The organism is Leclercia sp. Marseille-Q4284, assembly GCF_916618945.1.
Lineage (GTDB): Bacteria > Pseudomonadota > Gammaproteobacteria > Enterobacterales > Enterobacteriaceae > Enterobacter > Enterobacter tamurae.
The window spans coordinates 2,870,443-2,985,785 of record NZ_CAKAKG010000001.1; the positions used below are offsets into that span (position 1 = coordinate 2,870,443).

General features: G+C 56.3%; 102 protein-coding genes, 1 other RNA gene, 1 pseudogene and 1 other annotated feature (2 of these 105 only partly in view). Of the genes and pseudogenes, 47 read left to right on the top strand and 57 right to left on the bottom strand.

Translation table 11 applies throughout. The features are described 5' to 3' along the window. Positions 1 to 901: the 3' portion of a tRNA 2-selenouridine(34) synthase MnmH gene (mnmH, locus tag LG383_RS13610; RefSeq protein WP_225759374.1), read on the top strand. 170 nt of this gene lie to the left of the window's left edge; the window shows 901 of its 1,071 coding nt (coding positions 171-1,071); its start codon lies beyond the left edge, outside the window; the stop codon is at positions 899 to 901. A gap of 88 nt (positions 902 to 989) precedes the next feature. Here the strand turns inward: mnmH and LG383_RS13615 are convergent, their stop codons facing one another. The 3 genes from LG383_RS13615 to ybbA all read right to left on the bottom strand — a co-directional run bounded on the left by LG383_RS13615 (position 990) and on the right by ybbA (position 5,415). Continuing rightward, a complete protein-coding gene (locus tag LG383_RS13615; RefSeq protein ID WP_225759375.1) occupies positions 990 to 2,135 on the bottom strand; it encodes a porin in 1,146 nt (381 codons plus the stop codon). 182 nt (positions 2,136 to 2,317) lie between these two features. Next, positions 2,318 to 4,732, bottom strand: a complete 2,415-nt coding sequence (gene ybbP, locus LG383_RS13620; protein WP_225759376.1) for a putative ABC transporter permease subunit YbbP — start codon at positions 4,730 to 4,732, stop codon at positions 2,318 to 2,320. Next, positions 4,729 to 5,415 (bottom strand): putative ABC transporter ATP-binding protein YbbA, encoded by a 687-nt coding sequence (ybbA, locus tag LG383_RS13625; protein WP_225759377.1) that lies wholly within the window; start codon positions 5,413 to 5,415, stop codon positions 4,729 to 4,731. The genes ybbP and ybbA overlap by 4 nt, the downstream gene beginning before the upstream one ends. On the opposite strand from ybbA, the gene tesA reads away from it, so the two are divergent. From tesA to LG383_RS13670, 9 genes are all read left to right on the top strand, one after another. Next, entirely contained in the window at positions 5,383 to 6,009 is a 627-nt protein-coding gene (gene tesA, locus LG383_RS13630; RefSeq protein WP_225759378.1) for a multifunctional acyl-CoA thioesterase I/protease I/lysophospholipase L1, read from the top strand. The two genes, ybbA and tesA, sit on opposite strands and share 33 nt — an antisense overlap. Next, on the top strand, positions 5,999 to 6,808 hold the full coding sequence (locus LG383_RS13635; protein WP_225759379.1) for an SDR family oxidoreductase: 810 nt from the start codon (positions 5,999 to 6,001) through the stop codon (positions 6,806 to 6,808). Before tesA ends, LG383_RS13635 begins: the two co-directional genes overlap by 11 nt. A gap of 57 nt (positions 6,809 to 6,865) precedes the next feature. After that, entirely contained in the window at positions 6,866 to 7,720 is an 855-nt protein-coding gene (locus LG383_RS13640) for a co-chaperone YbbN (protein ID WP_106992213.1), read from the top strand. A gap of 1,075 nt (positions 7,721 to 8,795) precedes the next feature. Next, positions 8,796 to 10,244 (top strand): hypothetical protein, encoded by a 1,449-nt coding sequence (locus LG383_RS13645; RefSeq protein WP_225759380.1) that lies wholly within the window; start codon positions 8,796 to 8,798, stop codon positions 10,242 to 10,244. Between the two features lie 310 nt (positions 10,245 to 10,554). Then, entirely contained in the window at positions 10,555 to 11,409 is an 855-nt protein-coding gene (locus LG383_RS13650) for a hypothetical protein (RefSeq protein ID WP_225759381.1), read from the top strand. A 167-nt stretch (positions 11,410 to 11,576) separates the two neighbouring features. Next, positions 11,577 to 12,491, top strand: a complete 915-nt coding sequence (locus tag LG383_RS13655; protein WP_106992212.1) for an SPFH domain-containing protein — start codon at positions 11,577 to 11,579, stop codon at positions 12,489 to 12,491. Continuing rightward, positions 12,488 to 12,946: an NfeD family protein gene (locus LG383_RS13660; RefSeq protein WP_106992211.1), complete on the top strand. Its 459-nt coding sequence runs from the start codon at positions 12,488 to 12,490 to the stop codon at positions 12,944 to 12,946. The genes LG383_RS13655 and LG383_RS13660 overlap by 4 nt, the downstream gene beginning before the upstream one ends. A 16-nt stretch (positions 12,947 to 12,962) precedes the next feature. After that, positions 12,963 to 15,107, top strand: coding sequence for a hypothetical protein (locus LG383_RS13665; protein WP_225759538.1), 2,145 nt, complete (start codon positions 12,963 to 12,965; stop codon positions 15,105 to 15,107). Beyond that, on the top strand, positions 15,077 to 15,793 hold the full coding sequence (locus LG383_RS13670) for a DUF3142 domain-containing protein (protein WP_225759382.1): 717 nt from the start codon (positions 15,077 to 15,079) through the stop codon (positions 15,791 to 15,793). The genes LG383_RS13665 and LG383_RS13670 overlap by 31 nt, the downstream gene beginning before the upstream one ends. On the opposite strand, the gene cueR is transcribed toward LG383_RS13670, so the two are convergent. Next, on the bottom strand, positions 15,790 to 16,200 hold the full coding sequence (gene cueR / locus LG383_RS13675) for a Cu(I)-responsive transcriptional regulator (RefSeq protein ID WP_106992209.1): 411 nt from the start codon (positions 16,198 to 16,200) through the stop codon (positions 15,790 to 15,792). The genes LG383_RS13670 and cueR overlap by 4 nt on opposite strands. 107 nt (positions 16,201 to 16,307) lie before the next feature. On the opposite strand from cueR, the gene copA reads away from it, so the two are divergent. From copA to ybaK, 3 genes are all read left to right on the top strand, one after another. Then, positions 16,308 to 18,806, top strand: a complete 2,499-nt coding sequence (gene copA / locus LG383_RS13680; RefSeq protein ID WP_225759383.1) for a copper-exporting P-type ATPase CopA — start codon at positions 16,308 to 16,310, stop codon at positions 18,804 to 18,806. 78 nt (positions 18,807 to 18,884) lie between these two features. Beyond that, positions 18,885 to 19,679 carry a TraB/GumN family protein gene (locus LG383_RS13685; RefSeq protein WP_106992207.1) on the top strand — a complete coding sequence of 265 codons (795 nt, stop codon included), beginning with the start codon at positions 18,885 to 18,887 and terminating at the stop codon, positions 19,677 to 19,679. A gap of 200 nt (positions 19,680 to 19,879) precedes the next feature. After that, positions 19,880 to 20,359: a Cys-tRNA(Pro)/Cys-tRNA(Cys) deacylase YbaK gene (gene ybaK / locus LG383_RS13690; RefSeq protein WP_106992206.1), complete on the top strand. Its 480-nt coding sequence runs from the start codon at positions 19,880 to 19,882 to the stop codon at positions 20,357 to 20,359. A 139-nt stretch (positions 20,360 to 20,498) separates the two neighbouring features. Here ybaK and ushA read toward each other — a convergent pair whose 3' ends face one another. Further along, a complete protein-coding gene (gene ushA, locus LG383_RS13695) occupies positions 20,499 to 22,151 on the bottom strand; it encodes a bifunctional UDP-sugar hydrolase/5'-nucleotidase UshA (protein WP_225759384.1) in 1,653 nt (550 codons plus the stop codon). Between the two features lie 163 nt (positions 22,152 to 22,314). Between ushA and LG383_RS13700 the strand changes: the two genes are divergently transcribed. Both LG383_RS13700 and ybaL read left to right on the top strand, forming a co-directional pair. Beyond that, the gene (locus LG383_RS13700; protein WP_106992197.1) at positions 22,315 to 23,520 is read left to right on the top strand and encodes an MFS transporter; all 1,206 of its coding nucleotides are present in this window, start codon (positions 22,315 to 22,317) and stop codon (positions 23,518 to 23,520) included. 233 nt (positions 23,521 to 23,753) lie between these two features. Then, positions 23,754 to 25,430, top strand: a complete 1,677-nt coding sequence (gene ybaL / locus LG383_RS13705) for a YbaL family putative K(+) efflux transporter (protein ID WP_225759385.1) — start codon at positions 23,754 to 23,756, stop codon at positions 25,428 to 25,430. 104 nt (positions 25,431 to 25,534) lie between these two features. Here the strand turns inward: ybaL and LG383_RS13710 are convergent, their stop codons facing one another. The 9 genes from LG383_RS13710 to LG383_RS13750 form a co-directional block, all read right to left on the bottom strand. Further along, positions 25,535 to 26,839 carry an inosine/guanosine kinase gene (locus LG383_RS13710; protein ID WP_166181754.1) on the bottom strand — a complete coding sequence of 435 codons (1,305 nt, stop codon included), beginning with the start codon at positions 26,837 to 26,839 and terminating at the stop codon, positions 25,535 to 25,537. Positions 26,840 to 26,901: 62 nt separating this feature from the next. Further along, complete coding sequence (gene hemH / locus LG383_RS13715) at positions 26,902 to 27,864, bottom strand: ferrochelatase (protein WP_106992194.1); 963 nt, start codon at positions 27,862 to 27,864, stop codon at positions 26,902 to 26,904. Between the two features lie 124 nt (positions 27,865 to 27,988). After that, entirely contained in the window at positions 27,989 to 28,633 is a 645-nt protein-coding gene (adk, locus tag LG383_RS13720; RefSeq protein ID WP_106992193.1) for an adenylate kinase, read from the bottom strand. A 156-nt stretch (positions 28,634 to 28,789) separates the two neighbouring features. Beyond that, entirely contained in the window at positions 28,790 to 30,664 is a 1,875-nt protein-coding gene (gene htpG, locus LG383_RS13725) for a molecular chaperone HtpG (RefSeq protein ID WP_225759386.1), read from the bottom strand. A gap of 111 nt (positions 30,665 to 30,775) precedes the next feature. After that, positions 30,776 to 31,381: a recombination mediator RecR gene (recR, locus tag LG383_RS13730; protein WP_106992191.1), complete on the bottom strand. Its 606-nt coding sequence runs from the start codon at positions 31,379 to 31,381 to the stop codon at positions 30,776 to 30,778. Next, a complete protein-coding gene (locus LG383_RS13735) occupies positions 31,381 to 31,713 on the bottom strand; it encodes a YbaB/EbfC family nucleoid-associated protein (RefSeq protein WP_032616874.1) in 333 nt (110 codons plus the stop codon). The genes recR and LG383_RS13735 overlap by 1 nt, the downstream gene beginning before the upstream one ends. 53 nt (positions 31,714 to 31,766) lie before the next feature. Further along, complete coding sequence (gene dnaX, locus LG383_RS13740) at positions 31,767 to 33,701, bottom strand: DNA polymerase III subunit gamma/tau (protein ID WP_225759387.1); 1,935 nt, start codon at positions 33,699 to 33,701, stop codon at positions 31,767 to 31,769. Next, positions 32,373 to 32,437: a sequence feature (DnaX frameshifting element), on the bottom strand. (Overlaps the previous gene by 65 nt.) Before the next feature lie 89 nt (positions 33,702 to 33,790). After that, positions 33,791 to 34,342, bottom strand: coding sequence for an adenine phosphoribosyltransferase (apt, locus tag LG383_RS13745; protein WP_106992189.1), 552 nt, complete (start codon positions 34,340 to 34,342; stop codon positions 33,791 to 33,793). Positions 34,343 to 34,494: 152 nt separating this feature from the next. Further along, positions 34,495 to 34,872 carry a DUF454 family protein gene (locus LG383_RS13750; protein ID WP_106992188.1) on the bottom strand — a complete coding sequence of 126 codons (378 nt, stop codon included), beginning with the start codon at positions 34,870 to 34,872 and terminating at the stop codon, positions 34,495 to 34,497. Positions 34,873 to 34,922: 50 nt separating this feature from the next. On the opposite strand from LG383_RS13750, the gene priC reads away from it, so the two are divergent. Together priC and rsmS are read left to right on the top strand one after the other, a co-directional pair. Beyond that, positions 34,923 to 35,450 carry a primosomal replication protein N'' gene (priC, locus tag LG383_RS13755; protein ID WP_225759388.1) on the top strand — a complete coding sequence of 176 codons (528 nt, stop codon included), beginning with the start codon at positions 34,923 to 34,925 and terminating at the stop codon, positions 35,448 to 35,450. A gap of 12 nt (positions 35,451 to 35,462) precedes the next feature. Continuing rightward, the gene (rsmS, locus tag LG383_RS13760; protein WP_225759389.1) at positions 35,463 to 35,621 is read left to right on the top strand and encodes a pleiotropic regulatory protein RsmS; all 159 of its coding nucleotides are present in this window, start codon (positions 35,463 to 35,465) and stop codon (positions 35,619 to 35,621) included. A 63-nt stretch (positions 35,622 to 35,684) separates the two neighbouring features. On the opposite strand, the gene mscK is transcribed toward rsmS, so the two are convergent. Together mscK and acrR are read right to left on the bottom strand one after the other, a co-directional pair. Then, positions 35,685 to 39,032: a mechanosensitive channel MscK gene (gene mscK, locus LG383_RS13765; protein WP_225759390.1), complete on the bottom strand. Its 3,348-nt coding sequence runs from the start codon at positions 39,030 to 39,032 to the stop codon at positions 35,685 to 35,687. A gap of 109 nt (positions 39,033 to 39,141) precedes the next feature. Beyond that, positions 39,142 to 39,795, bottom strand: coding sequence for a multidrug efflux transporter transcriptional repressor AcrR (acrR, locus tag LG383_RS13770; protein WP_106992184.1), 654 nt, complete (start codon positions 39,793 to 39,795; stop codon positions 39,142 to 39,144). 142 nt (positions 39,796 to 39,937) lie between these two features. Here acrR and acrA point away from each other — a divergent pair, with 142 nt between their 5' ends. The 5 genes from acrA to LG383_RS13795 all read left to right on the top strand — a co-directional run bounded on the left by acrA (position 39,938) and on the right by LG383_RS13795 (position 46,049). Next, positions 39,938 to 41,131 (top strand): multidrug efflux RND transporter periplasmic adaptor subunit AcrA, encoded by a 1,194-nt coding sequence (gene acrA / locus LG383_RS13775; RefSeq protein WP_106992183.1) that lies wholly within the window; start codon positions 39,938 to 39,940, stop codon positions 41,129 to 41,131. A gap of 22 nt (positions 41,132 to 41,153) precedes the next feature. Then, positions 41,154 to 44,294 carry a multidrug efflux RND transporter permease subunit AcrB gene (gene acrB / locus LG383_RS13780; protein WP_106992182.1) on the top strand — a complete coding sequence of 1,047 codons (3,141 nt, stop codon included), beginning with the start codon at positions 41,154 to 41,156 and terminating at the stop codon, positions 44,292 to 44,294. 490 nt (positions 44,295 to 44,784) lie between these two features. Next, on the top strand, positions 44,785 to 45,177 hold the full coding sequence (gene tomB, locus LG383_RS13785; RefSeq protein ID WP_106992181.1) for an Hha toxicity modulator TomB: 393 nt from the start codon (positions 44,785 to 44,787) through the stop codon (positions 45,175 to 45,177). A gap of 8 nt (positions 45,178 to 45,185) precedes the next feature. Beyond that, entirely contained in the window at positions 45,186 to 45,404 is a 219-nt protein-coding gene (locus tag LG383_RS13790) for an HHA domain-containing protein (protein WP_032616864.1), read from the top strand. Between the two features lie 180 nt (positions 45,405 to 45,584). Further along, entirely contained in the window at positions 45,585 to 46,049 is a 465-nt protein-coding gene (locus LG383_RS13795) for a YlaC family protein (RefSeq protein WP_225759391.1), read from the top strand. 59 nt (positions 46,050 to 46,108) lie between these two features. On the opposite strand, the gene ykgO is transcribed toward LG383_RS13795, so the two are convergent. Beyond that, complete coding sequence (ykgO, locus tag LG383_RS13800; RefSeq protein WP_106992179.1) at positions 46,109 to 46,249, bottom strand: type B 50S ribosomal protein L36; 141 nt, start codon at positions 46,247 to 46,249, stop codon at positions 46,109 to 46,111. Positions 46,250 to 46,441: 192 nt separating this feature from the next. On the opposite strand from ykgO, the gene LG383_RS13805 reads away from it, so the two are divergent. Further along, a complete protein-coding gene (locus tag LG383_RS13805) occupies positions 46,442 to 48,010 on the top strand; it encodes an EAL domain-containing protein (protein ID WP_225759392.1) in 1,569 nt (522 codons plus the stop codon). A 32-nt stretch (positions 48,011 to 48,042) separates the two neighbouring features. Here the strand turns inward: LG383_RS13805 and LG383_RS13810 are convergent, their stop codons facing one another. The 6 genes from LG383_RS13810 to LG383_RS13835 form a co-directional block, all read right to left on the bottom strand. Continuing rightward, positions 48,043 to 48,396 (bottom strand): DUF1428 domain-containing protein, encoded by a 354-nt coding sequence (locus LG383_RS13810; protein WP_106992177.1) that lies wholly within the window; start codon positions 48,394 to 48,396, stop codon positions 48,043 to 48,045. Between the two features lie 59 nt (positions 48,397 to 48,455). Beyond that, positions 48,456 to 51,542, bottom strand: coding sequence for a beta-galactosidase (locus tag LG383_RS13815; RefSeq protein WP_225759393.1), 3,087 nt, complete (start codon positions 51,540 to 51,542; stop codon positions 48,456 to 48,458). A gap of 104 nt (positions 51,543 to 51,646) precedes the next feature. After that, the gene (locus LG383_RS13820; protein ID WP_225759394.1) at positions 51,647 to 52,720 is read right to left on the bottom strand and encodes a LacI family DNA-binding transcriptional regulator; all 1,074 of its coding nucleotides are present in this window, start codon (positions 52,718 to 52,720) and stop codon (positions 51,647 to 51,649) included. Between the two features lie 116 nt (positions 52,721 to 52,836). Beyond that, positions 52,837 to 54,096 carry an amino acid permease gene (locus LG383_RS13825; protein WP_370635151.1) on the bottom strand — a complete coding sequence of 420 codons (1,260 nt, stop codon included), beginning with the start codon at positions 54,094 to 54,096 and terminating at the stop codon, positions 52,837 to 52,839. A gap of 384 nt (positions 54,097 to 54,480) precedes the next feature. Beyond that, entirely contained in the window at positions 54,481 to 57,447 is a 2,967-nt protein-coding gene (locus LG383_RS13830; protein WP_225759395.1) for an autotransporter outer membrane beta-barrel domain-containing protein, read from the bottom strand. A 481-nt stretch (positions 57,448 to 57,928) separates the two neighbouring features. Beyond that, complete coding sequence (locus LG383_RS13835) at positions 57,929 to 58,537, bottom strand: YitT family protein (protein ID WP_106992174.1); 609 nt, start codon at positions 58,535 to 58,537, stop codon at positions 57,929 to 57,931. A gap of 84 nt (positions 58,538 to 58,621) precedes the next feature. Here LG383_RS13835 and LG383_RS13840 point away from each other — a divergent pair, with 84 nt between their 5' ends. Beyond that, a complete protein-coding gene (locus LG383_RS13840) occupies positions 58,622 to 60,043 on the top strand; it encodes a PLP-dependent aminotransferase family protein (protein WP_225759396.1) in 1,422 nt (473 codons plus the stop codon). A gap of 125 nt (positions 60,044 to 60,168) precedes the next feature. On the opposite strand, the gene LG383_RS13845 is transcribed toward LG383_RS13840, so the two are convergent. The 3 genes from LG383_RS13845 to ffs all read right to left on the bottom strand — a co-directional run bounded on the left by LG383_RS13845 (position 60,169) and on the right by ffs (position 61,036). After that, positions 60,169 to 60,387 carry a hypothetical protein gene (locus LG383_RS13845; RefSeq protein ID WP_106992172.1) on the bottom strand — a complete coding sequence of 73 codons (219 nt, stop codon included), beginning with the start codon at positions 60,385 to 60,387 and terminating at the stop codon, positions 60,169 to 60,171. Continuing rightward, complete coding sequence (locus LG383_RS13850; RefSeq protein WP_039032396.1) at positions 60,384 to 60,635, bottom strand: hypothetical protein; 252 nt, start codon at positions 60,633 to 60,635, stop codon at positions 60,384 to 60,386. The genes LG383_RS13845 and LG383_RS13850 overlap by 4 nt, the downstream gene beginning before the upstream one ends. Positions 60,636 to 60,939: 304 nt before the next feature. After that, an RNA gene (ffs, locus tag LG383_RS13855) (signal recognition particle sRNA small type) lies at positions 60,940 to 61,036 on the bottom strand. Between the two features lie 176 nt (positions 61,037 to 61,212). Here ffs and LG383_RS13860 point away from each other — a divergent pair. Beyond that, positions 61,213 to 61,527 (top strand): annotated as a pseudogene (locus LG383_RS13860) (MGMT family protein); the annotation flags it as partial. A 33-nt stretch (positions 61,528 to 61,560) separates the two neighbouring features. Here the strand turns inward: LG383_RS13860 and LG383_RS13865 are convergent. Then, positions 61,561 to 62,130 (bottom strand): YbaY family lipoprotein, encoded by a 570-nt coding sequence (locus tag LG383_RS13865; RefSeq protein ID WP_106992170.1) that lies wholly within the window; start codon positions 62,128 to 62,130, stop codon positions 61,561 to 61,563. A 208-nt stretch (positions 62,131 to 62,338) separates the two neighbouring features. Between LG383_RS13865 and tesB the strand changes: the two genes are divergently transcribed. After that, entirely contained in the window at positions 62,339 to 63,199 is an 861-nt protein-coding gene (gene tesB, locus LG383_RS13870) for an acyl-CoA thioesterase II (protein WP_106992157.1), read from the top strand. Positions 63,200 to 63,296: 97 nt separating this feature from the next. On the opposite strand, the gene amtB is transcribed toward tesB, so the two are convergent. The 5 genes from amtB to LG383_RS13895 form a co-directional block, all read right to left on the bottom strand. Further along, positions 63,297 to 64,583: an ammonium transporter AmtB gene (gene amtB / locus LG383_RS13875; RefSeq protein ID WP_225759398.1), complete on the bottom strand. Its 1,287-nt coding sequence runs from the start codon at positions 64,581 to 64,583 to the stop codon at positions 63,297 to 63,299. 33 nt (positions 64,584 to 64,616) lie between these two features. Continuing rightward, positions 64,617 to 64,955 (bottom strand): P-II family nitrogen regulator, encoded by a 339-nt coding sequence (glnK, locus tag LG383_RS13880; protein WP_032616849.1) that lies wholly within the window; start codon positions 64,953 to 64,955, stop codon positions 64,617 to 64,619. Between the two features lie 196 nt (positions 64,956 to 65,151). Next, on the bottom strand, positions 65,152 to 66,930 hold the full coding sequence (locus LG383_RS13885; protein ID WP_225759399.1) for a SmdB family multidrug efflux ABC transporter permease/ATP-binding protein: 1,779 nt from the start codon (positions 66,928 to 66,930) through the stop codon (positions 65,152 to 65,154). After that, on the bottom strand, positions 66,923 to 68,695 hold the full coding sequence (locus LG383_RS13890; protein WP_225759400.1) for a SmdA family multidrug ABC transporter permease/ATP-binding protein: 1,773 nt from the start codon (positions 68,693 to 68,695) through the stop codon (positions 66,923 to 66,925). The genes LG383_RS13885 and LG383_RS13890 overlap by 8 nt, the downstream gene beginning before the upstream one ends. 42 nt (positions 68,696 to 68,737) lie before the next feature. Continuing rightward, a complete protein-coding gene (locus LG383_RS13895; protein ID WP_106992153.1) occupies positions 68,738 to 69,196 on the bottom strand; it encodes an Lrp/AsnC family transcriptional regulator in 459 nt (152 codons plus the stop codon). Between the two features lie 116 nt (positions 69,197 to 69,312). Here LG383_RS13895 and LG383_RS13900 point away from each other — a divergent pair, with 116 nt between their 5' ends. Next, a complete protein-coding gene (locus LG383_RS13900; protein WP_225759401.1) occupies positions 69,313 to 70,359 on the top strand; it encodes a PLP-dependent cysteine synthase family protein in 1,047 nt (348 codons plus the stop codon). A gap of 40 nt (positions 70,360 to 70,399) precedes the next feature. On the opposite strand, the gene cof is transcribed toward LG383_RS13900, so the two are convergent. Further along, positions 70,400 to 71,218 (bottom strand): HMP-PP phosphatase, encoded by an 819-nt coding sequence (gene cof / locus LG383_RS13905; RefSeq protein WP_106992151.1) that lies wholly within the window; start codon positions 71,216 to 71,218, stop codon positions 70,400 to 70,402. A 101-nt stretch (positions 71,219 to 71,319) separates the two neighbouring features. Between cof and LG383_RS13910 the strand changes: the two genes are divergently transcribed. Beyond that, entirely contained in the window at positions 71,320 to 73,020 is a 1,701-nt protein-coding gene (locus tag LG383_RS13910; RefSeq protein WP_225759402.1) for an SgrR family transcriptional regulator, read from the top strand. Between the two features lie 66 nt (positions 73,021 to 73,086). Continuing rightward, positions 73,087 to 73,782: a 7-cyano-7-deazaguanine synthase QueC gene (queC, locus tag LG383_RS13915; protein WP_225759403.1), complete on the top strand. Its 696-nt coding sequence runs from the start codon at positions 73,087 to 73,089 to the stop codon at positions 73,780 to 73,782. 54 nt (positions 73,783 to 73,836) lie between these two features. Here the strand turns inward: queC and LG383_RS13920 are convergent, their stop codons facing one another. The 9 genes from LG383_RS13920 to bolA all read right to left on the bottom strand — a co-directional run bounded on the left by LG383_RS13920 (position 73,837) and on the right by bolA (position 84,177). After that, the gene (locus tag LG383_RS13920; protein ID WP_106992148.1) at positions 73,837 to 74,235 is read right to left on the bottom strand and encodes a YbgC/FadM family acyl-CoA thioesterase; all 399 of its coding nucleotides are present in this window, start codon (positions 74,233 to 74,235) and stop codon (positions 73,837 to 73,839) included. Between the two features lie 96 nt (positions 74,236 to 74,331). Next, positions 74,332 to 74,691 carry a helix-hairpin-helix domain-containing protein gene (locus tag LG383_RS13925; RefSeq protein ID WP_106992147.1) on the bottom strand — a complete coding sequence of 120 codons (360 nt, stop codon included), beginning with the start codon at positions 74,689 to 74,691 and terminating at the stop codon, positions 74,332 to 74,334. 148 nt (positions 74,692 to 74,839) lie between these two features. After that, positions 74,840 to 76,711, bottom strand: a complete 1,872-nt coding sequence (gene ppiD / locus LG383_RS13930; RefSeq protein WP_166181730.1) for a peptidylprolyl isomerase — start codon at positions 76,709 to 76,711, stop codon at positions 74,840 to 74,842. A 211-nt stretch (positions 76,712 to 76,922) separates the two neighbouring features. Next, positions 76,923 to 77,195, bottom strand: a complete 273-nt coding sequence (gene hupB, locus LG383_RS13935; protein WP_002444653.1) for a nucleoid-associated protein HU-beta — start codon at positions 77,193 to 77,195, stop codon at positions 76,923 to 76,925. 210 nt (positions 77,196 to 77,405) lie between these two features. Further along, positions 77,406 to 79,760, bottom strand: a complete 2,355-nt coding sequence (gene lon / locus LG383_RS13940) for an endopeptidase La (protein ID WP_106992145.1) — start codon at positions 79,758 to 79,760, stop codon at positions 77,406 to 77,408. A gap of 184 nt (positions 79,761 to 79,944) precedes the next feature. Further along, entirely contained in the window at positions 79,945 to 81,219 is a 1,275-nt protein-coding gene (gene clpX / locus LG383_RS13945) for an ATP-dependent protease ATP-binding subunit ClpX (protein WP_032616836.1), read from the bottom strand. A gap of 127 nt (positions 81,220 to 81,346) precedes the next feature. Continuing rightward, positions 81,347 to 81,970 (bottom strand): ATP-dependent Clp endopeptidase proteolytic subunit ClpP, encoded by a 624-nt coding sequence (clpP, locus tag LG383_RS13950; protein ID WP_032616835.1) that lies wholly within the window; start codon positions 81,968 to 81,970, stop codon positions 81,347 to 81,349. Between the two features lie 259 nt (positions 81,971 to 82,229). Then, on the bottom strand, positions 82,230 to 83,528 hold the full coding sequence (tig, locus tag LG383_RS13955) for a trigger factor (RefSeq protein WP_106992144.1): 1,299 nt from the start codon (positions 83,526 to 83,528) through the stop codon (positions 82,230 to 82,232). A gap of 331 nt (positions 83,529 to 83,859) precedes the next feature. Next, positions 83,860 to 84,177 (bottom strand): transcriptional regulator BolA, encoded by a 318-nt coding sequence (bolA, locus tag LG383_RS13960; RefSeq protein WP_039032378.1) that lies wholly within the window; start codon positions 84,175 to 84,177, stop codon positions 83,860 to 83,862. 304 nt (positions 84,178 to 84,481) lie between these two features. Between bolA and LG383_RS13965 the strand changes: the two genes are divergently transcribed. From LG383_RS13965 to LG383_RS14000, 8 genes are all read left to right on the top strand, one after another. Next, positions 84,482 to 85,060: a lipoprotein gene (locus tag LG383_RS13965; RefSeq protein WP_106992143.1), complete on the top strand. Its 579-nt coding sequence runs from the start codon at positions 84,482 to 84,484 to the stop codon at positions 85,058 to 85,060. 45 nt (positions 85,061 to 85,105) lie between these two features. Continuing rightward, complete coding sequence (gene ampG / locus LG383_RS13970; protein WP_225759404.1) at positions 85,106 to 86,581, top strand: muropeptide MFS transporter AmpG; 1,476 nt, start codon at positions 85,106 to 85,108, stop codon at positions 86,579 to 86,581. 476 nt (positions 86,582 to 87,057) lie between these two features. Beyond that, positions 87,058 to 88,005, top strand: coding sequence for a cytochrome o ubiquinol oxidase subunit II (gene cyoA / locus LG383_RS13975; protein ID WP_106992141.1), 948 nt, complete (start codon positions 87,058 to 87,060; stop codon positions 88,003 to 88,005). Positions 88,006 to 88,021: 16 nt separating this feature from the next. Next, entirely contained in the window at positions 88,022 to 90,013 is a 1,992-nt protein-coding gene (gene cyoB / locus LG383_RS13980; RefSeq protein ID WP_225759405.1) for a cytochrome o ubiquinol oxidase subunit I, read from the top strand. Continuing rightward, complete coding sequence (locus LG383_RS13985) at positions 90,003 to 90,617, top strand: cytochrome o ubiquinol oxidase subunit III (protein ID WP_032616828.1); 615 nt, start codon at positions 90,003 to 90,005, stop codon at positions 90,615 to 90,617. Before cyoB ends, LG383_RS13985 begins: the two co-directional genes overlap by 11 nt. Beyond that, positions 90,617 to 90,943 (top strand): cytochrome o ubiquinol oxidase subunit IV, encoded by a 327-nt coding sequence (locus tag LG383_RS13990; protein WP_106992139.1) that lies wholly within the window; start codon positions 90,617 to 90,619, stop codon positions 90,941 to 90,943. The genes LG383_RS13985 and LG383_RS13990 overlap by 1 nt, the downstream gene beginning before the upstream one ends. Positions 90,944 to 90,954: 11 nt before the next feature. Beyond that, positions 90,955 to 91,842, top strand: coding sequence for a heme o synthase (gene cyoE, locus LG383_RS13995; protein ID WP_106992138.1), 888 nt, complete (start codon positions 90,955 to 90,957; stop codon positions 91,840 to 91,842). Positions 91,843 to 91,989: 147 nt separating this feature from the next. After that, the gene (locus tag LG383_RS14000; protein WP_225759406.1) at positions 91,990 to 93,351 is read left to right on the top strand and encodes an MFS transporter; all 1,362 of its coding nucleotides are present in this window, start codon (positions 91,990 to 91,992) and stop codon (positions 93,349 to 93,351) included. Between the two features lie 29 nt (positions 93,352 to 93,380). Here the strand turns inward: LG383_RS14000 and LG383_RS14005 are convergent, their stop codons facing one another. Then, positions 93,381 to 93,872, bottom strand: a complete 492-nt coding sequence (locus tag LG383_RS14005; RefSeq protein ID WP_225759407.1) for a YajQ family cyclic di-GMP-binding protein — start codon at positions 93,870 to 93,872, stop codon at positions 93,381 to 93,383. A gap of 129 nt (positions 93,873 to 94,001) precedes the next feature. Here LG383_RS14005 and panE point away from each other — a divergent pair, with 129 nt between their 5' ends. Together panE and yajL are read left to right on the top strand one after the other, a co-directional pair. Next, the gene (gene panE / locus LG383_RS14010) at positions 94,002 to 94,913 is read left to right on the top strand and encodes a 2-dehydropantoate 2-reductase (protein ID WP_106992135.1); all 912 of its coding nucleotides are present in this window, start codon (positions 94,002 to 94,004) and stop codon (positions 94,911 to 94,913) included. Continuing rightward, positions 94,876 to 95,469: a protein deglycase YajL gene (yajL, locus tag LG383_RS14015; RefSeq protein ID WP_225759408.1), complete on the top strand. Its 594-nt coding sequence runs from the start codon at positions 94,876 to 94,878 to the stop codon at positions 95,467 to 95,469. The genes panE and yajL overlap by 38 nt, the downstream gene beginning before the upstream one ends. Positions 95,470 to 95,552: 83 nt before the next feature. Here the strand turns inward: yajL and thiI are convergent, their stop codons facing one another. Continuing rightward, the gene (gene thiI, locus LG383_RS14020) at positions 95,553 to 97,001 is read right to left on the bottom strand and encodes a tRNA uracil 4-sulfurtransferase ThiI (RefSeq protein WP_106992794.1); all 1,449 of its coding nucleotides are present in this window, start codon (positions 96,999 to 97,001) and stop codon (positions 95,553 to 95,555) included. A 192-nt stretch (positions 97,002 to 97,193) separates the two neighbouring features. Between thiI and xseB the strand changes: the two genes are divergently transcribed. The 4 genes from xseB to LG383_RS14040 all read left to right on the top strand — a co-directional run bounded on the left by xseB (position 97,194) and on the right by LG383_RS14040 (position 101,263). Continuing rightward, a complete protein-coding gene (gene xseB / locus LG383_RS14025) occupies positions 97,194 to 97,436 on the top strand; it encodes an exodeoxyribonuclease VII small subunit (protein ID WP_032616819.1) in 243 nt (80 codons plus the stop codon). Beyond that, positions 97,437 to 98,336: a (2E,6E)-farnesyl diphosphate synthase gene (gene ispA, locus LG383_RS14030; RefSeq protein ID WP_142488423.1), complete on the top strand. Its 900-nt coding sequence runs from the start codon at positions 97,437 to 97,439 to the stop codon at positions 98,334 to 98,336. It abuts the gene before it with no gap. Positions 98,337 to 98,360: 24 nt separating this feature from the next. Further along, positions 98,361 to 100,223 carry a 1-deoxy-D-xylulose-5-phosphate synthase gene (gene dxs, locus LG383_RS14035; RefSeq protein WP_106992132.1) on the top strand — a complete coding sequence of 621 codons (1,863 nt, stop codon included), beginning with the start codon at positions 98,361 to 98,363 and terminating at the stop codon, positions 100,221 to 100,223. A 65-nt stretch (positions 100,224 to 100,288) separates the two neighbouring features. Further along, the gene (locus LG383_RS14040) at positions 100,289 to 101,263 is read left to right on the top strand and encodes an aldo/keto reductase (RefSeq protein WP_106992131.1); all 975 of its coding nucleotides are present in this window, start codon (positions 100,289 to 100,291) and stop codon (positions 101,261 to 101,263) included. A gap of 82 nt (positions 101,264 to 101,345) precedes the next feature. Here LG383_RS14040 and thiL read toward each other — a convergent pair whose 3' ends face one another. The 5 genes from thiL to nrdR all read right to left on the bottom strand — a co-directional run bounded on the left by thiL (position 101,346) and on the right by nrdR (position 104,955). Further along, entirely contained in the window at positions 101,346 to 102,317 is a 972-nt protein-coding gene (thiL, locus tag LG383_RS14045; protein WP_225759409.1) for a thiamine-phosphate kinase, read from the bottom strand. A gap of 78 nt (positions 102,318 to 102,395) precedes the next feature. Next, positions 102,396 to 102,815: a transcription antitermination factor NusB gene (gene nusB / locus LG383_RS14050; RefSeq protein ID WP_106992129.1), complete on the bottom strand. Its 420-nt coding sequence runs from the start codon at positions 102,813 to 102,815 to the stop codon at positions 102,396 to 102,398. Between the two features lie 21 nt (positions 102,816 to 102,836). Then, entirely contained in the window at positions 102,837 to 103,307 is a 471-nt protein-coding gene (gene ribE / locus LG383_RS14055) for a 6,7-dimethyl-8-ribityllumazine synthase (RefSeq protein WP_012016288.1), read from the bottom strand. A 90-nt stretch (positions 103,308 to 103,397) separates the two neighbouring features. After that, the gene (gene ribD, locus LG383_RS14060) at positions 103,398 to 104,501 is read right to left on the bottom strand and encodes a bifunctional diaminohydroxyphosphoribosylaminopyrimidine deaminase/5-amino-6-(5-phosphoribosylamino)uracil reductase RibD (RefSeq protein ID WP_225759410.1); all 1,104 of its coding nucleotides are present in this window, start codon (positions 104,499 to 104,501) and stop codon (positions 103,398 to 103,400) included. Between the two features lie 4 nt (positions 104,502 to 104,505). Continuing rightward, positions 104,506 to 104,955 (bottom strand): transcriptional regulator NrdR, encoded by a 450-nt coding sequence (gene nrdR, locus LG383_RS14065; RefSeq protein WP_032616812.1) that lies wholly within the window; start codon positions 104,953 to 104,955, stop codon positions 104,506 to 104,508. 153 nt (positions 104,956 to 105,108) lie between these two features. On the opposite strand from nrdR, the gene LG383_RS14070 reads away from it, so the two are divergent. Both LG383_RS14070 and LG383_RS14075 read left to right on the top strand, forming a co-directional pair. Continuing rightward, positions 105,109 to 105,648: a DUF3251 domain-containing protein gene (locus LG383_RS14070; RefSeq protein ID WP_106992127.1), complete on the top strand. Its 540-nt coding sequence runs from the start codon at positions 105,109 to 105,111 to the stop codon at positions 105,646 to 105,648. 262 nt (positions 105,649 to 105,910) lie between these two features. Then, positions 105,911 to 106,795, top strand: coding sequence for a nucleoside-specific channel-forming protein Tsx (locus LG383_RS14075; protein WP_106992126.1), 885 nt, complete (start codon positions 105,911 to 105,913; stop codon positions 106,793 to 106,795). Positions 106,796 to 106,952: 157 nt separating this feature from the next. Here LG383_RS14075 and LG383_RS14080 read toward each other — a convergent pair whose 3' ends face one another. The 7 genes from LG383_RS14080 to queA all read right to left on the bottom strand — a co-directional run bounded on the left by LG383_RS14080 (position 106,953) and on the right by queA (position 113,627). Further along, on the bottom strand, positions 106,953 to 107,633 hold the full coding sequence (locus tag LG383_RS14080) for a YafY family protein (protein ID WP_106992125.1): 681 nt from the start codon (positions 107,631 to 107,633) through the stop codon (positions 106,953 to 106,955). Between the two features lie 25 nt (positions 107,634 to 107,658). After that, complete coding sequence (locus LG383_RS14085; protein ID WP_106992124.1) at positions 107,659 to 108,024, bottom strand: VOC family protein; 366 nt, start codon at positions 108,022 to 108,024, stop codon at positions 107,659 to 107,661. A 141-nt stretch (positions 108,025 to 108,165) separates the two neighbouring features. Continuing rightward, positions 108,166 to 109,137: a protein translocase subunit SecF gene (gene secF, locus LG383_RS14090; RefSeq protein ID WP_106992123.1), complete on the bottom strand. Its 972-nt coding sequence runs from the start codon at positions 109,135 to 109,137 to the stop codon at positions 108,166 to 108,168. Between the two features lie 10 nt (positions 109,138 to 109,147). Further along, positions 109,148 to 110,995: a protein translocase subunit SecD gene (gene secD, locus LG383_RS14095; protein ID WP_106992122.1), complete on the bottom strand. Its 1,848-nt coding sequence runs from the start codon at positions 110,993 to 110,995 to the stop codon at positions 109,148 to 109,150. Positions 110,996 to 111,020: 25 nt separating this feature from the next. Further along, positions 111,021 to 111,353: a preprotein translocase subunit YajC gene (gene yajC, locus LG383_RS14100; RefSeq protein ID WP_106992121.1), complete on the bottom strand. Its 333-nt coding sequence runs from the start codon at positions 111,351 to 111,353 to the stop codon at positions 111,021 to 111,023. A 22-nt stretch (positions 111,354 to 111,375) separates the two neighbouring features. Next, positions 111,376 to 112,503, bottom strand: coding sequence for a tRNA guanosine(34) transglycosylase Tgt (tgt, locus tag LG383_RS14105; RefSeq protein ID WP_106992120.1), 1,128 nt, complete (start codon positions 112,501 to 112,503; stop codon positions 111,376 to 111,378). A 53-nt stretch (positions 112,504 to 112,556) separates the two neighbouring features. Next, the gene (gene queA / locus LG383_RS14110; RefSeq protein WP_106992119.1) at positions 112,557 to 113,627 is read right to left on the bottom strand and encodes a tRNA preQ1(34) S-adenosylmethionine ribosyltransferase-isomerase QueA; all 1,071 of its coding nucleotides are present in this window, start codon (positions 113,625 to 113,627) and stop codon (positions 112,557 to 112,559) included. Between the two features lie 91 nt (positions 113,628 to 113,718). Between queA and acpH the strand changes: the two genes are divergently transcribed. Next, entirely contained in the window at positions 113,719 to 114,300 is a 582-nt protein-coding gene (gene acpH, locus LG383_RS14115; protein WP_106992118.1) for an ACP phosphodiesterase, read from the top strand. 127 nt (positions 114,301 to 114,427) lie between these two features. Beyond that, a complete protein-coding gene (locus LG383_RS14120; RefSeq protein ID WP_106992117.1) occupies positions 114,428 to 115,030 on the top strand; it encodes a peroxiredoxin C in 603 nt (200 codons plus the stop codon). 43 nt (positions 115,031 to 115,073) lie between these two features. Here the strand turns inward: LG383_RS14120 and LG383_RS14125 are convergent, their stop codons facing one another. Continuing rightward, positions 115,074 to 115,343, bottom strand: the 3' end of a protein-coding gene (locus LG383_RS14125; protein WP_225759411.1) for a DUF3999 family protein. Its footprint extends 1,116 nt past the window's final position; 270 of the gene's 1,386 nt are visible here — the last part of the coding sequence; its start codon lies off the right edge, out of view — the gene reads right to left on this strand; the stop codon is at positions 115,074 to 115,076.

Genomic DNA, 115,343 nt, shown 5'->3' on the forward strand with positions numbered 1-115,343 from the left:
GGAGGCGGCCCTTGCCCTCGGCCACCGACTGGTGAGCGGCGAAACGCGCAATGAGCGCCTCGAGGCCTGGCGCACCGCCTGTCTCGCGCAACCCCAGGGCTATCTCTGCTGCGCCCGGGGCGGGCAGCGCTCGCATATCGTGCAGGCATGGCTAAAAGAGGCTGGCGTCGATTACCCGCTGATCCGCGGGGGCTACAAAGCCCTGCGCCAGGCGGCAATACAGGCTACCGTCGAGCAGGTGCAAAAACCGACCGTGCTGATTGGCGGCTGTACCGGCAGCGGCAAAACGCTGCTGGTGAAGGCCCGGCCTGACGGGATTGACCTCGAAGGGCTGGCGCACCATCGCGGTTCGTCGTTTGGTCGCACGCTGACGCCGCAGCTTTCGCAGGCCAGCTTTGAAAACCATCTCGCGGTGGAGCTGTTAAAGAAAGACGCCGCGCGCTGGGTGCTGGAAGACGAGGGACGGATGATTGGCTCCAACCATCTGCCGGAGTGCCTGCGTGACCGCATGGTGCAAGCGCCGATTGCGGTGGTGGAAGATCCGTTCGAGGTGCGCCTGGAGCGTCTGCGGGAAGAGTATTTCGAGCAGATGTGGCAGGCTTTTCGCACCGCGCGGGGCGAAAAGGCGGGCTGGCTGGAGTACGGCGAGTACCTGCACCACGGCCTGTTTGCCATCCGCCGTCGGCTGGGATTACAGCGTTTTGCTGAATTAACCGCCCTGCTGGATAGCGCGCTCGTCGAGCAACAGCGCACCGGGGATACCCAAGTGCACTTTAGCTGGCTGGCACCGCTGCTGAACGATTATTACGACCCGATGTATCGCTTTCAGCTGGAGAAGAAAGCAGACAAGATTGTTTATCGCGGGACGTTTGAGGACGTAGCTGGCTGGCTCAGTCGTTGAAAAAAGCCGGATGCGCTAACGCTTATCCGGCCTACATATTCTACCCGACTATCCCCTCTCCCTTTTAGGGAGAGGGTTAGGGTGAGGGTTAGAAGTCGTAACGCAGACGCACCAGGTTCATATCGCCCAGATCGTCGGTGCTGGAGGTGAACACGTGCTCGTAATCCACACGGAAACCGTAATCCAGCTGGAAGCTGATACCCACGCCGTTATCGATGCGCTGGTAGTTGCGGCCATTCATGGTTTCAATGCGATCGCCCATGAAGTAAGGCTGGATGGATTTCACCGCATACTGGCCAATCGGGAATTTATAGCCCGCAAAGTACTCAATCCCCCACGCATCGCCCGCGAAGTAGTCATTTACTGACACTTTTTTGCTGGTCATAAAGTTCTGATACCAGCCGCCGCCGGCGGAGAAGGTCCAGTTGTCTGGCGTCCAGCTCAGCGCGGTACCGAGGATGTTCTGATCCCAGGACTTGCTATCGCCGTTATCCGGGTTACTCATGTCGGCGCGGGTGTAGTTCCAGGCCGCGCCCCAGGTCAGGTCGGTGGTCAGACGATAATCTACACCCAGCGAGCCGCCGCCTTTGCGCTTGTAACGCAGGCCGTTGCCCGGCAGATATTCGCTGTCTTCGAACAGGTAGGAGGCGTAGATGTCGGCATCACCTAGGGTTTTCTTGTACTTCAGCATCTGGCGTGAACGGTAAGAGCCGTCGTAGTCACCGTTAATGCCGTTACCCGGTGCCTGGCCGATCATGTCGTAGTCCCAGATATCGGTTTTCGCGCCCACCACATCATAGTAAACGCTGTTCTGCTGGCCGAAGGTCAGAGTACCCCAGGTGTCGCTTTTCAGGCCGGTGTAGAGCATACGGCGGGAGGTGTCGTGCGCACCGTCGGCATGGTGATTGTCCCAGTTGAACTGGGCCGGAATGTTCACGCCCAGCTCGTAGTAGCTGATCCAGCTGATGTCATCAAAGAGGTAGTAATCGGCTGCGAAACGGAAGCGGGTGCCGCCGTCAAAGCCGTTACGCTTGTAGCTGTTCTTGCCGTCGTCGCCGGTCATGTTCTGGAACTGAGGACGGATACTGCCGCCCACGGTGAAATTCAGACGGCTCAGCGGGTCGCCCGCCTGCGGATCTTGTTTCAGTACGGTGATTTCAGCCTGGGATGCAAAAGACGCCAACGCCACTGCTGCGCCGATCGCTACCGCCAGCGCTTTTTTAGTTATGGTCATTATTTTTCCTTGATAGACACACTGCCATTTATTTAGCAGGTGAATATTAACCAGGATTAATCCGTCCGTGTTGCCCGGTTTTTAATGATTTGTGCCACTAAACATCAAGGAATTGTCTTTTTATGCTACTTAAGTGGAATGCGCCGGTATATTAACCGGCGCGTAATGATTGCGGAGGGGAATTACCCGGAGAACTGACGGAACAGGGCTTTGCCTTTCAGTAAACGCGCGCCCAGCCAGCCACCGCACAGCGAGAGCATCACCGCCCCGCAGAGCGGCAGGATCACCCACAGCCGCCAGTCCGGCTCCCACGGGAAGTCGAACACCCGGGTCTGCAGCACCGCCAGCGCGGTTTCAGCCCCAATGGCCGCCACCAGGCCTGCCACCAGCCCCAGCAGGGCAAACTCGCTCCACAGGGTGGTACGCAGCAGCTTTTTGCCCGCCCCCAGGGTGCGATAGACCACCAGCTCCTGATGACGCTGACGCATCCCGACCTGCACCTGAGCCAGCAGTAACAGTACGCCGCAGATGGTCACCAGGACCACCATGACCTCCAGCGCCCGGCTCACCTGCTCCAGCACCTGCCCGACCTGTTTAAGGATCGCGCCGATATCCAGCAGGCTGATGGTCGGGAACTCGCGGTTAAGCTGGGTGAGCATGCCGTTGCCGTTCTCCCAGCGGAAGCTGGTCAGCCAGCTCTGGGGCTGCCCGTCCAGCGCTCCGACCGGGAAGATAAAGAAGAAGTTCGGTCGCAGGCTCTCCCAGTCGACCTTGCGCAGGCTGGTGACCTTAGCGCTGAAGTCCTGGGTATCGCCGGTAAAGGTCACCGTATCCCCCAGCCCGACGTTGAGGCGTTTCGCCAGCCCCTCCTCCATCGACACCTCCCCCGCTTTCGGCGGCCAACTGCCGGCGGTGATCGGGTTATGGTCCGGGCGTTTATCCTGCCAGGTCAGATTGAGTTCGCGGTTAAGCGATTCATCCTTGTTGCCCTCGGTCGTCTGGCCGTTAATCTGGGTCAGACGCGCCCGCACGATGGGGTAGTACGACTCCGGGATAATCTGGTGCTCCGCGAGGAATTCTTTCAGCGGCGCGATCTGCTCCGGGGCGATGTTGATCAGGAAATAGTTCGGGCTCTCCGGCGGGAGCTGCTGTTGCCAGCGATCCAGCAGGTCGCCGCGCAGTACCAGCAGCAGCGCCAGCAGCATGAACGACAGCGAAAACGCCGACAGCTGGCTGAGGGTCGACCACGGCTGGCGCAGCAGGCGGTTCACCGCCAGACGCACCGGCAGGGATTTCACCGTCAGCCCTTTCAGAACGCTGAGCAGCATCCAGCCCAGCACGCCGCACAGCAGCGCCAGCACCACCGCCCCGGCCAGTACCGCCCACAGCAGCATGCTGCCGCCCATCAGCCAGGCGAGCAGCGCCACCACCACCGCGACGATAACCGGAATGTAAAACTTCAGCGGCCAGACGCTGGCGACCACATCCCGACGCAGGACGCGCAGGGGCTGGGTTGCCAGCAGCAGGCGATACGGGCGCAGCCCCACCAGCAGGGAGATAACGATCATCGCCCCGATGGCCCACAGCCACGGCCACAGACTGGCAGGTGGCAGCGCGGCAGGCAGCACCGGCTTGAGCAGCACCATCAGTACTTTTTCAAACAGCAGCCCCATCGCCCCACCGGTGATGGCAGAGAGGGCAAGCACCATCAGCCACTGGCCGACGATCAGCTTGCGCAGCTGCGCCCGGCCCGCTCCCAGGGTTTTGAGGATCGCCACCAGATCGTAGCGGCTGCGGCAGTAGTGGCCCATCGCCACCGCCACCGCCGCTACCGCCAGCAGCAGGGTCAGCAGCGCCGAGAGCAGCAGGAACTGCTGGGATCGCTCCAGCGACTTGCCGAGCGCGCCCTCCTCCTGCTCCATCCCGGACCAGCGATGCTCCGGCTTCAGCTGCGGCAGGAGCCACTTCTCGTAACTCGCTAATTGTGCGGGCGTGCCGCCAAACTTAATGCGCCAGGTGACGCGGCTTCCGGGCTGTACCGCCCCGGTGTTGGCCACATCCGCGGTGTTCATCAGCAGGCGCGGCGCCATCTGGAAGGGGTTAAATCCGGAATCGGGTTCCTGAACCACCTCCCCGGCAATTTTCAGGGTGGCATCGCCGACGTCGATGTTGTCGCCGGTTTTTAAATTCAGCAGGGCCATCAGACGCGAGGCCAGCAGCACCGTGCCCGGGGCCGGTTTCAGGCCCGGGGGGGTAGTCTGCAAATCGCCGTACAGCGGATAGAGATTATCGACGGCCTTTACGCTCGCCAGCTGCGGGGTGTCGGCGGCAAAGGTCATGGTCTGGAAGCTCAGCTGCTCGCTGACCTTCAGTCCCGCTTTTCTCGCCTCATCAAGCCACGCCTGCGGCACCTCGCGGGAGCTGCGCAGCGTCCGGTCCCCGGCCATAAACTCACGGCTTTGCTGGCTGAGCCCCTTTTCCATCCGATCGCTGACGCTGCCGAGGGCCAGCACGCAGGCCACCGCCAGGCTTAACGCCAGCCAGACGATCAGCAGCGAGGGGGAGCGCCATTCGCGCCAGAACCAGCGGGCAATCATGCTTCCTCCCTCAGTTCGCCGTTCACCAGGCGCAGGCGGCGGTCGCAGCGGGCCGCCAGCTGGGGGTCATGGGTGACGAGGATCAGCGTGGTGCCGTGCTCGCGGTTCAGGGAAAAGAGCAGATCGGCAATTTTATCCCCGGTCTGGCGATCGAGGTTGCCGGTGGGTTCATCGGCAAAGAGCACGTCCGGGCGGCCATTGAAGGCGCGGGCCAGCGCCACGCGCTGCTGCTCCCCGCCGGAGAGTTGCGCCGGAAGGTGATCGAGGCGTTTGCCCAGCCCCAGCTGCTCCAGCAGCGCTTTGGCACCTGCCCGGCTCTGGCCGGTACTTTCACCGCGCAGCAGCCCCGGCAGTTCGACGTTCTCCAGCGCATTGAGGGTCGGGATCAACATAAATGACTGGAAAACAAAGCCTATGTGCTTCGCGCGCAGGGCGGCGCGCGCCTCTTCATCGCGGCTGTGCAGCGGTTGCCCGACCAGGTGGACCTCACCGCTGCTGCCGTCATCCAGACCGGCAAGGATCGCCAGCAGGGTGGATTTGCCGGAACCCGACTCACCAATCAGGGCGATGCTCTGCCCGCGTTTGACAATGAGTTCAACTCCGGTAAGGATGGAAAGCTCGTGCTCACCCTGACCCACGGACTTCTTAAGATGATGAACTTCAACAATGTTTTCCGCTGGCATTTGCCCTTCCTGTTTCTGATTCTGATGACATTTCGCGCCGCGGCGGCGGACACGTTATTAATTCTGGGCGACAGCCTCAGCGCGGGCTACCGGATGGCGGCCAGTGCCGCCTGGCCTGCGCTGCTGAACGATAAATGGCAGACTAAAACGACCGTTATCAACGGCAGCATCAGCGGCGATACCTCGCAACAGGGGCTTTCGCGCCTGCCTGCCCTGCTGAAACAGCATCAGCCGCGCTGGGTGCTGGTGGAACTCGGCGGCAATGACGGTCTGCGCGGCTTCCAGCCTCAACAGACCGAACAGACCCTGCGCAAAATTTTGCAGGATATTCGCGCCGCCAATGCCCAGCCGCTGTTGATGCAAATTCGTCTGCCCGCCAACTACGGTCGTCGGTATAATGAAGCCTTCAGTGCGATATATCCGAAGCTTGCCAAAGAGTTCGATGTTCCGCTGCTGCCCTTTTTTATGGAAGAGGTCTACCTGAAACCGCAGTGGATGCAGGATGACGGTATTCACCCCAATCGGGACGCACAGCCGTTTATTGCCGACTGGATGGCAACCCGGCTGGCTCCCTTAGTTAAACATGACTCGTAATTCAGCGGAGATCCTGACAGGTAAAGTTATGCAAAAATCGGTCTTAATAACAGGATGTTCCAGCGGAATTGGCCTTGAAAGCGCCCTTGAACTGAAGCGTCAGGGATTCTGGGTACTGGCCGCCTGCCGCAAACCCGAAGACGTTGAACGGATGAACGGGATGGGTTTTACCGGCGTATTGCTGGATCTGGATTGTACCGACAGCATTGAGCGCGCCGCCGAAGAGGTGATTGCCCTCACTAATAATCGTCTGTACGGGCTGTTTAATAATGCCGGTTTCGGCGTTTACGGTCCGCTGCAGACCGTCACCCGCCAGCAGCTTGAACAGCAATTTTCCGCCAACTTTTTTGGCGTCCACCAGCTCACCATGCGTCTGCTGCCCGCCATGCTGCCGCACGGCGAAGGGCGGATCGTGATGACCTCCTCGGTGATGGGGCTGATCTCCACGCCGGGACGCGGGGCTTACGCCGCCAGCAAATACGCCCTGGAAGCCTGGTCGGATGCGCTGCGCATGGAGTTGCGCCACAGCGGCATTAAGGTGAGCCTGATTGAGCCCGGCCCTATCCGCACCCGTTTTACCGACAACGTCAATCAGACCCAGGCCGACAAGCCGGTGGAAAACCCGGGTATTGCCGCACGTTTTACGCTCGGCCCGGAGGCGGTAGTCGCCAAAGTGCGCCATGCTTTTGAGAGCAAAAAACCTAAAATGCGTTATCCGGTCACCCTGGTGACCCATGCCGTCGGCCTGCTGAAGCGCCTGCTGCCCGGCCGGATGATGGACAAAATTTTACAGGGCTGAGTTGAAGCCACGCGCCGCGCCCCCATGTAAATTAAAACTCATAACCGAGAATGCCGCATGTCCGTACAGAATATTGTCAACATTACCGAAGCCAACCTGCACCAGACCCTTGAACAGTCGATGACCAAACCGGTGCTGTTCTACTTCTGGTCTGAACGTAGCCAGCACTGTCTGGAGCTGACGCCGGTGCTCGAGAAGCTTGCGGCCCAGTACAACGGCCAGTTTATTCTGGCAAAACTGGATTGCGACGCCGAGCAGATGATCGCCTCACAGTTTGGCCTGCGCGCCATCCCAACGGTGTATCTGTTCCAGAATGGTCAGCCGGTAGATGGCTTCCAGGGTCCACAGCCGGAAGAGGCGGTTCGCGCCCTGCTGGATAAAGTGCTGCCGCGCGAAGATGAGCTGAAAGCGCAGCAGGCAGCGGCCCTGATGGCCGAAGGCAAGCATGACGACGCCCTGCCGCTGCTGAAAGAGGCCTGGGAGCTCTCCGGTCACAACAGCGAAACCGGCCTGCTGCTGGCGGAAACGCTGATTATCTTAAAACGCTCCGAAGATGCCGAAGGCGTGCTGAAGACTATCCCGCTGCAGGATCAGGACACCCGTTATCAGGGCCTGGTAGCGCAGATTGAACTGCTGAAGCAGGCCGCGGACACCCCGGAAATTCAGCAGCTGCAGCAGCACGTCGCCGCCAACCCAGCCGACGCCGCGCTGGCCAGCCAACTGGCCCTGCAGCTGCATCAGGTGGGTCGTAATGAAGAGGCGCTGGAACTGCTGTTCGGCCATCTGAAAACCGATCTGGCTGCCGCTGACGGTCAGGCGCGTAAAATGTTCCAGGAAATTCTGGCCGCGCTTGGCACAGGTGACTCCCTGGCCTCAACCTATCGCCGTAAGCTTTACGCTCTGCTGTACTGATCGCTCCTTCCTCTGCCCGGTAATGCTTCGCTTACCGGGCCTGCTCATCTGATTTAACCTCTCCGTATCATTTCTGCCTGATAGCTGACGACTAAATATTTTCAGTCTATGGACAGATTGACTGTTTTTATTACCTTCTCAGCCAATCCTCACTTCAAAACAACAAAAGACTTAAATAAGTCTAATCAAAGACTATTCCCGAGCACACAATAAAACAACAACACCCTCACGAAACGATAAAAAAAACGTCTGACGAGGGCCAAAAAGCGTTACCAAACGTAAATTTGATCACAATATTCCTCCAAAAAGACTAATTGCACACTTTATGTAACATTTATCTCTAAGCGAAGCATACCATTCTTTCGTTTGAAATAAGACTAATTACAGACAATATAAATTGATCTTTAATTGACTTGCCAATAACTATTTAATTGTTAGAATCCAAAAAAAAAGACCATTAAAAATGGCTCTAGTTATACAAAAGACAATAAAAAGACAATAAAGACACCTGCAAATACTTCAGAGCCAGAGCCCTCATAGTCTCTGCCACTCTGCAATTTACATTTTGATCAAACGATTGACCTCAGGATATGTAGAGATGAAAACCACGTTGAAACTGATCGCATCGGTAGTGTCGCTTTGCGTTAGTGCTCCGGCTGCGTATGCGATAAGTTCGGATCAGGCAGCAGCGAACCTGAAAGGCGCGCTGGAATTTGACCATTTTGCACAAAAAAATTACGCCGCCGCGCTTAGGGCTGAGCACGTCTCCAACGTAGCGCTGCGTAATACGATCACCCAGTACGGTATAGGATCATCAGAGGTCGCAGCAGCAGCCAGGGCGCATCAGGATGCTTACGCGCAGATTAGCCAACGTCGTAATGAGGCTAAGCTCGGCCAAACCCAGCTGCTGGCCGCCCGGAACGCTTTTAAAGATGGATCGATTGCGCCAGTCGCTATTCCCGTGGCACCGACACTTCAACCAGCAAAGGCACCGCCGAAACAGGCTTACACTGTGCCACCGAAGCCGCTCGTTGCTCCTCCAGCACCGGTGTATAACGTACCGCCGAAACCGATCGTGTCTAGTGTGCCGCAGCCGATGAACGTGCCACCTGCACCGGTCTACAACGTGCCGACGAAGCCAGTCGTGTCAAACGTGCCGCAGCCGATAAACGTGCCACCTACACCGGTCTACAACGTGCCGACAAAGCCGGTCTTGTCTAACGTGCCGCAGCCGATGAACGTGCCACCTGCACCGGTCTACAACGTGCCGACGAAGCCAGTCGTGTCAAACGTGCCGCAGCCGATGAACGTGCCACCTGCACCGGTCTACAACGTGCCGACGAAGCCAGTCGTGTCAAACGTGCCGCAGCCGATGAACGTGCCACCTGCACCGGCCTACAACGTGCCGACAAAGCCGGTCGCAAATACCGTGCCGCAGCCGATTAACGTGCCACCCGCATCGGTCTACAACGTGCCGACGAAGCCGGTCGTGAATACCGTTCCGCAGCCGATGAACGTGCCACCTGCACCGGTCTACAACGTGCCGACAAAGCCGGTCGCAAATACCGTGCCGCAGCCGATGAACGTGCCACCCGCACCGGTCTACAACGTGCCGACAAAGCCGGTCTTGTCTAACGTGCCGCAGCCGATCGTTGCACCACCAACACCTGCTACGCCGCTCGCTCCGGCGTATGAAATCAAAACTATCCAGCCTGTCGTGAGCCTTCAGCCAGCGGGGGAAGATATCCCTTCACCTCAACCGCTGCCGAGCTCGGCGGTACTGGTCGTTACCCAGCCAAATGCATCCCGCACGCTGGTACAAGGGACGCCGGACAATACCGTGATTAATGCGCAACAAGTGGATACCCGCAGTGTGGCCGTAGTGGATACAACGACGACTCCGCTGAGCGTTACTAACGGCGTTGCCGATCCGCAGCCATTAGCATCAACGAAGAAGACGACCAGTACCCGTCAAGCCACGGGCAATACCTACGTCGTCAACTCTGTTAGCGAAGTGAACAGCTACTATGTTGATCAAACCAATCAGGGCCAGGCGAATACCAATGGCCAGCGCATCGCGGATAACAGTCAGCATATTGAGAACAATGGTCAGCGCATTGAGAGCAATAGCCAGCATATTGAGAACAATGGCCAACGCATCGCTGGCAACATTCAGCGTATCGACAACAACAGTCAGCGTATCTCGAGTAATAGCCAGCGTATCGACAGCAACAGTCAACGCATCACCCGCAACAGCCAGTCGATTGAGCGTAACGCAAAGGACATTGATGACACGCGTGAAGATCTGAAGCGCGGACTTAATAACGCCGCAGCAATGTCCAGCCTGCATTATCACTCCGATAATTCATGGGCGCTGTCGACGGGTACGGCGAATGGCGATGGTGCAGCCCTGGCTGCCGGTTTGCAGAAAGGCGTGACCCCGCATGTTGCCGTCAACATGCAGGCATCCAGCTCCTTCGATAACGGCTGGATGGCCGGAGCGGGCATCTCTGGCGATTTTTAATTCCCTCGTTCCGTTCTAAAATCCACTTCTGGCCGCCGTTATGGCGGCCTTTTTCATTTCAAAAAACGGCTTCACTTAAGTCTTATTAATGTTTAATTCTGGCAAACAGACAACGAGACTTATCTCTGCGCATTGCAGTCTTTAAAATGTCCTCATTTTTTTACACTATCCCTATCAGGAGTAACCTTTATCTTCCATTTGTGATCGACACAAAACTCCCGCATCTGTAGCTAATGGCCTCATCTTGCAAGAGATGATAAACTTTTTCGCGTTTGAAATGGCAGGCTAATAACTAGAGGTAGTATGCGGCATGACACACATCTTTTATGAGTTTACCTCCCTGAAGCCGGGCGTTCCTGATGTAGAAACATTAATGCAAGTCATCAATTCCTCAGCAGTGACCAGCTTTGTTATTGGCCCTGAAGTCGTTGATTTTGTAAAAAAAGCCTTAATCGTCAACACTACCATTGTCAGCTTTAAAAACTGCAAATTTGCGTTTGATAACGGCACACATTTCATTGAATTTGATGGGAAAGGGAAATCGAAGCGCTACGACGAGGTCCCGGAGTGGTTTGTCTCCCCGGCTGACTTCTCCCGCACCCAGTGGCTCATCAACCATAAGCTGTCGGATGTGATGGCGACAAAGTTTATTGAAGTGTTGATGTCTTACCCGTTGAAAGAGCGACGCGCCCATTGCAATCTGCTGTTCGGATTAGACTTGCATAAGACAGGGGTCGTGCCTTCCACTACGCCTGCCGCAAGTAAGATCGGCAATAAAAACGGTAAAACCACCAAACCCAAAATCATCGAGCTGGGATCGTTCGAGCTGTTCAGCCAGTTCTTTGCGCGCCTGAAAAGCGCCGTTGCGGAAGATCGGTTCCCGACCCTGCAGGTCCTCACGGGTATCGATAATCTGGCAAAAGCGCCGAGCAATCTTAAACAGGGGATCCGCACCTGGTTTAAGGCGATCACCGGCGATCTGCCACCAAACAACAAGCGCGTCGAAGCCGGGAATGCCGGGTTGTTCTGCGCCCCGGTACGCGAACAGTTGCAGCAGATTGAATCGATTGGTCTGGAAAAATACTATGCCGGACTGTCACGGGCGATCAACGAGGCTGGCGAACAGTATATCGCCAACTTCTCATATACCCATCCCGACGCCTGAGAACAGCTGTACCGCCATCGCCCCGCCATTTTTAGCGGGGCTTTTTATGTCTGGATCCTGCCCGCCTGGTTGATTCGGCGCGAAGTTGGCCCTGTTTGTCGGTATACTTGTGGGTAACAAACGAACAGTTGTTATCGCCACATGGAATACAAAACAGGAGGTTTTATATGTTCATCGTCATCCCCATTCTGATCTTCGTCGCGCTGGTCATTGTTGCCGCCGGGGTGAAAATCGTCCCGCAGGGCTATCAGTGGACGGTTGAGCGTTTTGGTCGTTACACCAACACCCTGCAGCCGGGCTTAAGCCTGGTGGTGCCCTTCATGGACCGCATTGGTCGCAAGATCAATATGATGGAGCAGGTGCTGGATATTCCTTCCCAGGAGGTGATCTCCAGGGATAACGCCAACGTCACTATCGACGCGGTCTGTTTTATTCAGGTGATTGACGCGCCAAAAGCGGCCTACGAGGTGAGCAACCTTGAACTGGCGATTATTAATTTGACCATGACCAACATCCGTACCGTGCTGGGTTCCATGGAGCTGGACGAGATGCTCTCCCAGCGCGACAGCATTAATACCCGCCTGCTGCATATCGTCGATGAAGCCACCAACCCGTGGGGCATCAAAGTCACCCGCATCGAAATTCGCGACGTGCGTCCGCCCGCCGAGCTGATCACCTCCATGAACGCCCAGATGAAGGCCGAGCGAACCAAACGCGCCTACATCCTCGAGGCGGAAGGGGTGCGCCAGGCGGAGATCCTGAAGGCCGAAGGGGAGAAACAGTCGCAGATCCTCAAAGCCGAGGGTGAACGCCAGTCCGCGTTTTTACAGGCTGAGGCCCGGGAACGTTCGGCGGAAGCGGAAGCCCGCGCCACCCAGATGGTCTCGGAGGCCATCGCCGCCGGGGATATCCAGGCGATTAACTACTTCGTGGCGCAGAAATACACCGAAGCATTGCAGCAGATCGGCTCCGCGGATAACAGCAAAGTGGTGATGATGCCGCTGGATGCCAGCAGCCTGATGGGCGCGATCGGCGGCATTGCGGAACTGATCAAAACCAGCGGCAACGAGCGCAAATTATGATCGAGACGATCGCGCTTCATCCGCATGTCTTCTGGCTGAGCCTTGGCGGCCTGCTGCTGGCGGCTGAAATGCTCGGCGGCAACGGCTATCTGCTGTGGAGCGGCGTGGCGGCGGTGATCGTCGGGCTGCTGGTCTGGGTATTGCCGTTCGACTGGGCGTGGCAGGGGGCGCTGTTTGCCGTGCTGACCCTGTCGGCCGCCTGGCTCTGGTGGCGCTGGCTCTCAAGACAGGTGCGCAGGCAAAAACCCGCCGATGCCCGCCTCAACCAGCGCGGACAGCAGCTGGTGGGGATGCAGTTCACCCTGGATACCGCCCTGGTGAACGGGCGCGGTCATATGCGCGTCGGCGACAGCTCGTGGCCGGTCATTGCCGAGGACGATCTCAGCCCCGGCACCAAAGTTGAAGTTATGGCTGTGGAAGGGATCACCCTTCGCATCCGGGCCCTTTCCCGATAAGAACAGGAATAGCATGATGGTCAGGAAGACAACGCTGGCAATCAGCGTTAGCGCATTACTGGCGAGCGCCGCCCCGGCATTCGCCTCCTTTGATATGGAAGACTGCAACTGGAGCGATGAGCACTGCCTGCTGAAAGGCGATCCGGTGCTGATCCCTGGTAACGACTCCCGCGACAACCTGCTGCGTCTGCTGAGCGAAGCCAAATCCTTCGCCCTGCCGGTGCAGTCGATGCCGGCAGATATCACCCGCTCCCGGGATGTCTACTTTGCTTACCACCCGGAGTGGGATGACGTCGATGCCCCGGCTACCGCAGCGGCGGATAAACCGGCCGAAGAGAGCCTTCTCACGAAGCAGCTGGCCGCGTTGCAGCTTGAGCCCGTCGAAACCCATCAGGACGGCGAGCAGGAAAACCGCTTCGTCTCAAACAGTGCCGACAGCCTCAGCCAGTTTTTTGCCGCGCTGCTGGCCGACGATTCCCTGACGGCGGAGCAGCGCCATGCCCTGGGCCAGGCGCGTTTGGGGCTCTATTCGGGTGCCACCGATGAGCAGATTTCCGCCTCCCTGGCGACGCTCCCGGCGGGATCCTCTGCCCTGCTGTATAAAACCTATCTGACCGGAGCGGCCCATTTTTATGCCGGGGATTACGCGGGTGCGGATCGGGCCTTTACCTCGCTTGTCGACAGCGATCGTCTGTGGCTGGCAGAGACCGCCAGCTATATGCTGATGCGCACGGCGTTGAACAAAAGCAGCCAGAACAGCATGGGCGAGTACGGCGATTTTGATATCGATCGCATCGACCGCCCGGCCGCTGAACAGGCGCAGAAAGCCGCCCAGGCCTATCTCCAGCGCTGGCCGGAGGGGCGTTATGCTGAGTCGGCGCGCGGCATGCTGCGTCGCATCAACTGGTATCTGCAGGCCTGGCCGCAGCTGGCAAGCCTGTACGAGCAGCGGTTCCAGCAGGCTGGCGATGCAAAGGCGCTGCGTGGGCTGGTAATTGAATACGATAATGTCTACGGCATGCAGTTCAACGGTCGCGCCGTGCGGGAGGCCTTCCCCGACGCGCCGCTGATCAGCTATATCGAACTGCTGCGCGCCCTTCGCCTGAACAGCGACGAGAAACCGACTCTGACGCAGGAGGATCTCAACGCCAGCAAACCGGCGTTTGAACAGAGCGGCAAGCTGGCGCTGTGGCGCAATCTACAGCTGAACCTGTGGCAGGCGACGGGTAACCAGGCCGCTATTCTTCAGGCCGTTAAACCGGCGGAAAAACTCCCGGCGCACGACATTCTCGCCTTCAGCGAGCAGGTGCTGTACGGCGACGCGCTGATGGCGCAGAAGCAGTGGCCTACGGCGCGTGATTTCTGGCTGAAACTGCTGAAACTCAGCCAGGATCCTGAACAGCAGCAGTATGTGCAGGCCAGACTGGCGGCGACCCTGGTCTTTAGCGGCAATACCGAGGCGATTTTTGCTCCGGATAGCGCCGTCACCAGTCTGCGTTATCGCTCCCGGGTGCTGAAAGCCGTGGCCTCGCCTGAGCGGTTACGCCAGCAGGCCAGCGAGGGGCCCAACAACGAAGAGCGCACCATTGCGCTGCATACCCTGCTGGTGCGCGATTTGACGGAGAACCGCTTTAGCGACTGGTTAAATGACAGAAAGCTCGCCAGCGCCATAACGTCACCCGTGGTGGGCAAGGCCTTTGACGATGTTAACCTGAGCACCTTCGACTGGAACGGTGAGGCCGCCGAAGCCGGTTACGTCTGCCGTAGTCTGGATAAAACCGTGCAGGTCCTCAGCCAGAACGCCAAAGATGCCCATGCCCTGAACTGTCTGGGCGAGTTCTTCCGCACCTCGAATACCCATGTCGATCTGTGGAAAGACAGCGCGGGCAACGGCGTGCTGGAAGCGGCGATCCACCGCAAAGCACCCTACGGGCAGTTCAACAGACAGGCTTACTACCAGCAGGTCATCGCTTCACCGAAGGCGGAGCATGAAGATAAGAGCTACGCGCTCTATCGGGCCATCATGTGTTACGCCCCGTCCGGCTATAACGAGTGTGGCGGACCAGAGGTGGAAAAAGCCCAGCGCAAAGGCTGGTTCTCGCAGTTGAAAACGCAGTATCCGGGCAGTCCGTGGGCGCAAAAACTCAAATACTACTGGTAGCTGCGCTGCTGGCCGGACAAGCGCAGGCGGCGGATATCGTCACCGCCCGGGAGCACCCTGCTTTCTGGCTCTGGTCGGGGGTGAAGGCCAGCGACGCGTTACAAGCGGCGCAAACGGTCTATCTCCATCAGGGTGAAGTGCTGGCCCGGCCGAATGAGGTAGTGTTTCAGCGCCTCGGCCTGCCGGTCAGCCGCCTGACCTTTCCCTCCATCTGGCTGACCGTGCGCTTTACCACCCTTGAGGTGCCGCCAGCCATCGTGCCGAGAATTGTCCGCCTGATGCAGCGCTGGCAGGCTGCCGGGAATCAGGTGGTGGGTTTGCAGGTCGATTTTGATGCCGCAACCCACCAGCTGGCGGACTACGCGCGCTTTTTACAGCAATTACGCCAGCAGCTGCCGCCCGAGTTTTCCCTGGGGGTGACCGGGCTGCTGGACTGGGCGAAAACCGGGGATGTCGCCACGCTGAACGCGCTGGCGGTGGATGAGCTGGTGATCCAGAGCTATCAGGGCCGCCATACGGTAGAGAATTATCAGGCCTATCTGCCCGCGCTGGCCCGGCTGCGCATTCCGTTTAAGCTCGGGCTGGTCCAGGACGGCAAACGGGATCGCCAGGCCGAAGCGCAGCTCCAGCGCTCCCCCTGGTATCGCGGGACGGTGGTGTTTATGCTCAACCCGGCGCGCGGTTAGGCCTTCGCCTTGCGGTGGCAGCAGCCGGAGAGGTTGTCGATGATCGGGCAGTCGGCGCTCTCATCCCCCGGGCAGCTTTCGGCCAGCGCCAGCAGCTGGTCGCGCATCGCCTGTAACTCCAGGATATGACGTTCGATTTCGGCCACCTTCTCCAGGGTCCGGCTTTTCACATCGGCGCTGTGCCGGGCGGGATCGTTAAACAGGTTCACCAGGTCGCCGCACTCATCCAGATTGAACCCCACCTGACGGGCCTGGCGCAGCAGCGTCAGTTCATCGAGGTGCTTTTGCGTATAGCTCCGGTAGCCGTTCTCACTGCGCAGCGGCGGCGTCACCAGCCCCTTCTCTTCGTAAAAGCGGATCGCTTTGCTGGTTAAGCCGGTTTTTTTGGCAACATCACTGATATTCACGTTTCCCCCTTGACCTTCCCCTTGATGGAAGGTTTAACCTTCATAACAGTTAGATGAAAGTGTCCCTCCGGTCAATATCTGGCTGGAGATTTATAAGGAGTATTCGTATGTCTCACACCATCGATCTGACACTGGACGGCCTCTCCTGCGGCCACTGTGTCAAACGCGTCAAAGAGAGTCTGGAGCAACGTCCGGACGTTGATACCGCAGAGGTCACCATCGACCACGCCGCCGTGACCGGCAGCGCCAGCGCCGATGCCCTGATCGACACCATTAAACAGGCCGGTTACGGCGCGGTGTTAAGCCACCCAAAGACTGATCCGCTGACAGCGTCAACAACGCCGTCGGAAGCACTGACAGCGGCCCCCTCTGAGCTTCCGGCAGCTCACGACAGTGATGACAGCCAACAGCTGTTGATCAACGGCATGAGCTGCGCCAGCTGCGTGACCCGGGTCCAGAACGCCCTCCAGGCGGTACCGGGTGTGGCACAGGCACGGGTCAACCTGGCGGAACGCACTGCGCTGATTATGGGCAGTGCCTCCGCCGCTGATTTAGTCCAGGCCGTTGAAAAAGCGGGCTACGGTGCCGAGGCGATTGAAGACGACCTCAAGCGCCGGGAGCGCCAGCAGGAGACCGCCATCGCCACCATGAAACGTTTTCGCTGGCAGGCGATTGTTGCCCTGCTGGTGGGGATCCCGGTGATGGGCTGGGGAATGCTCGGCGACAACATGATGGTCACCGACGACAACCGCACCCTGTGGCTGGCGATCGGCATTCTCACCCTCGGGGTGATGATCGTCGCCGGCGGCCATTTTTATACCAGCGCCTGGAAGAGCCTGAAAAACCGCACCGCCACCATGGACACGCTGGTGGCGCTGGGTACTGGCGCGGCGTGGCTCTACTCGATGAGCGTTAACCTCTGGCCGCAGTGGTTCCCGATGGAAGCCCGCCACCTCTATTATGAAGCCAGCGCGATGATTATCGGCCTGATTAACCTCGGCCATATGCTGGAGGCGCGGGCCCGTCAGCGCTCCTCGAAAGCGCTGGAAAGATTGCTCGATTTAACCCCGCCGACCGCCCGGGTGGTGACGGAAAATGGTGAACAGAACCTGCCCCTGGCGGACGTTCAGGAAGGCATGATCCTGCGCCTGACCACCGGCGATCGCGTCCCGGTAGACGGGGAGATCACCCAGGGCGAAGCCTGGTTTGACGAAGCGATGCTTACCGGCGAACCGGTGCCGCAGCAGAAAAGCGACGGAGAGAGCATCCACGCCGGTACGGTGGTGCAGGATGGCAGCGTGCTGTTCCGCGCCAGTGCCGTCGGCAGCCACACCACCCTGTCGCGCATCATCCGTATGGTGCGCCAGGCCCAGAGCAGCAAGCCGGAGATCGGCAAGCTGGCGGATAAAATTTCCGCCATCTTCGTGCCGGTGGTGGTCGGGATTGCCCTGTTCAGCGCCGCTATCTGGTACGTCTTTGGCCCCGCGCCACAGATCGTCTATACCCTGGTGATCGCCACTACGGTGCTGATCATCGCCTGTCCGTGTGCCCTGGGGCTGGCGACGCCGATGTCGATTATCTCCGGCGTGGGTCGTGCCGCGGAGTCCGGTGTGCTGGTGCGCGACGCCGACGCCCTGCAGCGGGCCAGCACCCTGGATACGCTGGTGTTTGATAAAACCGGGACCCTCACCGAGGGTAAACCGCAGGTGGTTGCCGTCGAGACGACGGGTGGGATTGATGCCGCCGAGGCCCTGCGCCTGGCCGCCGCGCTCGAACAGGGTTCCAGTCACCCGTTGGCGCGGGCGATTCTGGAGAAAGCAGACAGCGCCCTGCCACAGGTGAACAACTTCCGTACCCTGCGCGGGCTGGGGGTCAGCGGAGAGGTCGATGGCCATGCGCTGCTGTTGGGCAACCAGGCCCTGCTGGCAGAAAACGGCATCGACACCGGGGCGCTGGATGCGCAGCTGCAGGCCCATGCCGCTCAGGGCGCCACCCCGGTACTGCTGGCGGTGGAGGGTCACATCGCGGCGCTGTTTGCCGTTCGCGATCCGCTGCGCGCTGACAGCGTTAGCGCACTGCAACGCCTGCACCGCGCGGGCTATCGTCTGGTGATGCTCACCGGTGACAACGCCGTCACCGCTCAGGCTATCGCCCGCGAGGCCGGTATTGATGAGGTGATCGCCGGAGTGTTGCCGGATGGCAAAGCGGACGCAATCATCAAATTGCAGGGCCAGGGTCGCCAGGTGGCGATGATTGGCGACGGCATTAACGACGCCCCGGCGCTGGCCCAGGCGGACGTCGGGATTGCGATGGGCGGCGGCAGCGATGTGGCCATCGAAACGGCGGCCATTACCCTGATGCGCCACAGCCTGATGGGGGTTGCCGACGCGCTCGCCATCTCGAAAGCGACCCTGCGCAACATGAAGCAGAACCTGCTGGGGGCCTTTGTCTATAACGCCATCGGCATTCCCGTTGCCGCCGGGATCCTCTGGCCGCTGACCGGGACGCTGCTCAACCCGGTGGTGGCGGGTGCCGCAATGGCCCTCTCCTCGATTACCGTGGTGAGCAATGCCAACCGCCTGCTGCGCTTTAAACCCAAAGAGTAACAAGGTGCATAAGACAAGGACGTCTTGCACCGCCCTTCCCCACGCGCTAGCATGAATTTTTCCCTTCATGGAGCGCGTATGAGTCTGTTTCAACGTATAAAAGCATCGTTTCGCGCCCTGTTCCCCCGCCGCTATCGCTGGCCGGGCCTCGATATTTCCCTGCCCGGCGGGCAGCATCTGCATCTGGTCGGCAGCATCCATATGGGCACCCGGGATATGTCTCCTCTACCCGAGGGGCTGATCGCCAGGCTGCGTCACGCCGATGCGCTGATCGTGGAAGCGGATATCTCAGGTAATGAGTCGCCCTTTGAGGGGCTGGCGATCCCGCCTCCGCTGAATGAGCGTCTCAGCGCCAGTCAGCTGGCGGAGCTGGAGCGGCTTGCCGACGAGCTGGGGTTATCGCTGTCCATGCTGGAGAGCCAGCCGCTGTGGCAGATCGCGATGGTGTTGCAGGCCACCCAGGCACAGCGTCTGGGGCTGCGGGGGGATTACGGCATTGATTATCAGCTGTTGAATGCCGCACGCGCGCAGCAGCTGCCCATTATCGAGCTGGAAGGGGCCGACAGTCAGATTGCCCTGCTGCGCCAGATGCCGAACGACGGGTTACTGCTGCTGGAAGATACCCTGACTCACTGGCATACCAACGCGCGCCTGCTGCAGACTATGGTGAGCTGGTGGCTGGATTCGCCCCCTGTCGTCGACAGGCTGGCGCTCCCGGCGACCTTCAGCGAATCGCTGTATGACGTGCTGATGCACGAGCGTAACCAGGCGTGGTGCGAGAAGCTGCACGCGCTGCCTGCGGGACGCTATGTGGTGGCGGTGGGGGCATTACATTTGTACGGCGAGGGAAATTTGCCGTCGTTGCTAAGATAAAAAAGTGGCCAATATTTCTATTGGCCCGTCAAAGAGGAATTTCATCGTTGTTATTATGCCGGAGGAGACCCCCGGTTGAGCCGATTGTCGCTCAAAGTGACCATCACTGCCAACACTATATGCGCAAGATGGTGCTATTTTTTAACCTCTTCTGAGGCGTATGCTTAGGGCGTTTATTGTCCGGGCTAAGAAGGATTGCTATGACTCCCGCCGTTAAATTACTCGAAAAAAACAAAATCACTTTCCGGATCCATACCTACGACCACGATCCGAACGAAACCAATTTTGGCGATGAAGTGGTGCGTAAGCTGGGGCTGAATGCCGACCAGGTTTATAAAACCCTGCTGGTGGCGGTCAATGGCGATATGAAGCATCTCGCCGTCGCGGTGACGCCGGTTGCCGGACAGCTGGATCTCAAGAAGGTCGCAAAGGCGCTGGGCGCCAAAAAAGTGGATATGGCCGACCCGATGGTGGCCCAGCGCACAACAGGGTATCTGGTGGGGGGAATTAGCCCGCTGGGGCAGAAAAAGCGCCTGCCGACGCTGATTGATGCGCCCTCTCAGACTTTTGAGACGATCTACATTTCGGGCGGCAAGCGCGGGCTGGATATTGAGCTGGCGGCCAGCGATCTGGCCAAAATGCTCGATGCGCAGTTTGCGGATATTGCGCGTCGGGAGTAAAAAGCGCCGGGTGGCGGCTTCGAGGTAAAAGCAAAACGGTAACAGGCGTTACCGTTTTTAGTGTTTGCGCCCTCTCCCGGTGGGAGAGGGACGGGGTGAGGGCAGCAGGCCGCACAGCCCTACCCATTACACTGCCCCGTTACTGCCAGCTCACCTCACCTTTCGGTTCATACGCGTTCACATCCAGCGGAGAGTTCTGCTGGATGTACTGCTTCAGCACCTCGGCGTCGATAAAGCCGGTATTCACATAGCCTGGTTTATCATCAATGTGCGGATAGCCATCGCCGCCGGTGGCGTTAAAGCTTAACGTCGCCATCCGGTAGGTTTTCGCCGGGTCAACCGGTTCGCCTTTGATTTTCAGGTCGTTGAGTACTCCACCCTTCGCCACAAAGCTGACGTTGGCGAACTGCGGATAGGCCCCGGAGTCAGGCTTCATCTGCGCCACCGCGGTCAGATAGTCCGTCACCTCTTTACCGGTCATATCGACATACACCAGCACGTTGCCGAACGGCTGCACCTTGAGCACATCTTTATAGGTGATATCCCCGCCCTCAATGGAGTCGCGGATCCCACCGCCGCTCATCACCGCGAAATCGGCATTGGTACGTGCCATCTGCGCGGCCAGGATCAGGTGGCCCATATTGGTTTGCACGAAGCGCACCTTGCTGCGATCGCCTTCCAGTCGGCCGGAGAGCGTGCCGATCTTCACATCCAGCTGCGCCTTGCCTTTATTCTGGAACGGTGACAGCAGGGAGAGCATCTGCGGGTTTTCCGCAATTTCCGGCGTATAGAGAACACGCTCGCTCTGGCCGTTATCGTAAGTCACCTTCTTCTTCAGGTTGACCGGGATCAGCTGGTAGTGCACCAGCTTCATCTCGCCATTACGGAATTCGAAATCCGCGCGGCCTACGTATTTGCCCCACTCATGGGCCTGCACAATCCAGATCCCGTTCTGCTTGTCCGGCGCGCAGGGGGTGCCTGGCACATAATCGACCTGCTTTTTATTCTCTGAGGCCATGCAGACCGGATCCTGAGAGTGACCGCCGACAATCATCGCCAGCGAACCCGCCGGCAGGCTGCGCGCCATCTCAACATCGCCCGGAGCGTTCGAGCCGTGATCGCCATTATCGTAATGACCCATGTGGGTCGTGGCGATAATCACGTCCGGCTTTTCGTTCTGCTGTAATTCCTGGATCACCAGCTTCGCTTCGTCGGCCGGTTTACGGAATTCGATATCGGTAAAATATTCCGGGTTGCCAATTTTGGCCGTGTCATCGGTGGTCAGCCCCACCACGGCAATTTTAATATCCTGGCGTTTGAAAATGGCCCAGGGTTTAAATAAACGCTCCCCGGTGCTTTTCTGGTAAATATTGGCGGAGAGGAACGGGAATTTGGCCCATTTCTCCTGCTGGCGTAATACGTCGATAGGATTATCAAACTCGTGGTTACCGACGGCCATCGCATCGTAGCCAATCAAATTCATGCCGCGGAAATCGGGCTCCGCATCCTGTAAATCCGATTCCGGCACGCCGGTATTAATGTCGCCGCCAGAGAGTAACAGCACGCTGCCGCCCTTCGCTGCAACCTCTTTACGGATCCCGTCCACCAGCGTCTTCTGCGCCGAGAGGCCATACTCGCCGTATTCGCTGCGCCAGAAGTGGCCGTGATGATCGTTGGTGTGCAGGATAGTGATGTTATAGGTTTTATCCTGCTCCCAGGCCTGAGCAGGCAGGCTTAACAGACCGCACGCCGCGATGATTGCCAGCGCGACGCCTCGCTTCATTAACTTCATTTCTTCACTCCCTGATCCATAGACAAAGGCAAAAATTACAGCGAGTAAGCAGAATAGACAAATAAGTTTTCAGAATTGCGACTTTCCTCAAATGTCGGGGGAAGGTATGTTAGCTGAATAATAATTACATCCTGCACTTCCTATAACAATCGACGTGGTATTTATGGCAATCAGTGAATCTACTCCACCGGTGTCGGCTGCTAAGGCTCGCACCTCATTTGGTATTCTCGGCGCAATCAGTCTTTCGCATCTGCTTAACGATATGATCCAGTCGCTTATTCTGGCGATCTATCCGTTATTACAGTCCGAGTTCTCTCTTACCTTTGTCCAGATCGGCATGATCACCCTCACCTTCCAGCTGGCGTCGTCGCTACTACAACCTGTGGTGGGTTACTGGACGGACAAATATCCGATGCCGTGGTCGCTGCCGATTGGCATGTGCTTTACCCTGAGCGGCCTGATCCTGCTGGCGATGGCGGGCAGCTTTGAGGGCGTATTAGTGGCCGCCGCGCTGGTGGGTACCGGCTCGTCGGTATTCCACCCCGAGTCGTCCCGCGTGGCACGCATGGCCTCCGGTGGCCGTCACGGGCTGGCGCAGTCGCTGTTTCAGGTGGGCGGTAACTTCGGCAGCTCCCTCGGCCCGCTGCTGGCGGCGGTGATTATCGCCCCGTACGGTAAAGGTAACGTGGCCTGGTTCGTGCTGGCCGCTTTGCTGGCCATCGTGGTGCTGGCGCAGATTAGCCGCTGGTATGCTGCCCAGCACCGGGTTAATAAAGGCAAACCACAAGCCCCGGTAATTAATCCCCTTCCGCGCAACAAGGTGATTCTGGCCGTTAGCATCCTGCTGATGCTGATTTTCTCCAAATACTTCTACATGGCGAGCATCAGCAGCTATTACACCTTTTATTTGATGGAAAAATTCGGATTATCGGTGCAAAACGCCCAGTTTCACCTCTTCGCCTTCCTGTTTGCGGTGGCCGCGGGGACGTTTATTGGCGGGCCGCTGGGGGACAAAATTGGGCGTAAATATGTGATTTGGGGCTCTATCCTCGGCGTAGCGCCTTTCACCCTTATTTTGCCCTATGCAACCCTGTGGTGGACGGGGGTTTTAACCGTGATCATTGGTTTTATCCTCGCGTCTGCCTTTTCTGCCATTCTGGTGTATGCCCAGGAGCTGTTACCGGGGCGTATCGGCATGGTTTCCGGGCTGTTTTTTGGATTTGCCTTTGGGATGGGTGGCCTTGGCGCAGCGGTATTAGGGCTGATTGCAGACCATACCAGCATCTTTTTGGTCTACAAAATCTGTGCTTTCCTGCCACTTCTCGGGATGTTGACCATATTCCTGCCTGATAACCGGCATAAAGCCTGATTTATCCGCGGTCAAACTCCAGGTTTGGCCGCAACCTCCCCTACTGCCATAAGCCTTTCTTAGCACAGCCTCGTAAAAATCGTCCTGTTCTGCTTCCGTTTAACCCTTATTGCTGTTTTACTCGAATTTCAATAATTATTCATAAACATAATCATTAAATTTGTCATAAACTATTACTCGGCTTTTTGGTTTTGAACCAAAAATGGATTAACTCAGCAACGAAAGGAGACGGAATGCATCACGCCACACCGCTTATCACCACCATTGTCGGTGGACTTGTACTCGCATTTATACTCGGCATGCTTGCCAACAAACTTCGCATTTCGCCTCTGGTGGGCTATTTATTAGCTGGCGTGTTAGCCGGTCCTTTTACCCCAGGTTTTGTTGCTGATACTAAACTTGCCCCGGAGCTGGCGGAGCTTGGCGTGATCCTGCTGATGTTCGGTGTTGGTTTGCATTTCTCCCTGAAGGATTTGATGGCGGTAAAGTCGATCGCCATTCCCGGTGCGATCGCCCAGATAGCCGTGGCGACGTTGCTGGGTATGGCGCTTTCAGCGATGCTGGGCTGGCCGCTGATGACCGGCATTGTGTTTGGTCTCTGTCTCTCCACCGCCAGTACCGTGGTGCTGCTGCGCGCGCTTGAAGAGAGACAGTTGATTGACAGCCAGCGAGGGCAGATCGCCATTGGCTGGCTGATTGTTGAAGATCTGGTGATGGTCTTAACCCTGGTGCTGCTGCCTGCGGTCGCCGGAATGCTTGAAAAAGACAACGTCGGCTTTGCCACCCTGGCGCTGGATATGAGTATCACCATCGGTAAGGTGGTGGCGTTTATCGCCATTATGATGCTGGTGGGCCGCCGCCTGGTGCCGTGGATCCTCTCCCGCAGCGCCGCTACCGGCTCCCGCGAACTGTTTACCCTTGCGGTACTGGCTCTGGCGCTGGGTATCGCCTTTGGCGCCGTTGAGCTATTTGATGTCTCCTTCGCCCTGGGTGCCTTCTTCGCCGGGATGGTGCTGAACGAATCGGAACTGAGCCACCGTGCCGCCCACGACACCCTGCCCCTGCGCGACGCCTTTGCGGTGCTGTTCTTCGTCTCCGTCGGGATGTTGTTCGACCCGCTGGTGCTGATTGACCAGCCGCTGGCGGTGCTGGGCACCCTGGCGATCATCATCTTTGGTAAGTCGGTTGCCGCGTTCTTCCTGGTGCGTCTGTTCGGCCACTCGCCGCGTACCGCGCTGACCATCGCCGCCAGCCTGGCGCAGATTGGTGAGTTTGCCTTTATCCTCGCCGGACTGGGCATGGCGCTGGATCTGCTGCCGCAGGCCGGACAAAACCTGGTGCTGGCGGGGGCGATCCTCTCGATTATGCTCAACCCGGTGCTGTTCGCGCTGCTGGAAAAATACCTCGAGAAAACCGAAACCCTCGAAGAGCAGACGCTGGAAGAGGCGACGGAAGAAGAGAAACAGATCCCGGTGGATATCTGCAACCATGCCCTGCTGGTCGGCTTTGGCCGCGTCGGTAGCCTGTTAGGTGAGAAACTGATGGCGCAGGGTATTCCACTGGTGGTGATTGAAACCTCCCGCACCCGGGTGGACGAGCTGCGCGAGCGCGGGATCCGTGCGGTACTGGGCAATGCGGCGAACGAAGAGATCATGAATCTGGCGCATCTGGACTGCGCGCGCTGGCTGCTGCTGACTATCCCTAACGGTTACGAAGCCGGTGAGATTGTGGTCTCCGCCCGCGAAAAATACCCGCACCTGGAGATTATCGCCCGGGCGCATTATGACGACGAAGTGGAATACATTATGGAGCGCGGCGCGAATCAGGTGGTGATGGGCGAGCGTGAGATTGCCAATACCATGCTGTCGCTGCTGGAGAAACAGCCGGTGGAAGCGGTGGTGACGGGGTAGTTCGTGCGGCCTGAGCCCCTCACCCCGGCCCTCTCCCCATAGGGGAGAGGGTGTTCGCGTTCCCTCTCCCCTATGGGGAGAGGGTTAGGGTGAGGGGTCTTCTTTTACCTGTCCCAGTACGACTCTTCCAGACTATCTTCTCTTTCCGGCAGGCCGCGCGTCAGACGCGGTGAGTGCTGGTTCAGCACCTGATAACTCACGCGGTTCGCGTACTTACACACCTGGGCCAGCGACGAGTAGGTCAGCCAGGAGAACTTGTGTTTGCTGGAGTTCGGCACGTTGGTGCGGTGGAAGGCGTTCGCAGTGATGTCGTGCAGCAGCGCCGCCAGCGCACCGTCGCCTGCCCCGTTGGTGTTCATGATCTTCTCTGGCCCGCCCATGTACGGGGCGATGTGGGAGAAGATGCGCAGCGGGTTGACGCAATCTTTGTGGCGCATGGCGCGGCTGAACTCAAACTGGTTGAACTCGGCAATGGCTCCCGGCAGCAGCGGGTGCTGGGTTTTGCGCTTCGCCTCTTCTTCAGTGAAGCCGGCCATATACAAGCCAACCGGCCCGGCGGTGCAGAGCACCAGATCGACCCAGTCCAGCGCCTTGTCAGACGCCAGCAGCGGATCGCTCTCGCCGGTCAGGGCTTCGGCCTCTTCTTCATTCATCGCCAAAATAGAGACATGCTCTTTCAGGAACGCCTGCCACCACTCAGGGTTATCGGCGATCACGAATTTGGTGCCCAGCGTCAGGACCACCGGCACGTTGTACTTCTTCGCGTACTCCACCGCCTTCATGGTCGCTTCCGGCATTGGCTCACCCGGCTTGCAGCGCACCAGATAGGAGGTCAGCACCAGCGCTGATGCCCCGGCAATCACCTCTTCCGGGATGCTCTCGGCGCGCAGCTTATTCATGTGCCCCGGGCTGATGGCAAAGGTCCGCTCTCCGGATTCCCCGATCAGCGTAAAGCAGCGGCCAATCGCCCCGTCCACGCCCTGGAGATAGTTCAGATCGGTACGGCTGGAGGTGTTGCACAGATAGCGGTAGGCGTAGCTGCCAATTTCGATGTTGCTGCACATCACGCCCAGCAGCACGGAGCGGTCATCGGCCAGCACCGAGTAGTTGTGCATGGTGTTGCCGATAGTGCCCCCGGCAAACTGATGGGTGATCAGGTTATTCCGCACCAGCTCCTGATAGAGCGCTTCCGCCACATCGTCTTCGATCACCAGAGAGTGCCCGGCGCTCAGGCCGTAACGCGCGACAAACGCATCGTCCACTTTGGCTTCGATGTCCACCAGCGTCTGATCGATACCTACCACCCAGGCGGCGTTGGTCTCATTTTCCGGCTGAATTTGCTGCAGGAGCGGATCGCGGGCGTTAACGGGAAAGTAGTGTTTGGATTTGCGTTTACCGGGAAATTTCATGTTCAGTGCTACGAGTGACGGTTGGGCCGGAAATGGTAGCATAAACCCGGCCCGGAGTGCGATTAGCGGCTGTTGGTCACCAGGGAGACCATCATCTCGATGTGTTCAGGGTCGTCGTTCAGCGCCGGAATGTACTCATACTTTTCCCCGCCCGCTTCGAGGAAGAACTCCCGGTTTTGCACCGCGATCTCCTCCAGCGTCTCCAGACAGTCTGCCGCAAAGCCCGGCGACATCACCTGAATATGCTTCACCCCCTTCTCACCCAGCATTTTGAGGGTCTCGTCGGTATAAGGAGTCAACCACGGCTCGCGACCAAAGCGCGACTGGAAGGTCATCATCACCTTCTCCGGCGGCAGGCCAAGGGCGGAGACCAGCTCACGGGTGGTATCGCGGCAGCGCTGCGGGTAATCATCCCCTTCGTCGGCAAATCGCTGCGGAATACCGTGATAGGAGAGCAACAGCAGATCCGGCTCGCCGTGTTTTGCAAAGGAGGCGCGGGCGCTGCTGGCAAGGGCGTTGATATACATGTCGTTATCCGCGTAGTCGCGAATAAAGGTCACGGAAGGAATGCGGCGGCGGGTCGCCAGAATACGCGCCAGCTCGTCCCAGACGGCGGCCACGGTGGAGCAGGAGTATTGCGGATAGAGCGCCAGCACCACGATATGGTCCACGCCCTGCGCCAGCAGTTTATCAACGGCGCTTTCCAGGGACGGTTTACCGTAGCTCATACCGAGCACAACGGGCGTATCCGGCAGACGGGCGGCGAGGGCTTTCTCCTGACGACGGCTGTAGACCATCAGCGGCGAGCCCTCTTCCATCCAGACGGACTGATAGAGTTTTGCCACGCGCGGGGAACGGATCGGCAGGATCACGCCGCGCAGCAATGGCCACCACAGCAGGCGTGGGGTATCCACAACGCGCGTATCGCTCAGAAACTGGCGCAGATAACGGCTGACCGCTGCGGGGGTTGGGGCTTCGGGGGTACCTAGATTGGCAAGCAGGATGCCGGTTTTCGCCTGACTCATTCACGCCTCATAACCTTTTAACAGGCTGATAAGTGTATCTGAAAAGTGCGTAAACGAAACCCATTGCTGCGATAGACGGAATGAGAATTTTTCTCACCCGGGGGCCCGGGTGAGAGAGGTGCGATTAGCCGAGGATTTTTTCCAGCTCTGCACGGACTTCTGCGACAGGCTTAGTGCCGTCGACTTTGGCGTATTTGGTGTTACCCGCCTGCGCTTCTTTCGAGTAGTAGCCGATCAGCGGGGCAGTCATCTGATGGTATTCCACCAGGCGCTTACGCACGGTCTCTTCCTGATCGTCTTTACGGGTGGTCAGCTCTTCGCCGGTCACGTCGTCTTTGCCTTCAACCTTAGGCGGGTTGAATTTGATGTGGTAAACGCGGCCAGAAGCAGCGTGTACGCGACGACCGATGATACGGTCAACAATCAGTTCGTCCGGTACGTCGAACTCCAGCACGTAATCCACGTTGATGCCCGCTTCTTTCATGGCATCAGCCTGAGGAATGGTACGTGGGAAGCCGTCCAGCAGGAAACCGTTGCGGCAATCTTCCTGAGTAATGCGTTCTTTAACCAGAGCGATAACCAGCTCATCGGTCACCAGCTTGCCGGCGTCCATAATGTCTTTCGCCTGTTTGCCCAGCTCGGAGCCAGATTTAACAGCGGCACGGAGCATGTCACCCGTAGAGATTTGCGGAATACCGTATTTCTCCATGATGAACTGAGCCTGAGTTCCTTTACCCGCGCCCGGAGCGCCAAGCAGAATAATACGCATTGCGAAAATCCCCTCAAAAGTTGGTTCAATTTTTCAAAAGCGCTAAACAATACCATCAGAACGGATGTGGCTCAAGGAAGGTGGGCAGGCTGAAACGGTTAATGAGGGGAATATATTAGAAAGCCCTCTCCCGGGGGAGAGGGCTGTATGAAATGATTACGCTAACAGCAACGCATTCACGCGCTTGATAAACTGGTTTGGATCTTCCAGCGTGCCGCGCTCGGCCAGCAGGGATTGATCCAGCAGAAGTTCAACCCACTCGGCAAAGCGTGTCTCGTCCTGCGTCTCGGCCGCGCGTTTCACCAGGGCGTGATCCGGGTTCAGTTCAAAGATGTACTTCACTTCCGGTACGCTCTGGCCCGCAGCAGCGAACAGCTTCGCCATCTGGGTACTCATCTCGTCGGCTTCAGTGGTGACGATGGCCGGGGTATCGGTCAGACGGTGAGTGAAACGCACCTCTTTCACGCGATCGCCCAGGTGGGTCTTCACGCGCTCAACAAACGGCTCCAGCGCTTTTTCCGCCTCTTTGGCGGTTTCGTCCACTTCATCCGCCAGCTTGTCGATGGACTCATCGGCTTTAGCAACGGACTGGAACGCTTTACCGCTGAACTCGGTCAGGTAGTTCATCATCCACTCATCGATGCGATCGGAAAGCAGCAGCACTTCGATGCCTTTCTTACGCAGCAGCTCCAGGTGCGGGCTGCTCTTCGCCGCGGCATAGCTGTCGGCGGTGATGTAGTAGATCTTCTCCTGCCCTTCCTTCATGCGGGAGATGTACTCTTCCAGCGACACAGTCTGCTCGGAGGAGTCGGTGTGCGTGGAGGCAAAGCGCAGCAGTTTGGCAATGGCTTCCACGTTGGACGAATCTTCCGCCGGACCCTCTTTCAGCACCAGGCCGAACTGTTTCCAGAAGGTCTGGTATTTTTCCGCGTCGTCTTTCGCCAGCTTGTCCAGCATCTGCAGAGCACGTTTGCTCAGGGCGGTGCGCAGGTTGCGGGTGACGGTGCTGTCCTGCAGGATCTCACGGGAGACGTTCAGCGGCAGGTCGTTGGAGTCTATCAGGCCACGCACAAAGCGCAGGTAGTTCGGCATGAACTGCTCGGCTTCGTCCATGATGAACACGCGCTGCACGTACAGCTTCAGGCCGTGCTTGTGATCGCGGTTCCACATATCCCACGGGGCCTGCGCCGGGATGTACAGCAGGCTGGTGTACTCCTGCTTACCTTCCACACGGTTGTGGCTCCAGGTCAGCGGATCGGTAAAGTCGTGGGCGATATGCTTGTAGAACTCGGTGTACTCTTCGTCTTTGATCTCAGACTTGTTGCGCGTCCACAGCGCCTGCGCCTTGTTGATCTTCTCCCAGGAAATGACGGTTTCGCCGTCCTGCTCTTCCTGTTTTTCGATCTCGACCGGCAGAGCGATATGGTCAGAATATTTGCTGATGATGGAGCGCACGCGCCAGTCGTTAAGGAAGTCGTCTTCCCCTTCGCGCAGGTGCAGGGTGATCTCGGTCCCGCGATCGGCTTTGGTGATGTCGGCCACGGTATATTCGCCTTCGCCGTGGGATTCCCAGAACACGCCGCTTTCGGCGCTTTCGCCTGCCGCACGGGTGCGCACGGTGACTTTATCCGCCACGATGAACGCCGAGTAGAAGCCCACACCGAACTGGCCGATCAGCTGGCTGTCTTTCGCCTGATCGGAACCCATCGACTGCAGGAAGGCTTTGGTGCCGGATTTGGCGATGGTGCCCAGATGATCAATGGCTTCATCGCGGGTCATACCGATGCCGTTATCGGCGATGGTCAGGGTGCGGTTCTCTTTATCAAAGGAGACGCGCACGCGCAGCTCGCCGTCACCTTCGTACAGCTCTGGCTTCGACAGCGCACGGAAACGCAGCTTGTCTGCCGCATCAGAGGCGTTAGAGATAAGCTCACGCAGGAAGATTTCTTTATTGGAGTAAAGAGAATGGATCATCAGGTGCAGAAGCTGTTTTACTTCTGACTGGAAACCACGGGTTTCTTGTCCTTTCATACTAAGTCGACCTCAACAATGCCATTTAATGGGGTTTAAAAGCGTTGAGGGAGAGATGGGGATACGCGGGAAGGTTTTCAAGCGGAGGCCACGCATGCAGCCTCCGTTTGGTCAGAAAATAATCTTGTGACGCCCGGCCAGAGAGTGTGACAGCGTGGTGCCGTCCACCATCTCCAGCTCGCCGCCGACCGGAACGCCATGGGCGATGCGGCTGGCTTCAACGCCGGATTCGGCGCACAGCTCGGCGATATAGTTGGCCGTCGCCTCCCCTTCCACCGTTGGGTTGGTGGCGAGGATCACCTCGCTGATCGTTTCCGATTTCAGACGCTGTTCCAGACGGTCCAGACCAATATCATCCGGGCCAATACCGTCCAGCGGTGACAGGTGGCCCATCAGCACAAAGTAGCGGCCAGAAAATTGCCCGGTCTGTTCGATGGCGTAGATGTCCGCAGGACTCTCCACCACGCAGATCTGGCCATTTTCCTGACGACGCGGATTGGTGCAGATGTTACATACATCCTGTTCGGTAAAGGTGCGGCAGTCCGCACAGTGACCGATTTCTGACATGGCGCGGGTCAGAGCCTGCGCCAGACGCATCCCGCCGCTGCGATCGCGCTGCAGCAGGGTAAACGCCATGCGCTGCGCTGACTTCGGGCCTACGCCCGGCAGGCAGCGTAGCGCTTCCATTAACTGCGTGAGCAGCGGACTGGTTTGCATCAGAACGGCATCTTAAAGCCCGGTGGCAGCTGCATTCCGGAGGATACAGAGGCCATTTTTTCTTTCTGGGTTTCGTCGATACGGCGCGCAGCATCGTTAAATGCCGCGGCGACCAGATCTTCCAGCATGTCTTTGTCGTCTTCGAGCAGGCTTGGGTCGATCTCCACGCGACGGCAGTTATGCGCACCGTTGATTGTCACTTTGACCAGACCTGCGCCAGATTCGCCAGTGACTTCCATCTGCGCGATCTCTTCCTGCATCTTCTGCATTTTTTCCTGCATCTGCTGGGCCTGCTTCATCAGACCACCCAGACCGCCTTTACCACCAAACATAGGCTTCTCTCTTCTTTCACGTTAAAGATAACAACCGTAAGTCAGACTCACGATCAAATGGGTCGAATACTCTCTTCATCCAGTTCTGCATCAAAGTAACGCTGCAGGGTCTGAATGTTATTATCCGCGATAATCGACTCACGCGCCTGCGCGAGTTTCTCTTCATAGATGGCCTGACGCCACTCCAGCGGCGTTCGCACCGCCGGATTATCATCTTCAATGATAGTCAATTCAACCGGTGCGCCCTGTAATGTGGAGAGCGCCTCCGTCAGCACCTGTTGTGCGCTCGCCGAGTTCAGGTGACGCTGGCCCGGACGCAGATGCAGGCAGATCCGGTTGCCGTCCTGTTCACGCCAGGCGTTCAGGGCAACCTGCTCCACCAGCTTGGGCAGTTTCAGCTGACTGACCTCTGCCGCCCAGGCATCACGCTCCAGCGACTCTCCAGCAAGCTTAGCGGCCAGCTCCGGCGTCTTCTCGTGCTCCAGCGCCTTTTTCAGCGCCTTCGGCGTGGCGACTTCTACCTTCACCTCTTCGGTGACGGTGGTAGCTTTCCAGCGATACGCTTCTTTCTTTGCCGGAGCCTGTGGCTCAGGCGTGGCCGAGGCAGAACGCGTCTGCACCCGATCCGTGACCGAGGCCAGACGTTCAAGCGCGGCGTTATTTACCGGCCGCGCTCTTGCAGGCGCTGCCGGTTCACTCTTTTTTGGTTTGGTTGCTCCCTGCGCGCGTTGCAACTGACTGCGGGCGGCGAGCACCGAACTGGTGGCATCCGACAGCGGCGCATCGTGGCGCGGCGGCGGAGGCGCACTCTGCTGCACGGGCACCTGCGGCGGCGTCAGCACTGCAGTGGGGGCGACCGGGGCAAACGACGGCTGCGGCACCTCAGGCTCCGGCAGCGGCATGCGCGGATGGAACGCCAGCGCGCGCAGCAGGGTCATTTCGACCCCCATACGGCGGTCAGGGGCAAACGGCAGCTCTTTACGGCCAATTAACAGGGTTTGATAGTAGAGCTGCACGTCGGTTGGCGGAATAGTTCGCGCCAGCTCACGCATGCGCTGCTCAATCGCGGCCATGTCCGGACCCAGCGCCGCCGGGGAGAGCTGTACCATCGCGATGCGGTGCAGCAGGCTGAGCATCTCAACCAGCAGGGCTTCCCACTCGATGCCGCGCGCCGCCGAGGCGTTGACCAACTCCATCACCCGCTCGCCGTTGGCCTCGACCACCGCCTCAATCAGCGACAGGGCCTGATCGTCATCCAGGGTGCCGAGCATGGTGCTGACCGCCAGCGTCGTCAGCTGGCCGTCGCCGCTGGCAATCGCCTGATCGGTAAGGCTGAGCGCATCGCGCAGACTGCCGTCGGCGGCACGCGCCAACAGCTGCAGGGCACGCGGTTCATGCGTGACCTGCTCTTCATTCAGAATATGTTCAAGCTGATCGCGGATCTGCCCGACATCCAGCGCCTTCAGATGGAACTGCAGGCAGCGGGACAGGATGGTCACCGGCAGCTTCTGCGGATCGGTGGTCGCCAGCAGGAACTTGACGTGTGCAGGCGGCTCTTCCAGCGTTTTCAGCAGGGCGTTAAAGCTGTGGCGCGACAGCATGTGCACTTCATCGATCAGGTAGACCTTGAAGCGGCCACGCGCCGGCGCGTACTGGACGTTGTCCAGCAGATCGCGGGTATCTTCGACTTTAGTGCGTGAGGCGGCATCGATCTCAATCAGATCGACAAAGCGCCCCTGCTCGATTTCACGGCAGTTATCGCAGACGCCGCACGGCGTGGCGGTGATCCCGCTTTCGCAGTTGAGGCCTTTCGCCAGTAAACGGGCGATAGAGGTTTTACCGACGCCACGGGTGCCGGAAAAAAGATAGGCGTGATGGATACGTCCTAGCGATAAGCCGTTCGCCAGGGCGGTCAGCACATGTTCCTGGCCGACAACGTCAGCAAAGGTTTGGGGTCGCCATTTACGGGCTAACACCTGATAACTCATGGGCAGGCTCTGCAACGCTGGAAGGTGGATATTCAGGGGGGTAATGCTAACACAACCTCACCCGTTGGGCGAGGTTGCGGGCGGGAGGATTAATGTCCCGGGAATGGCACGAGGCAGTAGCTGGTGATGCCCTGTTTTTCCAGGCGCTGTTCGCCACCCAGATCGAACAGGTTGATGATGAAGGCCGCATCGGTCACTTCGCCACCCAGACGACGGATCAGCTTCACGGTCGCCTCAATGGTGCCACCGGTTGCCAGCAGATCGTCAACCACCAGCACTTTATCGCCTGGCTTGATCGCATCGATGTGGATCTCAAGCTGATCGGTGCCGTACTCCAGCTCGTAGCTCTCGGCGATGGTTTCGCGTGGCAGTTTGCGTGGCTTACGCACCGGCACAAAGCCGACGCCCATCGCCAGCGCAACCGGGGCGCCAAACAGGAAGCCGCGGGCTTCGGTGCCGACAACTTTGGTGATCCCGGCGTTTTTGTAACGCTCTACCAGCAGTTCAATGCTGAGGGCGTACGCTTTCGGGTCTTCCAGCAAGCTGGTGACATCACGGAAAAGGATGCCAGGTTTTGGGTAGTCCTGGATGCTTTTGATGCTGTTTTTAAGGTATTCAAGCTGCTGCGCAGTTGCGGTCATAAATGGATGCCTGATGAAAACGGTGTTACTCACGGAGCGGATAGTGGGTCGGTCAAGGTAACAATTGTTTAACCTTTAACCAGGCCTGCCCGTGCTCGAAAACGGTCGAATTTACTGGCTGCGCACAAGAATTGCAACAGCCAACCCGAGGATTATTGCTTTTGTTGCTTTTCATCAACCACAGGGATCCGCCACATGAAAATCAACAGGCATGACAGGATCGCCAGCAGCAGGATCCGCACCCACATGATCTTTACCAGCCATAATGAGATGGCGAAGGTAATAAGGATAACGGCAATGGCCCGCGGCTTCGCGCCGGGCGGCATGGCGCGGTGCTGTTGCCAGTGGCGCAGATAGCCGCCAAACCACGAGCGATACAGGAGCCAGTGGTGAAAACGCGGCGAGGAGCGGGCGAAGCACCAGGCCGCCAGCAATATAAAGGGCGTGGTTGGCAGAAGGGGCAAAACGACGCCCAGCGTGCCGAGCACTACCGCAAGCCAGCCAATGATGAGTAAAATAGTACGCTGCATAATGCGAATCGTTATCAAACTGAACGGCTACTGTACCACTGGAGAGCGGATTGAAAACAGCCTTGCTTTTACAGACGCTGCAAAATCAGCTGACGGCCCTGCGAAACCAGGCCGCGCCTCTGATGCAGCACGCTACCCTGAAGCCGCGTTTTGACCGGCAGCTGTTCCGCACCCGCAGCACGCTGATTAAAGATTACCTGGATGAAGCCCAGCACAATCTGGATGAGCTGGGTCGTGCGGTGGAGAAGGCACAAACGGAGCAGGTGACCTGGCTGGCCACCCATCTGGCGGAGCAGATCGCCGCCCTGCACCGGGAGATCGCCGCCTGGCCTTTACGGGTCTGGGACAGCCCTTCTGCCGGGGCAACTAAATGGCAGCACAAGCGCCTGGCGCATCAGGAGTTTGAGCGGCGGCTGTGTGAAATGAAGTCTGAACGTGAGACCCGGCTGAACCAGGTCGAAACGCTGGAAGAGCAGCAGATGCTGATGCGCGAAATTACCGCGCTGGAGGGGCGGCTTGAACGCTGTCGTAAGGCACTGGATGATATTGAGCGCGTGATTGCGCGTCTGACCCGTTAACAGGAGTAGTGTGTGTCACTGGAAAACGCCCCTGATGAAGTGAAGCTGGCCGTGGATCTGATTATGCTGCTGGAGAATCATGATATTCCCGCCGAGACGGTGCTGAAGGCGCTGGAGATTGTGAAGCGGGATTTTGAGGGGAAAATACCCTCACCCCTGCCCTCTCCCTGAAAGGGAGAGGGAGCAAACCATTCCCTCGCCCCTTTGGGGAGAGGGTCAGGGTGAGGGGTAAGGTTACGCTGGTGTCGGGTCATCCCCTTTCACTTCACGTTTCACTTCCGTATGCTCGTCGCCCTTCTCATTGCGCAGATGCACTTCAAGCTGGTTGAACGCGATGTTGATGTTGTTCTCGCGGCACAGACGCTCAATGGTGCGGTTCAGTTCATCCACGGTGTAGCTGCGGTCGCGCAGTTCACGCACGTAGAGACGCAGCTCGTGATCCAGCGTGCTCGGGCCAAAGGTGGTGAAGAACACCGCCGGTTCCGGATCGTGCATCACTTTCGGATGTTCCATCGCTGCCTGCAGCAGGATTTTTTTCACTTTATCCAGATCCGAACCGTAGGCCACGCCGAGACGGATCACCACGCGGGTGATGGTGTCGGAGAGCGACCAGTTGATCAACCGCTCGGTCACGAAGGCTTTGTTCGGGATGATCACCTCTTTCCGATCGAAGTCGGTGATGGTGGTCGCACGGATACGGATCTTGCTGACCGTTCCCGAGAAGGTGCCGATAGTCACGGTATCGCCAATGCGCACCGGACGTTCGAACAGGATAATCAGACCCGAGACGAAGTTACCGAAGATCTCCTGCAAACCAAAACCAAGACCCACCGACAGCGCCGCCGCCAGCCACTGCAGTTTGTCCCACGAGACCCCGAGTGAACCGAAGACGGTCATCGCCCCCGCCACCAGAATCACATAGTTCAGAATAGTGGTGATGGCGTAGGAGGCCCCCTGGCGCATATTCAGGCGTGAAAGCACCAGCACCTCCAGCAGACCCGGCAGGTTGCGGATCAGAGCCCAGGCTACCATCGACGACACCAGCGCAAACAGCAGGCTGCCCATGGTGACGTTTTTCACCACTGCGGCCCCCGCTTCGGTGCCGTTGTAGTGCCACAGGGTGATGCTGTCGAGATAGGCGAAGACGGTGATTAAATCTGACCAGATGGCCCAGAACATCACGCCGAACAGGGCGATCATCACCAGCATGGTGATACGCAGCGTCTGCTGGTTCACCTGCTCCAGAGCAATGGTCGGCTCCTCCTGCGGCTCCGCGCCTTCGGCCCCCTCTTTCACCATATTCTGCCGACGCGCCAGGGCGCGGCGATAGGCGATACGCCGGGCGGCAACGCTCAGCCCGCGCAGGACGGTCTGGTAGAGCAGGTTCCAGAGGATCACCAGATAGACGGTTTCAATCCAGCGGCCTGACAGACGCAGAGTGGTATAGAAATAGCCGGTAGCCGTCAGCACCATCAGCGCCAGCGGGATAATGGACAGCACGGTGACCGTCGCCAGACGAATGGCGTGGGACTCTTTATCCCGCCAGCTGTCGCGGCACATCGGCCACATCAGGACGGCGATCAGCAGCAGGTTAAGCAGAATGACGAACTGCCCCAGCACATCGTCCATCAGGTGCAGCGGGGAGAGTTCGGCCACCACCGACCAGAAATGCAGCGGCAACAGCGCCAGGCTCACCCGCACGATCTGGCGTCGCCAGTGGCTGGTGAGCTGGGCAGGCATATTGAAATGACTCACCGCCACGCCGTCTTTTTCCAGCACTTTCCAGCACAGGCCAAACACCAGCCAGAACAGCGCCAGTTTTTTGCTGAAGGCCCACAGCAGATCGCTGATATTGAGTTGCATGGTGAGCAGGATCAGTCCCGCCGCCAGAATTAACAGACAGACCGGCAGGGCGCGGATCAGATCGATAAGAATCGCTTTCGGGGTGTGAAGCTGGCTGTCATTACGCAGCTGCCCCACTTCACTCGCCAGCTTCGTCTGGTATTTTTTCAGCCAGCCGAGACGCCAGCGGATTAACCCGGCAATCAGCAACAGCGGCAGACCCGCCAGGAAGGCAAAGGCCACCGCCGGACCGGCTTTTTCCCAGTTAACGGTGATGTTCATCCCTTTAATCTGATCTTTCAGCATGCCCGGGAAGGATTTGATCCAGTCCCAGTCCATCGGTTTGTTGCTGTTTACCCAGAAGATCTGCTGGGTAAGGATCTCCTGCAGGCTTTTGGAGACGCTCACCAGCTGCTGCTGGTTGATCTGCAGGTTAATGGCCATCATCAGCTGATTGCCCAGCTGCTTGTTCAGCTGATCGAGCAGCTCGCGGCGCATATCCACCACCTGCAACAGCGCGTCGTGGACTTCATCATTGACGTCGCTGCTGTGCCCCTCTTCCACTTTGGCAACGAAGGCATCGCTCTGGAACAGGGCGTCGCGCTGCTGGTTGACCTCAAACTGTTCAAGACGCAGATCCGCAATGCGGTTGGTCATGTCCTCCAGCTCATCGGCGGAGGGCAAGGTTTGCTGCTGCTGATACAGGATACGCGACAGCAGCAGGCTGCCTTTCAGGACGGCGATCTGCTCTTTGATGTTGCGTTCAGACTGCAGGGCGCGATCCAGCCAGTTTTTAACTTTGATGTTCTGCTGAACCAGCGAGTTGCCGTTTTCGGTCGCGGTGATCAAACGCTGGCTGAGCTGGTGGTTGGCATCCAGCTCCTGCTTCACCAGCGGGTTTTCCTGGATGCGCGCGGTTTCGTCCGGGTTGACGGCCTCCTGGGCGGTTTTCTCCGTCAGGGTCAGGCGCTTGCTGTTGACCGCCTCCTGCAACAGCTGAAGTTGATGCTCCAGACGGTTGATGTTAGCGGTGACATAGTCGCGCTGCTTTTGCAGGGTATCCTGCAGGACGGTGTTACCTTCCAGACTCTTACGCTGCTGTTCGATCTGCGCATTGAGCAGCTGCTGCTGGGCCAGGAGTAGCGTTTGTTGGGTCGGGCGTAATGCCGCTTCGCCCGCGGAGGTTCCGTTCAGGCGATTGCGGATCTGCTGCAGCTGTTGCGACGCGGTGTACATCGCATTCTGCACGCGCTCCGGCTGGGTTTGCAGGGACACCAGTTGGCTGTTGTAGGTGGCCAGATCGCTTTGCGCGGTTTGTAAATCGTCGAGCAGCTGCGCCACGCGCAGCTCCAGCTGACGCAGGGATAAGGTCGCCAGCGTTTTGCGGGTCTCCGCATCGTTATCGACATCGCCCAGCGCATTGAGGCTCTCGGTCGCCTTGCGCATCGCTTCCGGCGCCTGAGCCACTTTCTGGCGAAGCTGCGTGGTTTCGGCTTTGATCCGCTCGAGCTTGTCGACCGTCTCAAGGGTTTCCGTCAGATCCTGCTGGACCAGTTTGTCCTGCGGCGTAAGCTCTTTCTGTTTGCTCAGGGCGTCGAGCTGGCTCTGAACATCTGCCCGCGTGGGGATGTCGCTGGTATTATCGGCTCGCGCAAACGCAGCCGGTGAAGCCATCAACGAGAGAAAGAAAACCAGAATAAAGGCAAAAATGGGATGCTGTTTGCGTGTGTAGTGCAACATAGTTATGTGTGATTCGTATGATGAATGACCAGGAAGACCGGCGTGAAGAATATCACGGCAATCGGGCGCAATATAGCGTCAACAGGTGGCTCCCGGACAATTCCTGGGGTCAGGCCGGGAGCGGCTCTGGCTGCCCACGCAGGGTCGGGCAGAACTGATACATCTCCAGCAGGATCGCCACGTAATCACGGGCTTCACGTTGCAGATCAAAAGACTGGGGAGCAAAAAGCCAGTTTTCCATAATACCGGAAATATAACTGCGCATCAGAATAGCGGCGCGACGGGTTAATAGATTGGCCGGTAACATGCTGGCTTTAATACAGTGCATCAGGGTCTGTTCGATACGATCGTAACTCTCCAGACACAGACTGCGCTGCGCCTGTTGCACCACCGCCATCTCCCCGACAAACTCGCATTTGTGGAAGATGATCTCCATCATCAGGCGACGACGCTCTTCAATAACAGTCGCCTCAAGGATATAGACCAGAATCTCTCTTAAAACTGAGAGTGGATCGTCAGGGAATTTTGCCCGATACTCAGTCTCGAGATCCCCAATATTGGATTCTGAAAGCTCCCAAATTTCACCAAATAAATCTGACTTATTTTTGAAATGCCAGTAAATCGCTCCACGGGTTACCCCAGCCGCCTGAGCAATTTGTGCCAGCGACGTGGAAGAGACCCCTTGTTGCGAAAACAAGCGCAAAGCAACATCAAGGATGTGCTGGCGTGTCGCAAGTGCTTGTTGTTTGGTTTTTCGTGCCATACCCAGGTGAATTTACAGGAGTCAGATTTACATACATTTATGAATGTATGTACCATAGCACGACGATAATATAAACGCAGCAATGGGTTTGTGGACGCGTGATCCATTGATCAATTTGAAATCGGAAACTCGAGGTTTACATATGAACAAAAACAGAGGGTTAACGCCTCTGGCGATCGTTCTGATGCTCTCAGGCAGCTTAGCGCTTACAGGATGTGACGAAAAACAGGCTCAACAAGGGGCTCAGCAGGTGCCAGAAGTTGGCGTCGTGACGCTCAAATCCGAACCTCTCCAGATAAAAACAGAACTACCCGGCAGAACCAGCGCTTACCGCATTGCTGAAGTGCGTCCACAGGTGAGTGGCATCATCCTGAAACGTAATTTTACGGAAGGCGGCGATGTTAAGGCCGGTGAATCTCTGTATCAGATTGATCCCGCTACCTATCAGGCTAACTACGAAAGTGCAAAAGGCGATCTGGCAAAAGCCCAGGCTGCGGCAAAAATTGCTCAGCTGACCGTCAGCCGTTATCAGAAACTGATTGGCACCCAGTACATCAGCCAACAGGAATTCGATAGCGCCCAGGCCGATGCCCAGCAGGCTAACGCTGCGGTTACTGCTGCGAAAGCCGCGGTTGAAACTGCACGTATTAACCTGGCCTATACCAAAGTGACCTCACCTATCAGCGGTCGCATTGGTAAATCATCAGTGACCGAAGGTGCTCTGGTGCAGAGTGGCCAGACCAACGCGCTGGCTACCGTGCAGCAGCTTGACCCGATCTATGTCGATGTCACCCAGTCGAGCAATGATTTCCTGCGTCTGAAACAGGAGCTCGAAAACGGCACCCTGAAGCAGGAAAACGGCAAAGCGAAAGTGGAGCTGGTCACCAGCGACGGTATCAAGTTCCCACAGGCTGGCAGCCTCGAGTTTTCTGACGTAACGGTCGATCAGACCACCGGTTCTATCACCCTGCGCGCCATCTTCCCGAACCCGAACCATACGCTGTTACCGGGTATGTTCGTTCGTGCAAGCCTGGAAGAAGGGACTAACCCAACCGCACTGCTGGTTCCACAGCAGGGTGTGACCCGTACGCCGCGCGGCGATGCCAGTGCAATGGTCATTGGCGCTGAAGACAAAGTCGAAGTCCGTCAGATCACGGCAACCCAGGCGATTGGCGACAAATGGCTGGTCACCGACGGTCTGAAAGATGGCGATCGTGTCATCATTACCGGTTTACAAAAAGTTCGCCCGGGCGCCCAGGTTAAAGCGCAAGAGGTCACGTCTGACAATCAACAACAAGCCTCCGCAGGCGGCCAGTCAGAACAACCTAAGTCTTAACTTAAACAGGAGCCGTTAAGACATGCCTAATTTCTTTATCGATCGCCCCATTTTCGCGTGGGTGATCGCCATCATCATCATGCTAGCCGGGGGACTTGCGATCCTGAAGCTGCCAGTCGCGCAATATCCAACTATTGCGCCGCCAGCAATTTCAATCGCCGCAACCTACCCAGGGGCTGATGCCAAAACGGTGCAGGACACCGTAACCCAGGTTATCGAACAGAACATGAACGGTATCGATAACCTGATGTACATGTCCTCCAACAGTGACTCCACCGGTACGGTGCAGATCACGCTGACCTTCGAATCCGGTACGGATGCGGACATCGCGCAGGTTCAGGTGCAGAACAAACTGCAGCTGGCGATGCCGTTACTGCCGCAGGAAGTTCAACAGCAGGGTGTGAGCGTGGAGAAATCCTCCAGTAGCTTCCTGATGGTTGTCGGCGTTATCAACACCAACGGCACCATGACGCAGGAGGATATTTCCGACTACGTGGGCGCCAACATGAAGGACGCTATCAGCCGTACTTCTGGCGTGGGTGACGTGCAGCTGTTCGGTTCCCAGTACGCGATGCGTATCTGGATGGACCCGAACAAACTGAACAACTTCCAGCTGACGCCAGTGGACGTGATCACCGCGATTAAAGCGCAGAACGCCCAGGTGGCAGCCGGTCAGTTAGGCGGTACGCCACCGGTTAAAGGCCAGCAGCTCAACGCCTCGATCATCGCGCAGACCCGTCTGACCTCGGCTGATGAATTCAGTAAAATTCTGCTGAAGGTGAATCCGGACGGTTCCCAGGTTCGCCTGCGTGACGTGGCGAAAGTGGAGCTGGGCGGTGAAAACTACGACGTTATCGCTAAGTTTAACGGCCAGCCGGCATCCGGTCTGGGGATCAAACTGGCGACCGGCGCGAACGCCCTGGATACCGCTACCGCGATCCGTGCTGAACTGAAGAAAATGGAACCTTTCTTCCCGTCAGGCCTGAAAATCGTTTATCCGTATGACACCACGCCGTTCGTTAAGATCTCGATTCACGAAGTAGTGAAAACCCTGGTCGAAGCGATCATCCTGGTCTTCATCGTTATGTACCTGTTCCTGCAAAACTTCCGTGCGACGCTGATCCCTACCATCGCCGTTCCGGTCGTCCTGTTGGGTACTTTTGCGATACTGTCGATCTTTGGCTATTCGATAAACACCCTGACGATGTTCGGGATGGTGCTGGCGATAGGCCTGCTGGTGGATGACGCCATCGTGGTGGTGGAAAACGTCGAGCGTGTGATGTCCGAAGAGGGACTACCGCCGAAGGAAGCCACCCGTAAATCGATGGGTCAGATCCAGGGCGCGCTGGTCGGTATCGCGATGGTACTGTCGGCGGTATTTATTCCGATGGCCTTCTTCGGTGGCTCAACCGGTGCGATTTATCGTCAGTTCTCCATCACCATCGTGTCGGCGATGGCTCTGTCGGTACTGGTCGCTCTGATCCTGACCCCGGCCCTGTGCGCCACCATGCTGAAACCAGTCGCCAAAGGCGACCACGGCGAAGGCAAAAAAGGCTTCTTCGGCTGGTTTAACCGGGTGTTTGATAAGAGTACGCATCACTACACCGACAGCGTAGGTAATATTCTGCGCAGCACCGGTCGTTATCTGCTGCTCTATATCATCATTGTGGTCGGTATGGCGTACCTGTTCATTCGTCTGCCAAGCTCCTTCCTGCCGGACGAAGACCAGGGCGTATTCCTGACCATGGCCCAGCTGCCAGCAGGTGCATCCCAGGAACGAACCCAGAAAGTGCTGGATGAGGTGACCGATTACTACCTCACCAAAGAGAAAGCCAACGTTGAATCGGTGTTTGCGGTTAACGGCTTCGGCTTTGCGGGTCGTGGCCAGAACACCGGTATCGCCTTCGTTTCTCTGAAAGACTGGGCTGATCGTCCGGGCGAAGAGAACAAGGTTGAAGCCATTACTGGCCGTGCGATGGGTACCTTCTCGCAGATTAAAGATGCGATGGTCTTTGCCTTTAACCTGCCAGCGATCGTTGAGCTGGGTACGGCAACCGGCTTTGACTTCCAGCTTATCGATCAGGGCGGTCTGGGCCACGAAAAACTGACTCAGGCGCGTAACCAGCTGTTTGGTGAAGTCGCCAAGCATCCTGACCTGCTGGTGGGCGTGCGTCCTAACGGCCTGGAAGATACGCCGCAGTTCAAAGTGGATATCGATCAGGAGAAAGCACAGGCGCTGGGCGTTTCTATCAGTGACATCAATACCACGCTGGGCGCGGCCTGGGGCGGTAGCTACGTTAACGACTTCATCGACCGCGGTCGTGTGAAGAAGGTGTACGTGATGTCTGAAGCGCAGTACCGTATGTTGCCGAGCGATATCAACAACTGGTACGTTCGCGGCAGTAACGGTCAAATGGTGCCATTCGCCGCCTTCTCTACCTCACGCTGGGAGTATGGCTCGCCGCGTCTGGAACGTTACAACGGTCTGCCATCCATGGAGATCCTTGGTCAGGCTGGACCGGGTAGAAGTACCGGTGAGGCCATGAACCTGATGGAAGAGCTGGCGCAAAAACTGCCAGCAGGCATCGGTTATGACTGGACGGGGATGTCCTATCAGGAACGTCTGTCCGGCAACCAGGCCCCTGCCCTGTATGCCATCTCTCTGATCGTGGTATTCCTGTGTCTGGCGGCGCTGTATGAGAGCTGGTCGATTCCGTTCTCGGTTATGCTGGTTGTGCCACTGGGGGTCATTGGTGCCCTGCTGGCGGCCACGTTCCGCGGTCTGGGTAATGACGTTTACTTCCAGGTGGGCCTGCTCACAACCATTGGCTTGTCGGCGAAGAACGCGATACTTATCGTGGAATTCGCCAAAGATCTGATGGATAAAGAGGGCAAAGGGCTTATTGAAGCCACGCTGGACGCGGTCCGTATGCGTCTGCGTCCGATTCTGATGACCTCCCTGGCCTTTATCCTTGGTGTTATGCCACTGGTCATCAGCACGGGTGCTGGCTCCGGTTCTCAGAATGCCGTAGGTACTGGCGTAATGGGCGGGATGGTCACCGCAACCGTACTGGCTATCTTCTTTGTTCCGGTATTCTTTGTGGTGGTACGTCGTCGTTTCAGCCGTAAAAACGACGATATCGAACACAAACATTCGGTGTAAGACCACCGGAACCTGTTGTTAACCGTTAAAAAGGCCGCTAATGCGGCCTTTTTTTTGGCAATTGAAAATCATAAAATAAGCTTATGGGCGGTTTATATATTTTATGTCGGCTTTAAACGACTTCTCATATTTAACCCATTCCTCTTACATAAATTCTTAAATTCATGCGTTGCTTCTGAGTTATTAAGAGTATTCCTGGTGTTTTTTGTTTGTGATGACGCCTGATTGTTTTTTTGAAATGGGCGCAAAATCGAGGCGGGTGATAAGAAAGGATCGTCCTGCGGATAAAACAATATATAACATAGTGACCGCCAGACCCTTTAACCTGTGGCGTAATTGTAATTTTTCGTAATAGCGCGGTGAAATCCTGATCAGAGTAGATTATAGTTAACGGTAAGACGCATACAGTAGTCGTTGACGCTAAGTCAGTTGTACCCTTCCCGACAACGATGTTCGGTGAGTAAAAAATCACTCAAAAAGGGGATGCGCTATGGACGAATACTCGCCCAAAAGGCAAGATATTGCACAGTTGAAATTCCTTTGTGAATCCCTGTACCATGACTGCCTGACCAATCTCGATGAGAGCAACCATGGCTGGGTAAATGACCCTACTTCTGCCATTAATTTGCAGTTAAACGAGTTGATTGAGCATATAGCAGCCTTCGCCCTTAATTATAAAATTAAGTATAACGAAGATAATAAGTTGATTGAGCAAATTGACGAATACCTGGATGACACTTTTATGTTATTCAGCAGCTACGGCATTAACGCGCAGGATTTGCAAAAATGGCGTAAATCAGGCAATCGGCTTTTTCGTTGTTTTGTCACTGCAAGCAGGGCTAACCCGTTAGCTTCTCCGGTTAAAATTATTACAAACAATTAGGTGAATTTATGTCTGATAAACCATTAACCAAAACAGATTATTTGATGCGTTTGCGACGCTGTCAGTCAATTGACACCCTTGAACGTGTGATTGAGAAAAATAAATACGAGCTTTCTGATAATGAGTTAGCGGTATTCTATTCTGCAGCCGATCATCGCCTGGCTGAACTTACCATGAATAAGCTGTACGATAAAATCCCGACCGCTGTGTGGAAATTTGTACGCTGATTGGGTGACACCCAGCGGAAACGCTGCGTGGTACTGAACAGTTTGACCGCCTCATCTGCCCCGCCCTTTTCTGGCAACTGTTATGTTTTTTCTCAGCGTAACTGTTACTTTCCACAAACATTGTGGTCACTTAAAATACACGGATCCCCCCGTTTTGAGTTGATTTAGAAAGGGCAGAAGATGACTGAGATACAACGCCTGCTTACCGAAACCATTGATGACCTCAATGTTCGCGAAAAGCGTGACAACAGACCGCGCTTTAGCATCAGCTTTATTCGCAAACATCCGGGCCTGTTTGTCGCCATGTACGCCGCCTGGCTGGCTACGCTGGTGGTGATGCTGCAGTCGGACACGCTGATCGGTTCCGTCTGGCTTCTGGTGGTATTGTTCGTCGTCTTTAACGCCTTCTTCTTCTTTGACGTTAATCCGCGTTACCGCTACGAAGATATTGATGTGCTCGATTTTCGCGTCTGCTACAACGGTGAGTGGTACAACACGCGCTATGTGCCCAACCAGCTGATCGACAGCATCCTGCACTCACCCCAGGTTGACTCCCAACAAAAAGAGAAGCTGCAAAAAATGATCGCCACCAAAGGCGAGCTCTCTTTTTACGACGTCTTCACCCTGGCCCGCACGGCTGCCTGAAGCCCGCTCTGACCTGCCGCCGACAGCCTCGCTGTTAGCGGCAAGCCTCTTATTCTGGCCTAACGTTTCTTCTTACGACCCTGCACCGCCTTGAACCGCGGATTGGATTTGCATATCACATACAGCCGTCCCTTACGTTTGACGATCTGGCAATCCGCATGTCGTTTTTTGGCGCTGCGCAATGAATTGAGAACCTGCATATTTACCCTTCCTGAAATGAATTGTTATAACATAACAATTAGCATATCCGAGTGGCGGTGGAAAAACAACCCACGGCGGATAAGCGGCCCGTAAACTCATCTAAAATAGTTCTACACTTCAGCGTGGCTTTCCGTTTTAATGTCATCGACTTGTGCGCCCCACGCCCGGCGTAATAAAAAGGAAACAGGAGCATGACAACCCGACACCTGGTAAGTGTGGTGACTTGCGTACTGGTTATTGCAGTGCTTGTTCCTGTCTGCCTGAGCGTCTGGCTGGCGCACCGTAATGCGGAAGATAAGTTTGTTGAGGATCTGAACGACTACTCAGCGCGGGTCCAGATCCGTACCGACAGAGTGATTACCCAGGCCAAATCCGCTCTCACCGAAATGCAGTCCTTCAAAGGCATCCCCTGTAGTCGCGAACATGCGCTGGTAATGCGCCGCGCCTCTTTCTCCTGGCGCTATATCCAGGAGGTGATCTACGTTGACGATCTCAAGCCGCGCTGCTCTTCGCTGGAACAGGAGAGTCACACTCCCCCCTTTCCTCCGGCATTGCGGATCACGCCCGATGGCTATCGGGCCTGGGTGACCTCGCATAACGATCTGAATATTAACCGTTATATGGCCGCCCTGGGCACCGGCCATTATATCGTGATGATCGACCCGGCCTCGCTGATCGACGTGATCCCCTTTGGCTCCTGGCCGATCGACGTCGCCCTGGTGGGGATCCGCCGCAATCTCGTTTTCGCCAGCAGTAACAGCCTGGACATGCAGGTCTTCAACCAGATGCAGCGGGATAGCAGCACCCATTTTCAACATAACGGCGCCATGTATAACGTGCACAACGTGCCCGACCTGGGGTTTGCAATCGTGGCGTGGGCTTCCCTGAAGCCGCTAAAAGAGAGCTGGCACCACCAGCTCTATTTCTGGCTGCCTTTTGGCGTGTTGATCAGTTTGCTGACGGCCTGGTTTGTACTGCGAGTGTTACGCCGCCTGCAATCTCCCCGGCATCGCCTGCTGGACGCCATCAGTGCCAGAGAGTTTCAGGTTCATTTCCAGCCGATTGTCGCACTCAACAGCGGCAAGCTGACCGGGGCGGAAGCGCTCGCCCGCTGGCCGCAGCCGGACGGCAGCTATCTCTCTCCCGATATTTTCGTCTCTCTGGCAGAGCAGACTGGCCTGATGAATCAGTTGACCACGCTGATCATCGAAAAAGTGTTTGAGGAGATGGGCGAGTGGCTGCGCCAGCATCCGGACCAGCATATTTCGATTAACCTTGCCCCGGCGGATTTGATCTCGGGGACGGTGCCTCCGCTGCTGAGCCGTCTTCTGAATCAGTGGCAGATCCCGCCCTCGCAGATTGCGCTGGAGCTTACCGAGCGGGGATTTGCCGATCCCACCGTCAGTGCCCCCGCCATTGCCGGCTTCCGGCGCGCAGGACACTCTGTCTATATTGACGATTTCGGCACCGGCTACTCCAGCCTCAGCTATCTGCAGGATCTCGACGTTGACACCCTGAAAATCGATAAGTCATTCGTGGACGCGCTGGAGTACAAAAACGTGACGCCGCATATCATTGAGATGGCCCGATCGCTCAATCTGGCGATGGTGGCGGAAGGGATTGAAACCGAAGTCCAGCTGACATGGTTGCGCCGCCATGGGGTGCAGTACGGTCAGGGCTGGTTTTACAGTAAAGCGCTGCCGAAAGAGGCCTTTATTCAGTGGGCGGAAAATAATCTCGACCCGGAATCACACGCATAGTACCCGGCGGTGAGTGCCGCCGGGCACCAGGCTTACTCGTCCAGAAGCGGCGAGAAACCGCCATAAATCATCCGTTTACCGTCGAACGGCATCGATTCGCCGAATTCTTTCATTCTGGGATCGTTCATCATCTTCTGATTCGCCTCGTCGCGAACCGCTTTGGAAGGGTATTCGATCCAGCTGAAGACCACTTCTTCGTTCTCTTCCGCCTTCACCGCCAGGCGGAAGTCCGTTAATTTGCCGTCGGGTACGTCATCGGCCCAACACTCTACGATGCGAAGCGCGCCAAACTCTTTGAACAGCGGCGCGGCTTTCGCTGCCAGCTCGCGATAAGCCTCCTTATTATTCGCGGGAACGGCAACCACAAAACCATCGACATACTTCATCAGATAAACCTCCGAAGTGAATGTGCGGCCACATGGTGTGACCGCATCAGCGATTAAGTTTAGTTCTGTTGCCAGCTAAAGGTGTAACGCACCTTTTTCCCCTGCAGGATAAACTCCGGCGACACGCTGGGGCTCCAGGAGTCATCGCCCCCGACGCCCATATGAAACGCATCCAGGCTCAGCCAGCAGCCGGGCTCTTCCCGTAACAGATGGTGATGGGAGGTCTCGCGCAGCTGCGTCTGGCTGTAACGACTCACCCCAAAGTGGAAGTCGCCGTCCAGCTGATGCCGCCCCAGCGTCAGCTGTCGGGTGTTGCAGCGCAGGCCGTTTTCGGTCGGGAAAATATAAGGGGTATGCAGCGCCGCCAGCGGCAGCTCCCAGCGCCCCTGTCGGGCGGCAAGCTTGCGGTCCGGGTAGTTCTCATATGGCCCAAGCCCGTGCCAGATCACGCTCTGCGGCGCCTGCGCCAGCTGACAGCTCAGCCCGATACGCGCGGGCTCCGGCATGTCGCTTGCCACCTGCACCTCAACATCGCCATGCAGCACGCCATGGCTGTCGATGCGCCAGCATTTGCGGCTCAGGAACAGGACCTGATTGTCATGCTCCCAGGCATGTAGAGTAGCGATCGTCACCGCCTGTGCCAGCTGCTCGCCTGTGCACTCCAGCAGACGTGGTTTAAGGCTGTACATCCCCGCCGCCTTCCAGCGCTCCACCCAGGCATTGGGATCGATGCGGGTCGCTTCGCTGACGCCGATATCGTTATCCAGCGGGGCGCGGGTAAAGTTGTCTGTCAGCGGGGCGAGCAGCGTCGCCTCCCCTTCCCGCCACCACTGAGTCAGATCGCCGCTGGCGCAATCAAACTGCCAGCGCTGCTGCTGATGGGTCACCACCAGCGCGTCATCTTCACGGGTGAACTGAGGTGCGACCCCTTCAGCCTTCGGCGGTACGATCGTTAACGGGGCGGGAAGCGACCACTGATCCCAGGCGCAAAGATGATTTTCTTCCGACCACGGTGTGGCCGCGGGCTGGAATACCTCAACATTCAGCCACAGCTCGCCCGGTGCCGCCGCCCACTGCGGGAGCGCGATCTCCAGTCGTTGCGTACCTTGCGCCGGGATAGTGAGTGCCACCACCTCAGAGGCCAGCACCTCACCCTCCCGCACCACCGACCAGCGCAGCTGCTCGTTGTCGGTCTCGCGGAAGAGATAATCACTCTGCACCTCCACCACCAGCGGCGAGCGGCTGACCAGGGTAAAATTGAAGAATTGCTGGGCGCGCTGGGCCTCATACAGGGCCGGATGCGGGGTGCGGTCCGGGAAGACCAGCCCGTTCAGACAGAACTGGCGGTCATTAGGTTTATCGCCAAAATCGCCGCCGTAGGCCCAGAAAGGGTTGCCCTGTTCGTCATGCTTCGTCAGGGCCTGGTCCACCCAGTCCCAGACGAAACCGCCCTGCAGGCGAGGATGCTTGCGGAAGGCCTCCCAGTATTTGGCGAATCCGCCAAAACTGTTGCCCATCGCGTGGGCGTATTCGCAGAGGATCAGCGGACGCGTCTCATCCGGCATGCCGATCCACTTTTTAAGGGACCATTTCGGTACCGCCGGGAAGGGCTGATCCTGATCGACGCGGGCATACATCGGACAGACGATGTCGGTGGCCGCGGTGTTGGCTCCGCCACCCTCATACTGCACCGGGCGGGTGGGATCCGTCGCCTTTACCCAATGGTATAGAGCATCATGGTTAGCACCGTGGCCGGACTCATTGCCCAGGGACCAGATAATGATCGACGGGTGATTGCGATCGCGTTGCACCATGCGGGTAACGCGCTCGCTCATGGCCGGCAGCCAGCGGGGATCGTCCGCCAGCCGGCTCATCGGCACCATGCCGTGGGTTTCGATGTTGGCCTCATCCACCACGTACAGCCCGTAGCGATCGCACAGGCGATACCAGAGCGGGTGGTTAGGATAGTGCGAGCAGCGCACGGCGTTGAAGTTGTGCTGCTTCATCAGCTCGATGTCGCGGCGCATGGTGGCTTCGTCCATCACCTGCCCGTGCTCAGGGTGATGTTCATGGCGGTTAACCCCGCGGATCAGCAGCGGTTTGCCGTTGAGCTTCAGCAGCCCGTTGCTGATTTCCACCCGGCGGAAACCGACGTCGCAAGCTTCAACGTCCAGCACCTGGCCCTGCCCATTGCGCAGCACGAGGGTTAACCGGTAGAGGGCGGGGATTTCCGCGCTCCACAGGGCGGGTTGATCCACCTTGAGGGAGACATTGACCCGCTCCTGCCAGTGGCCGCGCTCGTCGACAATGGCCGAGCCCGGCGTGCCGGTGGCGCTGGCGATACACACCCCTGCCCGCCACAGATTGACGTTGACCTCGCAGTCCGCGTAGTCGGCTCCGCTGAGGGTCAGCCCCAGCTGGAGCTGGGCCCGGTCATAGTCGGCGTTCAGCTCAGTGACAACATGATAATCGGCAATATGGGTCTCAGCTTTGTGCAGCAGGGTGACGTCGCGGAAGATGCCGCTCATCCGCCACATATCCTGATCTTCCAGATAGCTACCGTCGCACCAGCGAAGCACCATCACCGCCAGGCGGTTGCTGCCCGGGCGCAGGAACGAGGAAACATCAAACTCCGCAGGCAGGCGGCTGTCCTGGGAGTAGCCGACCCACTGCCCGTTGCACCACAGATAAAACGCTGAGTTGACGCCCTCAAACACCAGCCGCGTCTGCCCGCTCTCCAGCCAGCTTTCATCCATATCGAATGTGAGCGAGTAACAACCGGTGGGATTTTCGGCCGGAACAAATGGCGGATTGACCGGGATCGGATAGGTGACGTTGGTGTAGATCGGGGTATCAAAGCCCTGCATCTGCCAGTTGGAAGGAACGGGCATTACCACCGCATCCGCGCAGTCCTCCTGCGTCCAGCTATCGGGAACCTGCTCGGGCGCAGCAAAGTAGCTGAACTGCCAGTCGCCGTTTAACGAGCGGACGGAAGAGGAATCCCCCTCCTCCCGCGCGGACTGCTCGTCACGCCAGCCGCTGAGCGGGGCATGGGCAGAGAGGCGATTCCATTGGGTGACACCGGGATTTTCCCAGTCACGACGCGTAACCAGAGTGCTGAGAGTCAGCGGAGCAGGATGGGACATAATTACCTCTTTGCGAAGCGCTCACAATTTTTAGTTACAATGCCCTGTCAGGGTAACAGGGTAAAGCGGGAGAGCGTGATGAAGCGATGGCGATCACAAAAGCGTTAACGTCGCGCCAGCTGTTCGGCCAGTATAGCCAGAGATTTTAGCTGCTGGGCCAGATCGTCACTGCCCTGCGGGAGCCCTTCCCGGGCGGTGGAATGTCGCTCGACCAGGGTAACAGGGAGACGGGTTTGCGCGGGAGCCTGCCCGGCATTGCCCTGCTGCGCCAGCAGCCACTCCACGCTGCGCAGCCCTGCCTCACGAAACGCCTGGCGAACGGTGGTCAGCGGCGGGGTAAACCAGGCGCTGTCGGTGGTATCGTCAAACCCCACCACCGAGAGCTGGCCCGGCACGGCAATGCCCTTTTCGGCGCAGGCGCGCATCACGCCGAGCGCCATCTGATCGTTCGCCACAAGGATCGCCTGCGGAAGCGTAGCCCCGGCCAGTAGCTGATGGCCTTTCTCGTAACCCGAGGCCGCACTCCAGTCGCCCTGAGCGAGGGCAAAGGGTTCAACGCCCGCCGCCTCCAGAGTCGACAGCCATCCCGCAAGACGGGCCCGCGCCGAAACGGAACTTTGCGGCCCGCCGAGCAGAGCGATCCGCTGATGCCCCAGCGCCAGCAGATGCTGCGCACCGAGGGTTGCCCCCTGTTCGGCATCAAACACCAGGCTGTGCACCCGGGCGCCAGGCGAGACATCAAGAAACAGCACTGGTACCGGAACGGCCTGCGCCTGCAGGCTTTCGGCCTGCTCGTCCTCCAGCGGCACGTTAACCAGCAACCCCTCCACGCGCTGGGCCAGCAACTCCTGTACCGCCGCCAGACACTGCTGTGGATGTTCGACCATTGAGATCAACACGCTTGCTCCGCACTCGCCTGCGCGGGTCTTGACCGCAGAGGCAATCTGCGAGGGGGCATGCAGGGCCAGATCGGTAGTGATCAGCCCCAGGGTGCGGGTACGTTTGCCGGCCAGCTGCTGGGCTCCGCGGTTGGGAACATAGTGCAACTCGGCCATCGCCTGCAGCACTTTTTCCCGGGTCCGGGCGGACACGTGCGCCGCGTCATTGATGACCCGCGAGACGGTTTGATAGGAAACGCCCGCCAGGCGGGCAACATCGTAAAGGGTTATGGCTTTCATGCGCGTCGCGTTGCAGTGACTGATGCGCGTATTCTGTCATAACCCACTGTGTAAAACAGCATCCGCAGCGCGACCCTCCTCTCTGGGATAGCGTCCACCGCTGCACGGTCCCGTAATCAGAACATGGAATAGATAAGTGCGGAAACGGTGAGCAGCCCGCCCAGAATGACCGTTATCGTCGCCGTGCCGCGCAAATTATGCAGTTCATCACGCGTGTAAATCAGATACGCAGGGATCAGGAAAAGGAAGATCGCGATAAGCGGACCGCATACGGTTTCAATCAAATTTATAACATCGGGGTTAACATAAACGACAGCAAAGGATACGGCAAACATGGGAACAAACGCGATAAGCTGACTTTTTGTCTTGCCCGCTCCGGTTAAGCTGGCAGTCAAATCAGTGAACGTTTCAGCTACCGGGAGGCTAATACCCAGGAAGGATTTGGTCATACCCAGAACGGCAATTAAAGGCGCGACAAAGAAAACGATCCCTGATCCACTGTTCCCATCCATTACCGATAAGACGTTGAGATTCTGCGCTTTCGCCGAGACGAAAGTTTCCTGCGGCGTGCTTAAGACGCAGCTCAATACAAAGAAAATAATACTGAAGAATATCAGCCCATAAGCCAGGCGTACTACCCTGACCGATTTTTCTTCGCCGCCATTACCTTTCTCGCGGTAGTGGGCTGCCAGAGGAGAAATCATCGGCGTCGAGCAAAACGCAAAGGTGATCAGGGGCAGAGTGAGCCAAAGATTTTTTATCGTTTCACCCGCCGGAGCATTATTTGTGGCTTTGAGCGCATCCGTGATGTTTGTGAGATGCCAGCCGGGTATCTGAATGGCCGCAATAGCCACGATGGTCAGGGCGAATGGCAGTGCGAGCGCGCTCAGTATATTGACCACTTTTTCCCGGCCTTTGCTCAGCACCAGGAACAGGCACGTCAGCACGATAAACGTCAGCAAGGCACGATTCACCTGTGCGAAGTGAAAATGGACGGTGAACAGATTGTCGAGAGCATTAACAAGTGAGATTGCATACACCAGGGTGACGGGAAAATGCGCCAGGCAGAAATAGGCCCGAATCGCCTGCTGTCCTCTGGCACCAAAAAAAGTACCAAACATCGGCAAAGATTTATCCGCCGTAGTATGGTCACGCATAAAGACACGACAGATAAGAACGTGCGGCACCATAGAAAGCGGAAACGCCAGCACCAGAAGCATAAATAACACCAGAGGTCCGCGCGTACCGATTTCCACCGGCAGGAATAACGTCCCCGCGCCCACCGTGGCACCGTATATTCCCAGCATCCAGACTGTATCTTTCAGGGTCCATCGCGTTCGGGATAATGCTGAATCCTGTACTAAATGAATAGTCATACTTACACCTTAAATGAAAAATGAGTCAGAAACGGGACAGGCAACAGTGAAACTCCTGGGCTCCACAAATAAAAAATCCATTAAAATCATTGCGGTGTATGCATAAAATGACAGATATTCTTCTGGTTAGCTAAAAATGCTATCAATCGTTCAGAACAGGATCAAGTTATAATTAAGGAAGGGTTATTGTTAGCGGCATTTATTTAACAAGAGGTTAATACCCTTTGTGAAACTGTAAAATCAAAAGTATTGGATGTTATAAATTTAAATATAAAAGCGAAGGCGCACCTACACTTTTTATTACATTAACCTTACGAAACGCCTTGATGAAATTAAACGGCACCATGGAAACCATGATGCCGTTGGGATAATTTTTCTTCCAAATTAAAAATGGTATTTGATTCCCAGTGAACCCCGACTTTCACTGTACTTGTTATGTCCGACCTGATGGCCGGCATCAACCCACAGGGACAGCCGATCGTTCATCTGACCTTCAACACCCAGGCGCGCTTCAAGAAGATTTTCGCTCCCCATCATGGCATTCTGTTCGCCGTTCATCCTGACGCCAAACGCGCGGGTATTATGTATCCAGTTGGTTTCAACGTACGGCTTAACCTTGTTCGACATCCCTTTTTCAGGATTGGCCTCCATCCAGGCGCGAATCCCCAGTTGAGTCATCACATTCCCGTCCCCAGTACTGCTGACACGAGTACCCTGTTCTTCCTTAACATCGTCGGCTTTGACGTTCATCAACACGGCCTGCCCTCGAGGCTCCAGCCAGTAGCTAAAGTTTTCTGATCGACCAACCGGCAGTGAATAACCCGCTTCCAGCGAGGCGGTAACGCCGCGGGAATGGTATTTTTCAGTACGCATTTCGTGGCCGGAGACTTCATTGTCGAACCAGTTATAAAGCATCCAACCATCTAACCAGGCCCCGGTGCGCGTGGCCTCATCGGCAAACCAGGTCGCGTAGAGCCCAGCGCTATAGCCATTGACTTTACCCCGTGAGGTGTAGCCGGTAACCTGTGACCGCGACTTGCTGTTGCTGCTGCTGTAGCCTGTCATCAGGCCCAGTCGCATACTGTCCTGCCCCGTAGTGCTCCAGCGCGCGACGTCTCCTCCAAGCAGCAGAGTATAGTTATTGCTGCGGCTGATAAGCTGTCCGCCCCCCTCCTCGAAACGCGTGTGCGAGGCGTTATTACGCATCCACATTGTGGTGTCGTGGCGATCGCCAGTGACGGGATCAACCCAGGTTTGCTCGCCCTGACGGTCGTGAAGACGCGTCATAAAGAGCGTGTTAGCCGCAGCGATGTTGGCGATATAGCTACCGCTCTCAGGGCGATAGACTTTTGTGTAATCGTAGCTTCCGGCACTCCCGATACTGTTTCCGGCCTCCTCTTCGGCAGGCACATCAGCGGGTTGATCGGGCGTATCATTATTGCCCGTGTTAATGGATTCATCGCCAGGTACGGCTGCCCCCTCTTCACCTCCGTCTACGGCTTCTGCCGGCGGCGTCACCGGTGTTGCCGGGGTATCACCAGAACCAGATTCGTTTACCTCTGTCTCCGTCCCGGAGGCAGGCGGCTCGGCTTCTTCGGCTGCGATATCATTTACGCTGTTACTCAGATACCAGTTATTGCCCTTCTGAACCAGGGCGTAGTCGTAAAGGCCAATCCCAACGCGACGATCCAGAGCGAACTGTCCGCTTGACGTACCACCCACCGAAATCAATTCGATGCCCTTATCTGTGTGGTCACCGTGGCCATAAATGTTATTGAACTTCACGCTGGTTTTACCGCTGGTATCGCCGTTAACAATCATCCGGTCTCCCGGTGAGTCATTATCGCTGTTAAGGGTGACGTTCATCACCAGCGTGCCGCCATTACCACTGTAGTTACCGTCTATCGTCAGGGTTTTAAACTGTGATGAGGAGGTGTTCAAAAAGTTAATTTGACCATCGTTAAGTGCCAGGCTGGAGAGGGTCGAACTGCCGGTCATATCCCAAAGGCTGTTCGCCCCGTTCAGTGCAAGATTGACGCTGCCGTCATTAAGGGTAGATACCGTACTGTACAGATATGAGTTATCTTCGGTGCGTAAATCTATAGCGCCGTTATCGGCGATGATATTTCCCCAGGCGGTTAAGGTTTGATCCTGCATCGTTATGCGACCGCCGTCCCTGGCAAGGAACGTGGTCGCGATATCTGCATTACGCAAATCTCCCAGCTTCACGCTGCCGTTCAAATCAATGGTGCTGTTGCCCTGGGCGCCGATATAGATTGCAGAAGAGGGTGTTTCAGACGTGTTGTCGATGGCCGCCGTAAAGGCACCGTCAACCACAATGCGGGAAGTGACATCCGCCACGTTATTTTGCGACATCAGAAAACGGTCCGTATCGTTAACAGAGGCATCGCTGTACATCGTTATCCAGCTGTCGCTCAACTGCACGAGGGCTCCGTCGCTGGCAACAACACCCGTCACACCCTTTTCGCCCCCCTCATAGCGGTATAACGTTACGGCGGTTCCGCCCTGTAAAGCGATATTTGCCCGCTCACCGCTGGCAGAAACTGCGGTTAATGTGCCATTACCCGATACGGTAAGATCGGTATAATCGCTCGCGCTTATGATGCCATTATCTGCGACCATCCCGTTAATGGCGGCATTAGTGCTTTCGCTATTGATGACAATGGATGACTTATTAAAAGCAATATTCTGTCCTACCGCCTGAATGCCGGTCGCATCTCCACTTGTCACAACATTAAGTCCGAGATCACCCAGTCGCACGTTGACATCCTGTTCAGTATTACAGGATGTGCCCGTACTGCATGCGGCTAATACTCCTACCGCATTACCGGAAAAGTTATTAAGCGTGAGCCGGGTGAGCCCGGAAAAGTCAATAAAGGAGCCTGTAACATTATCGGCTGGGGCAATAGTATTAATGCCATACATTTTTGCCATAGCGCTGCCGTAGTTTTCGTCACTCCCGATAATATCTATATCACGTGCAGTTATTGCGCCGCCGCCTTCTACAGTAAGGATATTCGCACTATTAAAGGAATTAACGGTAGAGCCCTCACCGAGATCGATAGTAGCCCCCTGGGTATAAACAATATATCTGGCTAAGGTGGAGGAGATATCACGGCTGTCAACCGTTACACTACCATTCACTTTGATGTCGCCATCATTGATTTTAATTGTTGACGCCGGGGCAGTAACCGACTGATTGAAAGACCAAATTGCCGAGAATCTTTCCTCATCGGAAATTTCCATCTCAGTTGCAAAAACCGAAAAGGGTAAGAGTGAGCAAGATATCATCGCCGCGAGAGGTTTTTTACGAAAATCAACGTAACGCATCTACTTTATCCATATAGTATTGTGAAACCTTCCCCTGCAATTAAATAAATCCACAGGCTTTTATCACAAAATTTAAATTTACCGTCATCAATAGTTTATTAAGCACTCATGGCGCTTCATTGCTTTTATTTTTCAGGAACTCGCCGTCTTAAACCTGACTGCTTTAATGCTCTCCTTAAGCAATGAATTATAACCATAGATGCTGTGTGGTCTTTCGCAAGCTCGACTATCGTAAATTCGTGTACACTGTTTTCAATTGAAGTGATGAACTAAAAACTTTTTACAACTAATAATGAGTTGTCGTATAAATTATGTGAATTTATGAATGATGAAATCGCTGCCAATCTGTTTTTAGTTTCAACCTAAAAAAACAGAAAAAGCCCGGACATTTTTAATGTTCCGGGCTGGCTGAGTTTTCAATATTATTATTACAGCGGCGCTCTATTATTCTGCTGAGATCCGAAAAGACGCGGTCGCAATATCAGACAACGCGCTCAGGCTGTGGAACTAACGTACGCGGCTTCTGACGAAACCACGGCAGACAGATCTGGATCAGCGGGCCGATGCTTAAGGCATACAATACGGTCCCCACGCCAAATGTGCCTCCCAGCACCCAGCCCAACAGCAGGACTGAAACCTCAATCGCCGTACGCACGCTGCGAACTGACCAGCCGGTACGAGCATTGATCCCGGTCATCAGGCCATCGCGCGGCCCGGCGCCAAACCCGGCCCCGATGTACATCCCGGTCGCCAGCGCATTGACGATCACCGCGCTGATCAGCAACAGGCTGCGTGCCACCAGGGAGTCGATAGCCGGGATAAACGTCAGCGCGACATCGGCAGCCAGGCCAATGACAATTACGTTACTGATGGTGCCAAGACCCGGGCGCAGTCGCAGCGGGATCCACAGCAGCAGCACCAGCACGCCGGTGAGGATGATGACGGTGCCAATATCCATTTCCAGCAGTTTTGCCACTCCAATATGGAAGACATTCCACGGATCGGCGCCCAAATCCGATCGTATAAACATCGCCGTTGACAGCCCATACAGGCTTAATCCGACGTAAAGCTGAAGTAATCGACGTAACATGATCTTTCTCCGGTTAGCTATGCTTTCATCATTACCTGAAATGGCACTATGATTAATGTCCAGTTTTGAAAAAGTGGACTGCTTATGTCATCGCGTCGATTTGGAAGTCAGTCATTAGTTCGCCTGTTGGGCCACTGGCAGCAGGAGGCCTCCCGTACCCCGCTGTGGCGTCAGCTTGCCGATGCGCTGCGCCTGCTGATCCTCGACGGCAGGCTGGCGCTGGATACGCGCCTGCCGGGCGAGCGCGAACTGGCCTTAACCCTGGAGGTGAGCCGTACCACCGTCAGCAGCGCCCTTGCGCATCTGCGTGATGAAGGCTACCTCGAAAGCCGCCATGGCAGCGGGTCGCGCGTGATCCTGCCCGACAGCCGCACGCCCCCCACCCGCGCCAACGCCAGTGCGGCGTTGGATCTCTCTACCGCCGCCCTGGGTGCCGGGCCAGAGATCCATCAGGCCTATACCCACGCCCTGACCGCCATGACGCCGCATCTGACGCAAACCGGCTACGATCAGCTGGGGTTGCTGGCGCTACGCGAGGCCATCGCCGCGCGCTATACGGCCCGGGGTCTACCTACCCGGGCGGAAGAGGTGATGGTGGTTAACGGTGCGGTCAGCGGGCTGGCGCTGGTGCTGCGGATGTTCACCGGACCCGGCGATCGAGTGGTGGTGGATCACCCCACCTACCCGCTGGCTATCGCCGCCATTCAGGGGGCTTCCTGCCGGCCGGTTGGCGTATCGCTGCCGGAGACCGGGTGGGATATTGACGGCTTTGCCGCCACCCTCGCCCAGACCGCGCCGCGCCTGGCGTACCTGATGCCCGACTTTCACAATCCCACCGGCCGCTGCATGGACGCGGGCAGCCGGGAGGCTATCGCCGCCATTGCCGCCCGGGCCCGTACCACGCTGGTGGTGGATGAAACCATGGTTGATCTCTGGTTCGATGCCCCCCCGCCGCCGCCGCTGGCCTCTTTCTGCCCGAACGGGAATGTCATTACTCTCGGCTCGGCGGGAAAAAGTTTCTGGGGAGGCCTGCGTCTGGGCTGGGTTCGTGCTCCGGCGCGCACCATCGCGACGCTGGCACAAACCCGCGATACGCTCGATCTCGGCTCGCCGCTGCTGGAGCAGCTGGCCACCCTGTGGTTGATTGAAAATGGCGACGCATTTTTACCCGCCCGGCGGCAGATGCTGCGCGAGCGACGGGATCGCTGTGGGGTGTTACTGCGGGAACACTTCCCGGAGTGGCGTTTCCAGATGCCGGAGGGTGGGCTCTCCTACTGGGTGGAGCTGCCGGATATGCTGGCAACCCAGCTGGCCACCCGCGCCGAAGCGGCTGGTATTCATCTGGGAACCGGGACGCGCTTTGGCCTTTCTGGTGCCTTTGACCGTTATCTACGGATGCCCTTTTCGCTGGAGCCAGCGGAGCTGGAAAGTGCGCTGATGCGGATCAAGCCGCTGTGGCTGGCGCTGAATAAAAGCGGGCAATCATTCAAACGCCCCCTTGTATAACGTCTGCAACAGCAATAGTTATTACCGGAAAAAGTGAGCGAGCGCACAAATAACCACGCAGACGAGATGATTTAAAAATGTCTGACTGTAATCGTTACAGTCAGACATTTTCAGCAGGGAGGAAGTCAGTGCTGAGCAGGGATAGGAAAACCTTTCAGGGAAATAACAAAACTATCGCCTTCTTTCTTTATTTTCGCGCCGGTATCACACCAGTCAGACGCAATTCGAAAGAACTCATCACTGCCAACATCCCAGCCCAGACGGACATGTTTGACATAGCCAGAGCGCAGAAGCGTGCAGGCTTCCAAGTAGCTGCTGGCGGTTGATTGCTGATGTTGTTTCATTTTTTCTTCTTCAGAATTTTTCTTAATGCTTTGATTTCTTTAGGAGTAAAAGGTGCTACGCTCTCTTCTTCCGTATGTTGATTGTCGATATCCTCTTCCGTTACTCCCGCCTCGTCTGCTACAGCAAAGGCCATTTGCAGCAGTTTCTCTGTGGTAACGCTAAGATTCTCATTATTCACTTCTGCGTAATGACGAAGCTTCTCTTTCAGCGCTTCGTCAATTTTTACATTCAGCACGGCAGTGGTCATGGTGGCTACATCCTTGACATCAATTTATTAAATTAATACACGAAGTTATCATTATTATCCAGATATATATTGCCTGCTTATATATCATAAAAATGTCACACTTACCCTGCACGCCATTTATGACAAAATAATGACAACCACATTTCAGTATGATGACAATTAAGAAAATAAACAGGCTGGCTGAGAAATATATAATGTACTTACTGTTGTTAAGGGTAAAGCGTCGACATCGGGCTGATGGCCTGAGAAGGCTGAATGCGGAGTGGATACGAGAAGTTTTGCCGAAGGCAGAAATGGGTGGGGGCCCTGCCAGCTACATCCCGGCACACACGTCGTCTGCCCTGGCTGCTTCCTTCCGGACCTGACCTGGTGAACAGAGTAGCGTTGCGGGAGAACCAACAGAGCCCCCATTGAGAGCGTTGTTAACCAACGCGCTGGCGCATTATCACTGTACCAGATAGCAATTGCAAGTTAACCGCGTCCGGGTGATGTTTTATTGCGCAAAGCGTTTACAGAATGCACGTTTTCTTCCTGTCTTACCGGGTAATCTCTATCATGCTCTCAACACAGGAGCACAAAAATGGACGAACACGACTCTTTTCCCCAGCGGGTCTGGCAGATAGTAGCCTCGATTCCAGAAGGTACCGTCACCACCTATGGCGAAGTGGCACGACTGGCGGGTTCTCCGCGCGCAGCACGGCAGGTAGGTGGTGTGCTTAAGCGGTTACCGGAAGGAAGCACCCTGCCCTGGCATCGGGTGGTGAACCGCCACGGCGCGATCTCCTTAACCGGCCCCGATTTACAGCGTCAGCGTCAGGCGCTGCTCAGCGAAGGGATACAGGTATCAGGCAGTGGGCAGATTGATTTGCAGGCGTACCGCTGGCGGTATTAAAAAGCCCCTCTCAGGCGAGAGGGGCTGGAGAGATTAAAGCTGGGTAGGCGCCGGGGTGGCCGTAGACGGGCTCACCTGAGTTGGCGAGGTGGAAGGTACGGTAGTTGGCGCACCGCCACCAGGCTGCAACGGCAGCGAGGTCTGCTGCACAGGTACCAGGACCAGATCGGCTTTAGTACCACCCTGATTGATTACCGGTTTCACGATGTCAGTCATCAGCACAACTTTATCGTTAATGGTGATCGCGGCACTCAGCAGGATCCGCGCGTTAGGCTGCACATCCGCCGGGTTAAACGGCAGTTCAAACTTGAACGGGGCCTGTTTACCTTCAGTACGGGTCGCCCGCTGTGCTAACACTTTAGATGGCGAATCCGCCAGCGAAGCATCAGACAGGGTGACGGTTAATACCGCATCTGGCGGCAGAGCCACTTTCTGACGGATCCAAATGGTCCCGGAAACATTAGGCTGCTGAATAGTTGGCTGCGTCGCCACGCCAGCAGTATTTGGGTTTGGCGCTGGCGTCTGGATGTCTGCACTTTTATCCGCGCAGGCAGAAAGAGCAACCGCTACCGCTAAACCACTTAACACGTGCACGAGTTTCATTGAGTTCTCCTTATCATCAATGCACCAGCGGGATCGATACCGCCAGATGAGTGGTTAATACCAGGTTAACGGAAGTAAGTGTGGCACACATCAATTATTTATGCCTGGAATCTCCCTGTTATTCAGATTATTGCACCCATCGGACCACTTCCAATTCTGCGTTATACTCTGCCTATCTTTCGCCACGGCGTTTTAATTGAGGACGACTATGAGTCAGGCACTAGGCAATCTGCTGACATTATTAAACCTGGAAAAAATTGAAGAAGGACTCTTTCGGGGACAAAGCGAAGATCTGGGCTTGCGCCAGGTATTCGGCGGTCAGGTTGTAGGGCAGGCCCTCTACGCAGCTAAAGAGACAGTACCTGCAGAACGCTTTGTGCACTCCTTTCACAGCTACTTTTTGCGCCCTGGCGACAGCCAGAAACCGATCGTTTATGACGTAGAAGTCCTGCGCGACGGCAACAGCTTCAGCGCCCGCCGCGTGGCGGCAGTGCAGAACGGCAAGCCGATCTTCTATATGACCGCGTCGTTCCAGGCCCCGGAGCCGGGCTATGAGCATCAGAAAACAATGCCCCCAGCCCCGGCGCCGGACGAATTAAAGTCTGAAACGGACATTGCCCGTGCGCTGGCGCATCTGCTGCCCCCGCAGGTTAAAGAGAAGTTTCTCTGCGACAAGCCGCTGGAGATCCGCCCGGTTGAGTTCCATAACCCGATGAAGGGCCATACCGCCGAACCGGCGCGTCAGGTCTGGATCCGCGCCAATGGCACAGTGCCGGAAGATTTCCGCGTCCATCAGTATCTGCTGGGTTACGCGTCCGATTTCAACTTCCTGCCGGTTGCCCTGCAGCCGCACGGCGTGGGCTTCCTTGAGAAAGGGATGCAGGTTGCCACTATCGATCATTCGATGTGGTTCCACCGTCCGTTCGATATGAACGACTGGCTGCTGTACAGCGTGGAGAGCACCTCGGCGTCAAGCGCGCGCGGGTTTGTTCGCGGTGAGTTCTATACCCAGGATGGGGTGCTGGTGGCGTCTACGGTGCAGGAAGGGGTGATGCGCAACCGGGGATAATGGTATGTGCGGCCTGATGCCCTCACCCTGACCCTCTCCCACGGGGAGAGGGAACAAACACTAAAAACGGCAACCGAGGTTGCCGTTTTGCTGTTTATCAGGCGTTATACGCATTCTCGCCGTGGCTGTTGACGTCCAGACCTTCGCGCTCCTGCTCTTCCGGTACGCGCAGACCCACCGTCATATCTGCCAGTTTGTAGCCGATAAAGGCCACTACACCCGACCAGACTACCGTGAGGCCGATACTTTCCAGCTGCACCAGTACCTGATGACCCATGGTCACGCCTTCTGCGTAGCCGACACCGCCCAGTGAGGTAGAGGCGAAGAAGCCAGTCATAAGGCAGCCAACGATGCCGCACACGCCGTGCACGCCAAACACATCACAAGGATCGTCCACACGCAGAACACGTTTCAGCGCAGTGACGCCCCACAGACCCGCCAGACCCGCCACGATACCGATGATCAGCGCGCCGCCAACACCGACAAAACCACAGGCCGGGGTGATACCAACCAGACCGGCAATGGCTCCGGAACAGGCACCCAACAGGGAAGGTTTACCGCGTACTGCCCACTCGCCAAAGATCCACGAGAGGATTGCGCCCGCCGTGGCCACAACGGTGTTCACGAAGGCCAGCGCCGCGATTTCGTTTGCTGCACTGGCAGAACCGGCGTTAAAGCCAAACCAGCCGAAGTAGAGGATCGCGGTGCCGGTAAAGACCATCGGCAGGTTGTGCGGCTTGAAGGCTTCTTTGCCAAAACCGACGCGTTTGCCGATCAGGTATGCACCCACCAGGCCCGCCACTGCGGCGTTGATGTGCACCACGGTGCCGCCGGCAAAGTCCAGCGCGCCATGGGAGGCCAGCAGACCGCCACCCCAGACCATATGCGCCACCGGCACATAGGAGAGCGTCAGCCATACCACCACGAAGATCAGCACCGCGGAGAAGCGAATACGTTCCGCCAGCGCCCCGACAATCAGCCCAACGGTGATACAGGCGAACGAGCCCTGGAACGCGACGTGGATGTATTGATAGAAACTGCCCATAACCGCGGTCAGCTCGATATTCTTCAGCATCGCCCAGTTAAAGCTGCCGAAGAAGGCGTTGCTCTCCCCGAAGGCCAGCGAGTAGCCGTAGACCACCCACAAAACACACACCAGCGCGAAGGTGACCGTCACCTGGGTGAGCATGGAGAGAACGTTTTTACCGCGGATCAGGCCGCCGTAAAACAGCGCAATCCCCGGAATGGTCATAAACAGCACCAGCGCGGTGCAAATCATCATAAAGGCGTTATCGGCTTTGTCTGCCACCGCCGGTGCAGCCATTGCCAGCCCCGGCAGCAGTGCCAGAGACCCCAGACCTGCTTTGAGTGTTGTTGTGTTCATTTTCTCGATCCCTATCACTGTGTGCCTGATGTTTTACAGTGCCGCTTCGTCAGCTTCGCCGGTACGAATGCGAATAACGCGCTGCAGCTCAGCAACGAAAATTTTGCCGTCGCCAATTTTGCCGGTGTAGGCTGCTTTACTAATCACGTCGATAACCTCATCCAGCTGATCGTCGGCGATTGCCACGTCAATCTTCACTTTTGGCAGGAAGTTGACGCTGTATTCGGCGCCCCGGTACAGCTCCGCATGACCCTTCTGTCGCCCAAAGCCTTTCACCTCGGTGACGGTCAGTCCCTGAATACCCATTGAAGAGAGTGCTTCACGCACGTCTTCGAGCTTGAATGGTTTGATGACCACGGTAACCAGCTTCATATATCCCTCCAGTCAGAATTCGGTAATGGCTCGCGAACTGATTAGGTATTGCAAGGGATGTGCCAGAATTGAAAAAGGAGGAAGGATGAGGCGTGGCGACGTGATGGCGAAAAAAAACGCACCATGACAGTGCATGATGCGTTTCATTTTTGCACCAACCGATTCAGCGGCTGGCAGGTTGCTTAATTTTAGTGCATCAGGCGCTGAGCGACTCTTCCCGCGAGCTGGCGGCCAGCTCTTCACCGGCCAGCTGCAGTTGATACATCTGCCAGTAACGCCCTTTCGCCTCAAGCAGTTGCTTGTGGGTGCCGCGCTCTACCGCCTGGCCACGATGAAGCACCAGAATGGTATCTGCCTCGACAATGGTCGACAGTCGGTGGGCAATCACCACCAGGGTGGTCTGTTCACGCACCGCGGCCAGCGCCTGCTGGATCGCCTGCTCGGTGCCGGAGTCGATGCTGGCCGTGGCCTCATCGAGGATCAGCACCTGCGGGGTATCAATCAACACCCGGGCGAGGGCCAGAAGCTGTTTTTGCCCGACGGAGAGGTTATTCCCCTGTTCGCCCAACCGGGTGTGAATGTTGTCGTGCAGGCCGCGCGCCAGCTCTGCCAGCTGCACTTTCTCCAGCACCTCCCACACCTGCTCCTCGCTGAACGGTCGCCCAAGCGTGACGTTAGCGAAGAAGGTGTCGGCCAGCACCACCGGATCCTGTTGCACCATCGCCACCCCTTTACGCAGCACGGCGTGGCTCAGGGTCGCGAGAGGACGACCGTCGAGGCGAATTTGCCCTTCGGTAAGCGGGTAGTAGCCCATCAGCAGGCTGGCGAGGGTACTTTTACCGCTGCCGGTATGGCCCACCAGGGCGACAAAACTCCGGGACGGCACCTTCAGATCGATATCCTGCAACACCAGCCGATCGTCGCGATAGGCAAAGGAGACATGATCAAATTCAATGGTGCCGCTTTGCAGGTCGCGATCGTCATCGCCGTAGGCCTGACGCGGGCGATCCATCAGCTCAAAGACGCGTTCACCGGCGACCACCGCCTGCTGTAGCATCGACTGCTGAGTGGTGAGCTCAATCAGGGGTTCGTTTAGACGGCCCAGATAGCTGATAAAGGCGTACAGCACCCCGACCTCAATAGTACCGCCTGCGGCGAAACCAAACTGCATCAGCAATCCGCACAGCACCAGCGCCGAGAACAGGCTGAGCAGCGGACGCAGAAGAAAACCGTCCAGCCGCAGGGTCTGCATGCGGGCCATATAGTGGGAGCGGCTGGCTTCGCCCATCCGCTCGCCAAAGCGCTCCTGCTGGCGGAACTGCTGGATAACGCTCATGCCGTTGATGACTTCGTTAAAGCCGTCGTTGATATCCGCCAGATAGGCGCGCACGCGACGGACAATCGGCGTGCTGTAACGCTGGTAGATCAGCATCACAATCATTACCGCCGGGAAGATGGCCATCGCCACCAGCGCCATGCGCCACTCGAGGCTGAACATCGCCACCAGCATGGCGCCGACCAGCGCGGCGCTGCGCAGCACCGTGGCCACCACCGTGACATAGAGATCGCGGATCACTTCCGTATCGTTGGTGACACGGGAGATGATCTGCCCGACGGGCTGGGTATCGAACGCGCTCAGCGGCTGGCGCAGGGCGGCATCCATCACGTCGGTACGCAGCTGCTGTACCACCCCGACGGCGGCCTGGTTAAACAGCAGCGACTGGGCGTAGTGCAGCCCGGCCGCCAGCAGCTGCAGGCCGATATAGGCCACCGCCAGCCCGGCCACCAGACCGAGCGGGAGATAGTTTTTCGCCACCATGTTATCGATGAAATAGCTGATCAGCAGCGGTCCGGTCACTTCGGCAATGGCCGCAATCCACAGCAACACCACCGCCAGCGAGAGCGGTTTGCGCCACGGCGAGCCATACGCCAGCAGGCGTTTAAGGGTCGGCCACAGCTGGGAAAAACTACGCATCGGCGGCCTCCTCATTCATATCTGGCACGTCATCCAGCGCCGCTTCCAGTTGTTGATAGCGATACATATCGCGATACCATCCCGGCTGGTCCGCCAGTTGGTCATGCTGCCCGCGCTGGGCAATATGCCCGTGCTGCATCACCAGAATTTCGTTCGCCTCGGTCAGGGCCGACAGACGATGGGCGCTGATGATCACCGTACGCCCTTCTCCCCACTGTCGCAGGTTATGCAGGATCTGGTGTTCAGTGCGACCATCGACGGCGGACAGGGCATCGTCGAGGAGCAGGATTTCGGCATTGAGCAGCAGCGCGCGGGCAATAGAAATACGCTGCTTCTGCCCGCCCGAGAGCATCACCCCGCGCTCCCCCACTTCGGTTTCATAGCCCTGGGGCAGGCGCAGGATATCTTCATGCACGCTGGCGAGACGGGCAACGTGCTCGATCGCTTCCCGGGTGGCTTGCGGGCAACCCAGCGCAATATTGTTGGCGACGGTGTCGGAGAAGAGGAACGGCGTCTGACTCACCACCGCCAGCCGGCTGCGCCAGCTATCCAGCTGCAGCTGCGTCAGGGGGATGTCATGGAAGCGGATCTCGCCCTGGTCAATATCAAAGTGGCGCTGGATCAGCGACAGAATGGTGCTCTTTCCGGCGCCCGTTGGGCCGCAAATGCCCAGCATCTGCCCGGGTTGCAGCCTGAAGCTGACGTTTTCGAGGATCACCTGCTCAGTGTGCGGATAGGTAAAGGCGCGAACGGCGACATTCAGCTCACCGCGGCCCGGCGGCACCGGCTCGCTGCCGTCATTCACCACCGGCGCTTCGGCAAGCATGGCGCGGATCCGGGTGTAGGCCGCACTGCCGCGCTCGACGATGTTAAACATCCAGGCCAGAGCCAGCATCGGCCAGATCATCAGCCCCAGATACATGGCAAAGCTGGTCAGCTGGCCGAGGGTCAGCGAGCCGTTAATCACCATCCAGCTGCCGCCGCCGATAGCCAGCAGGTTAGCGGTGCCAATGGCGATATAAATGGTGGGATCGAAGCGGGCGTCGATGCGGGCGACGCGCAGGTTTTTGGCTCCGGTATCGGCGGCATCGGCGGCAAACAGCGCCGACTGGCGATCTTCCAGGCCGAAGGCTTTGATCATCCGGATACTGGTCAGGCTCTCCTGGGTGCGGTCGTTGAGGGAGGAGAAAGCCGCCTGGGCCAGCTTGAAGCGTTCATGCAGCTGGTCGCCGTAGCGTTTGATCGCCAGCGCCATAATCGGCATCGGCAACAGGGCCAGCAGCGTCAGCTGCCAGCTGATTTGGGTGGACATCACAATCAGCACCGCGCAGCCCATCACCAGCGAATCCACCAGGGTCAGCACCCCTTCCCCGGCGGCAAAGACCACGCGATCCACATCGTTGGTGGCACGGGCGATCAGGTCCCCGGTGCGATGGCGGAGATAAAATTCCGGATGCTGGCGGCTAAGCTGGCGGTAAAAATCTTCCCGCAGCTCCACTGCCAGCTGGTAGGAGGCCCCGAACAGCAGCACACGCCAGACATAGCGCAGCAGATAGACCACCACCGCCGTCAGCACCAGCGTGCCGATCCACATCATCACCCGTGCGGTGGTGTAATGCTGTTCCGTAACGCCGTCCACGACATAGCCCACCACTTTCGGCGGGATGAGCTGCAGAACGGCAATGATAATAAGCAGAGCCACTGCACCGAGATAGCGTTGCCACTCCCGGCGAAAGTACCAGCTTAACTGAGCAAATAATCGCACGCGGTCTTTTCCTGAGGATCGTATTCCGGCCGGGCCGGGAAGTTATTCAATGGGTAAGGCGGTGGTGTATTTAATCTGTTCCATCGCAAAGCTGGAGGTGACATTCGACAGACCTGGCACGCTGTTGACCAGCCGTTTGTAGAAATCATCATAGCGTTTCATATCCGCCACCTGAACGCGCATCAGGTAGTCGTATTCGCCCGCCATGCGCCAGAAGCCCAGCACTTCCGGCATTTCCGATACCACGCTGACGAACCCACAGTACCAGTCGCTGCTGTGGTGCTGCGTTTTTATCAGAACAAAGGCGGTCAATCCAAGCCCCAGTTTTTCGGGATCGAGCAGCGCCACGCGTCCCAGCAGGATGCCTTCATCTTCGAGTCGCTTAAGGCGTTTCCAGCAGGGCGTGGTGGTCAGATTAACGGCATCCGCCAGCGCCTGCAAAGAGAGGGTGCAGTCGCTTTGCAGTAAGGACAGCAGCTTACGGTCAATTTTATCTAGCATACCCACCCCCGCAGAGAAAATTTTTCTCCTTACATTCTATTTTAAAGGTCAGATAGCAACAATTTTTTCTGTGCTTTTCGCTATGCTGGGCACAAAATGACAAACGGATTACCGCGATGAATAGCACCTGGGTTAAAAACGCCATCAGTGAAATTAACGCCGATTATCAGCGCTCGGCGGACACACACCTTATTCGCCTGACCCTCCCGGGTTTTGCCGGAATTCAGCTCTATCTGAAAGACGAAAGCACCCACCCGACCGGCAGTCTGAAGCACCGTCTGGCGCGCTCGCTGTTCCTGTATGGGCTGTGTAACGGCTGGATCAATGAAGGCACCACCATCATCGAATCGTCCTCCGGCTCAACCGCCGTCTCTGAGGCCTATTTTGCCCGCTTGCTCGGTCTGCCGTTTATCGCCGTGATGCCCTCCTGCACGGCGAAACGCAAAATCGAACAGATCGAATTTTACGGCGGACGCTGCCATTTCGTCGAAAGCGCCTGCGAAATTTATGCCGCCTCAGAGATGCTGGCCCGGGAGCTGAACGGTCACTATATGGACCAGTTTACCTTCGCGGAGCGGGCAACGGACTGGCGCGGCAATAACAACATTGCCGACAGTATTTTCCGTCAGATGCAAAATGAGCCCCATCCGGTGCCGGCCCATATCGTAATGAGCGCCGGGACCGGCGGCACCTCGGCTACCATTGGCCGCTATATTCGCTGCCAGGGGTACGATACCCGCCTGATGGTGGTGGATCCGCAGAACTCGGTGTTTCTCGATTACTGGCAGCAGCGCGACCCCGCCCTGCGCAGCCCGGTAGGCAGTAAAATCGAAGGGATTGGCCGTCCGCGCGTCGAGCCGTCGTTTATTCCTGACGTGGTGGACGAGATGCTCCGGGTGCCGGATGCCGCCAGCGTCGCCACCGCCCACTGGCTGGAAACGCAGCTGGGCCGCAAGGTCGGGGCCTCTACCGGGACCAATATGTGGGGCACATTGCAGCTGGCCGCGCGGATGCGTGACGCCGGGGAAACCGGCTCGATCGTTACCTTGCTGTGCGACAGCGGCGAGCGCTATCTGGACACCTACTACAACGCGGAGTGGGTGAAAGCCAACATTGGTGACGTGACGCCGTGGCTGGCGGAGATTGCCCGGCTGGTAAAATAAAAAAAGCCAGACTGTCGTCTGGCTTGCTGGAAGGGTCTCACTATTCGGGGGAATAAGGAAGATCGGGTGTATCCAGCCAATGGGTTAAAAAGTGGGACACGGCCTCGTTGCGGCAGTGTCCGATAACCGGTAAATGCGAGAGCTCAGCGATCAGCTGCGGCATCGCATTGCCCATGATCAGACCGCGGCCTACGCTGCCCAGCATCTCGCGATCGTTCATCGCATCGCCAAACGCCATACACTCCTGCATCGTTAAGCCCAGATGATCGCTCAGCACCGCCAGGGCAGACCCTTTGTTGCACCCGACCGGCAGCACTTCGAGGCAATCTATTGCCGAGAAGGTCAGGTGCGCGCGGTTACCCAGCGCCTCGTTAAGCTGAATGCGCAGGCGGCAGAGATCGTCGTGATCGCTGCAGAAACAGATTTTGGTCACCGCGTGCGCCGGAATACGGCGCAGATCGGTCAGCTGATACTGGAAGCCGCTGTAGACGTGCGCGTCCAGCAGCGCCGGAATCGGTTTACCGGTCAGCCAGCCAGTATCATTAAACACGTGAATGCTGGCCTGGGTATCCCAGGTGGTATGCAGCACCTGCTCCGCCACGTCCGGCGCCAAATCCTGACGATAGAGCACCTCGCCTTCCAGGGAGTGAATGCGCGTCCCGTTGCCGGTAATCAAAAACGCATCGAGGGCAAGCGCGCCCATCAGGTGGCGCATCTCCAGCACATGCCGTCCGGTGGCGAAGGTGAGCGTAATGTCGCGCTCATGCAGTCGCTTAAGCGTGCTCAGCGTCTTGTCGCCTAAACGGTGGTCCGGCATTAACAAGGTGCCGTCCATATCAAATGCAGCCAGCCGCGCCATGGGAACTCCGAAAATGTGAGGAGGTTAACTTGTGCATCAGTATTGCGTGATATATACGGAAGTAATACTGAATAGATGGAAATTATTGTTCCGGGTTTACTATGCGCCAGCTTAATCGACTTAATCAGTACCAGAGACTGTGGCAGCCCTCAGCCGGTGCGCCGCAACAGGTGAGCGTGGCCGAACTGGCCAGCCGCTGTTTTTGCAGCGAACGACATGTGCGCACGCTTTTGCGTCAGGCCCAGGAGGCGGGCTGGCTAAGCTGGCAGGCACAGTCCGGGCGCGGTAAGCGCGGCGAGCTGCGCTTTCACGTCACGCCAGAATCGCTACGCAATACGATGATGGAGCAGGCGCTCAAAAACGGTCAGCAGCACAACGCGCTGGAACTGGCCCAGCTGGCACCCCAGGCGCTGCGTGCCCTGCTGCATCCTTTTCTCGGCGGGCAGTGGCAGAACAATACCCCGACGCTGCGCATTCCCTATTACCGGCCCCTCGATCCGCTCCATCCGGGCTTTTTGCCCGGCCGCGCCGAGCAGCATCTGGTCGGGCAGATCTTTTCCGGCCTGACGCGGTTCAGCGACACCAGCAGCGAACCGGGCGGCGATCTGGCGCATCACTGGGAGATCTCAGCCGACGGGCTGCGCTGGCACTTCTATATTCGCTCCACGCTGCACTGGCATAACGGGGACAAAGTCGAGGCGGCTCAGCTCCAGAGCCAGCTGGCACGGCTGCTCACCCTGCCCGCACTGCGCAAACTGTTTAACAGCGTGAAGCAAATTGCGGTGACCCACCCGCAGTGCCTGACCTTCGTGTTACATCAGCCGGATTACTGGCTGGCGCACCGTCTGGCGAGCTATTGCAGTCGTCTTGCTCACCCTGAACAGCCCCTGACGGGGAGCGGACCGTTTCGGCTGGCGATATACGACGCGGATCTGGTCCGGCTCGAGAGCCACGAGCAGTATCATCTGGGCCATCCGCTGCTGAAAGCCATCGAATACTGGATCACCCCCCAGCTTTTTGACCAGGATTTAGGCACCAGCTGCCGCCATCCGGTGCAGATCGCTATTGGCGAGCCGGAAGAACTCGCCAGCCTGCGGCTGGTCAGTAACAGCATCAGCCTCGGCTTTTGCTATCTCACGCTGAAGCAGAGCGGCAGGTTAAGCGAGGCCCAGGCCCGCAGGCTGATCGACATCATTCATCACACCTCGCTGCTGCATACCCTGCCGCTGGACGAGAATCTCATCACCCCGACTCAGGAGTTGCTCCCGGGATGGTCTATCCCCCGGTGGCCGCAGGCGCAAACTATCGCTCTGCCGGAGACGCTGACCCTGATCTATCACCTGCCGGTAGAGTTACACACCATGGCGGAACAGCTTAAACGCTACCTGGCCCACGAAGGCTGTCAGCTGACGGTGATTTTTCATGACGCGAAAACCTGGGATGGCTGCACCGCCCTGGCGGAGGCCGATATCATGATGGGCGACAGGTTGATTGGTGAGGCACCGGAATACACCCTGGAGCAGTGGTTACGCTGCGATGCGCTCTGGCCATATCTGCTCAGCGCCCCGCAGTTTGCGCACCTGATGGCGACCCTGGATGCGGTTCAGATTCAACCCGACGCCGCGGCGCGCCATCTGGCATTAAAAGAGGTGTTCGCACAATTAATGGAGCGTGCTGTCCTGACGCCGCTGTTCAACTATCAGTATCAAATCAGCGCCCCGCCGGGGGTGAACGGCATCCGCCTGAATCCGCGCGGCTGGTTTGATTTTACCGAGGCCTGGCTGCCCGCCCCGAAAACGTGAAGAAGCTGGTCGCCGCCACGGGCAGACGTTACCATACGTTTTTAACCGTCAAAGTTGGGAAGATTAATGAAACGTGCCGTTGTCGTGTTCAGTGGAGGCCAGGACTCCACCACCTGTCTGGTTCAGGCTCTGCAGCAATATGATGAAGTCCATTGCGTGACTTTTGACTATGGTCAGCGCCATAGCGAAGAGATTGAGGTCGCGCAGAAACTGGCGGTGAAACTCGGCGCACGGGCGCATAAGGTTCTGGATGTCACCCTGCTGAATGAACTGGCGGTGAGCAGCCTCACCCGCGACAGTATTCCGGTGCCGGACTACGAACCGGACGCCGAGGGGATCCCGAATACCTTCGTGCCGGGACGTAATATCCTCTTCCTGACCCTGGCCGCCATCTATGCTTACCAGGTCAAAGCCGAAGCGATCATTACCGGCGTGTGCGAAACCGACTTCTCCGGCTACCCGGACTGTCGCGACGAGTTTGTGAAAGCCCTCAACCATGCAGTGAGTCTGGGGATGGCCAAAGATATCCGCTTCGAAACGCCGCTGATGTGGCTCGATAAAGCCGAAACCTGGGCGCTGGCTGACTACTGGGGCAAGCTGGATCTGGTGCGTAACGAAACGCTGACCTGCTACAACGGCATTCAGGGCGATGGCTGCGGTCAGTGCGCCGCCTGTAATCTGCGTGCCAACGGCCTGAATCATTATCTGGCGGATAAAGTCGGGGTGATGGCGGCTCTGAAAAAGAAAACCGGTCTTAATTAATCCGGGCCAGCCTGCCGGGTGAAGGATCTGCTTCGCCCGGCATCAAAAGCGGGCTTATGTGATTAACAGCTCCAGCTTCTCACGCAGTTCCCCTTCCAGCGGCAGCGCTTTCTGCGTTTTCAAATCGATGCAGACAAAGGTAATTAACGCATCTGCCACCACCTGCCCTTCCGGTTCCAGCGTCACCACCTGACTTAATATCCCACTTTTGCCGTTTAGCTGCTGAAGCTGGCTGGTGACGGTGAGAAGATCGCTGAGCACCGCAGGACGGCGATAGTTAATGTTGATATTCGCCACCACAAAGGCGATACGCCGCTCGGTCATCCACTGAAAGCTGTCGCTGTTTTCCAGCCCTTCCCAGCGCGCCTCTTCGAGAAACTCGAGATAACGTGCGTTATTAACGTGTTGATAAACATCAAGGTGATAACCGCGTACTTTGATTTGGGTCTGCATAGCGCAATAGCCTTCAGGGTTGTTATTTGTAAGAGTCAGAGGTCATAACTGGTATGACCTCTTTATCCTGGCAAATTTTTGCCACTGTGCAAGTTATTACAGCGTCAGATACGCAAGATTCCGCTCCACCAGCGCACCGCCCATACCGGGGACCTGCTTGAGATCGTCGAGGGTTTTAAACGGGCCGTACTCTTCCCGGTAGCTGACAATTGCCTGGGCTTTCTTCAGCCCCACGCCGTTCATCACCCGCGCCAGCTCCTCCGCCGGGGCGGAATTAATGCTGATCCGCCCCTTCTCCGCTTCCGCCGCTTTCGACTGCTGGGGTGGGGGCAGTGCATCGGACTTCCCTTGTGCGACCTGCGTTTTGGCGGCTGGTGTCGCCGCCAGCGCGCAGTGGCTCATCCCGGCAGACATAAGGGCAAGCGTAATAAAGAGGGCTTTGATTCCATGTTTCATGCTGTTTTCTCCTTGTTTGTTGACAGCCCACTCACCATAAACGGGCCGCTTTTCCGGAACAAACAGCAGATTGCAGAAATGGAAAAGGCCGCGAAAGCGGCCTTTTGGTGTTGCAGTACGTTGCTCAGATTTGCGAGCAGCGCCGTAATTACTGCTGGGTCATGATATCGCCCAGCTTAATTTTGGCTTCTTTACGCAGATTGCTCATCAGAGCTTCGAAGGCAATTTGCGCATTGTTCTGGGTGATTCCCTGAACCATCGCTTGCTTCTGCGCTTCCGGCATGGTGCCCGCTTTCACTTCGTCCAGCGCCAGAACCACCACGTTGCCCTGCATATCGTTGGCGATACCGAAGCTCGGCTTGTCTTTTGCCGGCAGGCTCAGACCAAATGCCGCCTGGCTGATCGGATCCTGACCAGTACGGCTCAGGGTCCTGGCCTCACCAAAGCTCAGGCCAGCCGCTTTCAGCGCCTCGTCACCTTTACCCGCTTTCAGCTCAGCCAGCAGCTTCTCAGCATCCAGCTTCGCCTGTTGCACGGCTTTATTATGTTTCACCAGCGCAGCGATCTGATCTTTCACCTCGTCCAGCGGCTTAATCGACTCTGGCTTATGCTCAGCCACGCGCAGAACAAAGGCGCGGTCGCCGTCGACGGTGATAATGTCAGAGTTGCTGCCCGGGGTGCCGTTTTCGCCTACCAGACCACCGTTGAAGATAGCATCCGCAACCGGTTTGAAGTTCAGCTCTTCCGGCAGATTGTCACGACCAAACCAGCCGGTAGTGACCGCTTTCGCACCTGCTGCCTGCTCTGCGCCTGCCAGTGATTCGTTATCATTGCTGGCCGCGTCGCTTACCTTCTGCTGCAACGCATAGAAGCCATCCAGCGCTTTCTCCTGCTTCACTTTCGCCGCGATGTCATCACGGACGTCAGCCAGCGGTTTGGTGGTCGCAGGGGTGATATCATCCAGACGCACAACCAGGAAACCAACAGAGGATTTGATCACTCCAGAAAGTTGACCTTTCTCTTTCAGGCCGGCATTTTTCAGCTCGTCCGGCGTGGTGCCCTCTTCCAGCCAGCCCATGTCACCGCCATTTTTGGCAGAGATGATGTCGGTGGATTTCGCTTTCGCGACCGTGGCGAAGTCAGTGCCCTTGTTCAACTCATCCAGCGCCGCTTTGGCGTCGGCTTCAGTTTTGGTCTGAATGACGCTGAAACGGTTACGCTGTGGCTGAGTGAACTGATCCTGATGCTGATCGTAGTAAGTCTGGATCTCGGCATCGGAGGCGTTTTCCTGCATCGCCGCTGCATCCAGCTTGATGTAGCTTACGCGGAACTGCTCCGGGGCGGTGAAGTTGTTTTTGTTCTGCTCGTAGTAGCTTTTCACCTCTTCGTCGCTCGCCTGCTGTTTAGCAGCCAGGGCGTTAACGTCGAAGGTGGCTTCGCGCACGACGCGCTGCTGAGAAACCAGCGTTGCCAGTTCATCCGCTTCGCCTTTGAGCATGAAGTCGGTGCCCACTACGGCGTTGATCAGCTGCTGAGTGGTCAGCTGGTTACGCAGCGCCTGAGCGTATTGATCCGGCGTCATCCCCATCTGATTCACGATCGCGTTATAGCGAGTGTTATCGAATTTGCCGTCATTCTGGAAAGCCGGAGTGGAGAAAATGGCTTTCTTGACCTGATCGTCGCTGATGCTCAGACCGATCTCACGGGCGTACTGATCCAGCAGCGCTTCGTCGATAAGACGGTTCAGCGTCTGCTGACGAAGGTTTTTCATGTACCCTTCATTCGCCGCCAGTTCAGAGAACTGTTCGCCCAGCTGTTGCTGCATGCGGTTACGTTCACCGGCAAATGCATTTTCAAACTGCCCACGGCTGATTTCCTGGTCGTTCACTTTTGCGGCGTAGTTTGCACTACCGCCAATCAGGTATCCGCTCACGCCGGTCAAAATGAACGACACGATAATGATACCGAAAATAATCTTGAGCACGAGACTGTTAGCAGCCGTGCGTAAGCTGTCCATCATGGTGTAACCACACTCCGCTGTAGGTGACTGGTGACCTGACGCTGGCGGAAATCCTGACCGCAGCGCATAAAGACGTATTGTGACAAGAAACCGGGGCGATTGTCAGCCCACAACTCGCATAAACTCACATAAATCAGGCCTGGACAAACAAAAAAGGCACATCAAATGATGCGCCCTTGTACTTTTCAACTTCCCTGAAGTAAGAAAGCGATCAGTTTACTGCGTCTTTCAGCGCTTTGCCGGCGCGGAAGCCCGGAACTTTAGCAGCAGCGATGGTGATCTCTTTACCGGTCTGAGGGTTGCGGCCAGTACGGGCAGCACGCTCTTTAACAGCAAAAGTACCAAAACCTACCAGCGCCACGTCGTCCCCAGCCTGCAGAGATTCGGTAACAGAAGCAATCAAAGCATCTAACGCACGTCCAGCCGCAGCTTTGGAGATGTCAGCACCCGCAGCAATTTTGTCAATCAGTTGAGATTTATTCACTCTTCTCTTCCTCTCTTTATAATTTATATCGCGTCTGAATCCTTCACAACGCGACCGCGCAGCAGTTATATCAGGCCTGCCATGACCTTACAACACCCGTTGTTGATGGCTGGCCCAATCAGCAATCTAAATTAGCTATACAAAAAAAGGCTGGCAAGCCCGAAATCGCTCACCAGCCTTGTTTTTATTGACGCTCTTTGCGCGAGGTCACTATTTTGCGGTCACAACCTGCATTCCGTAAGGCTCATTCTGCAGTGCAAGGGTCAGAACTTCCTCAATTCGTTTCACCGGATGAATATCCAGATCGGCGATAACGTTATCCGGAATCTCTTCCAGATCGCGCTTGTTCTCATACGGGATGAGGACCGTTTTAATGCCGCCACGGTGTGCAGCCAGCAGTTTTTCTTTCAAACCGCCAATCGGCAGAACCTGGCCACGCAGGGTGATTTCACCGGTCATCGCCACATCAGCACGCACCGGGTTGCCGGTCAGGCAGGAGACCAGGGCGCTACACATCGCGATACCCGCGCTTGGACCATCTTTCGGCGTTGCCCCTTCCGGCACGTGAACGTGAATGTCGCGTTTTTCGTAAAAGTCCGGATTGATACCCAGTTTTTCCGCACGCGCGCGCACCACGGTCAGCGCAGCCTGAATGGACTCCTGCATCACTTCACCCAGCGAGCCGGTGTAGGTCAGCTTACCTTTACCCGGTACGCAGGCGGTTTCAATGGTCAGCAGATCGCCACCCACTTCCGTCCACGCCAGACCAGTTACCTGACCGACGCGGTTTTCGCTGTCCGCACGGCCATAGTCGTAACGCTGAACCCCGAGGTATTCGTGCAGGTTGTCGCCATTAATTTCAATGTGCTTCAGCGTCTTGTCGAGCAGCAACTGTTTCACCGCCTTACGACACAGCTTGGAGATTTCGCGCTCCAGGCTACGCACGCCCGCTTCACGGGTGTAGTAACGGATAATGCCGATGATCGCACTGTCATCAACGGTCAATTCGCTCTCTTTCAGTGCGTTACGTTCAATCTGCTTCGACAGCAGGTGACGACGGGCAATGTTCAGTTTTTCGTCTTCGGTGTAGCCAGAAAGACGGATCACTTCCATACGATCCAGCAGCGGGGCCGGAATGTTCATGGAGTTGGAGGTAGCCACAAACATCACATCGCTGAGGTCGTAGTCCACTTCCAGGTAGTGATCGCTGAACGCCACGTTCTGCTCTGGATCCAGCACTTCAAGCAGGGCTGAAGCCGGATCGCCACGCATGTCGGACGACATTTTGTCGATCTCATCCAGCAGGAACAGTGGGTTTTTAACCCCTACTTTTGCCATTTTCTGGATCAATTTGCCCGGCATGGAACCGATATAGGTTCGACGGTGACCGCGGATTTCCGCTTCGTCACGCACGCCGCCCAGCGCCATACGGATGTACTTACGTCCGGTCGCTTTGGCAATGGACTGGCCCAGAGAGGTCTTACCCACCCCCGGCGGCCCGACCAGGCACAGAATTGGGCCCTTGAGCTTATTAACACGGCTCTGAACCGCGAGATACTCAAGGATGCGGTCTTTGACGCGTTCCAGGCCGTAGTGGTCGGTATCCAGGATCTCCTGGGCCTGACGCAGGTCTTTTTTGACCTTGCTGCGGGCATTCCACGGAACCTGAACCATCCACTCGATATAGCCGCGAACCACCGTTGCTTCTGCCGACATTGGAGACATCATTTTCAGCTTCTGCAGTTCTGCTTCGGCCTTCTCTTTTGCCTCTTTCGGCATTTTCGCCGCGTCGATCTTACGCTTCAGCGCTTCGTTTTCGTCCGGTGCATCGTCCATCTCACCGAGCTCTTTCTGGATGGCTTTCATTTGCTCATTCAGATAGTACTCACGCTGAGATTTCTCCATCTGCTTTTTCACGCGGTTGCGAATGCGTTTCTCAACCTGCAGCAGATCGATTTCAGACTCCATCATCGCCATCAGATATTCCAGACGTTCGTTAACGTCGGACATCTCCAGCACGGACTGTTTGTCAGCCAGCTTCAGCGGCATGTGCGCAGCGATGGTGTCAGCCAGACGTGCAGGATCGTCGATGCTGTTCAGCGACGTCAGCACTTCTGGTGGGATTTTTTTGTTCAGCTTGATATAGCCTTCAAACTGACTGATCGCGGTGCGAACCAGCACCTCCTGCTCACGCTCATCAAGCTGAGGCGAGTCCAGGTATTCGGCTTTTGCTGCGAAGTGTTCGCCATCATCAGATAGCGTGGTAATACGCGCACGCTGCAGCCCCTCGACCAGCACCTTCACGGTGCCATCAGGCAGCTTCAGCATTTGTAAAATAGAGGCCACGGTCCCGACGGTGAAAAGATCGTTTACACCCGGCTCATCCGTTGATGCTTCTTTTTGCGCAACCAGCATGATTTTTTTATCATGATCCATGGCGGCTTCAAGGCAACGGATAGATTTTTCCCGCCCTACAAATAAGGGTATGACCATGTGCGGATAAACCACCACATCGCGCAACGGCAATACGGGGATTTCAATGCGTTCAGAACGCTCAGGATTCATAGAGCTCTCTCTTAGTTTAGTGTCCGCCAGGTAATCAGGTTGCAGGACTGTGCTTCATGCAACCATTAACATGTAATCCAGTATATGGGGATGATTCCCACACATTCAACGCCATGTTTACGGAAAAATAAAAGGGGGGATTAAATCCCCCCTTTTTGATTAACTGCTTGTATGCTCTGGCGAATTATTCGCCAGAGGCCTGCTGGGCTTCCGGCGTGCCGTAAATCAGCAGCGGCTTGCTTTGGCCAGCAATGACGGACTCGTCGATAACCACTTTTTCGACCTCTTCCATTGAAGGAAGATCGTACATGGTATCGAGCAGGGCAGCTTCAACGATTGAACGCAGACCACGTGCACCGGTTTTACGTGCCATTGCTTTTTTAGCAATCGCATCCAGCGCTTCGTCGCGGAACTCCAGCTCAACGCCTTCCAGATTGAACAACGCCTGGTACTGCTTGGTCAGGGCATTTTTCGGCTCTTTCAGGATCTGAATCAGCGCGTCTTCACTCAGTTCTGTCAGGGTGGCGACAACTGGCAGACGACCAATGAACTCAGGGATCAGACCAAACTTGATCAGATCTTCTGGCTCAACCTGGGTCAGCAGTTCGCCCTCTTTCGCTTTTTCAGACTTCGCCTTCACCGTCGCGCCAAAGCCAATACCCGAGCCGGTTTCAACGCGGTTAGCAATGACTTTATCCAGGCCAGCAAACGCACCGCCACAGATAAACAGGATCTTGGACGTATCAACCTGCAGGAACTCCTGCTGAGGATGCTTACGACCACCCTGCGGTGGAACAGCGGCAACCGTCCCTTCGATAAGTTTCAGCAATGCCTGCTGTACGCCTTCACCGGACACGTCACGGGTGATCGACGGGTTATCGGATTTACGTGAGATTTTGTCGATCTCATCGATATACACGATACCGCGCTGGGCTTTCTGAACGTCGTAATCGCACTTCTGCAGCAGTTTCTGGATGATGTTTTCCACATCCTCACCCACATAACCGGCTTCGGTCAGGGTGGTGGCATCCGCCATGGTAAACGGAACATCCAGCAGACGCGCCAGGGTTTCTGCCAGCAGGGTTTTACCGGAACCGGTTGGGCCGATCAGCAAAATGTTACTTTTGCCCAGCTCAACGCCGTTGCTGTTATCCCCGTTACGCAGACGTTTGTAGTGGTTGTACACCGCCACTGCCAGCACTTTCTTCGCCTGTTCCTGGCCGATGACGTAGTCATCAAGATGATGACGGATCTCATGCGGCGTTGGTAACGCGCTGCGCTCACGGTGTGGTGCGACTTCTTTAATCTCTTCGCGGATGATGTCGTTACATAAGTCGACACATTCGTCGCAGATATACACGGATGGCCCGGCAATCAGTTTGCGCACTTCATGCTGGCTTTTGCCGCAAAAAGAGCAATAAAGCAGTTTGCCCGATCCATCTTTGCGTTTATCTGTCATGAGTCAAAACCTCTTTTTAAGTTCTTTGTGCCGCACATGACGACGCAAATGCCATTCTCAGACGCAGGCTGCTGGTTAGCAAAATGCCGCCCTACCATAGTATAGCGGCACACCCACGCCGTGGGCATCAATTACGGTGGGTCAAAATGGAGTCGACTAAGCCGTACTCTACTGCCTCTGGTGCGGACAGGAAGCGATCGCGCTCGGTATCACGCTCGATCTGCTCTAATGATTGACCCGTATGATGAGCCATAAGTTCATTCATGCGCCCTTTTACCTTCAGGATTTCACGGGCATGAATTTCAATGTCTGTTGCCTGGCCCTGGTACCCGCCCAGCGGCTGGTGAATCATTACGCGCGAGTTCGGCAGGCAGAAACGCTTACCTTTCGCCCCTGCGGTCAGCAGGAATGCGCCCATCGATGCTGCCTGGCCCATACAAATGGTGCTTACATCAGGCTTGATGAACTGCATGGTATCGTAAATGGACATCCCGGCAGTGATCACGCCACCTGGGGAGTTGATGTACAGGTAAATGTCTTTTTCCGGGTTTTCCGCTTCCAGAAACAGCATCTGCGCTACGATCAGGTTCGCCATGTGGTCTTCTACCTGGCCGGTCATGAAGATAACGCGTTCTTTAAGCAGACGGGAGTAGATATCAAAAGAACGTTCACCTCGAGAGGTTTGTTCAATAACCATTGGCACCAGCGCCATATGGGGTGCAAAGTTATCTCGTTCGCCACTGTATGACATTTCCGTCTCCTGGATAAAAAATGAAAATACCTGCTGTACTGATTGTAACCTTGTGGACGGATTATCAGCCAGTCTCTTTAATACTGCTTCCCCACTAATGGGGGCGGCTCAGCCCTATTTCAAGCATAACAATCTTTTGTTTTAACGCTAACACTGAAAAGGCGTTTTATCACGCTTTGGGATTTATAACCGTGATAAAAAAAACCCGCCGCCGGGTGGCAACGGGTTTTTGCTCAAACTTTAAACGAAGCAGGCAGAATTAAGCCTGTTGGTTCATCAGTTCGTTGAAAGAAGTGGCTTTTTCAGACACTTTCGCTTTGGCCAGAACGGCTTCAACAGCCTGCTCTTCCAGAGCCACGTTGCGCATGTTTTCCATCAGCTCTTTGTTGCTGCCGTAGAAAGCAACCACTTCTGACGGATCTTCATAGGCAGAAGCCATCTCTTCGATCAGACCTTTAACGCGCTCTTCGTCAGCTTTCAGCTCGTGGGTACGAATCACTTCGCCCAGCAGCAGACCAACAACAACGCGGCGTTTAGCCTGCTCTTCGAACAGCTCACGTGGCAGTTCCAGAGCTTGTTTCTCGTTGCCACCGAAACGCTGTGCAGCCTGGCGACGCAGAACGTCGATTTCGCTGTCGATCAGGGCCGCAGGGATTTCGATTTCGTTCGCTTTAACCAGACCGTCGATCGCCTGAGACTTAACGCGGTTACGCACGGCGCCTTTCAGCTCGCGTTCCATGTTTTTACGCACTTCTGCACGCAGACCTTCAACAGAACCATCTTCAACGCCGAAACGTTTGATGAAATCTGCAGTCAGTTCTGGCAGTTCGCGGTCTTCAACTTTCTTCAGGGTAATCGCGAATTTCGCTGCTTTACCTTTCAGGTTTTCAGCGTGGTACTCTTCCGGGAAGGTCACGTCGATAGTGAACTCTTCGCCTGCGCTGTGGCCTTTGATACCGTCTTCAAAGCCTGGGATCATACGACCCTGGCCCATTGCCAGTACGAAGTCAGAGGCTTTGCCGCCTTCGAACTCTTCGCCGTCTACTGAGCCGGAGAAGTCGATGGTGACGCGGTCTTCTGCATCAGCAGCGCCGTCTTTGTCTTTCCAGGTCGCCTGCTGCTTACGCAGGGTGTCCAGCATGCCGTCAACGTCAGCTTCAGTCACTTCAACGACTGGTTTTTCAACTTCGATCGCGTCCAGACCCTTCAGCTCAACTTCAGGGTAAACTTCGAACTCTACCGCGTAGGTGAAGTCTTCGCCCATTTTGTATTCGCCCGGAACATAGGTCGGGGAACCGGCTGGGTTGATTTTTTCTTTGATGATCGCGTCAACGAAGTTGCGGCTCATCAGGTCACCCAGCACGTCCTGGCGAACAGAAGCGCCATAACGCTGAGCAACGACATTCATCGGTACTTTTCCCTTGCGGAAGCCGTCAATACGGACTTTCTTTGCTACGTTGACCAGCTCGCTTTTTACAGCGTTTTCGATGCTGTCAGCAGCGATTGTAATCGTTACACGGCGGCCAAGGCCTTGAGTGGTTTCAACTGAAACTTGCATCTTGTTACCTCAAAAAAATCACAGTGCTCGGTCAACTCTGAATTTGCCTCGCAATACCGGGATGCTCTCTTAGCAGATTCACATTCCCTGTCGCCAGAATCATCCCGAAGACATTCATATTAAGACGCGGCATTATAGCGGCATCACTTTAGTGAGTCGAGAACGGTTGGCGCATGTTGCTGCGGCTTTTTTCACAATTTCAGGCTATTTTCGGCCTTAAAATCGCGCCACCGGCTCAAAACCCGGACAAAACAAAACGGCCCGCAGGCCGTTTTGACGTAATCTTTATGCAACATACTGGAAAAGCTCCCGCTGTTGCAAACAGGATTTATTACGCGATCGTCCCGGCCCCGCGGCACGGTGGCGATGCGAAAATCGTATCCTGCAGTCCCTTCCACTCTTTGATCGTATACGTGTGTAACGCCAGCGCATGGACCGTGGTTGAGAGCTCTTCCGTCAGGGTTCCGTAGATCATACGGTGACGATTGAGAAAACGCTCACCAGCGAAACGATCGCTGACCAGCACCACTTTAAAGTGGCTCTCAGAGCCTGCCGGTACGTTATGACGATAGCTTTCGTCGACGACTTCGAGGAACACAGGTTCAAACGCCGCCCTTAACTTATCTTCAATCTGTTCACGTATCATCATGAAATTACTCCTCCGACAACGCTGAGATGTCACCCATCCCTTTAAATGTTAGCCGCTTTTACCGCTTGCATAACAAGAAGACAACAAAAATTTAGCTTTCATCTGATTTTCTCATTCAAGCGTATGAAGTCCTATAAGGGGGGAGTCGTTTTGTCGCCCGGATAACGGAAAAGCGTTTCAGGTGGTCAGTTTTCAGACAAGGCGATGAATTTACATGCGTTGACCACTTCCCCTTGCCGTTGGCGATGTTATGATGGCGGCAATTTTTTTCTATATATGCTTACGATTCGCTGAGAGCCTGAACATGTTAAAAAAACTCCTTTTCCCTATGGTCGCCCTGTTTATGCTGGCCGGCTGTGCAACCCCGCCTACCACCATTGATGTTTCTCCGAAGATCACTCTGCCACAGCAGGATCCAAGCCTGATGGGCGTCACCGTGAGCATTAACGGCGCGGATCAGCGTAAAGACCAGGCGCTGGCGAAAGTGACCCGTGATAACCAGCTGGTGACCCTCACTGCTTCACGCGATCTGCGTTTCCTGCTGCAGGAAGTGCTCGAGAAACAAATGACTTCCCGCGGTTACATGGTTGGCCCAAGCGGTGCAGTTGATCTGCAGATTATCGTCAATAACCTGTACGCTGACGTTTCTCAGGGCAATGTGCGCTACAACATCGCGACCAAAGCCGATATCGCCATCATCGCCACCGCGAAGAACGGCAATAAGATGAACAAGAACTACCGCGCAAGCTACTCTGTTGAAGGTGCCTTCCAGGCCACCAACAAGAATATCGCTAATGCCGTCAACAGCGTGCTGACCGATACCATCGCCGATATGGCGCAGGACACCAGCATTCACGACTTCATCAAGCAGAACGCACGTTAATCCTGCCTGCTGACCCGACCTCCGGTCGGGTCAGTTTGCCTGCTCATGTCCAGTCAATACTTACGTATTTTCCAGCAACCTAAATCAGCTATCCTGCTGATCCTCGGTTTCGCCTCCGGTTTACCCCTTGCCCTGACATCCGGCACGCTACAGGCGTGGATGACCGTAGAGAATATCGATCTTAAAACTATCGGCTTCTTCTCGCTGGTCGGCCAGGCCTATGTCTTCAAGTTCTTATGGTCGCCGATGATGGACCGCTACACCCCGCCGTTTCTCGGCAGGCGTCGTGGCTGGTTGCTGATGACCCAGGCATTGCTGATGCTGGCGATTGCCGCCATGGGCTTCCTCGAACCTGGATCGCAGCTGCGCTGGATGGCTGCGCTGGCGGTGGTGATTGCCTTCTGTTCGGCATCCCAGGATATCGTTTTTGATGCCTGGAAAACCGACGTTCTCTCTGCCGAAGAGCGTGGCACCGGGGCTGCGATAAGCGTTCTGGGCTACCGTCTGGGAATGCTGGTTTCCGGCGGACTGGCCTTATGGCTGGCGGATCGTTACCTCGGCTGGCAGGGCATGTACTGGCTGATGGCCGCGCTGCTCATTCCCTGCATGATCGCCACGTTCCTCGCCCCGGAACCGAGCGATGTTATCCCGGTTCCTCGCTCCCTCGAACAGGCGGTTGCCGAACCGCTGCGCGACTTCTTTGGCCGTAACAATGCCTGGCTCATTCTGCTGCTGATTGTGCTGTATAAGCTCGGGGATGCGTTTGCCATGAGCCTGACCACCACCTTTTTGATCCGCGGCGTGGGCTTCGATGCCGGCGAAGTGGGGATGGTAAATAAGACGCTGGGGCTGATTGCCACCATTATCGGCGCGCTGTATGGCGGCGTGCTGATGCAGCGCTTAAGCCTGTTCCGCGCGCTGCTGATCTTCGGCATTTTGCAGGGGATTTCTAACGCCGGTTACTGGCTGCTCTCGATTACCGATAAACAGATGCTCAGCATGGCGGCGGCGGTGTTCTTTGAAAACCTGTGCGGCGGGATGGGAACGGCTGCGTTTGTCGCGCTGCTGATGACCCTGTGCAACAAATCCTTCTCCGCGACACAGTTCGCCCTGCTCTCTGCGCTCTCGGCCGTAGGCCGGGTCTATGTCGGCCCTATCGCGGGCTGGTTTGTGGAAGCGCACGGGTGGGCTGAGTTTTATCTCTTCTCGGTCTTTGCGGCCATTCCGGGATTGCTGCTGCTATTAATATGTCGCCGCTCGCTGGAATATACCCAGCAGACAGAACATTTTATGGTCAGGACGCATTTCCCGTCGGCCTATCGCTTCGCATTAAGAATATTGCTGGCGGGATGTGTGATGCTGGCCCTGTGGCTGGTGGTCCTGATCGTTAATGCCACGACCACTCTCGCCCTTCCGTTTGCCCTGCTGCTGCTGGACATCGGTGCGCTGCTGGCGCTGACCGGGATCCTGACAGGGGGTCTCCTCGACTACCTGGCTATGCGTGAGAGCCAAAAGGTGTAAAACCATAAAAAAAGGTTATTTTACGTTGTAATCACCCTGGTAAATTATAACGGCGAATAAATTCGTTCCCGCAAAATAATATTTGTTGTTTCGTGCCTCTTAGAATTTCGGAAATTATTGGAACAAGGAACAGAGGATATTTTTCGTTAACCGATTCAGCAAACGAAACATTAATTTTACGTTTTTTAGTTGTCTCTTTATTGATAATTATTTGTTAATGATTTGTGTTTTTTTAGCAATGGTTATACCAATTGCCCTTTTTACCCTCCCTACAGAGTCTGTTTCGTTATAAAGCCCGGCTGGCGGTGCTTGCGTCTGAAAAACGGCTATAATTTGCAACATCTGTGACTTCCCTGGCAGAACCCGGTAACACGTTCCTGACACAGGTCTAATGATGTTTACAGTAATGTAACCTTCCCGTAAAATGCCCCCACACTTTAAACGCCACCAGGTCCCCGTGGAATTGAGGTCGTTAAATGACACTTAGGAAATACAATAAATGTTTGGGATGGTTGTCGTTATTTGCAGGCACTGTTTTACTCAGTGGCTGTGATTCTGCGCTGCTAGACCCCAAAGGACAGATTGGACTGGAGCAACGTTCGCTCATTCTGACAGCTTTCGGCCTGATGATGATCGTCGTGATTCCCGCCATCTTGATGGCTGTTGGTTTCGCCTGGAAGTATCGTGCGAGCAACAAAGATGCGAAGTATAGCCCTAACTGGTCACACTCCAATAAAGTGGAAGCTGTGGTCTGGACGGTGCCGATTCTGATCATCCTGTTCCTTGCCGTACTGACATGGAAAACCACTCACGCGCTCGAACCTGCAAAACCGCTTGTTCACGATGAGAAACCGATTACGATCGAAGTCGTCTCCATGGACTGGAAATGGTTCTTCATCTACCCGGAACAGGGCATTGCTACCGTGAACGAAATCGCCTTCCCGGCGAACGTCCCGGTGCAGTTCAAAGTAACGTCTAACTCCGTGATGAACTCCTTCTTTATCCCGCGTCTGGGCAGCCAGATTTACGCGATGGCCGGTATGCAGACCAACCTGCATCTGATCGCGAATGAAGCAGGCACCTATGATGGTATCTCCGCCAGCTACAGTGGCCCGGGCTTCTCTGGTATGAAGTTCAAAGCCATTGCCACTCCGGACCGTGCCGCTTTCGACCAGTGGGTTGCTAAAGCGAAACAGTCTCCGAACACCATGTCTGACATGGCTACGTTCGACAAAGTGGCAACACCTAGCGAATACAACAAGGTGGAGTACTTCTCTAACGTGAAACCGAATTTGTTCAAAGACGTTATTGGCAAATTTATGGACCACGGCAAGAGCATGGACGTGACCCAACCTGAAGGTGAGCATAGCTCGCACGAAGGGATGGAAGGCATGGACATGAGCCACGCGGAAACCTCTCACTAAGGGGCCGAGGAAGAAAATGTTCGGAAAATTAACACTGGATGCAGTGCCGTACCATGAGCCGATTATCATGGTTACGATTGCTGCCATTGTCATTGGTGGCGCAGCCTTAGTTGGCTTAATCACTTACTTCGGTAAGTGGAGCTACCTGTGGAATGAGTGGCTGACTTCGGTTGACCACAAAAAACTCGGTATCATGTACTGCATCGTCGGTATCGTCATGTTAATTCGTGGCTTTGCTGATGCAATCATGATGCGTAGCCAGCAGGCGCTTGCCTCCGCTGGCGAAGCAGGCTTCCTGCCGCCGCACCACTACGACCAGATCTTTACCGCGCACGGCGTGATTATGATCTTCTTCGTGGCGATGCCGCTGGTTATCGGTCTGATGAACGTTGTCGTTCCGCTGCAAATCGGCGCGCGCGACGTTGCGTATCCGTTCCTGAACAACCTGAGCTTCTGGTTCACGGTTGTCGGTGTGATTCTGGTTAACCTCTCTCTGGGCGTAGGTGAATTCGCACAGACTGGCTGGCTGGCTTACCCACCGCTTTCGGGAATTGAGTACAGTCCTGGCGTAGGTGTTGATTACTGGATCTGGGCGCTACAGCTCTCCGGTGTCGGTACTACCCTGACCGGTATTAACTTCTTCGTGACCATCCTGAAGATGCGTGCACCAGGTATGACGATGTTCAAGATGCCAGTATTTACCTGGGCATCTCTGTGCGCCAACATCCTGATTATCGCGTCATTCCCAATTCTGACTGTCACCGTCGCGCTGCTGACCCTGGATCGCTATCTGGGCACCCATTTCTTCACCAATGATATGGGCGGCAACATGATGATGTACATCAACCTGATTTGGGCATGGGGTCACCCTGAAGTGTACATCCTGGTTCTGCCGGTCTTCGGTGTATTCTCCGAAATCGCAGCGACCTTCTCACGTAAGCGTCTGTTTGGTTACACCTCGCTGGTGTGGGCAACCGTGTGTATTACCGTCCTGTCGTTCATCGTCTGGCTGCACCACTTCTTCACTATGGGTGCAGGCGCAAACGTAAACGCCTTCTTCGGTATCACCACCATGATTATCGCGATCCCAACCGGGGTTAAGATCTTCAACTGGTTGTTCACCATGTACCAGGGCCGTATCCAGTTCCACTCAGCCATGCTGTGGACCATCGGCTTCATCGTCACCTTCTCCGTAGGTGGGATGACCGGCGTACTGCTGGCTGTACCGGGCGCTGACTTTGTACTGCACAACAGCCTGTTCCTGATTGCGCACTTCCATAACGTTATCATCGGCGGCGTCGTCTTCGGCTGCTTCGCTGGCGTAACCTACTGGTGGCCAAAAGCGTTCGGCTTCACGCTGAACGAAAAATGGGGTAAACGCGCGTTCTGGTTCTGGATCATCGGCTTCTTCGTGGCATTTATGCCGCTGTACGTGCTGGGCTTCATGGGTATGACCCGTCGTCTGAGCCAGCAGATCGATCCGCAGTTCCACCCAATGCTGATGGTTGCAGCGGGCGGTGCGGTGCTGATTGCCTGTGGTATCGCGTCCCAGCTGTATATGTTCTACGTCTCTATTCGCGACCGCGATCAGAACCGTGACCTGACCGGCGACCCATGGGGTGGCCGTACGCTGGAGTGGGCAACCTCTTCTCCTCCGCCGTTCTATAACTTTGCCGTTGTGCCGCACATTCATGAGCGTGATGCATTCTGGGAAATGAAAGAGAAAGGCGAAGCGTACAAGCAGCCAGCGCATTACGAAGAGATCCATATGCCGAAAAACAGCGCAGCGGGCATGGTTATCGCCGCCTTCGCTACGGTATTTGGTTTCGCTATGATCTGGCACATCTGGTGGCTTGCGATCGTCGGCTTTGCTGGCATCGTGATCAGCTGGATTGTGAAGAGCTTTGATGAGGACGTGGACTACTACGTACCAGTCCGTGAAGTTGAAATTCTGGAAAAACAGCATTTCGACGAGATTGCTAAAGCGGGGCTGAAAAATGGCAACTGATACTTTAACCCACGCGACTGCCCATGCGCATGAACACGGGCACCACGATACAGGGCCGATGAAAGTTTTCGGCTTCTGGATCTACTTGATGAGCGACTGCATCCTGTTCTGCTGTCTGTTCGCAACCTATGCCGTTCTGGTGAACGGCACAGCGGGCGGCCCGACCGGTAAGGACATTTTCGAGCTGCCGTTCGTACTGGTTGAAACCGCACTGCTGTTATTCAGCTCCATCACCTACGGTATGGCTGCCATTGCCATGTACAAGAACAACAAGAGCCAGGTTGTCTCCTGGCTGGCGTTGACCTGGCTGTTTGGTGCTGGATTTATCGGGATGGAAATCTATGAATTCCACCACCTGATTGCCGAAGGTTTCGGTCCGGATCGTAGCGGCTTCCTGTCAGCGTTCTTCGCGCTGGTCGGTACCCACGGTCTGCACGTAACCTCTGGTCTGATCTGGATGGCGGTTCTGATGTTCCAGGTATCCCGTCGCGGCCTGACCAGCACTAACCGTACCCGTATCATGTGCCTGAGTCTGTTCTGGCACTTCCTGGATGTGGTGTGGATCTGTGTGTTCTCTGTAGTCTATCTGATGGGGGCGATGTAATGAGTCATTCAAACGATCATGGCGCTTCCCACGGTAGCGTAAAAACCTACATGACAGGTTTTATCCTGTCGATCATCCTGACGGTGATTCCGTTCTGGATGGTGATGAACGGTAGTGCGTCTAAGCCGGTTATCCTGGGTGCAATCCTGGTGACGGCGGTGATTCAGATTCTGGTGCATCTGGTTTGCTTCCTGCACATGAACACTAAATCCGATGAAGGCTGGAACCTGACGGCATTTATCTTTACCGTGATTATCATCGCAATCCTGGTAGTCGGCTCCATCTGGATTATGTGGAACCTCAACTACAACATGATGGTTCACTAAGAGCGGCGAGTATGTTTAAGCAATACCTGCAAGTCACAAAACCTGGCATCATCTTTGGCAACCTGATCTCGGTGATCGGAGGGTTCCTGCTGGCCTCGAAAGGCAGCATCGATTACACCCTCTTTATCTACACGCTGGTTGGGGTGTCACTGGTTGTTGCGTCCGGTTGTGTATTTAACAACTACATCGACAGGGATATCGACAGGAAGATGGAAAGGACAAAAAATCGGGTGCTGGTAAAAGGCCTGATGTCCCCTGCCGTCTCGCTGGTGTACGCCACCTTGCTGGGTATTGCTGGCTTTATGCTGCTGTGGTTCGGCGCCAACCCTCTGGCCTGCTGGCTGGGGGTGATGGGTTTCGTGGTGTATGTGGGCGTCTACAGCCTGTATATGAAACGTCACTCCGTCTACGGTACGCTGATTGGTTCACTCTCCGGCGCTGCGCCGCCGGTGATTGGCTACTGCGCGGTCACCAATGAGTTCGACAGCGGTGCGCTGATCCTGCTGGCTATCTTTAGCCTGTGGCAGATGCCGCACTCCTACGCCATTGCGATTTTCCGCTTTAAGGATTATCAGGCAGCGAACATTCCGGTACTGCCGGTGGTGAAAGGCATTTCCGTTGCCAAGAACCATATCACGCTCTACATCATTGCCTTTGCGGTTGCTACGCTGATGCTCTCACTGGGCGGTTACGCTGGGTACAAATATCTGGTGGTTGCTGCGGCGGTGAGCGTCTGGTGGCTCGGTATGGCACTGCGGGGTTATAAAGTGGAAGACGACAAAGTCTGGGCACGCAAACTGTTTGTGTTCTCAATTGTCGCTATCACGTCTCTGTCGGTGATGATGTCCGTCGACTTTATGGTGCCGGATTCACATAATCTGCTGACTTACGTCTGGTAAGATGTGGTCAAATAAAAAGGGTGCTTCGGCACCCTTTTTTATTCATAAAATCTATTAATAACGCATGTAATATTTGTTAAATAACAGGTTGTTTACCCCGCCCCTTCCCCGCACTACACTAATGCCTGCTTTTGATTTGAGGTGGTAATGAACGATTATAAAATGACGCCGGGCGAGCTACGCGCCACCTGGGGTTTGGGCACGGTTTTTTCGTTGCGTATGCTCGGCATGTTTATGGTCCTGCCCGTTCTGACCACATACGGCATGGTATTACAGGGAGCAAGCGAGGCGTTAATTGGTCTTGCCATCGGTATTTATGGCCTGGCGCAGGCGGTCTTTCAGATCCCCTTTGGCCTGCTCTCCGATCGTGTCGGTCGTAAGCCGCTGATTGTCGGCGGGCTACTGGTGTTTGTTGCCGGTAGCGTGATCGCCGCCCTCTCCCACTCTATCTGGGGCATTATTCTCGGTCGTGCGTTGCAGGGCTCCGGCGCCATCGCCGCCGCCGTCATGGCGCTGCTGTCGGATCTAACCCGCGAACAGAACCGTACCAAAGCGATGGCCTTTATTGGTGTCAGCTTCGGCGTCACCTTTGCTATCGCGATGGTGCTGGGTCCAATCATTACCCATGCGCTCGGGTTAAACGCCCTGTTCTGGATGATCGCCGTGCTGGCAACCGTCGGCATCGCACTGACGATTTGGGTGGTGCCCGACAGCAAAAATCATGTGCTGAACCGCGAATCGGGGATGGTTAAAGGCTGCTTCAGCAAGGTGCTGGTCGAACCGCGTTTGCTGAAGCTCAACTTCGGCATCATGTGCCTGCATATTCTGTTGATGTCCACCTTCGTCGCCCTGCCCGGGCAGCTGGCCGCAGCCGGTTTTCCGGCGGCTGAGCACTGGAAAATCTACCTCTTCACCATGCTTATCTCTTTTGTCTCCGTGGTGCCGTTTATCATCTACGCCGAAGTGAAGCGCCGGATGAAGCGCGTCTTCCTGGGCTGCGTTGCCCTGCTGCTGATCGCCGAAATCGTGCTCTGGGGTTCCGGCCCGCACTTCTGGGAGCTGGTCGCGGGCGTGCAGCTCTTCTTCCTCGCCTTCAACCTGATGGAAGCCCTGTTACCATCGTTAATCAGTAAAGAGTCTCCGGCAGGCTATAAAGGCACGGCGATGGGGATCTACTCCACCAGCCAGTTTATCGGCGTGGCCATCGGCGGCGCGCTGGGTGGCTGGGTCGATGGCATGTTCGATTCACAAACCGTATTCCTGGCGGGTGCGCTGCTGGCAACGGTCTGGCTGCTGGTGGCCAGCACCATGAAAGAGCCACGTTACGTCAGCAGCCTGCGGGTGGAAATTCCGCATGATGTGGAGGTGAGTGAGGGCTTAAAACAGCGTCTTGAAGCCAAAGAGGGCGTCAGTGAGGTATTACTGGTGCCGGAAGAGCGCAGTCTGTACGTTAAAATCGACAGTAAAGTGACTAACCGCTTTGAAGTTGAGCAGGCGCTTAAAGCCTGAAAAAAAGCCCGGCATCGCCGGGCTTTTTCTTAATCGCGGAAGTTTTTGAACTGGAACGGCTGGCCGAGATCGCCGCCACGCACCAGCGCCATCACACCCTGCAGATCGTCGCGAGATTTCCCGGTAACACGAATCTCTTCGCCCTGGATCTGTGCCTGCACCTTCAGCTTGTTGTCTTTGATGAGCTTAACGATTTTCTTCTGCATCGCGCTCTCAATGCCCTGCTTCAGTTTGGCTTCGACAAACCAGGTTTTGCCGCTGTGAACGAAGGTCTCCGGCACATCGAGGGAGGTCCCTTCGATGCCGCGCTTCAACAGCTTGGCACGCAGAATGTCCAGCAGCTGAGTGACCTGGAAATCGGACTCACTCAGGATCTTAATGGTCTTATTTGCGTCGTTCAGCTCAAAACTTGCCTCAACGCCACGAAAATCGAAACGTGACTCGACTTCACGGCTGGCATTGTCCACGCCGTTACGTACTTCCTGGATATCAACTTCGGAAACAATATCGAAAGATGGCATCTTTTCTTCTCCCTTCACTTTTGTTGCGTTGCATAATACCCGCTACGGGGCATAACTCAACAGAAGCTTAGTTGTCGACGCTATACTACATGTTGTAACACCTGGCGCAGTTGCAGGTGAGGAGGAACGATGAAAATTACCGTGCTCGGATGCGGGGCACTGGGACAACTTTGGCTCGCCGCACTTTGCAAACAGGGACACGAAGTCCAGGGCTGGATGCGCGTGCCACAGCCCTATTGCAGTGTAAACCTGATTGAAGAAGACGGGAGTATCTTTAACGAATCTCTTATCGCCAACGATCCGGATTTCCTGGCCCAAAGCGATCTTTTGCTCGTCACCCTGAAAGCCTGGCAGGTCTCTGATGCCGTGCGGGCGCTGGCGTCCACCCTTCCCCCTACGTCACCGATAATGTTGCTTCACAACGGGATGGGGACCATTGAAGAGCTTAAAAGCGTTCCCCAGCCGCTGCTGATGGCCATCACCACCCATGCGGCCCGTCGTGACGGCAACGTGATTGTTCATGTCGCCAGCGGGATGACCCACATCGGCCCGGCCAGAGCGCAGGAGGGGGACTACAGTTATCTGGCGGATCGTTTCCAGCAGGTGCTGCCGGATGTCGCCTGGCACGATAACATCCGCCCACAAATGTGGCGCAAGCTGGCGGTAAACTGCGTGATTAATCCGCTGACCGCCCTGCTGGATTGTCCAAATGGTGAGCTTAAAAACCATCCGCAGACCATAGCCACGCTGTGCGCAGAGGTCGCGGCCGTCGTGGAGCGCGAGGGCATCCACACCTCGGTGGACGATATTCGCTATTACGTTGACGAGGTCATAGAGCGCACCGCCCAGAACATCTCTTCGATGCTGCAGGATATCCGCGGGCTCCGGCATACCGAAATTGATTACATTACCGGTTACCTGCTAAAACGCGCCCGCGCACACGGTATCAGCGTGCCGGAAAATGTCCGTCTGTACGAACAGGTTAAACGTAAGGAGAGTGAGTATGAGCGCGTCGGCACTGGTATGCCTCGCCCCTGGTAGCGAAGAGACCGAAGCGGTCACTACGATCGATCTGCTGGTTCGCGCCGGGATTAACGTCACGACGGCGAGCGTCGCCAGTGATGGCAATCTGATCATCACCTGCTCCCGTGGGGTAAAGCTCGTGGCAGATGCCCCGCTGGTAGAGGTGGCCGACGGTGATTACGACGTGATCGTTCTCCCGGGCGGTATCAAGGGCGCGGAGTGCTTCCGTGACAGCCCGCTGCTGGTCGAAACCGTCAGGCAGTTCCACCATTCCGGGCGTATCGTCGCTGCCATCTGCGCGGCCGCCGCCACGGTGCTGGTGCCGCACAATATCTTCCCGATTGGCAATATGACCGGTTTCCCAACGCTGAAGGATAAGATCCCCGAAGAGCAGTGGGTGGATAAGCGTATGGTCTGGGATCCACGCGTAAACCTGCTCACCAGCCAGGGGCCGGGCACGTCGATTGATTTTGCGCTGAAGATTATCGAGCTGCTGGTCGGGCGCGAAAAAGCCTATGAAGTGGCCTCTTCGCTGGTAATGGCGGCGGGGATCTATAACTATTACGAAGCGTAGAAATTGCCCGGCGGCGCTGCGCTTGCCGGGCCTACTCGTATCATGTAGGCCGGGTAAGGCGAAGCCGCCACCCGGCACAACCACTACGGGCGATACACCTTCACATTGGTAAAGCCCTGCTCGCGAAGATAGAGCGCCTGCAGACGGCTCATCACCCCGCGCTCGCACCACAGCAGATAGGTTTTGTTCTTGTCCAGATCGCCAAATTTGGTGCTCAGCTTGTAGAACGGCACTGATGCCACTTCCACACCTTCCGGCGTAAACGGCTTCGCATCCTGCTCGTCAATCGAGCGAATATCCAGCAGCACATCGTCCGGGCCGAAACCACTGACGGTTTCGACCTCCACAACTTCCTGCTCGGTCTGCTGGGCGATTTCACGGATATCGATGTTGGACGCTTCAGCCACCACTTTCTCAAGGATGCTGAAATCGAAGTTCTCTTCTTCCGCTTCGATCTTCGCCTTCACCGCTTTCACGGTAGGGCTCTTGGAAATCACGCCGCAGTATTCCGGCATGGTACGGGCGAAGTCTTCTGTACCGATCTCACGCGCCAGGTCGATAATGTGCTCTTTATCGTGGGAGATCAGCGGACGCAGGATCAATGTATCCGAGACGTTGTCGATCAGACGCAGGTTGGTCAGGGTCTGGCTGGAGACCTGGCCCAGCGCTTCGCCGGTGACCAGCGCCTGCACGCCGTAACGCTCAGCCACTTTCGAGGCCGCACGTACCATCATGCGCTTCAGCACTACGCCCATCTGGCCGTCGTCGACTTTCTCGAGGATCTCGCCAACCACTGGCTCAAAGTTGATCGCCACAAAACGCACGCGGTGGGAGCTGCCGAAGCGGTTCCACAGATAATGAGCCACCTGACGCACGCCGATTTCATGCGCCGCGCCGCCAAGGTTAAAGAAGCAGTAGTGCACGCGGCAGCCGCGACGCATCAGCATATAGCTGGAAACACCGGAGTCGAAACCGCCGGAGATCAGCGACAGCACGTCTTCCTGGGTACCGATTGGGAAACCGCCGATACCTTCATAGCGGCCTTTCACCAGCAGCAGGCGGTCGTTTTCGATTTCCAGATTAACGGTCACTTCCGGGTTGGTCAGACGCACGCGCGCAGACTCAACGTGCTGATTCAGCCCGCCGCCGACGTAGCGTTCAACTTCAATGGAGCTAAACTCATGCTTACCGCGACGCTTGGCGCGCACGCAGAAGGTTTTACCTTCGATCTGATCGCGATACTGCGCCAGCGCTTTTTCGAAGATGTCGTGCAGGGAGGTGAAAGGAACATCTTCCACTTCCAGAATATGGTGGATCCCCGGAATACGGGTTAAGGCATCACGAATGTCCAGGCGCTTGTTTTCATCTTTAGCGCGGACTTCAACATGATCCCAGTGACGCACGACGGCCAGCGTCTCGTCGTAGTGCTTCAGAACGTTACGAATGTTCCCGGTTAAAATTTTAATAAAGCGCAAACGCACAGATTGGCTTTTGATGGTGATTTCAGGGAACAATTTAATGATAAACTTCATGGCGGCAATGTTTCTTTGGCAAGCGATAAGGCTTGTAATGGAAAAGTACAGCAGCCCACATTTCCAGGGCTGCATCCAGGCGCGGAAGTATACCACCATCGCGTGGCTCCTGCGCACATTGCGCGTTATTTGATAATTACCCTGAGTCCGATACCATATCAGGGATAAAAAACTGAGAGTCAGACATTCACTATGCCGAAGAAAAACGATGCACCCGCCAGTTTCGAAACTGCGCTGAGTGAACTGGAGCAAATCGTTACCCGTCTGGAAAGCGGCGACCTGCCGTTAGAAGAGGCGCTTAATGAATTCGAACGCGGCGTGCAGCTGGCGCGCCAGGGCCAGGTTAAACTGCAACAGGCGGAACAACGCGTGCAGATCCTGCTCTCCGATAACGAAGATGCCGCCACGACCCCCTTCACACCGGATGCCGAGTAGATGGACTTTTCGAACCAGCTTCAGGCGTGCGTCGGGCGTGCTGACGACGCACTGCGCCGTTTTATCGCTCCCCAGCCTTTTCAGAACACTCCACTGGTTGAGGCCATGCATTATGGCGCACTGTTAGGCGGCAAACGCCTGCGTCCTTTTCTGGTGTATGCCACCGGCGGAATGTTCGGCATCAGCGCCGATACGCTGGATGCGCCAGCCGCTGCGGTCGAGTGTATTCACGCCTACTCGCTGATCCACGACGATCTGCCGGCGATGGACGACGACGATCTGCGTCGCGGTCAGCCGACCTGCCACATTAAATTTGGCGAAGCGAACGCCATTCTGGCGGGCGATGCCCTGCAAACCCTGGCGTTCTCGATTCTGAGCGATGCGCCGATGGTGGAAGTGGCGGATCGCGATCGTCTGGCGATGGTCTCCGAGCTGGCAATGGCCAGCGGTGTTGCCGGTATGTGTGGCGGTCAGGCGCTGGATCTGGAGGCAGAAGGCCGTCAGGTTAATCTGGAACAGCTGGAGCGAATTCATCGCCACAAGACCGGGGCATTGATTCGTGCAGCCGTTCGTCTGGGCGCGCTGAGCGCGGGTGAACAGGGTCGCAAAGCCTTGCCGGTTCTGGATCGTTATGCAGAAAGTATCGGTTTAGCCTTCCAGGTTCAGGATGACATTCTGGATGTCGTGGGCGATACTGCAACATTGGGTAAACGTCAGGGTGCCGATCAGCAGCTTGGCAAAAGTACCTATCCCGCCCTTCTGGGCCTTGAGCAAGCCCAACAAAAAGCCCGGGACCTGATTGCGGATGCCCGTCAGTCGCTAGAGCAACTGGCCGCGCAGTCACTGGACACCTCGGCACTGGAAGCGCTAGCGGACTATATAATCCAGCGTGATAAATAACGAAAACACCACGATGAGTCTCTGATGAGTTTTGATATTGCCAAATACCCGACACTGGCGTTGGTTGACTCCACCCAGGAGTTACGTCTGTTGCCGAAAGAGAGCCTGCCGAAGCTGTGTGACGAGCTGCGTCGCTATCTGCTTGACAGCGTAAGCCGCTCCAGCGGCCATTTCGCCTCCGGGCTTGGCACGGTGGAACTCACCGTGGCGCTGCATTATGTCTATAACACGCCCTTCGATCAGCTGATCTGGGACGTGGGTCATCAGGCTTATCCGCACAAAATTCTCACTGGTCGTCGTGATAAAATTGGCACCATTCGCCAGAAAGAGGGCCTGCATCCGTTCCCGTGGCGCGGCGAGAGCGAATACGACGTGCTGAGCGTCGGTCACTCTTCCACCTCCATTTCTGCCGGGATCGGTATTGCCGTTGCCGCCGAAAAAGAGAACAAACAGCGTCGCACCGTCTGCGTCATTGGCGATGGCGCGATCACCGCCGGGATGGCCTTTGAGGCGATGAACCACGCGGGCGATATCAAACCCGACATGCTGGTGGTGCTCAATGACAACGAGATGTCGATTTCCGAAAACGTCGGGGCGCTGAATAACCACCTGGCGAATCTACTTTCGGGCAAGCTCTACTCCAGCCTGCGCGAAGGCGGTAAAAAAGTTCTCTCCGGCGTACCGCCGATCAAAGAGCTGTTGAAGCGCACCGAAGAGCACATCAAAGGCATGGTAGTGCCGGGCACGCTGTTTGAAGAGCTGGGCTTTAACTACATCGGCCCGGTAGATGGGCACGACGTGCTGAGCCTGGTCTCGACGCTGAAAAACATGCGCGACCTGAAAGGCCCGCAGTTCCTGCACATCATGACCAAAAAAGGCCGGGGCTACGAACCGGCCGAAAAAGACCCGATCACCTTCCACGCGGTGCCTAAATTCGATCCGACCAGCGGCTGCCTGCCAAAAAGCAGCGGCGGGATGCCGAGCTATTCGAAAATCTTCGGTGACTGGCTGTGTGAAACCGCCGCCAAAGACAGCAAGCTGATGGCCGTGACCCCGGCGATGCGCGAAGGCTCCGGGATGGTCGAGTTTTCCCGCAAATACCCGACGCAATATTTTGATGTCGCCATCGCCGAGCAACATGCGGTGACCTTTGCCGCAGGCCTGGCGATTGGCGGTTACAAGCCGGTAGTGGCGATCTACTCCACCTTCCTGCAGCGCGCCTATGACCAGGTGATCCACGACGTCGCCATCCAGAAACTGCCGGTGCTGTTCGCCATTGACCGGGCGGGTATTGTCGGCGCCGACGGCCAGACGCACCAGGGGGCGTTCGATCTCTCCTTCCTGCGCTGTGTCCCGGATATGGTGGTGATGACCCCAAGCGACGAGAACGAATGCCGACAGATGCTCTTCACCGGCTATCACTATCAGGATGGCCCTACCGCCGTGCGTTATCCTCGCGGTAACGCCGTGGGCGTGACCCTGGAGCCGCTGGCAAAACTGCCGATTGGTAAAGGCGTCGTCAAACGTCGCGGTGAAAAGCTGGCGATCCTGAACTTCGGTACGCTGATGCCGGAAGCGGCAAAAGTGGCGGAATCCCTTAACGCGACGCTGGTGGATATGCGCTTTGTGAAGCCGCTGGATGAAGCCCTGATTCTGCAGATGGCATCGCAGCATGAAGCCCTGATCACCCTGGAAGAAAATGCCATTATGGGTGGCGCAGGCAGCGGTGTGAACGAAGTGCTGATGGCGAAACGTAAAGTCGTGCCGGTGCTAAACCTTGGCCTGCCGGATCACTTTATTCCGCAGGGCACCCAGGACGAAGCGCGCGCCGACATCGGTCTGGACGCCGCAGGTATCGAAGCCCGCATCACCGCCTGGCTGGCATAATCCCTCCCCTTTCCGCTCCTGCTATGCTTAACGGTACGTTTTAAGTAATCAGCAGGAGTGGAACCATGCAATACAATATATTAGGAAAAACAGATCTTAAGGTTTCCCGACTTTGCCTGGGCTGCATGACCTTTGGCGAGCCGGACCGGGGTAAGCACGCCTGGACGTTGCCGGAAGAGAGCAGCCGCCCAATCATCAAACACGCCCTCGAAGGCGGCATTAACTTCTTTGATACCGCTAACAGCTACTCCGACGGCAGCAGCGAAGAGATCGTCGGCCAGGCCCTGCGCGACTTTGCCCGCCGCGAAGAGGTGGTGGTCGCCACCAAGGTTTACCATCAGACAGGGGATCTGGCAGAAGGCCTCTCCCGGGCGCAGATCCTGCGCTCCATTGATGACAGCCTGCGACGCCTGAACATGGAGTATGTCGATCTGCTGCAAATCCACCGCTGGGATTACAACACGCCGATTGAAGAGACGCTGGAAGCGTTGAATGACGTGGTCAAAGCGGGTAAAGCGCGCTATATCGGCGCCTCGTCAATGCACGCCGCCCAGTTTGCCGAAGCCCTGGCGCTGCAGGAACAGCACGGCTGGGCGCCGTTTGTCACCATGCAGGATCACTACAACCTGATCTACCGCGAAGAAGAGCGCGAGATGTTACCCCTGTGCTATCAGCACGGCGTGGCGGTGATCCCGTGGAGTCCGCTGGCACGCGGGCGGTTAACCCGTCCGTGGGGCGAAACCACGGCCCGCTCGGTATCGGATGAGTTTGGTAAAACGCTTTATGAGGAAACCGAAGCTAACAACGCGCAAATTGCCGAACGGGTAGCGAGGATTGCCGAGGAGCTCGACGTGACGCGCGCTCAGGTGGCGCTGGCGTGGGTGTTAAGTAAACGAGGGGTTGCCGCACCGATTATCGGTGCCTCGCGCGAAGAACAACTGGATGAGCTGATCAACGCCGTGGATATCACCCTGACGCCGGAACAAATTGCCGAACTGGAGACGCCGTACAAGCAGCATCCGGTCGTTGGGTTCAAATAAAAAAGCCCGGTGGCGCTACGCTTACCGGGCCTACGATAGCATTTGTAGGCCGGGTAAGGCGAAGCCGCCACCCGGCAACACCTCACGCGAAGTGATCGTACCCTTTCCAGTCGAGCGTCACCGGCGAGCCGTTCTGCACGAACTGCATCCCTTCGCTTTCCGGCATGATCTGGCCGATACAGGTAAACCCGGCACCCAGATTGGCTAACGCCACATCCAGCGTCCCGCGATTCAGCTCAGGCACGGTAAAGCACAGCTCATAATCTTCGCCGCCGGAGAGCGCCCAGCGCAACGCCTGCTCAGGCTCAACATGCCTGCGCATCGCCTCAGAGAGTGGGAACAGATCGAGGTCGATCCGCGCGCCCACGCCGCTGGCTTTCAGAATATGGCCCAGATCGGAGATCAGGCCATCCGAGAGATCGATAGCCGAGCTGGCGCGATCGCGCAGCGCCTGGCCGTGCAGAATGCGCGGGGTCGGACGCAGATGGCGTTGCACAAAATAGGCCGCGTCATCGGCACGCTCTATGGTTAGGCGATTCTGCAAGACAGCCAGGCCCGCGGCGCTATCTCCCGGTGTACCGGTGACGTAAATCCAGTCGCCCGGTTTCGCGCCAGACCGTTTGAGTGCGCGTCCATTAGGCACATAGCCGTGGATCGCCAGGGTCATCGACAGCGGACCGGCGGTGGTATCGCCGCCGATCAGCTGCATATCGTAATAGTTAAGCTGTTCAAACAGCGCGTCGCTAAAGGCCTCAAGCCAGCTTTCATCGACTTTTGGCAGGGTCAGAGCCAGCGTTAACCACGCCGGATCGGCCCCCATCGCCGCCAGATCGCTCACGTTCACCGCCAGCGCTTTATAGGCCAGATCGGCAGGATCGATATCCGGCAGAAAATGGTGACCAGACACTAAGGTGTCGGTGCTGATTGCCAGCGTCTGTTTTTCGGGGATATTGAGAAGTGCACAGTCGTCGCCGATGCCGGTTTCCACATCGCGACGCGAGCTTCTGACTCGGTCAAAATAACGGGCAATCAGGGAAAACTCGCCACATGCCATGCGTTATGCCTCAGCAAAGAAAATAAAAAAACCGGAGCCCGCACCGCCCAAAGGCGATACGAAACTCCGGCTTGCGGATCACTTTTTACGGGGACGGATCGCAGGTGCAGCTTTATCCAGCACGCCATTCACAAATTTGTGACTGTCTTCAGCACCGAAGGTTTTCGCCAGCTCGATCGCTTCGTTGATGGCCACTTTGTAAGGCACATCATCACGTTTAGCCAGTTCAAACAGGGCGATACGCAGCACCGCTTTTTCAACCTGACCCAGCTCTTCGAGCAGACGGGAAAGGTACGGCTTCATCAGACCGTCGAGATACGCGCTATTAGTCGCCACTCCCGACAGCAGTTCACGGAAGTACACGACGTCAACGTCTTTGACGTCTTGTTCCGCCAGGAACTGGTATTCAACATCAGCGATGTCGTTCTGGGACAACTGCCAGGAGTAAAGTGCCTGAACGGCACATTCACGGGCGCGGCGACGAGCAGCAGGTTTCACGGAATTCCCCTTACAAAAAAATCAGGCCTTGATGGCTTTCAATACATTGATCATTTCAAGCGCGGTCAGTGCAGCTTCTGCACCTTTGTTACCGGCTTTGGTGCCAGCACGTTCGATGGCTTGTTCAATACTTTCAGTGGTGAGTACGCCGAACGCGACAGGAATTTCTGCTTCCTGTGCCACGTGCGCCAGACCGTTGCTTGCGCCACCGGCAACATATTCAAAGTGCGCGGTACCGCCACGAATCACTGTACCCAGCGCAATTACCGCATCGTATTTGCCGGTTTTCGCCAGTGCGCCCGCTGCCAGTGGCAGTTCGTAAGCACCCGGAACCCAGACAACGGTAATGTTTTCGTCTTTCACCTGGCCGATACGTTTCAGGGCGTCAATCGCACCATCCAGCAGGCTGTCGTTGATGAAGTTGTTGAAACGCGCAATGGTGATGGCGACGCGAGCGTCCGGGGTAGCAACGGCTGCTTCAATAATGTTCATACTCTTCCTTAACGGGTTCATTTGGTGGCCCCGCAGGGGGGCGGATTTTATCATAATATTTTGCGCACTGCTTCCCTATTTAGGCAAGCCTTACGCGGTGGTCAGGTGGAGACAGAGATCCGGTCCAACCGGGCGTATCTCGCTAAAGTTAAATGCTGGCGCATCCGCCAGCGTTTCCAGCCCTGGTAACACGCACAGGCCGCGGGCGTCGCTGCCTAACAGTTTAGGCGCCAGATAGACAATCAGCTCATCCACCAGCCCGGCCTGCAACAGCGCGCCGGCCAGCGTCGGGCCCGCTTCTACCCAGATACTGTTGATCTGCTGTTTGCCCAGCAACATCATCAGCACCACTAAATCCACGTGCCAATTGTGCTCCGGCACCAGAATGCTGCGTACGCCTTCGGGCCAGCTGCGCTCATCTTCCTGAGTGCGGGCAAACCAGGTTTCCCCGGGCTGCTGCACAATGCGGTGCTCAGGGGTAACCTGGTTCTGCCGGTCGACCACAATGCGCAGCGGCTGGCGCAAATTCTCTTGCGGGTACAATTTCTGGGTGTCGGCATTCAGCTCATCCCAGCGCACGGTCAATGCCGGATCGTCGGCCAAAACGGTGGCATGGCTGGTGAGAATAGCATGGCTTTGCGCGCGCAGACGTTGCACATCGCGCCTTGCCTGCGGGGAGGTGATCCACTGGCTTTCGCCGCTGGCCATCGCCGTGCGGCCATCCAGCGAGGCGCCCAGCTTCAATTGAATATAGGGAAAACCGGTACGCATCCGCTTGAGGAAGCCTTTATTCAGGCGCTCGGCTTCGCTCATCATCAGGCCATGGCTGACCTCAATCCCCGCCTGCTGCAGGCGATACAGGCCGCGACCGGCGACCTGTGGGTTAGGATCCTGCATGGCCGCGACAACCCGGGAGATACCGGCCGCTATCAGCGCATCGCAGCACGGCGGCGTGCGCCCGTGATGGCTGCAGGGTTCCAGCGTGACGTAGGCGGTGGCGCCGCGCGCCTTCTCGCCGGCCATACGCAGGGCATGCACTTCTGCATGCGGCTCACCGGCACGATAGTGAAAACCTTCCCCGACGATCTCGCCATCTTTAACGATAACGCAGCCGACATTGGGGTTGGGATGGGTCGTAAAACGACCGCGCTGCGCCAGCTTCAGCGCTCGCGCCATGTAAATCTCATCCTGCATATGCTTAATCCTGTAGGCGGGCGATCTCTTCCCCGAACTCTTTAATGTCTTCGAAACTGCGGTAAACAGAGGCAAAGCGGATATAGGCCACTTTATCGAGCTTTTTCAGCTGTTCCATCACCAGGTTGCCGATCATTTTGCTTGGCACCTCACGCTCGCCGGTGGCGCGCAGCTGGGTTTTGATGTGATTAAGCGCCATTTCGACGTCATCTGCGCTGACTGGCCGTTTTTCCAGTGCTTTTAGCATCCCGCTGCGCAGCTTTTCTTCGTTGAAGGGTTCGCGGACGTCATTACTTTTCACGACGCGGGGCATCACCAGTTCTGCCACTTCAAAGGTGGTGAAACGTTCGTTACACACCAGGCACTGACGACGGCGGCGTACGGATGAGCCCTCTCCCACGAGGCGGGAGTCGATTACTTTGGTATCCACGGCGAGACAGAATGGGCAATGCATACGGTGTCCTGGCTATCGGGTTGACTGAGCTCCATTTTACCCTGAACTGGGCTGACAACAAAGAAGGAGCGTTTTTGAGATAAAGGATCTATACGCGGGGCAGCGTCGTTGACTACCCTTAGCAGAATCCGTTATTTCAGGGAAATAATTGCCATGACAAGACGTTACCTACATGTTTTGCTGCTGGGAAGCCTTTTTAGCCTCAGCGCCTGCGCCCAGCAAAGCGAAGTGCGCCAGATGAATCAGAGCATCAGTTCACTGAATACCACTATGAACAAGCTCAACCAGGAAACCGTCAAGATCACTCAGCAGAATGCACTGAACGCCAAATCGACCAGCGGCGTCTATCTGCTGTCAGGGTCGAATACCCCTGCCCGGCTGAACAGCCAGATTGGTACGCTGAAGATGTCACTGGTGAACGCGGCGCCGAACGCCGACGGCACCCGCGCCACGCTGCGTATTCAGGGGGAATCAAACGATCCGCTGCCGGCATTCAGCGCTACCGTTGAGTGGGGCCAGATCCAGGGCACCACCGACAGCTTCCAGGAAGTGAACGTCCAGACCCAGCTAATTAATGCTCCGGCCAGCGTGCTGGCACCGAGCGATGTCGACATTCCGCTTCAGCTAAATGGCCTGACCCCCGATCAGCTCGGTTTCATCCGTATCCACGATATTCAGCCCGTCGCGCAATAATCCCCCTGCGGAACGTGTTACACGTTCCGCTCCCCTCTTTATTTACAAACATTGGCAACAGAAATGTTTGCTATTACAATCCGCTCCGTTAAAAATACGCAAACGTGAACGCAATCGATTACGTATGTGAGAGAACTGTGAAACAACACATATTTTTGTGAGCAAGGATTCCTATAATAGGCTCCCAGAAATACGAAATATTTAGAAACGCAATTCGCGCCTTTTTCACTCCCGTAAGGGATTTCAAATCAGTGGCATCATTATGAAAAAAACATTACTGGCAGCCGGTGCAGCGCTGGCACTTTCTTCAACTTTCGCTGTGCAGGCAGCAGAAAACGACAAACCAGAATACGTTTCCGACTGGTGGCACCAGAGCGTTAACGTTGTGGGCAGCTACCACACCCGTTTTGGACCGCAGATCCGCAACGATACCTACCTGGAATACGAAGCGTTCGCTAAGAAAGACTGGTTTGATTTCTATGGTTACATGGATGCACCGGTCTTCTTCGGTGGTAACACTGATGCGAAAGGTATCTGGAACCACGGTTCCCCACTGTTCATGGAGATCGAACCGCGCTTCTCCATCGATAAACTGACCGGCACCAGCCTGGCGTTTGGTCCGTTCAAAGAGTGGTACGTCGCAAACAACTACATCTACGACATGGGCCGCAACAAGTCTGGTCGTCAGAGCACCTGGTACATGGGTCTGGGTACTGACATCGACACCGGTCTGCCGATGAGCCTGTCCATGAACGTGTATGCCAAATACCAGTGGCAGAACTACGGTGCAGCGAACGAAAACGAGTGGGATGGCTACCGTTTCAAAGTGAAATACTTTGTGCCAATCACCCAGCTGTGGGGCGGCAACCTGAGCTACATCGGCTTCACCAACTTTGACTGGGGTTCAGACCTGGGCAACGACGACTTCCGTGACCTGAACGGTAAGAAAGCGCGTACCAATGACTCCATCGCCTCCAGCCACATCCTGGCGCTGAACTACGATCACTGGCACTACTCTGTTGTGGCGCGTTACTGGCACAACGGTGGCCAGTGGAACGACGACGCCAGCCTGAACTTCGGCGACGGCGACTTCAGCGTCCGTTCTACCGGCTGGGGTGGTTACCTGGTTGTGGGTTATAACTTCTAATCCTGTAGTTGTGCCGGGTGGCGAAATAAAAGCAAAACGGCAACCTTCGGGTTGCCGTTTTTTATGTTTGCGCCCTCTCCCGTGGGAGAGGGTCGGGGTGAGGGCATCAGGCCGCACTTACCGTAGGCCGGGTAAGGCGTAGCCGCTACCCGGCATCTTATTGCTTCACCTTCCTCAAAAAATCCGCCAGCGAACGCTCCGCGCTTTCGCTAAAGCGTCTGTCCGTTATCATGATATTCAGACACCTGTCGAGCCGGAAACAGCGGTAGTCATCCCGCCGTTCGCACCAGGCCGCCAGCAGCCAGTGCTCGCCCCAGAAGAACAACCCCAGCGGCTGAACGTCCCGGGAGGATAACTGCCCACTCTCATCCCGATAGTGCAGGCCCAGCACCCGCTGAGCGGAGATCGCCTGATGGATCACATCGAAGCCGCTGCGGGAGTGCGGCTGAAGGGCAATGTCCGGGGCGTAGATCCGGGTCTGCTCGGCCTTGCGACGGCTCTCCTCCGGCAGGATCGCCAGCACCTTTTCCTGGGCCGATTCCAGCTCACGCGACAGCGACTCCCCGCCCCAGGTTTTCAGCAGGCGGATCGCCACCATTAGCGCCTCGGACTCCTTGTTGGTCAGCATCAGCGGCGGCAGGTCGAAGCCCGTCATCAGGCGATACCCGCTTCCCGCCTCCCCTTCCACCGGCACGCCAGAGAGCGACAGATCCCGGATATCGCGATAGACCGTGCGTTCCGACACGCCGAGCCTGTCCGCCAGATGCGCTGCGGTTGTTAGCCGCCTGCCACGCAGGATCTGCACAATCTGGAACAAGCGGTCGGCGCGTCGGGTCATGGGTTCTTCGCTTTACAGGTGAATATCAGGCGGGTTGATGAAGTCCAACCCGGTTGCCTTCGCTGTCGGTAAACAGCGCGATGGTGCCAATACCGCGCGGCAGCTCAAGTGGGCCAAACACGCATGCGCCGCCAGCAGACGAAACGCGATCCAGCGTGGCCGCAAGGTTGTCAGTATGCAGGTAAATAATAGCGCCCTGCGACGAGGGTGTAATGCCGTCAAATTTTGCCAGCGCGCCGCCGGTGGCCGGATCCTCATGAGGGAAAATGGCCAACTCGGCAACGTCCATTTGCTCGCGCTTCAGCGTCACCTGCAGCACCGGCTCGTAAAATTTGATGGCACGATCCATATCCGCGACCGGAATCTCAAACCAGTTAATCACACTTTTCATACATCCTCCTGCCTGTTGTTTAGGTTCAGAAGGAGTCTACGCCAGGCCTCCTGACAGCATACTGTCAGGAGTGTTTGTCAGGAGCAGGCAAAAAAAATCCCGGCCATAAGACCGGGATTTCGTCACGCATCAGACAATGCCTTACGGCAGAATGGACGGCTGATCCGCCCCTTCTTTTTCTACTTTCTGCTGAAGCAGGTGTTCGCGCTTCATGCCAAGTTTCAGTGCCAGCGCGGACGCGACGTAGATGGATGAAGCCGTACCGATGGAAACACCGATCAGCATGGTCAGCGAGAAGCCTTCCAGAATCGGGCCGCCGAAGAGATACAGCATCAGGATCACCATCAGGGTGGTCCCGGAGGTGATCAAGGTACGGTGCAGCGTCTGGGTCAACGACACGTTAAAGATCTCGTACGGCGTACCGCGACGGATCTTACGGAAGTTTTCACGGATACGGTCCGATACCACGATACTGTCGTTCAGCGAGTAACCGATAACCGACATCAACGAGGCCACAATGGTCAGGTCGATCTCGATATGGAACAGCGACAGAACGCCCATGGTGATCACCACGTCGTGCGCCAGGGCGATAACCACCCCGGCCGCCAGACGCCACTCGAAGCGGAAACCGACATATACCAGGATGGAGATCAGCGCCACCAGCAGTGCCATCGCACCGGTCTGGGCCAGATCCGCACCCACGCTCGGGCCGACGAATTCAATACGCTTAACGGTTGCGGTCTGGCTGGTTGTTTCGTTAATCACGTTAACAACCTTGCTGCCCAGCTCCTGGCTGCCGTTGGCATCATGAACCGGCGGCATACGCACCATGATGTCGCGGCTGCTGCCGAAGTTCTGCAGCAGCGGCTCTTCGAAGCCCGCCTTCTGCAGCGACTCACGCATCTGGTCCATATCGACCGGTTTTTCCAGGTTAATCTCAATCACCGTACCACCGGTGAAATCGAGCCCCCAGTTAAAGCCCTTCACGCCCATAATGGCGATGGACAGAATCAGCAGAAAACCTGAAATGCCGAAGGCCCAGTAGTCCCAGCGCATAAAGTCCCAGACTTTACGGCCGTAGTTCAATTGTTCAACAGTATATTCCTGTGCCACAACGCACTCCTCAGATAGACAGCTTTTTAACGCGCTTGCCGCCGTACAGCAGGTTCACGATGGCACGGGTGCCGACGATAGCGGTAAACATTGAGGTCGCCACACCGATACCGGTAGTGATAGCAAAACCTTTAATGGCACCAGTACCGACTGCGTACAGGATAAGAACCTTGATAAGCGTGGTGATGTTCGCATCGAAGATGGAACTGAACGCGCCACGGTAACCTTCGTCGATCGCCTGTTGTACTGAACGCCCGTTGCTCAACTCTTCTTTGATACGTTCGTTGATCAGTACGTTAGCATCGACCGCCACCGCAAGGGTTAAGACGATACCTGCGATCCCCGGCATGGTCAGCGTCGCCCCCGGCAGCAGAGACATAATGCCGACGATCAGCACCAGGTTCGCAATCAACGCGCTTGTCGCAATCAGACCAAACTTCTTATAGAAGAAGATCATGAAGATGATGGAGATCGCCAGACCGGCCAGACAGGCTTCAAGACCCTGAGTGATGTTCTGCATACCCAGAGTTGGACCGATGGTCCGCTCTTCAACAATCTGAATCGGCGCAATCAGCGCACCGGCACGCAGCAGCAGCGAGAGCTGACGTGCTTCGTTCGGGTTGTTGATACCGGTGATACGGAAGCTATTACCCAGGCGAGACTGGATGTTGGCGATGTTAATCACCTCTTCCTCTTTCACCAGGATGGAGCGACCGTTCGCATCTTTTTTACCGCTGTCTTTGTACTCCACGAACAGGGTCGCCATCGGTTTACCGATATTGTCCTTGGTGAAGTTAGACATGATGTTACCACCGGCGCTATCAAGCGAGATGTTAACCTGCGGCTGGTTGTATTCGTCCTGGCTGGAGGTCGAGTCGGTGATGTGGTCACCGGTCAGGATCACCCGCTTGTACATCACAACCGGCTGGCCTTCACGGGTCTGCTTCACTTCAGAGTCGCCCGGAACGCGGCCTGACGCGACAGCGGACTGATCGACGTTGGTGTTCACCAGACGGAATTCGAGGGTCGCGGTTGCGCCCAGAATCTCTTTCGCACGCGCAGTATCCTGGATACCCGGCAGCTCAACCACGATACGGTCAGCACCCTGACGCTGTACCAGCGGTTCAGCAACACCAAGCTGGTTTACACGGTTACGCAGGATGTTGATGTTCTGCTGAACCGCGTATTCACGCGCTTCTTTCAGACGTTCATCGGTCATCACCGCACGCAGCTGGTTGCTGCCCTGAGAGGAGAGGACCAGGTCGCGATGACGCTGGGTCAGGTAATCCATCGCCTGATTACGGGCAGTGCTGTCGCGGAACGCGATGCTCATCCCGTAATTATCTTCCTTACGCACGGTGGTGTAAGGGATGCCTTTTTCGCGCAGATCGCTACGCAGGCTGTCGATGTTTTGTTCCTGGAGTTTGCCAAGGGCAGTTTCCATATCCACTTCCATCAGGAAGTGTACGCCGCCACGCAGGTCGAGACCGAGTTTCATCGGCTCCGCGTTGATAGAAGCTAACCAACGCGGCGTTGCAGGAGCAAGGTTCAACGCCACGACATATTTATCACCCATCACGCCCATCAGCGCTTCACGAGCGCGGAGCTGCGTGTCGGTGGAGTCGAAGCGAGCAAGAATAGCGCCCTCTTCCAGTGCCACAGACTTAGCGGTAATTTTTTCTTCTTGTAAAGTTTTCTGGACCTGGATCAGCGTTTGCTCACTGGCGGCGACGCCGCGCGCGCCAGTGATTTGAACAGCCGGATCCTCACCATACAGGTTGGGAAGCGCATACAGCAGGCCGACGACAATGACGACGACCAGCATGACATACTTCCACAAAGGATAACGGTTTAACACGGCAGTTCCCTTTGGGAAAAGTTAATTACAGCGCTTTCATGGTGCCTTTCGGCAGAACGGCAGCAACGAAGTCACGTTTAATCACTACTTCAGTAGTATCGTTCAGCGCGATAACGATGTAGCCGTTATCAGCAACTTTGCTTACACGACCTACCAGACCACCGTTAGTCAGCACTTCATCGCCTTTCGCGATGGAGTCCATCAGCTTTTTGTGCTCTTTGGTGCGCTTCTGCTGTGGACGCAGGATCATGAAATAGAAGATCAGACCGAACACCACCAGCATCAGAATCAGAGACATCGGGCTGCCCTGCGACGGTGCACCTGTTGCCGCTACCGCATCAGAAATAAAAAAGCTCATTAAAATTCCCTCATTAAATAAATTAATCAACGTTCAAAGGTGGGACATCCCGACCCTGTCGTTGGTAAAAATCGGTCACGAAGCTCTCTAATTTACCCTCTTCGATAGCCTTGCGTAAACCAGCCATTAAGCGCTGGTAATAGCGAAGGTTATGAATCGTGTTGAGACGCGCGCCCAGTATTTCATTACAACGATCAAGATGATGCAAATAGGCACGAGAATAATTGCGACAGGTATAGCAATCGCACTCGGCATCGAGCGTGCTGGTGTCGCTTTTATGCTTCGCATTACGGATTTTTACCACGCCGTCGGTCACGAACAGATGACCATTACGGGCGTTGCGGGTCGGCATAACGCAGTCGAACATATCAATGCCGCGACGTACGCCTTCAACCAGATCTTCTGGTTTGCCGACGCCCATCAGGTATCGAGGCTTATCTGTTGGAATTTGCGGGCAAACATGCTCCAGAATACGGTGCATATCTTCCTTCGGTTCCCCCACAGCCAGACCGCCGACAGCGTAGCCATCAAAACCTATCTCTACCAGACCTTTAACAGAGATATCGCGTAAATCTTCGTAAACGCTTCCCTGAATAATGCCGAACAGCGCATTTTTGTTGCCGAGGCCATCAAAGCGGTCGCGGCTACGCTTCGCCCAGCGCAGCGACATCTCCATCGAGCGTTTGGCGTAATCCCAGTCTGCCGGGTATGGCGTACATTCGTCGAAGATCATCACGATGTCGGAGCCGAGATCGTACTGAATCTCCATCGATTTTTCCGGATCGAGGAAGATCGGGTCGCCGTTGATAGGGTTACGGAAGTGAACGCCTTTTTCAGTGATCTTACGGATATCACCGAGGCTGAAGACCTGGAAGCCGCCGGAGTCGGTCAGAATTGGGCCTTTCCACTGCATAAAGTCATGCAGATCGCCGTGCAGCTTCATCACTTCCTGACCCGGGCGCAGCCACAGGTGGAAGGTGTTGCCGAGGATAATTTGCGCGCCAGTGGCTTCGACTTCTTCCGGCGTCATCCCTTTTACGGTGCCGTAGGTGCCAACAGGCATGAAGGCTGGCGTTTCGACTACGCCGCGATCGAACACCAGACGGCCACGGCGTGCGCGACCATCGGTGGTATCAAGTTCAAATTTCATTTTTTCTCCAGCGTCAGAAAAACAGTCCGGCGCGTTAGACCAGTGCCGCGGCGTTATTCCCCGACACGTTCATTCAAAGCTTGCGGATTGTACGTGATAAACATCGCGTCACCGTAGCTAAAAAACCGATATTTTTGTTCTACCGCAGCCTTGTAGGCGTTCATGGTGTTTTGATAACCAGCAAATGCCGACACCAGCATGATCAAGGTTGACTCCGGCAGGTGGAAGTTGGTCACCAGCGCATCGATCACTTTGTATTGATAGCCCGGGTAGATAAAGATTTGGGTGTCGCCAAAGAAGGGTTCGATCAGATCGTTTTTAGCGGCCTGGGCGGCGCTCTCCAGCGAGCGAACCGAGGTGGTGCCGACGGCAATTACGCGGCTCCCACGGCCTTTCGCCGCCATCACTGCGTCCACAACCTCCTGCGGCACTTCGGCGTACTCGGAGTGCATGATGTGATCTTCAATGCTGTCGACACGTACCGGCTGGAAGGTGCCCGCCCCGACGTGCAGGGTCACAAATGCCATCTCAATGCCTTTTGCGCGCAGTTTTTCCAGCAAAGGTTCATCAAAGTGCAGGCCTGCGGTCGGCGCCGCTACCGCGCCAGGTTTCTGGCTGTAGACGGTCTGATACAGCTCGCGGTCAGCCTCTTCATCCGGACGCTCAATGTAGGGCGGCAGCGGCATGTGGCCGATGGTGTTCAGAATATCCAGCACCGTGCGCTCGTCATTAAACTCGACTTCAAACAGCGCATCGTGGCGCGCCACCATGGTGGCGTTGATGCTCTCGTCATCGCCCAGCAGCAGCTCCGCCCCCGGCTTTGGCGCCTTGGAGGCGCGAATATGTGCCAGAATACGTTTATCATCGAGCATTCTTTCGACCAGTACTTCAATCTTGCCGCCGCTGGCTTTGCGGCCGAACAGGCGGGCCGGAATAACGCGGGTGTTGTTGAACACCAGCAGATCGCCCGGGTTGAGCTTGTCGAGCAGATCGGTGAAAGTACCGTGCGTCAGCGCCCCCGTCGGCCCATCCAGCGACAATAAGCGGCAGCTACTGCGCTCAGGCATAGGATAGTGGGCAATCAGGGACTCGGGTAATTCAAAGGAGAAATCGGCGACGCGCATGGCATATACTCGTGACTTAAAAACAGGCGGCTTAGTCTAGTGCTCACACCTCTTTGCTGCAACAACTAGCCGACTCCGGATAACGAATCGCATGAATTTTCTCGCTCACCTGCACCTCGCCCATCTCGCTGACAGCTCGCTTTCCGGCAATTTGCTGGCCGATTTTGTGCGCGGCAATCCCGCCGAGGACTACCCCGCTGACGTGGTGGAGGGCATTTTCATGCACCGCCGGATCGACGTCATGACTGACAATCTGCCCGAAGTGAAAGAAGCCAAAGCCTGGTTCCGCCCGGAAACCCGCCGGGTCGCCCCTATTACGCTGGACGTGATGTGGGATCATTTCCTCTCCCGCCACTGGGAACAGCTCTCCCCGGAGATGCCTCTGCCAGCGTTCGTGCGCTATGCCCACGCCCAGGTGGCGATTATCCTTCCGGACTCTCCGCCGCGCTTTGTGAATCTGAATAACTACCTGTGGTCAGAGCGCTGGCTCGAACGCTATAGCGAGATGGACTTTATTCAGCGGGTGCTGAACGGCATGGCCAGCCGCCGTCCGCGCCTCGACGCTCTGCGCGACTCCTGGCAGGATCTGGATGCCCATTACGACGCACTGGAGACCCGCTTCTGGCAGTTCTATCCGCGGATGATGGAACAGGCGAAATATAAGCAGCTTTAATATAAATGTGATTGATAGGTAAAAGCTGGGTTAACGATTGTCAGCGCCTCTTTGTCTTTAGAGCGAACACTCTCTATACTGGCCCGCGTTGCGTTCCAAATAACCTTAGTAATCACAGGAGAATCACATGGTTCTGGTAACTCGTCCGGCCCCGGATTTTACAGCAGCAGCTGTACTGGGCAGCGGTGAAATCGTTGAAAACTTCAACTTCAAACAGCACACCAACGGTAAAGCCACCGTTCTGTTCTTCTGGCCAATGGACTTCACCTTCGTTTGCCCGTCTGAGCTGATTGCTTTCGACAAGCGTTACGAAGAATTCCAGAAGCGTGGCGTGGAAGTGGTTGGCGTCTCCTTCGACTCTGAGTTTGTACACAACGCATGGCGTAACACCCCTGTCGACAACGGCGGCATCGGTCAAGTGAAATACGCGATGGTTGCGGACATCAAACGCGAAATCCAGCAGGCTTACGGTATCGAGCATCCGGACGCGGGCGTTGCCCTGCGTGGTTCCTTCCTGATCGACGCTAACGGTATCGTGCGTCACCAGGTGGTGAACGATCTGCCACTGGGTCGTAACATCGACGAAATGCTGCGTATGGTTGACGCGCTGCAGTTCCACGAAGAGCACGGTGAAGTGTGCCCGGCTCAGTGGGAAAAAGGTAAAGAAGGTATGGCCGCTTCTCCAGCAGGCGTAGCTAAATACCTGACCGAGAACGTATCCAGCCTGTAATCGGCACGGTTTACGAAAAAGGCCCGCAAATGCGGGCCTTTTTTTATGCCTTACGCTGTGTCTCCCGCCAGATGCGCCAGGCCATGCCTGCCAGCAGAATCACGCCCGCAATCAGCACGCCCCACACCAGCAGTGCGGTCATCCTGCTCTCCCGCTCGGCCGCGGAGGTGGCGGTCAGACGCCCCTCGCCGCCTAACGCGACATTGTCCTGAATATCAGCCTGCGGCAGGTTTGCCATATCATAGGTTTTGCGCAGGTCGGCAGGGATCAGCATGTCGGGCTCCACTTTTGCAGGCTTTGCCGCCCCGTTGCC

Coding starts and splice junctions, on each gene's coding strand:
- LG383_RS14120 (WP_106992117.1), top strand. CDS start 114,428: ATGGTTCTGGTAACTCGTCCGGCCCCGGATTTTACAGCAGCAGCTGTA.
- ybbP (WP_225759376.1), bottom strand. CDS start 4,732: ATGATTGCCCGCTGGTTCTGGCGCGAATGGCGCTCCCCCTCGCTGCTG.
- LG383_RS13750 (WP_106992188.1), bottom strand. CDS start 34,872: ATGCAGCGTACTATTTTACTCATCATTGGCTGGCTTGCGGTAGTGCTC.
- xseB (WP_032616819.1), top strand. CDS start 97,194: ATGCCGAAGAAAAACGATGCACCCGCCAGTTTCGAAACTGCGCTGAGT.
- LG383_RS13900 (WP_225759401.1), top strand. CDS start 69,313: ATGAATAGCACCTGGGTTAAAAACGCCATCAGTGAAATTAACGCCGAT.
- cyoB (WP_225759405.1), top strand. CDS start 88,022: ATGTTCGGAAAATTAACACTGGATGCAGTGCCGTACCATGAGCCGATT.
- LG383_RS13830 (WP_225759395.1), bottom strand. CDS start 57,447: ATGCGTTACGTTGATTTTCGTAAAAAACCTCTCGCGGCGATGATATCT.
- LG383_RS14080 (WP_106992125.1), bottom strand. CDS start 107,633: ATGACCCGACGCGCCGACCGCTTGTTCCAGATTGTGCAGATCCTGCGT.
- LG383_RS13735 (WP_032616874.1), bottom strand. CDS start 31,713: ATGTTTGGTGGTAAAGGCGGTCTGGGTGGTCTGATGAAGCAGGCCCAG.
- tesB (WP_106992157.1), top strand. CDS start 62,339: ATGAGTCAGGCACTAGGCAATCTGCTGACATTATTAAACCTGGAAAAA.
- LG383_RS13650 (WP_225759381.1), top strand. CDS start 10,555: ATGACACACATCTTTTATGAGTTTACCTCCCTGAAGCCGGGCGTTCCT.
- LG383_RS13810 (WP_106992177.1), bottom strand. CDS start 48,396: ATGAAGTATGTCGATGGTTTTGTGGTTGCCGTTCCCGCGAATAATAAG.
- LG383_RS13665 (WP_225759538.1), top strand. CDS start 12,963: ATGGTCAGGAAGACAACGCTGGCAATCAGCGTTAGCGCATTACTGGCG.
- ispA (WP_142488423.1), top strand. CDS start 97,437: ATGGACTTTTCGAACCAGCTTCAGGCGTGCGTCGGGCGTGCTGACGAC.
- lon (WP_106992145.1), bottom strand. CDS start 79,760: ATGAATCCTGAGCGTTCTGAACGCATTGAAATCCCCGTATTGCCGTTG.
- tgt (WP_106992120.1), bottom strand. CDS start 112,503: ATGAAATTTGAACTTGATACCACCGATGGTCGCGCACGCCGTGGCCGT.
- cyoE (WP_106992138.1), top strand. CDS start 90,955: ATGTTTAAGCAATACCTGCAAGTCACAAAACCTGGCATCATCTTTGGC.
- LG383_RS14005 (WP_225759407.1), bottom strand. CDS start 93,872: ATGCCATCTTTCGATATTGTTTCCGAAGTTGATATCCAGGAAGTACGT.
- yajC (WP_106992121.1), bottom strand. CDS start 111,353: ATGAGCTTTTTTATTTCTGATGCGGTAGCGGCAACAGGTGCACCGTCG.
- panE (WP_106992135.1), top strand. CDS start 94,002: ATGAAAATTACCGTGCTCGGATGCGGGGCACTGGGACAACTTTGGCTC.
- amtB (WP_225759398.1), bottom strand. CDS start 64,583: ATGAACACAACAACACTCAAAGCAGGTCTGGGGTCTCTGGCACTGCTG.
- cof (WP_106992151.1), bottom strand. CDS start 71,218: ATGGCGCGGCTGGCTGCATTTGATATGGACGGCACCTTGTTAATGCCG.
- ybbA (WP_225759377.1), bottom strand. CDS start 5,415: ATGCCAGCGGAAAACATTGTTGAAGTTCATCATCTTAAGAAGTCCGTG.
- ppiD (WP_166181730.1), bottom strand. CDS start 76,711: ATGATGGACAGCTTACGCACGGCTGCTAACAGTCTCGTGCTCAAGATT.
- LG383_RS13910 (WP_225759402.1), top strand. CDS start 71,320: ATGCGCCAGCTTAATCGACTTAATCAGTACCAGAGACTGTGGCAGCCC.
- LG383_RS13925 (WP_106992147.1), bottom strand. CDS start 74,691: ATGAAACATGGAATCAAAGCCCTCTTTATTACGCTTGCCCTTATGTCT.
- copA (WP_225759383.1), top strand. CDS start 16,308: ATGTCTCACACCATCGATCTGACACTGGACGGCCTCTCCTGCGGCCAC.
- LG383_RS13815 (WP_225759393.1), bottom strand. CDS start 51,542: ATGTCCCATCCTGCTCCGCTGACTCTCAGCACTCTGGTTACGCGTCGT.
- LG383_RS13850 (WP_039032396.1), bottom strand. CDS start 60,635: ATGACCACTGCCGTGCTGAATGTAAAAATTGACGAAGCGCTGAAAGAG.
- LG383_RS14070 (WP_106992127.1), top strand. CDS start 105,109: ATGACAAGACGTTACCTACATGTTTTGCTGCTGGGAAGCCTTTTTAGC.
- htpG (WP_225759386.1), bottom strand. CDS start 30,664: ATGAAAGGACAAGAAACCCGTGGTTTCCAGTCAGAAGTAAAACAGCTT.
- LG383_RS13805 (WP_225759392.1), top strand. CDS start 46,442: ATGACAACCCGACACCTGGTAAGTGTGGTGACTTGCGTACTGGTTATT.
- ybaL (WP_225759385.1), top strand. CDS start 23,754: ATGCATCACGCCACACCGCTTATCACCACCATTGTCGGTGGACTTGTA.
- LG383_RS13895 (WP_106992153.1), bottom strand. CDS start 69,196: ATGCTAGATAAAATTGACCGTAAGCTGCTGTCCTTACTGCAAAGCGAC.
- adk (WP_106992193.1), bottom strand. CDS start 28,633: ATGCGTATTATTCTGCTTGGCGCTCCGGGCGCGGGTAAAGGAACTCAG.
- queA (WP_106992119.1), bottom strand. CDS start 113,627: ATGCGCGTCGCCGATTTCTCCTTTGAATTACCCGAGTCCCTGATTGCC.
- LG383_RS13835 (WP_106992174.1), bottom strand. CDS start 58,537: ATGTTACGTCGATTACTTCAGCTTTACGTCGGATTAAGCCTGTATGGG.
- acrA (WP_106992183.1), top strand. CDS start 39,938: ATGAACAAAAACAGAGGGTTAACGCCTCTGGCGATCGTTCTGATGCTC.
- LG383_RS13865 (WP_106992170.1), bottom strand. CDS start 62,130: ATGAAACTCGTGCACGTGTTAAGTGGTTTAGCGGTAGCGGTTGCTCTT.
- LG383_RS13825 (WP_370635151.1), bottom strand. CDS start 54,096: ATGACTATTCATTTAGTACAGGATTCAGCATTATCCCGAACGCGATGG.
- glnK (WP_032616849.1), bottom strand. CDS start 64,955: ATGAAGCTGGTTACCGTGGTCATCAAACCATTCAAGCTCGAAGACGTG.
- LG383_RS13965 (WP_106992143.1), top strand. CDS start 84,482: ATGTTAAAAAAACTCCTTTTCCCTATGGTCGCCCTGTTTATGCTGGCC.
- LG383_RS13840 (WP_225759396.1), top strand. CDS start 58,622: ATGTCATCGCGTCGATTTGGAAGTCAGTCATTAGTTCGCCTGTTGGGC.
- mscK (WP_225759390.1), bottom strand. CDS start 39,032: ATGTTGCACTACACACGCAAACAGCATCCCATTTTTGCCTTTATTCTG.
- LG383_RS13655 (WP_106992212.1), top strand. CDS start 11,577: ATGTTCATCGTCATCCCCATTCTGATCTTCGTCGCGCTGGTCATTGTT.
- tomB (WP_106992181.1), top strand. CDS start 44,785: ATGGACGAATACTCGCCCAAAAGGCAAGATATTGCACAGTTGAAATTC.
- LG383_RS14085 (WP_106992124.1), bottom strand. CDS start 108,024: ATGAAAAGTGTGATTAACTGGTTTGAGATTCCGGTCGCGGATATGGAT.
- clpX (WP_032616836.1), bottom strand. CDS start 81,219: ATGACAGATAAACGCAAAGATGGATCGGGCAAACTGCTTTATTGCTCT.
- ybaK (WP_106992206.1), top strand. CDS start 19,880: ATGACTCCCGCCGTTAAATTACTCGAAAAAAACAAAATCACTTTCCGG.
- hemH (WP_106992194.1), bottom strand. CDS start 27,864: ATGAGTCAGGCGAAAACCGGCATCCTGCTTGCCAATCTAGGTACCCCC.
- ykgO (WP_106992179.1), bottom strand. CDS start 46,249: ATGCAGGTTCTCAATTCATTGCGCAGCGCCAAAAAACGACATGCGGAT.
- LG383_RS14000 (WP_225759406.1), top strand. CDS start 91,990: ATGAACGATTATAAAATGACGCCGGGCGAGCTACGCGCCACCTGGGGT.
- LG383_RS13700 (WP_106992197.1), top strand. CDS start 22,315: ATGGCAATCAGTGAATCTACTCCACCGGTGTCGGCTGCTAAGGCTCGC.
- ampG (WP_225759404.1), top strand. CDS start 85,106: ATGTCCAGTCAATACTTACGTATTTTCCAGCAACCTAAATCAGCTATC.
- dxs (WP_106992132.1), top strand. CDS start 98,361: ATGAGTTTTGATATTGCCAAATACCCGACACTGGCGTTGGTTGACTCC.
- LG383_RS13795 (WP_225759391.1), top strand. CDS start 45,585: ATGACTGAGATACAACGCCTGCTTACCGAAACCATTGATGACCTCAAT.
- ribE (WP_012016288.1), bottom strand. CDS start 103,307: ATGAACATTATTGAAGCAGCCGTTGCTACCCCGGACGCTCGCGTCGCC.
- LG383_RS13885 (WP_225759399.1), bottom strand. CDS start 66,930: ATGCGTAGTTTTTCCCAGCTGTGGCCGACCCTTAAACGCCTGCTGGCG.
- LG383_RS13660 (WP_106992211.1), top strand. CDS start 12,488: ATGATCGAGACGATCGCGCTTCATCCGCATGTCTTCTGGCTGAGCCTT.
- LG383_RS13790 (WP_032616864.1), top strand. CDS start 45,186: ATGTCTGATAAACCATTAACCAAAACAGATTATTTGATGCGTTTGCGA.
- LG383_RS13820 (WP_225759394.1), bottom strand. CDS start 52,720: ATGAAAGCCATAACCCTTTACGATGTTGCCCGCCTGGCGGGCGTTTCC.
- LG383_RS13985 (WP_032616828.1), top strand. CDS start 90,003: ATGGCAACTGATACTTTAACCCACGCGACTGCCCATGCGCATGAACAC.
- LG383_RS13615 (WP_225759375.1), bottom strand. CDS start 2,135: ATGACCATAACTAAAAAAGCGCTGGCGGTAGCGATCGGCGCAGCAGTG.
- tesA (WP_225759378.1), top strand. CDS start 5,383: ATGATGAACTTCAACAATGTTTTCCGCTGGCATTTGCCCTTCCTGTTT.
- ushA (WP_225759384.1), bottom strand. CDS start 22,151: ATGAAGTTAATGAAGCGAGGCGTCGCGCTGGCAATCATCGCGGCGTGC.
- LG383_RS13710 (WP_166181754.1), bottom strand. CDS start 26,839: ATGAAATTTCCCGGTAAACGCAAATCCAAACACTACTTTCCCGTTAAC.
- LG383_RS13920 (WP_106992148.1), bottom strand. CDS start 74,235: ATGCAGACCCAAATCAAAGTACGCGGTTATCACCTTGATGTTTATCAA.
- ribD (WP_225759410.1), bottom strand. CDS start 104,501: ATGCAGGATGAGATTTACATGGCGCGAGCGCTGAAGCTGGCGCAGCGC.
- recR (WP_106992191.1), bottom strand. CDS start 31,381: ATGCAAACCAGTCCGCTGCTCACGCAGTTAATGGAAGCGCTACGCTGC.
- LG383_RS13640 (WP_106992213.1), top strand. CDS start 6,866: ATGTCCGTACAGAATATTGTCAACATTACCGAAGCCAACCTGCACCAG.
- nrdR (WP_032616812.1), bottom strand. CDS start 104,955: ATGCATTGCCCATTCTGTCTCGCCGTGGATACCAAAGTAATCGACTCC.
- clpP (WP_032616835.1), bottom strand. CDS start 81,970: ATGTCATACAGTGGCGAACGAGATAACTTTGCACCCCATATGGCGCTG.
- LG383_RS13845 (WP_106992172.1), bottom strand. CDS start 60,387: ATGAAACAACATCAGCAATCAACCGCCAGCAGCTACTTGGAAGCCTGC.
- LG383_RS13990 (WP_106992139.1), top strand. CDS start 90,617: ATGAGTCATTCAAACGATCATGGCGCTTCCCACGGTAGCGTAAAAACC.
- acrB (WP_106992182.1), top strand. CDS start 41,154: ATGCCTAATTTCTTTATCGATCGCCCCATTTTCGCGTGGGTGATCGCC.
- cyoA (WP_106992141.1), top strand. CDS start 87,058: ATGACACTTAGGAAATACAATAAATGTTTGGGATGGTTGTCGTTATTT.
- LG383_RS13685 (WP_106992207.1), top strand. CDS start 18,885: ATGAGTCTGTTTCAACGTATAAAAGCATCGTTTCGCGCCCTGTTCCCC.
- LG383_RS14040 (WP_106992131.1), top strand. CDS start 100,289: ATGCAATACAATATATTAGGAAAAACAGATCTTAAGGTTTCCCGACTT.
- thiL (WP_225759409.1), bottom strand. CDS start 102,317: ATGGCATGTGGCGAGTTTTCCCTGATTGCCCGTTATTTTGACCGAGTC.
- bolA (WP_039032378.1), bottom strand. CDS start 84,177: ATGATGATACGTGAACAGATTGAAGATAAGTTAAGGGCGGCGTTTGAA.
- thiI (WP_106992794.1), bottom strand. CDS start 97,001: ATGAAGTTTATCATTAAATTGTTCCCTGAAATCACCATCAAAAGCCAA.
- acpH (WP_106992118.1), top strand. CDS start 113,719: ATGAATTTTCTCGCTCACCTGCACCTCGCCCATCTCGCTGACAGCTCG.
- queC (WP_225759403.1), top strand. CDS start 73,087: ATGAAACGTGCCGTTGTCGTGTTCAGTGGAGGCCAGGACTCCACCACC.
- LG383_RS13635 (WP_225759379.1), top strand. CDS start 5,999: ATGACTCGTAATTCAGCGGAGATCCTGACAGGTAAAGTTATGCAAAAA.
- apt (WP_106992189.1), bottom strand. CDS start 34,342: ATGACCGCAACTGCGCAGCAGCTTGAATACCTTAAAAACAGCATCAAA.
- acrR (WP_106992184.1), bottom strand. CDS start 39,795: ATGGCACGAAAAACCAAACAACAAGCACTTGCGACACGCCAGCACATC.
- LG383_RS14075 (WP_106992126.1), top strand. CDS start 105,911: ATGAAAAAAACATTACTGGCAGCCGGTGCAGCGCTGGCACTTTCTTCA.
- tig (WP_106992144.1), bottom strand. CDS start 83,528: ATGCAAGTTTCAGTTGAAACCACTCAAGGCCTTGGCCGCCGTGTAACG.
- dnaX (WP_225759387.1), bottom strand. CDS start 33,701: ATGAGTTATCAGGTGTTAGCCCGTAAATGGCGACCCCAAACCTTTGCT.
- yajL (WP_225759408.1), top strand. CDS start 94,876: ATGAGCGCGTCGGCACTGGTATGCCTCGCCCCTGGTAGCGAAGAGACC.